Annotated in this window: 108 protein-coding genes, 2 tRNA genes, 2 pseudogenes and 1 riboswitch (1 of these 113 only partly in view); of the genes and pseudogenes, 42 read left to right on the forward strand and 70 right to left on the reverse strand. The window is 71.7% G+C overall.

What is annotated here, in order from left to right:
• Positions 1-176: 176 nt before the first annotated feature.
• From BT341_RS15675 to BT341_RS15695, 5 genes and pseudogenes are all read right to left on the reverse strand, one after another.
• A pseudogene (locus BT341_RS15675) lies at positions 177-989 on the reverse strand (IS481 family transposase); the annotation flags it as partial.
• Positions 990-1,036: 47 nt separating this feature from the next.
• Entirely contained in the window at positions 1,037-1,915 is an 879-nt protein-coding gene (locus BT341_RS15680; RefSeq protein WP_072477005.1) for an MBL fold metallo-hydrolase, read from the reverse strand.
• On the reverse strand, positions 1,912-2,811 hold the full coding sequence (locus BT341_RS15685) for an NmrA family NAD(P)-binding protein (protein WP_072477006.1): 900 nt from the start codon (positions 2,809-2,811) through the stop codon (positions 1,912-1,914). The genes BT341_RS15680 and BT341_RS15685 overlap by 4 nt, the downstream gene beginning before the upstream one ends.
• 38 nt (positions 2,812-2,849) lie before the next feature.
• A complete protein-coding gene (locus BT341_RS15690; protein WP_072477007.1) occupies positions 2,850-3,704 on the reverse strand; it encodes a helix-turn-helix domain-containing protein in 855 nt (284 codons plus the stop codon).
• A 59-nt stretch (positions 3,705-3,763) separates the two neighbouring features.
• Positions 3,764-4,384: a TetR/AcrR family transcriptional regulator gene (locus tag BT341_RS15695; protein ID WP_072477008.1), complete on the reverse strand. Its 621-nt coding sequence runs from the start codon at positions 4,382-4,384 to the stop codon at positions 3,764-3,766.
• Between the two features lie 70 nt (positions 4,385-4,454).
• Here BT341_RS15695 and BT341_RS15700 point away from each other — a divergent pair, with 70 nt between their 5' ends.
• Positions 4,455-5,330 (forward strand): NmrA family NAD(P)-binding protein, encoded by an 876-nt coding sequence (locus tag BT341_RS15700; protein ID WP_072477009.1) that lies wholly within the window; start codon positions 4,455-4,457, stop codon positions 5,328-5,330.
• A 36-nt stretch (positions 5,331-5,366) separates the two neighbouring features.
• Positions 5,367-6,401, forward strand: coding sequence for an amidohydrolase family protein (locus tag BT341_RS15705; RefSeq protein ID WP_072477010.1), 1,035 nt, complete (start codon positions 5,367-5,369; stop codon positions 6,399-6,401).
• Here BT341_RS15705 and BT341_RS15710 read toward each other — a convergent pair whose 3' ends face one another.
• Positions 6,402-7,289, reverse strand: coding sequence for a LysR family transcriptional regulator (locus tag BT341_RS15710; RefSeq protein WP_072477011.1), 888 nt, complete (start codon positions 7,287-7,289; stop codon positions 6,402-6,404).
• Positions 7,290-7,418: 129 nt separating this feature from the next.
• Here BT341_RS15710 and BT341_RS15715 point away from each other — a divergent pair, with 129 nt between their 5' ends.
• Positions 7,419-8,228 carry an EamA family transporter gene (locus BT341_RS15715; protein ID WP_084742870.1) on the forward strand — a complete coding sequence of 270 codons (810 nt, stop codon included), beginning with the start codon at positions 7,419-7,421 and terminating at the stop codon, positions 8,226-8,228.
• Between the two features lie 23 nt (positions 8,229-8,251).
• Here the strand turns inward: BT341_RS15715 and BT341_RS15720 are convergent, their stop codons facing one another.
• On the reverse strand, positions 8,252-9,106 hold the full coding sequence (locus tag BT341_RS15720; RefSeq protein ID WP_072477013.1) for a magnesium transporter CorA family protein: 855 nt from the start codon (positions 9,104-9,106) through the stop codon (positions 8,252-8,254).
• 42 nt (positions 9,107-9,148) lie between these two features.
• Complete coding sequence (locus BT341_RS15725; RefSeq protein WP_072477014.1) at positions 9,149-10,339, reverse strand: OmpA family protein; 1,191 nt, start codon at positions 10,337-10,339, stop codon at positions 9,149-9,151.
• 351 nt (positions 10,340-10,690) lie between these two features.
• On the opposite strand from BT341_RS15725, the gene BT341_RS15730 reads away from it, so the two are divergent.
• The 3 genes from BT341_RS15730 (at position 10,691) to BT341_RS15740 (ending at position 14,450) form a co-directional block, all read left to right on the forward strand.
• Entirely contained in the window at positions 10,691-12,166 is a 1,476-nt protein-coding gene (locus BT341_RS15730; RefSeq protein WP_072481979.1) for a PfkB family carbohydrate kinase, read from the forward strand.
• A complete protein-coding gene (gene ribA, locus BT341_RS15735; RefSeq protein WP_072477015.1) occupies positions 12,163-12,840 on the forward strand; it encodes a GTP cyclohydrolase II RibA in 678 nt (225 codons plus the stop codon). The genes BT341_RS15730 and ribA overlap by 4 nt, the downstream gene beginning before the upstream one ends.
• 440 nt (positions 12,841-13,280) lie before the next feature.
• The gene (locus BT341_RS15740; RefSeq protein WP_072477016.1) at positions 13,281-14,450 is read left to right on the forward strand and encodes a pentapeptide repeat-containing protein; all 1,170 of its coding nucleotides are present in this window, start codon (positions 13,281-13,283) and stop codon (positions 14,448-14,450) included.
• Positions 14,451-14,557: 107 nt separating this feature from the next.
• On the opposite strand, the gene BT341_RS15745 is transcribed toward BT341_RS15740, so the two are convergent.
• From BT341_RS15745 to BT341_RS15785, 10 genes are all read right to left on the reverse strand, one after another.
• Entirely contained in the window at positions 14,558-15,229 is a 672-nt protein-coding gene (locus tag BT341_RS15745; RefSeq protein WP_072477017.1) for a fasciclin domain-containing protein, read from the reverse strand.
• Positions 15,230-15,376: 147 nt separating this feature from the next.
• Positions 15,377-16,954, reverse strand: coding sequence for a molybdopterin-dependent oxidoreductase (locus tag BT341_RS15750; RefSeq protein ID WP_177328818.1), 1,578 nt, complete (start codon positions 16,952-16,954; stop codon positions 15,377-15,379).
• 114 nt (positions 16,955-17,068) lie between these two features.
• On the reverse strand, positions 17,069-17,281 hold the full coding sequence (locus tag BT341_RS47630; protein ID WP_342750217.1) for a hypothetical protein: 213 nt from the start codon (positions 17,279-17,281) through the stop codon (positions 17,069-17,071).
• A 119-nt stretch (positions 17,282-17,400) separates the two neighbouring features.
• Complete coding sequence (locus BT341_RS47635; RefSeq protein ID WP_342750218.1) at positions 17,401-17,640, reverse strand: hypothetical protein; 240 nt, start codon at positions 17,638-17,640, stop codon at positions 17,401-17,403.
• Entirely contained in the window at positions 17,637-18,044 is a 408-nt protein-coding gene (locus BT341_RS15760) for a DUF6286 domain-containing protein (protein ID WP_072477018.1), read from the reverse strand. Before BT341_RS15760 ends, BT341_RS47635 begins: the two co-directional genes overlap by 4 nt.
• Before the next feature lie 110 nt (positions 18,045-18,154).
• A complete protein-coding gene (locus BT341_RS15765; protein ID WP_072477019.1) occupies positions 18,155-18,337 on the reverse strand; it encodes a hypothetical protein in 183 nt (60 codons plus the stop codon).
• Complete coding sequence (locus BT341_RS15770; RefSeq protein ID WP_072477020.1) at positions 18,334-18,612, reverse strand: hypothetical protein; 279 nt, start codon at positions 18,610-18,612, stop codon at positions 18,334-18,336. Before BT341_RS15770 ends, BT341_RS15765 begins: the two co-directional genes overlap by 4 nt.
• Positions 18,609-19,058: an Asp23/Gls24 family envelope stress response protein gene (locus tag BT341_RS15775; RefSeq protein WP_072477021.1), complete on the reverse strand. Its 450-nt coding sequence runs from the start codon at positions 19,056-19,058 to the stop codon at positions 18,609-18,611. Before BT341_RS15775 ends, BT341_RS15770 begins: the two co-directional genes overlap by 4 nt.
• A 278-nt stretch (positions 19,059-19,336) precedes the next feature.
• Positions 19,337-20,206 carry an MBL fold metallo-hydrolase gene (locus BT341_RS15780; protein ID WP_084742871.1) on the reverse strand — a complete coding sequence of 290 codons (870 nt, stop codon included), beginning with the start codon at positions 20,204-20,206 and terminating at the stop codon, positions 19,337-19,339.
• Between the two features lie 28 nt (positions 20,207-20,234).
• Positions 20,235-21,032: an alpha/beta fold hydrolase gene (locus BT341_RS15785; RefSeq protein WP_072477022.1), complete on the reverse strand. Its 798-nt coding sequence runs from the start codon at positions 21,030-21,032 to the stop codon at positions 20,235-20,237.
• An 85-nt stretch (positions 21,033-21,117) separates the two neighbouring features.
• On the opposite strand from BT341_RS15785, the gene BT341_RS15790 reads away from it, so the two are divergent.
• The gene (locus tag BT341_RS15790; RefSeq protein WP_072477023.1) at positions 21,118-21,540 is read left to right on the forward strand and encodes a MarR family winged helix-turn-helix transcriptional regulator; all 423 of its coding nucleotides are present in this window, start codon (positions 21,118-21,120) and stop codon (positions 21,538-21,540) included.
• 171 nt (positions 21,541-21,711) lie between these two features.
• Here the strand turns inward: BT341_RS15790 and BT341_RS15795 are convergent, their stop codons facing one another.
• Positions 21,712-22,062: a hypothetical protein gene (locus BT341_RS15795; RefSeq protein WP_143168561.1), complete on the reverse strand. Its 351-nt coding sequence runs from the start codon at positions 22,060-22,062 to the stop codon at positions 21,712-21,714.
• A gap of 278 nt (positions 22,063-22,340) precedes the next feature.
• Between BT341_RS15795 and BT341_RS15800 the strand changes: the two genes are divergently transcribed.
• Both BT341_RS15800 and BT341_RS15805 read left to right on the forward strand, forming a co-directional pair.
• Positions 22,341-23,093, forward strand: a complete 753-nt coding sequence (locus BT341_RS15800; RefSeq protein WP_425426477.1) for a metalloregulator ArsR/SmtB family transcription factor — start codon at positions 22,341-22,343, stop codon at positions 23,091-23,093.
• The gene (locus tag BT341_RS15805) at positions 23,090-23,479 is read left to right on the forward strand and encodes a VOC family protein (RefSeq protein ID WP_072477026.1); all 390 of its coding nucleotides are present in this window, start codon (positions 23,090-23,092) and stop codon (positions 23,477-23,479) included. The genes BT341_RS15800 and BT341_RS15805 overlap by 4 nt, the downstream gene beginning before the upstream one ends.
• A gap of 366 nt (positions 23,480-23,845) precedes the next feature.
• On the opposite strand, the gene BT341_RS15810 is transcribed toward BT341_RS15805, so the two are convergent.
• Both BT341_RS15810 and wrbA read right to left on the reverse strand, forming a co-directional pair.
• Positions 23,846-25,318 (reverse strand): MFS transporter, encoded by a 1,473-nt coding sequence (locus BT341_RS15810; RefSeq protein ID WP_072477027.1) that lies wholly within the window; start codon positions 25,316-25,318, stop codon positions 23,846-23,848.
• A 44-nt stretch (positions 25,319-25,362) separates the two neighbouring features.
• Positions 25,363-26,037 carry an NAD(P)H:quinone oxidoreductase gene (gene wrbA, locus BT341_RS15815; protein ID WP_072477028.1) on the reverse strand — a complete coding sequence of 225 codons (675 nt, stop codon included), beginning with the start codon at positions 26,035-26,037 and terminating at the stop codon, positions 25,363-25,365.
• A 92-nt stretch (positions 26,038-26,129) separates the two neighbouring features.
• Between wrbA and BT341_RS15820 the strand changes: the two genes are divergently transcribed.
• Positions 26,130-26,588 (forward strand): MarR family winged helix-turn-helix transcriptional regulator, encoded by a 459-nt coding sequence (locus BT341_RS15820; protein WP_072477029.1) that lies wholly within the window; start codon positions 26,130-26,132, stop codon positions 26,586-26,588.
• Positions 26,589-26,764: 176 nt separating this feature from the next.
• Here BT341_RS15820 and BT341_RS44285 read toward each other — a convergent pair whose 3' ends face one another.
• Both BT341_RS44285 and BT341_RS15825 read right to left on the reverse strand, forming a co-directional pair.
• On the reverse strand, positions 26,765-27,085 hold the full coding sequence (locus BT341_RS44285) for a hypothetical protein (protein ID WP_143168562.1): 321 nt from the start codon (positions 27,083-27,085) through the stop codon (positions 26,765-26,767).
• Positions 27,082-27,381, reverse strand: a complete 300-nt coding sequence (locus BT341_RS15825) for a hypothetical protein (RefSeq protein ID WP_143168563.1) — start codon at positions 27,379-27,381, stop codon at positions 27,082-27,084. The genes BT341_RS44285 and BT341_RS15825 overlap by 4 nt, the downstream gene beginning before the upstream one ends.
• Before the next feature lie 766 nt (positions 27,382-28,147).
• On the opposite strand from BT341_RS15825, the gene BT341_RS15830 reads away from it, so the two are divergent.
• The 4 genes from BT341_RS15830 (at position 28,148) to BT341_RS15845 (ending at position 31,069) form a co-directional block, all read left to right on the forward strand.
• Positions 28,148-28,360, forward strand: a complete 213-nt coding sequence (locus BT341_RS15830) for a hypothetical protein (protein ID WP_245804992.1) — start codon at positions 28,148-28,150, stop codon at positions 28,358-28,360.
• 334 nt (positions 28,361-28,694) lie between these two features.
• A complete protein-coding gene (locus BT341_RS15835) occupies positions 28,695-29,948 on the forward strand; it encodes a M48 family metalloprotease (RefSeq protein ID WP_072477031.1) in 1,254 nt (417 codons plus the stop codon).
• Positions 29,949-29,973: 25 nt separating this feature from the next.
• Positions 29,974-30,369 (forward strand): hypothetical protein, encoded by a 396-nt coding sequence (locus tag BT341_RS15840; RefSeq protein WP_072477032.1) that lies wholly within the window; start codon positions 29,974-29,976, stop codon positions 30,367-30,369.
• Positions 30,362-31,069: a hypothetical protein gene (locus tag BT341_RS15845; protein ID WP_072477033.1), complete on the forward strand. Its 708-nt coding sequence runs from the start codon at positions 30,362-30,364 to the stop codon at positions 31,067-31,069. Before BT341_RS15840 ends, BT341_RS15845 begins: the two co-directional genes overlap by 8 nt.
• Before the next feature lie 309 nt (positions 31,070-31,378).
• On the opposite strand, the gene BT341_RS15850 is transcribed toward BT341_RS15845, so the two are convergent.
• Both BT341_RS15850 and BT341_RS15855 read right to left on the reverse strand, forming a co-directional pair.
• Entirely contained in the window at positions 31,379-32,101 is a 723-nt protein-coding gene (locus BT341_RS15850; protein ID WP_072477034.1) for a transposase, read from the reverse strand.
• Positions 32,102-32,432: 331 nt separating this feature from the next.
• A complete protein-coding gene (locus BT341_RS15855; RefSeq protein ID WP_072477035.1) occupies positions 32,433-32,930 on the reverse strand; it encodes a tautomerase family protein in 498 nt (165 codons plus the stop codon).
• Positions 32,931-33,023: 93 nt separating this feature from the next.
• Between BT341_RS15855 and BT341_RS15860 the strand changes: the two genes are divergently transcribed.
• On the forward strand, positions 33,024-33,515 hold the full coding sequence (locus tag BT341_RS15860; RefSeq protein WP_072477036.1) for a winged helix-turn-helix transcriptional regulator: 492 nt from the start codon (positions 33,024-33,026) through the stop codon (positions 33,513-33,515).
• Between the two features lie 416 nt (positions 33,516-33,931).
• On the opposite strand, the gene BT341_RS15870 is transcribed toward BT341_RS15860, so the two are convergent.
• A complete protein-coding gene (locus tag BT341_RS15870) occupies positions 33,932-34,540 on the reverse strand; it encodes a TetR/AcrR family transcriptional regulator (RefSeq protein ID WP_245804993.1) in 609 nt (202 codons plus the stop codon).
• Between the two features lie 155 nt (positions 34,541-34,695).
• Here BT341_RS15870 and BT341_RS15875 point away from each other — a divergent pair, with 155 nt between their 5' ends.
• On the forward strand, positions 34,696-36,240 hold the full coding sequence (locus BT341_RS15875; protein ID WP_072477039.1) for an FAD-dependent oxidoreductase: 1,545 nt from the start codon (positions 34,696-34,698) through the stop codon (positions 36,238-36,240).
• Positions 36,241-36,726: 486 nt separating this feature from the next.
• On the opposite strand, the gene BT341_RS15880 is transcribed toward BT341_RS15875, so the two are convergent.
• From BT341_RS15880 to BT341_RS15905, 6 genes are read right to left on the reverse strand one after another with little or no spacing between them, the layout of a single operon-like run.
• Positions 36,727-37,161 carry a hypothetical protein gene (locus tag BT341_RS15880; protein WP_072477040.1) on the reverse strand — a complete coding sequence of 145 codons (435 nt, stop codon included), beginning with the start codon at positions 37,159-37,161 and terminating at the stop codon, positions 36,727-36,729.
• A 29-nt stretch (positions 37,162-37,190) separates the two neighbouring features.
• On the reverse strand, positions 37,191-38,333 hold the full coding sequence (locus BT341_RS15885; RefSeq protein WP_072477041.1) for a glycoside hydrolase family 88 protein: 1,143 nt from the start codon (positions 38,331-38,333) through the stop codon (positions 37,191-37,193).
• On the reverse strand, positions 38,330-39,547 hold the full coding sequence (locus BT341_RS15890) for a CaiB/BaiF CoA transferase family protein (protein ID WP_072477042.1): 1,218 nt from the start codon (positions 39,545-39,547) through the stop codon (positions 38,330-38,332). Before BT341_RS15890 ends, BT341_RS15885 begins: the two co-directional genes overlap by 4 nt.
• Positions 39,544-40,686 carry an acyl-CoA dehydrogenase family protein gene (locus BT341_RS15895; protein WP_072477043.1) on the reverse strand — a complete coding sequence of 381 codons (1,143 nt, stop codon included), beginning with the start codon at positions 40,684-40,686 and terminating at the stop codon, positions 39,544-39,546. Before BT341_RS15895 ends, BT341_RS15890 begins: the two co-directional genes overlap by 4 nt.
• A 3-nt stretch (positions 40,687-40,689) precedes the next feature.
• Positions 40,690-41,874, reverse strand: a complete 1,185-nt coding sequence (locus tag BT341_RS15900) for a CaiB/BaiF CoA transferase family protein (RefSeq protein WP_072477044.1) — start codon at positions 41,872-41,874, stop codon at positions 40,690-40,692.
• Positions 41,871-42,806, reverse strand: a complete 936-nt coding sequence (locus BT341_RS15905) for an MFS transporter (RefSeq protein ID WP_072477045.1) — start codon at positions 42,804-42,806, stop codon at positions 41,871-41,873. Before BT341_RS15905 ends, BT341_RS15900 begins: the two co-directional genes overlap by 4 nt.
• 236 nt (positions 42,807-43,042) lie before the next feature.
• Here BT341_RS15905 and BT341_RS15910 point away from each other — a divergent pair, with 236 nt between their 5' ends.
• Both BT341_RS15910 and BT341_RS47285 read left to right on the forward strand, forming a co-directional pair.
• On the forward strand, positions 43,043-44,251 hold the full coding sequence (locus BT341_RS15910; protein ID WP_177328820.1) for a PucR family transcriptional regulator: 1,209 nt from the start codon (positions 43,043-43,045) through the stop codon (positions 44,249-44,251).
• Between the two features lie 272 nt (positions 44,252-44,523).
• Positions 44,524-44,646 carry a hypothetical protein gene (locus BT341_RS47285; RefSeq protein WP_281255983.1) on the forward strand — a complete coding sequence of 41 codons (123 nt, stop codon included), beginning with the start codon at positions 44,524-44,526 and terminating at the stop codon, positions 44,644-44,646.
• Positions 44,647-45,122: 476 nt separating this feature from the next.
• Here BT341_RS47285 and BT341_RS15915 read toward each other — a convergent pair.
• Positions 45,123-45,195: transfer RNA gene (locus BT341_RS15915), tRNA-Lys, on the reverse strand.
• A 166-nt stretch (positions 45,196-45,361) separates the two neighbouring features.
• On the opposite strand from BT341_RS15915, the gene BT341_RS15920 reads away from it, so the two are divergent.
• Positions 45,362-46,549 carry a L,D-transpeptidase gene (locus tag BT341_RS15920; protein WP_084742874.1) on the forward strand — a complete coding sequence of 396 codons (1,188 nt, stop codon included), beginning with the start codon at positions 45,362-45,364 and terminating at the stop codon, positions 46,547-46,549.
• On the opposite strand, the gene BT341_RS15925 is transcribed toward BT341_RS15920, so the two are convergent.
• On the reverse strand, positions 46,546-46,884 hold the full coding sequence (locus BT341_RS15925; RefSeq protein ID WP_072477047.1) for a winged helix-turn-helix transcriptional regulator: 339 nt from the start codon (positions 46,882-46,884) through the stop codon (positions 46,546-46,548). The genes BT341_RS15920 and BT341_RS15925 overlap by 4 nt on opposite strands.
• A gap of 119 nt (positions 46,885-47,003) precedes the next feature.
• Between BT341_RS15925 and BT341_RS15930 the strand changes: the two genes are divergently transcribed.
• Positions 47,004-47,702, forward strand: a complete 699-nt coding sequence (locus tag BT341_RS15930) for an alpha/beta fold hydrolase (RefSeq protein ID WP_072477048.1) — start codon at positions 47,004-47,006, stop codon at positions 47,700-47,702.
• Here BT341_RS15930 and proP read toward each other — a convergent pair.
• The 3 genes from proP to orn all read right to left on the reverse strand — a co-directional run bounded on the left by proP (position 47,699) and on the right by orn (position 50,015).
• Positions 47,699-49,114 carry a glycine betaine/L-proline transporter ProP gene (proP, locus tag BT341_RS15935; protein WP_072477049.1) on the reverse strand — a complete coding sequence of 472 codons (1,416 nt, stop codon included), beginning with the start codon at positions 49,112-49,114 and terminating at the stop codon, positions 47,699-47,701. The two genes, BT341_RS15930 and proP, sit on opposite strands and share 4 nt — an antisense overlap.
• Before the next feature lie 140 nt (positions 49,115-49,254).
• Positions 49,255-49,330: transfer RNA gene (locus BT341_RS15940), tRNA-His, on the reverse strand.
• A 76-nt stretch (positions 49,331-49,406) separates the two neighbouring features.
• The gene (gene orn, locus BT341_RS15945; RefSeq protein WP_072477050.1) at positions 49,407-50,015 is read right to left on the reverse strand and encodes an oligoribonuclease; all 609 of its coding nucleotides are present in this window, start codon (positions 50,013-50,015) and stop codon (positions 49,407-49,409) included.
• A gap of 115 nt (positions 50,016-50,130) precedes the next feature.
• Here orn and BT341_RS15950 point away from each other — a divergent pair, with 115 nt between their 5' ends.
• Positions 50,131-51,666, forward strand: coding sequence for a helicase HerA-like domain-containing protein (locus BT341_RS15950; RefSeq protein ID WP_072477051.1), 1,536 nt, complete (start codon positions 50,131-50,133; stop codon positions 51,664-51,666).
• 66 nt (positions 51,667-51,732) lie between these two features.
• Positions 51,733-52,110, forward strand: a complete 378-nt coding sequence (locus tag BT341_RS15955; RefSeq protein WP_072477052.1) for a DUF3224 domain-containing protein — start codon at positions 51,733-51,735, stop codon at positions 52,108-52,110.
• A 114-nt stretch (positions 52,111-52,224) separates the two neighbouring features.
• Here BT341_RS15955 and BT341_RS15960 read toward each other — a convergent pair whose 3' ends face one another.
• From BT341_RS15960 to BT341_RS15970, 3 genes are all read right to left on the reverse strand, one after another.
• Complete coding sequence (locus BT341_RS15960; RefSeq protein WP_072477053.1) at positions 52,225-53,244, reverse strand: S1C family serine protease; 1,020 nt, start codon at positions 53,242-53,244, stop codon at positions 52,225-52,227.
• Positions 53,245-53,342: 98 nt separating this feature from the next.
• On the reverse strand, positions 53,343-54,665 hold the full coding sequence (locus BT341_RS15965; protein WP_072477054.1) for a M20 family metallopeptidase: 1,323 nt from the start codon (positions 54,663-54,665) through the stop codon (positions 53,343-53,345).
• A gap of 40 nt (positions 54,666-54,705) precedes the next feature.
• Positions 54,706-55,458 (reverse strand): class I SAM-dependent methyltransferase, encoded by a 753-nt coding sequence (locus BT341_RS15970; protein ID WP_072477055.1) that lies wholly within the window; start codon positions 55,456-55,458, stop codon positions 54,706-54,708.
• A 147-nt stretch (positions 55,459-55,605) separates the two neighbouring features.
• Here BT341_RS15970 and BT341_RS15975 point away from each other — a divergent pair, with 147 nt between their 5' ends.
• The 3 genes from BT341_RS15975 (at position 55,606) to BT341_RS15985 (ending at position 59,360) form a co-directional block, all read left to right on the forward strand.
• Positions 55,606-56,508 (forward strand): DNA-3-methyladenine glycosylase family protein, encoded by a 903-nt coding sequence (locus BT341_RS15975; RefSeq protein ID WP_072477056.1) that lies wholly within the window; start codon positions 55,606-55,608, stop codon positions 56,506-56,508.
• 812 nt (positions 56,509-57,320) lie between these two features.
• Positions 57,321-58,073, forward strand: a complete 753-nt coding sequence (locus BT341_RS15980) for a M50 family metallopeptidase (protein ID WP_072477057.1) — start codon at positions 57,321-57,323, stop codon at positions 58,071-58,073.
• Positions 58,074-58,127: 54 nt separating this feature from the next.
• Positions 58,128-59,360: an aldehyde dehydrogenase family protein gene (locus tag BT341_RS15985; RefSeq protein WP_072477058.1), complete on the forward strand. Its 1,233-nt coding sequence runs from the start codon at positions 58,128-58,130 to the stop codon at positions 59,358-59,360.
• Between the two features lie 7 nt (positions 59,361-59,367).
• Here BT341_RS15985 and BT341_RS15990 read toward each other — a convergent pair whose 3' ends face one another.
• Positions 59,368-59,619: a hypothetical protein gene (locus BT341_RS15990; protein ID WP_072477059.1), complete on the reverse strand. Its 252-nt coding sequence runs from the start codon at positions 59,617-59,619 to the stop codon at positions 59,368-59,370.
• 54 nt (positions 59,620-59,673) lie between these two features.
• On the opposite strand from BT341_RS15990, the gene BT341_RS15995 reads away from it, so the two are divergent.
• Positions 59,674-60,768, forward strand: coding sequence for a dihydrofolate reductase family protein (locus tag BT341_RS15995; RefSeq protein WP_072477060.1), 1,095 nt, complete (start codon positions 59,674-59,676; stop codon positions 60,766-60,768).
• 37 nt (positions 60,769-60,805) lie between these two features.
• On the opposite strand, the gene BT341_RS16000 is transcribed toward BT341_RS15995, so the two are convergent.
• The 5 genes from BT341_RS16000 to cobN all read right to left on the reverse strand — a co-directional run bounded on the left by BT341_RS16000 (position 60,806) and on the right by cobN (position 69,406).
• Positions 60,806-62,011: a chitinase gene (locus BT341_RS16000; RefSeq protein ID WP_072477061.1), complete on the reverse strand. Its 1,206-nt coding sequence runs from the start codon at positions 62,009-62,011 to the stop codon at positions 60,806-60,808.
• Positions 62,012-62,185: 174 nt separating this feature from the next.
• Positions 62,186-63,268 carry a sensor histidine kinase gene (locus tag BT341_RS16005; RefSeq protein ID WP_072477062.1) on the reverse strand — a complete coding sequence of 361 codons (1,083 nt, stop codon included), beginning with the start codon at positions 63,266-63,268 and terminating at the stop codon, positions 62,186-62,188.
• The gene (locus tag BT341_RS16010) at positions 63,265-63,921 is read right to left on the reverse strand and encodes a response regulator transcription factor (protein ID WP_072477063.1); all 657 of its coding nucleotides are present in this window, start codon (positions 63,919-63,921) and stop codon (positions 63,265-63,267) included. The genes BT341_RS16005 and BT341_RS16010 overlap by 4 nt, the downstream gene beginning before the upstream one ends.
• A 35-nt stretch (positions 63,922-63,956) precedes the next feature.
• Positions 63,957-65,798, reverse strand: coding sequence for an ArnT family glycosyltransferase (locus tag BT341_RS16015; protein WP_072477064.1), 1,842 nt, complete (start codon positions 65,796-65,798; stop codon positions 63,957-63,959).
• Between the two features lie 44 nt (positions 65,799-65,842).
• A complete protein-coding gene (cobN, locus tag BT341_RS16020) occupies positions 65,843-69,406 on the reverse strand; it encodes a cobaltochelatase subunit CobN (protein WP_072477065.1) in 3,564 nt (1,187 codons plus the stop codon).
• 49 nt (positions 69,407-69,455) lie between these two features.
• Positions 69,456-69,529, reverse strand: a riboswitch (cobalamin riboswitch).
• Positions 69,530-69,621: 92 nt separating this feature from the next.
• Here cobN and BT341_RS16025 point away from each other — a divergent pair.
• Entirely contained in the window at positions 69,622-70,350 is a 729-nt protein-coding gene (locus BT341_RS16025) for a hypothetical protein (protein WP_072477066.1), read from the forward strand.
• Here the strand turns inward: BT341_RS16025 and BT341_RS16030 are convergent.
• The 4 genes and pseudogenes from BT341_RS16030 to BT341_RS16045 form a co-directional block, all read right to left on the reverse strand.
• A pseudogene (locus BT341_RS16030) lies at positions 70,347-71,239 on the reverse strand (IS481 family transposase). The gene BT341_RS16025 and the pseudogene BT341_RS16030 overlap by 4 nt on opposite strands.
• 118 nt (positions 71,240-71,357) lie before the next feature.
• A complete protein-coding gene (locus BT341_RS16035) occupies positions 71,358-71,591 on the reverse strand; it encodes a helix-turn-helix transcriptional regulator (protein ID WP_072477067.1) in 234 nt (77 codons plus the stop codon).
• A gap of 2 nt (positions 71,592-71,593) precedes the next feature.
• Positions 71,594-72,445, reverse strand: coding sequence for an ABC transporter permease (locus tag BT341_RS16040; RefSeq protein ID WP_072477068.1), 852 nt, complete (start codon positions 72,443-72,445; stop codon positions 71,594-71,596).
• Complete coding sequence (locus tag BT341_RS16045; protein ID WP_143168565.1) at positions 72,442-73,368, reverse strand: ABC transporter ATP-binding protein; 927 nt, start codon at positions 73,366-73,368, stop codon at positions 72,442-72,444. The genes BT341_RS16040 and BT341_RS16045 overlap by 4 nt, the downstream gene beginning before the upstream one ends.
• A 108-nt stretch (positions 73,369-73,476) precedes the next feature.
• On the opposite strand from BT341_RS16045, the gene BT341_RS16050 reads away from it, so the two are divergent.
• Genes BT341_RS16050 through BT341_RS16065 form a run of 4 tightly spaced genes read left to right on the forward strand, consistent with a single transcriptional unit; the run spans position 73,477 to position 76,979 of the window.
• A complete protein-coding gene (locus tag BT341_RS16050; protein WP_072477069.1) occupies positions 73,477-73,791 on the forward strand; it encodes a DUF6191 domain-containing protein in 315 nt (104 codons plus the stop codon).
• 4 nt (positions 73,792-73,795) lie between these two features.
• A complete protein-coding gene (locus BT341_RS16055) occupies positions 73,796-74,872 on the forward strand; it encodes a nitrite/sulfite reductase (protein WP_143168566.1) in 1,077 nt (358 codons plus the stop codon).
• Complete coding sequence (locus BT341_RS16060) at positions 74,869-75,492, forward strand: precorrin-8X methylmutase (protein WP_072477071.1); 624 nt, start codon at positions 74,869-74,871, stop codon at positions 75,490-75,492. The genes BT341_RS16055 and BT341_RS16060 overlap by 4 nt, the downstream gene beginning before the upstream one ends.
• Entirely contained in the window at positions 75,489-76,979 is a 1,491-nt protein-coding gene (locus tag BT341_RS16065; protein ID WP_072477072.1) for a precorrin-2 C(20)-methyltransferase, read from the forward strand. Before BT341_RS16060 ends, BT341_RS16065 begins: the two co-directional genes overlap by 4 nt.
• On the opposite strand, the gene BT341_RS16070 is transcribed toward BT341_RS16065, so the two are convergent.
• A complete protein-coding gene (locus tag BT341_RS16070) occupies positions 76,973-78,955 on the reverse strand; it encodes a S53 family peptidase (protein ID WP_072477073.1) in 1,983 nt (660 codons plus the stop codon). The genes BT341_RS16065 and BT341_RS16070 overlap by 7 nt on opposite strands.
• A gap of 599 nt (positions 78,956-79,554) precedes the next feature.
• Between BT341_RS16070 and BT341_RS16075 the strand changes: the two genes are divergently transcribed.
• Positions 79,555-79,908, forward strand: a complete 354-nt coding sequence (locus tag BT341_RS16075) for a GNAT family N-acetyltransferase (protein WP_072477074.1) — start codon at positions 79,555-79,557, stop codon at positions 79,906-79,908.
• Between the two features lie 6 nt (positions 79,909-79,914).
• Here BT341_RS16075 and BT341_RS16080 read toward each other — a convergent pair whose 3' ends face one another.
• From BT341_RS16080 to cbiE, 6 genes are read right to left on the reverse strand one after another with little or no spacing between them, the layout of a single operon-like run.
• A complete protein-coding gene (locus BT341_RS16080; RefSeq protein WP_072477075.1) occupies positions 79,915-83,004 on the reverse strand; it encodes an arabinosyltransferase domain-containing protein in 3,090 nt (1,029 codons plus the stop codon).
• Between the two features lie 18 nt (positions 83,005-83,022).
• Positions 83,023-83,682 carry a 5,6-dimethylbenzimidazole synthase gene (gene bluB / locus BT341_RS16085; RefSeq protein WP_072477076.1) on the reverse strand — a complete coding sequence of 220 codons (660 nt, stop codon included), beginning with the start codon at positions 83,680-83,682 and terminating at the stop codon, positions 83,023-83,025.
• Positions 83,679-84,398, reverse strand: coding sequence for a cobalt-precorrin-6A reductase (locus BT341_RS16090; RefSeq protein WP_072477077.1), 720 nt, complete (start codon positions 84,396-84,398; stop codon positions 83,679-83,681). The genes bluB and BT341_RS16090 overlap by 4 nt, the downstream gene beginning before the upstream one ends.
• Positions 84,395-85,411 (reverse strand): Gfo/Idh/MocA family protein, encoded by a 1,017-nt coding sequence (locus BT341_RS16095; RefSeq protein ID WP_072477078.1) that lies wholly within the window; start codon positions 85,409-85,411, stop codon positions 84,395-84,397. The genes BT341_RS16090 and BT341_RS16095 overlap by 4 nt, the downstream gene beginning before the upstream one ends.
• Positions 85,408-86,169, reverse strand: coding sequence for a precorrin-4 C(11)-methyltransferase (cobM, locus tag BT341_RS16100; protein ID WP_072477079.1), 762 nt, complete (start codon positions 86,167-86,169; stop codon positions 85,408-85,410). The genes BT341_RS16095 and cobM overlap by 4 nt, the downstream gene beginning before the upstream one ends.
• Positions 86,170-86,209: 40 nt before the next feature.
• Entirely contained in the window at positions 86,210-87,361 is a 1,152-nt protein-coding gene (gene cbiE, locus BT341_RS16105) for a precorrin-6y C5,15-methyltransferase (decarboxylating) subunit CbiE (protein WP_072477080.1), read from the reverse strand.
• Between the two features lie 68 nt (positions 87,362-87,429).
• Here cbiE and BT341_RS16110 point away from each other — a divergent pair, with 68 nt between their 5' ends.
• The 5 genes from BT341_RS16110 (at position 87,430) to BT341_RS16130 (ending at position 92,759) form a co-directional block, all read left to right on the forward strand.
• Entirely contained in the window at positions 87,430-89,373 is a 1,944-nt protein-coding gene (locus tag BT341_RS16110; protein ID WP_072477081.1) for a putative cobaltochelatase, read from the forward strand.
• The gene (gene cobO / locus BT341_RS16115; protein WP_072477082.1) at positions 89,373-89,987 is read left to right on the forward strand and encodes a cob(I)yrinic acid a,c-diamide adenosyltransferase; all 615 of its coding nucleotides are present in this window, start codon (positions 89,373-89,375) and stop codon (positions 89,985-89,987) included. Before BT341_RS16110 ends, cobO begins: the two co-directional genes overlap by 1 nt.
• A complete protein-coding gene (locus BT341_RS16120; RefSeq protein WP_072477083.1) occupies positions 89,981-91,312 on the forward strand; it encodes a cobyrinic acid a,c-diamide synthase CobB in 1,332 nt (443 codons plus the stop codon). Before cobO ends, BT341_RS16120 begins: the two co-directional genes overlap by 7 nt.
• The gene (gene cobC / locus BT341_RS16125; RefSeq protein WP_072477084.1) at positions 91,305-92,321 is read left to right on the forward strand and encodes an Rv2231c family histidinol phosphate aminotransferase CobC; all 1,017 of its coding nucleotides are present in this window, start codon (positions 91,305-91,307) and stop codon (positions 92,319-92,321) included. Before BT341_RS16120 ends, cobC begins: the two co-directional genes overlap by 8 nt.
• 81 nt (positions 92,322-92,402) lie before the next feature.
• Positions 92,403-92,759 carry a VOC family protein gene (locus tag BT341_RS16130; protein WP_072477085.1) on the forward strand — a complete coding sequence of 119 codons (357 nt, stop codon included), beginning with the start codon at positions 92,403-92,405 and terminating at the stop codon, positions 92,757-92,759.
• On the opposite strand, the gene BT341_RS16135 is transcribed toward BT341_RS16130, so the two are convergent.
• The 4 genes from BT341_RS16135 to BT341_RS16150 form a co-directional block, all read right to left on the reverse strand.
• Complete coding sequence (locus BT341_RS16135; RefSeq protein WP_072477086.1) at positions 92,743-93,429, reverse strand: helix-turn-helix transcriptional regulator; 687 nt, start codon at positions 93,427-93,429, stop codon at positions 92,743-92,745. The genes BT341_RS16130 and BT341_RS16135 overlap by 17 nt on opposite strands.
• A 32-nt stretch (positions 93,430-93,461) precedes the next feature.
• Positions 93,462-94,196 (reverse strand): adenosylcobinamide-GDP ribazoletransferase, encoded by a 735-nt coding sequence (locus BT341_RS16140; RefSeq protein WP_245804995.1) that lies wholly within the window; start codon positions 94,194-94,196, stop codon positions 93,462-93,464.
• Between the two features lie 226 nt (positions 94,197-94,422).
• Positions 94,423-95,436: a nicotinate-nucleotide--dimethylbenzimidazole phosphoribosyltransferase gene (gene cobT / locus BT341_RS16145; RefSeq protein ID WP_072477087.1), complete on the reverse strand. Its 1,014-nt coding sequence runs from the start codon at positions 95,434-95,436 to the stop codon at positions 94,423-94,425.
• A gap of 13 nt (positions 95,437-95,449) precedes the next feature.
• A complete protein-coding gene (locus BT341_RS16150; RefSeq protein ID WP_072477088.1) occupies positions 95,450-96,091 on the reverse strand; it encodes a bifunctional adenosylcobinamide kinase/adenosylcobinamide-phosphate guanylyltransferase in 642 nt (213 codons plus the stop codon).
• A 36-nt stretch (positions 96,092-96,127) separates the two neighbouring features.
• Here BT341_RS16150 and BT341_RS16155 point away from each other — a divergent pair, with 36 nt between their 5' ends.
• Entirely contained in the window at positions 96,128-97,072 is a 945-nt protein-coding gene (locus BT341_RS16155; protein ID WP_072477089.1) for a cobalamin biosynthesis protein, read from the forward strand.
• A complete protein-coding gene (locus BT341_RS16160; RefSeq protein ID WP_072477090.1) occupies positions 97,069-98,550 on the forward strand; it encodes a cobyric acid synthase in 1,482 nt (493 codons plus the stop codon). Before BT341_RS16155 ends, BT341_RS16160 begins: the two co-directional genes overlap by 4 nt.
• 3 nt (positions 98,551-98,553) lie before the next feature.
• Here the strand turns inward: BT341_RS16160 and BT341_RS16165 are convergent, their stop codons facing one another.
• Together BT341_RS16165 and BT341_RS16170 are read right to left on the reverse strand one after the other, a co-directional pair.
• A complete protein-coding gene (locus tag BT341_RS16165) occupies positions 98,554-99,306 on the reverse strand; it encodes a CbtA family protein (RefSeq protein ID WP_072477091.1) in 753 nt (250 codons plus the stop codon).
• 18 nt (positions 99,307-99,324) lie between these two features.
• Positions 99,325-99,534: a CbtB domain-containing protein gene (locus BT341_RS16170; protein ID WP_072477092.1), complete on the reverse strand. Its 210-nt coding sequence runs from the start codon at positions 99,532-99,534 to the stop codon at positions 99,325-99,327.
• A gap of 193 nt (positions 99,535-99,727) precedes the next feature.
• Here BT341_RS16170 and BT341_RS16175 point away from each other — a divergent pair, with 193 nt between their 5' ends.
• Complete coding sequence (locus BT341_RS16175) at positions 99,728-100,624, forward strand: ROK family protein (protein WP_072477093.1); 897 nt, start codon at positions 99,728-99,730, stop codon at positions 100,622-100,624.
• A 20-nt stretch (positions 100,625-100,644) separates the two neighbouring features.
• Here the strand turns inward: BT341_RS16175 and BT341_RS16180 are convergent, their stop codons facing one another.
• The 3 genes from BT341_RS16180 to gltB form a co-directional block, all read right to left on the reverse strand.
• Positions 100,645-102,042, reverse strand: a complete 1,398-nt coding sequence (locus BT341_RS16180) for a Dyp-type peroxidase (RefSeq protein ID WP_072477094.1) — start codon at positions 102,040-102,042, stop codon at positions 100,645-100,647.
• A 256-nt stretch (positions 102,043-102,298) separates the two neighbouring features.
• Positions 102,299-103,750 carry a glutamate synthase subunit beta gene (locus BT341_RS16185; RefSeq protein ID WP_072477095.1) on the reverse strand — a complete coding sequence of 484 codons (1,452 nt, stop codon included), beginning with the start codon at positions 103,748-103,750 and terminating at the stop codon, positions 102,299-102,301.
• On the reverse strand, positions 103,743-108,314 hold the full coding sequence (gltB, locus tag BT341_RS16190; protein WP_072477096.1) for a glutamate synthase large subunit: 4,572 nt from the start codon (positions 108,312-108,314) through the stop codon (positions 103,743-103,745). Before gltB ends, BT341_RS16185 begins: the two co-directional genes overlap by 8 nt.
• Before the next feature lie 545 nt (positions 108,315-108,859).
• Between gltB and BT341_RS16195 the strand changes: the two genes are divergently transcribed.
• On the forward strand, positions 108,860-109,489 hold the full coding sequence (locus tag BT341_RS16195) for a YigZ family protein (RefSeq protein ID WP_072477097.1): 630 nt from the start codon (positions 108,860-108,862) through the stop codon (positions 109,487-109,489).
• Between the two features lie 3 nt (positions 109,490-109,492).
• Here BT341_RS16195 and BT341_RS16200 read toward each other — a convergent pair whose 3' ends face one another.
• From BT341_RS16200 to BT341_RS16210, 3 genes are all read right to left on the reverse strand, one after another.
• Positions 109,493-110,065 carry a GNAT family N-acetyltransferase gene (locus tag BT341_RS16200; protein WP_072477098.1) on the reverse strand — a complete coding sequence of 191 codons (573 nt, stop codon included), beginning with the start codon at positions 110,063-110,065 and terminating at the stop codon, positions 109,493-109,495.
• Between the two features lie 40 nt (positions 110,066-110,105).
• On the reverse strand, positions 110,106-110,363 hold the full coding sequence (locus BT341_RS16205) for a hypothetical protein (RefSeq protein ID WP_072477099.1): 258 nt from the start codon (positions 110,361-110,363) through the stop codon (positions 110,106-110,108).
• Positions 110,364-110,456: 93 nt separating this feature from the next.
• Entirely contained in the window at positions 110,457-110,957 is a 501-nt protein-coding gene (locus tag BT341_RS16210) for an Lrp/AsnC family transcriptional regulator (protein ID WP_072481985.1), read from the reverse strand.
• 80 nt (positions 110,958-111,037) lie between these two features.
• Here BT341_RS16210 and BT341_RS16215 point away from each other — a divergent pair, with 80 nt between their 5' ends.
• The gene (locus BT341_RS16215) at positions 111,038-112,057 is read left to right on the forward strand and encodes a Glu/Leu/Phe/Val dehydrogenase dimerization domain-containing protein (protein WP_072477100.1); all 1,020 of its coding nucleotides are present in this window, start codon (positions 111,038-111,040) and stop codon (positions 112,055-112,057) included.
• Positions 112,058-112,096: 39 nt separating this feature from the next.
• Here the strand turns inward: BT341_RS16215 and BT341_RS16220 are convergent, their stop codons facing one another.
• On the reverse strand, positions 112,097-112,514 hold the 3' portion of the coding sequence (locus tag BT341_RS16220) for a PHP domain-containing protein (RefSeq protein ID WP_072477101.1). 401 nt of this gene lie beyond the right edge of the window; only the last 418 of its 819 coding nucleotides appear in the window; its start codon lies beyond the right edge, outside the window — the gene reads right to left on this strand; the stop codon is at positions 112,097-112,099.

A 112,514-nucleotide genomic window follows, 5' to 3' on the forward strand; every position in this document is an offset into this window, starting at 1 on the left:
ACGAAACCCCTCTCGCGAATGGCGACCCTCAGGTATATCCCCGGCCCGAAGCGGCCGTCGATCGGCCGAAAGCCGGACGATTTGTCACACGTCCGAGTGGCTCGACGGAAAGTGATGTGCGATTTCACCGGTTGGTGGACCGATCGGCCCTGAACGGCCCTAGCTGTATCTGGCTTTCAGGTTGGTTGCAGTCGGCTGGTGGGTGGGTGGCCTCTGAGTGCGCTGTGGCGGCGTTGAGTGTTGTAGTGCTCGAGCCAGGGTGCACGGGCTGCTGCGTGTTCGGTGTTGCTGGTGACGGCCTGGCGGTAGCCCGCTCGGTTTGCAGGGTGCGGTTGAGACGTTCGACTTTGCCGTTCTGCCAGGGGCAGTGGGGCTTTACGAACTTCTGCCGGATGCGGTGCTCGGCGCAGACCTCCCGTAACGACCAGCGGTAGGCCCGGGCGTTGTCGGTCATCAACCGTTCGATGCGGGTGATGCCGTGACCGGCGGAGTAGGCGATGGCCCGGGTGAGGAAGGCCGCGCAGGTTGGCCCGTTCTCGTCCGGGTGGATCTCGGAGCAGGCCAGGCGGGAGTGGTCGTCGACCGGGGAGCGGACGTAGTCGTAGCCGATCTTGGCGCTGCGCTCGCCGGCCTCCGCCGTCGGGGATGCGGCCGATCTTCTTGACGTCGATGTGGACCAGCTCACCCGGCTGCTCGCGCTCATAGCGGACAGCTGCGGTCTTGCTGGCCCGGACCACCTGTCCGGTGATCGGGCCAGCGCGGCCAGTCGCGGGATGTGGTGGCGGGCCAGTACCCGCGACACTGTCCGCGTCGGAACCCCCGGTTCACAGCCGAGCCAGGCCGGGCCGCGGCGTTCGCGCTGCCGCAATGTGATGATCCGCTGCTCAAGCTGCTCGTGGCGAGGTATGCGGCCGCGAGGATCGGTCACGAAGACCGGACTCGCCCTCGCTGGCGTAGCGGTCCAGCCAGGTCTTCACGCATTCGCGAGCCTCACGTCAACCCGAGCCTCCGCTACCGACGTCCTGGCCAGATACACCTAGCTCGGGACCGGTGCCGGCAGCGGACGGTACGGCGCGGGAACCCACTGCGCGTCGCCGTCACGGAAACGGATCCGGCCGACGCCGGGAAACGGCAGGTGCGCGGCGCCGACCGCCCAGCCCCGGGCCCGGATCTCGGCCAGGACGCGCTGCCGGGCCGCGCGGGCACCCGGCCGGTCGCTGTCGATGTCCATCGTGACGTGCGGGGCGGGCAGCTGGACGGCGTGGCTGTGCACGGTGTCGCCCCAGAACAGCAGCCGTTCCGCGGCGTCGCCGACGAGATAGCCGCTGTGGCCCGGCGTGTGCCCGTGGAGATCGACCGCGGTGACGCCCGGCACGGGCTGCTCACCGTAGGTGAAGGTCGCGAGCCGGCCATCGGCGCGATAGGGCGCCAGCGCCTGCGCGGCCCACTGGTGGATCTGCGCTTGCACGCCCTCGGCGCGCGCGGCGACCGCGTCGTTCAGCCAGTGCTCGACGTCGGGCGCCGACACGTGGACCGTCGCGGCCGGGAACGCCGCCTGCCCCGTGGCGGTCAGCAGCCCGGATGCGTGGTCCGGGTGCAGGTGCGTGATCAGCACGTCGTCGATCTGCTCCGGCGAGGTACCGGCGGCACGGAGGTTGCCGAGCAGGTGACCGGTGCCCGGCCCGAGCGAGGTGCCGGCCCCCGCGTCGACCAGGACCGTGCGGCCGGCGGACCGGAACAGGAAGGTGTTGACCGCGGTCTGCAGGTCGCCTTCCGGCGGCAGGAACCCGTCGGCCAGCAGTTCGGTGATCCGCTGCGGGGACTCGCCGTGCATGTCGGCGGCGAAGATGGGCAGCGCTCCGTCGTAGATCGTCGTCACGGTGACCGCGCCGATCGTGGTCTGGGCCGAACTCATGATTTCCCGTGTCCTCGGTGGATCGCGTTCGCGAGGAACTGCTCGAACGTCGTCGGTGTGGCGGTTTCGGCGGCACGCGGGCGCGTCATGGCGATCCGCCGTTCCGCGACGTCGCTCGTCATGGCGGTGACGCCGTCGGCCATGTGCGCCGAGAAGCCGGCTTCGAGGAGGCCGGCGCGCAGGGTGGCGGCGTCGATCTGCTCGTAGCGGGCGCCGGGGCGGCCGACGGCGTCGCCGATCGCGGCGGTGATCTCGGCGAGCGTGATGTCCCGCGGGCCGTGCAGTTCGAGCGTGCGGGTGGCGGCCGTGCGGCGTCCGGTGAGCAGGCACGCGGCGACCACGCCGATGTCGGCCGTGGCGATGGCCGGGAGCGGGAGGTCCGCGGGGATCAGCCCGTGCGCGACGCCGGTCGCGCGGACCTCGTCGATCATCGGGACGGCGTTCTCCATGAACCACCCGGGCCGCAGGTGGACCGACTTCACCCCGGTCAAAGTGTCGAGGGCTTCTTCGAGCGGGCGCAGCCCCCACACCGGGCCGCGGGCGCCGGCGTGGTTCGCGGCCCAGCCGCTGAGGCTGACGATCCGTTCGAGCCCGCCGAGCCCGGACAGCGCTTTCCGGTGCGTGTCGATCACGCGCCGCTGGTGCGCGGGGAAGTCGGTGCTGCCCGGGATGAGGCCGGGCGCGATCATGACGAAAGCGGCGTGGGCGCCGGCGAAGGCGGCACGGAGGCTGCCGGGGTCGTCGGTGCGGACTTCGACGGCTTCGGCGCCGCGGTCGGCGAACCGGTGCAGCCGGTCGCGGCTGCGGCCGAGCACCCGGATCTCCGCACCGGCGGCGAGCAGCGCTTCGGCGACGGCGGCACCGGTGTTGCTGGTGGCGGACGAGACGACGATCATGACCTTTCCTCGTGGTCGACGGTGATGTGCGGGACGCCTCAGCCGGCGGCGAGGGACCCGAGCAGCGCGAGCCGGTCGGCGGAGCGCGTGCCGGCCTCGGCGGCGCTGACGATCAGCCGCTGCCCCGGGTCGTCGGGCAGGCGGAGGATCTCTTCGTTCAGCTCGAGTTCGCCGACCAGCGGGTGCCGGTAGCGCCGCACCGAGTGCAGGCAGTCCCGCACCGGGTGCTCGCGCCACAGGCGGGCGAAGTCGTCGCTGCCGGCGGCCAGTTCCGAGACGAGCCGGTGCAGGGCGACGTCGTCGGGCCGCTCCGCCGCGGCGAGCCGCAGGTACGACGCGAGGTCTTCGGCCTGCCGCTCCCACTCGGCGAACAGCTCGCGGGCGGCCGGGTCCAGGAAGACCCGCCGGGCCTGGTTCGGCGCGTGCGCAGTGCCCACGGCCGCGATCTCCGCGGGCGTGAGGTTCCACAGCGCGTAGCCGAGCGCGTTCCCCGCGAGGATGTCGGCCCGCCGTCCGACGAGCACGGCGGCCCCCGGACTGCCGGTGACGAGGTCGCGCACCGGGCCGCGGACCTCGTCCTCGTGCCCGGTGCCCCGCACCGGCGGAAGGGCCCGCGCGAGCCGGTGGAGGTGGGCGCGCTCGTCGGGGGAAAGCCTCAGCACCCGCGCGATGGCGTCCAGCACGGCGTCGGAGACCTGATGGCTCTCGCCGCGCTCCAGCCGGGTGTAGTACGTCGCACTGAGCCCGGCCAGCTCGGCGAGCTCCTCCCGCCGGAGGCCCGGCACCCGGCGCCGGTCCCCGTACGAGGCGGCGATGCCGAGGTCCTGCGGACGCACCGCGGCACGACGCGAACGGAGGAAGGCACCCAGCTCCTGCGACGACGGTTTGGCCATGGCCCCAGTTTCGGTGTTGCCCGGACCGCGTGCCTGTCCACGCGGTGGACAGGCACGCGTCAGTCCGCGGCCGGTGGCAGCACCATCCGCACCAGGCGCCGGATCCGGGCGAGGTCGACGTCGGCCGCCAGGGTGGCCTCCTCCGGCAGTTCGTCGACGGGCGGTTCCACGCCGAACAGCAGGCGGGGGAGCGTCGGGTGGACGACCAGGCCGATCAGCTCGTTCGCCGCCGCCTCGGCCTCGGCGGGCGCCAGCCCCGCCGCCGTCGCCAGATGCGACGCCAGGTCGCCGGCCGTGACGCCGAAGACGACGTCGTACAGGCCCGCCGCCAGGTCGGGCAGCCGGTCCGTGTCCGCGATGCCGAGCCGCAGCATCCGCGCCACCGACGACCACCGCAGCAGCTGCACGAAGCGCCCGCAGTACCGCACGACCGCCTCCGACGGCTCCGCGGAGTACTCGGCGGGCGTGCGCATCCGCGACCCGAACAACGCGCGGATCCGGCCCACCACCGCGAGGAACAGCGCGTCCTTGGTCGGGAAGTGCGCGTACAGGGAACGCTTCGACGTTTCCGCGCGCGCCGCGATGGCGTCCATGGAAGTCCGCGCGAAGCCGTCCTCCAGGAACGCCTCCTTCGCCGTGTCGAGGATGTGCTCGCGCAGCGCTTCCCCGCGTCGGGCCATGGGCGTCCACCTCAAAGTATACGGTACAGTAGAGTCTACTTAGTTCTGGTGCCGAACGGAGTCATCATCCATGATCGTGCTCACCGCCCCGACCGGGCAGATCGGCAGCAAGCTCGCCGCCACGCTGCTGCGGCAGAGCGAGCCCGTCCGCCTCGTCGTCCGCGACCCCGGCAAGCTGCCCGCCGGCGTGCGCGAACGCGCCGAGGTCGTCGCCGGGTCGCACCGCGATCGCGACGTCCTCGACCGTGCCCTCGAGGGCGCGGACGCACTGTTCTGGCTCATGCCGGCCGCCCCGGCCGCGAGCAGCCCGTACGAGGCCTACGTGACCGCCTCCATCCCCGGTGCCGACGCCGTCGTCCGCCACGCCGTCCCGCGCGTGGTGGTCGTCTCCGCGCTCGGGCGCGGGTCGCAGATCTACGCGGGCCACATCTCCGCGTCGCACGCCATGGAAGACCTCTTCCGCAGCACCGGCGCGCACGTGCGGGCCCTGGCGCTGCCCACGTTCATGGACAACGTCCTCCGGCAGGTCGCCGCACTCAAGGACGGCGTCCTCCCGGGCACCCTCCCGGCCGGCTTCCGGATGCCGTGGATCGCGACGAAGGACATCGCCGCGCTCGCCGCCCGGTACCTTTCCGACCGCACGTGGGCCGGGCAGGGCACCGTCGAGACCCTCGGTGGCGAGGACCTTTCGCACGAGGACATCGCCGCCATCCTCACCGACGTCCTCGGCAGGCCTGTCCGGTATCAGCCGGGCGACCGCGCCGCCGCCAAGGAGTTCCTCGTCGGCCGTGGCCTTTCCGAGGCGATGGCGCAGTCCGTGATCGACATGGACGTCGCCGGCGAACGCGGCATCAACAGCGCGACGCCGCGCACCGCGGAGAACACGACACCCACCACGTTCCGCGAGTTCGCCGAAGAAGCCGTCAAGCCGCTGGTGACGGCGTAGCGAAAAGTATACAGTTGAGTTTACCTGGGGAGTGCCATGACCCTGATCTGTATCGAAGAGCACGCGGTCGACCGGTCGATCGCCGAAGCGGCCGCGCCGGTCCTCGACCGGGAAGCGCCGTACCTGCGCAGGCAGAGTTCCAGCGCGTCGCCCGTGCGGCCGGGGCCCGGCCGCCGGCCCGCCGTCGACATGGCCGAAGCCGTCCGCCTCGGGGCCGACCTCGGCCCGGACCGCGTCCGGCGGATGGACGAGCACGGCATCGACCTGCAGATCGTCTCGTGGACCAGCCCGATCCAGCTGGTCCCCGCCGACCGGGCGCTCCCGCTGTGCCGGTCGGTCAACGACCGGCTCGCGCGGGCGGTCGCCGCCCGTCCCGACCGGCTGCAGGGGATGGCGGCGCTGCCCTGGCAGGACCCGGCCGCCGCCGTCGACGAACTGGACCGCGCCGTGACCGAGCTCGGCCTGCGCGGCGTCCTGCTCCTCGGCCGTCCCGGCGCCGGGTTCCTCGACGATCCGCGGTACCTGCCCGTGCTGGAGCGGATCGCCGCGCTGGAGGTGCCGCTCTACGTGCACCCGTTCCATCCGCTTCCGCAGGTGCAGCAGGCCTACTACGCGGGGTTCGGCGAAAAGGTGACCGCCGAACTGTCGCTGGGCGCCTGGGGCTGGCACCACGAAGCCGGCGTCCACGTCCTGCGGCTCATCCTCGCCGGGGTCTTCGAACGGCTCCCGCAGCTGCAGGTGATCAGCGGCCACTGGGGCGAGCTGGTCCCGTTCCACCTCAGCCGCCTCGACGACGTCCTGTCCCCGGGCGACACCGGGCTGTCGCGGACCATCACCGAGGTCTACCGCTCGAACGTCTGGGTCACCCCGAGCGGCATGTTCCACCGGCCCCAATTCGACTTCGTCCGCGCCGTGGTCGGCCTGGACCGGGTGATCTGGTCGGCCGACTACCCGTTCCTGCGCCTCGACGGCACCCGCGAGTTCCTCGGCGAACTCGACGTCACGCCCGAAGAACGGGAGAAGATCACCCACGTCAACGCCGAGCGGCTCTTCCGGCTGACCGGCCGGTGATCACTTCGCCAGCAGCCGCAGCATCGACGCGAGCGGCGGCCAGGCGGCGCGGCCCCGGCGGGTGCACCCGAAAGCGCGTTGCCGGAGATCCGGATCGCTCAGCGGGAGCACGGTCACGCCGGGGCCGGTGCGGCGGCCCACGGGCAGCAGGCCGACGCCCCGGCCCGTCGCGGTGATCAGGTCTTCGACCAGGTCGAGGTTGTCCGCGCGGTGCGTGACCCGGGGCGTGAACCCGGCGATGGACGCCAGGGTCCGGACGACGTCCTCATCGGCGTCGTTGCGGGAGTTGCCGATCCAGTCGTGGTCGCGGAACGCGTCGAACACCGCCAGCGTGTGCTCGCCCCGCACCCGGCGCGCGTCGGCGGCGGGGACGCCGAGTCCCCACGCCGCTGTCCACAGTGGAGTGACGCCGATCTCCGGGTCCACTGTGGCCGGTGCCAGGTCGTAGTCGTAGACGAGGGCGAGGTCGACGTCGTCGGCCAGCAGCGCCGCCAGTGCTTCGGCGGGTTCGTACTCGCTCACGGCGACGCGCACGCGAGGGTGGTGTTCGGCGAGGGCGGCGACGGCGGGCAGCACGGACCGCCGGACCGCCGTGGCGAACCCGGCGACGCGGACCATGCCCGCCGGCTCGGCCTGCGGGTCGAGGTCGGCGCGGGCGGCTTCCACCGCGGCCAGGATCGTCACGGCGTGCTCGGCCAGCCGCCGCCCGGCCGGCGTCAGGCGCACCCGGCGCCCGTCGGGTTCCAGCAGCGGCGCGCCGGTTTCCCTGGCCAGCACGGCGATCTGCTGCGAGACGGTCGACGTGGTGGTGCCGAGCACGTCCGCCACCGCCCGCATCGACCCGTGGCGGGACAGCTCCAGCAGGAACTGCAGCCGGCGCGTCTCCATGCGCCGGATTGTCCAGGATTCCCGAACGATATGTCCAGCATCGGTAAGTGGACACGATCGGTCCCGGCGGTATTCCCTGGACGCGTGCCGTCCTCGACCCGATCCGGAGCGACCCTCGCGGTCGCTTCCATGCTGTGCGTCCAACTCGGTCTCGCCGTGTCCGTCGGCCTGTTCGACCGCGTCGGCCCCGAAGGAGCGGCGTGGCTGCGGCTGGCCTGGGCCGGCGTGCTGCTCGCCGTCGTCGTCCGGCCCCGGCCGTCCTCGTTCCGGCGGCGGACGCTCGCGGCGTGCGTGGCGCTGGGGGTGGTGACGGCCGGGATGACCATGTTGTTCATGGCGGCGGCGGCCCGGCTGCCGCTGGGCACGGCGAGCGCGCTGGAGTTCCTCGGGCCGCTGACCGTGGCGATCACCCGCGGCCGCGGCGGCCGGAAGCTGTGGCCGGTCGTCGCGGCGATCGGCGTGGTGCTGCTGACCCGGCCGTGGCAGGGCGGCGCCGACCTGGCCGGTGTGGGCTACGCGCTGGCGTCGGCGGTGTGCTGGGCCGGCTACATCCTGCTGACCCAGCGCGTCGGCGACGAGGTTTCGGGCGTGCGCGGGCTGGCCGTGTCGATGCCGGTGGCCGGGATCGCCGCGACACTGGTGTGCGGTCCCGGCGTGTTCGCACACCTGACGTGGCCGCTGCTGCTGACCGGGCTGGGCCTGGCGATCCTGCTGCCGGTGGTGCCGTTCAGCCTGGAAATGCTCGCCCTGCGGCGCCTGACTGCGTCCGCGTTCGGCACCCTGATGAGCCTCGAGCCGGCGATCGCGCTGATCATCGGAGCGGCGCTGCTGCGCCAGCAACCGGACGCGGCCGCGGTGGCGGGCGTGGCGTTCGTGGTGGCGGCGGGCGTCGGCGCCGAGCGGACCGGAGCGCGCCAACCGGTGGCCGAGCCGGCCTGACGGGTTGGCGCGCCCGGCGGGCGTCAGCCGGAGCCGCCGATCGCGTCCTCTCGGGCGGCCCGGCGGCGCAGCAGGTCGTGCCGGCAGCCGAGCTCGTGGATCTGGTCCTCGTACGCGCGCTTGGTGGCCAGGTGCGGGCGCACGCACTTGCTGTAGTGGCGCAGGTCGTCCTGTTCCAGGGAGCCGTCGCGGAAGGCGGTCCAGAACACCAGCGTCGCCGAAACGACCATCACCACCGCGACCAGCACGGCCATCAGCACCGCGAGATCCGTCGCGCCCGAAAGCAGGCCCTCGGTCGAGATCCGGACGAACATCAGCACGCCCATCAACCCGACCAGCAGCCCGACGGTGCCCAGGCTCAGCTTGGAACCCGCCGACAGGCTCGCCCAGCGGAGCTGGCGCTGGTCGTTCTTGTGCTGGCGCAGGTTGTGCCCGAGGTGGTGCAGCGCGGACGCCGCCCCGCCGGTCGCCAGCACCGAAATGACGACGCTGATGGCCAGCGGCAGCCCGAACGGGTCGGCCCAGTCGACGTTGAAGACCGAGGTGGCCAGCCACAGCATGATCGGCAGGTCGACCACGCTCACCGTGAGCAGGGTCAGCACCCGGGTCAGCCGGTTGACGCGCCGGTGCCGGAGGCTGCCGCGGACCTGTTCCATTTCGATGAGGTCGTCGAGGCGGGCGGCGCGGCCGCAGGCGTCGGCCACGGTCAGGTTCTGCCCGTGCGGGCCGACGACGTAGCCCTCCAGCACCCGCGCGGACAGATAGCGCAGTTCCTGGATCCGGGCGAGCAGCCGGTCCCCGGCGGCGGTGGTGCTGTCCCCGTCCTCTCGCGGCTGCCGCGGCTGCGGCAGGGGGTACGTCACATCGGTGTGGTCCATGGCGTTGCCTCCTGTCTACCCGGTTCTCTTCCCGGATCGGGATCAGTACGTGATCTCCACCCGCCTCATCGCGGCCGCGGCCGCCTCGTCGAACTTCCCGTCCTTCATCGCCGTCCGGCCGGGTTCGGTCCCGGTGCCGCCGACGTCCGGCCGCTGCCGCACCCCGGCCTGCCGCAGCGCGCCGGCCACGGCCTCGGCCCGCAGCTCGGCCAGCTCCTGCCGGCCCGCCGCGGTCGAGCCCGGCGGGTCGGCGGCGTAGCCGCGGATGGTGACCGGCGCGGCGGGGTTCCCGCCGAGCCGCGCGGTGATGCTCGCCGCGATGCCCCGCAGCAGGCTCTCGGCGCCGGGGGAGAGCGCGGCCGAGTCGCCCGCGAACCCGAGCGCGCTGTCGGAGACGACGGTGCTGACCTGCCCGCCCGGCCCGACCACCGACGTCACGCCCGGCACCGGCACGACCGGCGTGGCGGCGGAAGCCCGCGGCGCCTCGGCCGGGGTGCGTCGCTCGTCGAAATCGCAGCTCCCCGCCTGGGCCTTCGCGCAGATCGCGTGCCAGTACTGCGTCAGCTTGTCCCGGGACGCGCCGGGCAGCGGCGGCTGCGGCCCGGCGACGTCCCCGAGCCCGGTGAACAGGACCCGCCAGCCCGCCAGCCGCGGCAGCTCGTGCTTGGCCGCCAGCTGCTCGGCGACCGCCTGCGGATCCGCGTCCCAGCCGACCTGGCGCAGGTCGAAGGCGCCGGTCGTGCTCAGCCCGCTGCTGACCACGACGAGCGTGCCGGGCGTGACACCGCGCACGGCGGCGTCGACGCCGGCCAGCAGGTCCAGCCCGCTGTGGGTGGCCGCGGTGGCGGCGACGGCGTCCGCGGCGGCCCGGACGTTGCGCTCCACCAAGGACGGCCGCTGGAAGCCGTGTTCGAGCGAGCCGTCGGCGCGGCGCGGGGTCAGCACGATCGCGCGCGACTGGACGCCGTCGGCCGCCGAGATCAGCGCGACGCTGCTTTTGCCCGACCCCTGCGCGCTGACGTTGCCGCTGTTGGCCGCGTCGCGGAGCACGGCGAGCGCGGCTTCGGTGAGCGCGGGACGTGGTTCGTTCGCCGTCGCGCCCGCCACGATGACCACCCGGTCGCCGCCGCTCGCGGTGGCGGCCTCCCTGGCGTGGCCGGCGCACCCGGCGACGGCCGCCGCGACCAGGAATCCTCCGGCAATTGCCGTCCGCCGCGGCGATTGTCCGGCCATGGCCAGTGGCGATCGGCGGAACCGCAGGTGGATCGGGAAATTCGTCGATCGGCTGACTGATCTTCGTGACCTGTTCAGGGGCTTCATGGCGGCCTCCCCGGCTGCGATCGGCAAATCCAGGATGGCAGTTGCCGTGTAACGTCGTCAATTGTCAAAACGATGACGTTTGGTCGGACACCGCTCTGACCCGCGCTGATGGCTGCCGTCGAGGCGAGGCTGAACCGGGAACGAGCACCGACCGTGTGACCGGAACAGGCTGGTGACGGCCGTGTGGCCGGCAGGAACGCGACACGCCCGCACTTGACAACGGGCGAGAGGCAATTGCCGGAGCGGAGGGTCTACGCTGTGCCGGTGGTGAAGCGCGATCCCCGCGTGGAAGGGGTCCGGGCCGTCCTCCGCAGGTTGCGGACGCGCTCCGGGCTCACCGTCGAACGCCTCGGTACCACCGAGGTCGACCTCAGCGTGCTCGCCGACCTGCCCGCGGTACGCCGGGTCGTCGAGGACACCGGCGTGACGACCGCGGAAGCCATCGTCGCCGTCGTCTCCGAGGTCGTGGGCCGGCTCGAGCCGACCGACCAGCTCGTCGCGGACGCGACCCTGGCCCTCGGCGTCCTCCGGTCCCGGCTCGCCGCGCGGCCGGAGCTGACCGGCATCTACGCCGACGACCTCGGCGAGCGCCGGGCCGCCCTGTCCACGCGCTGGGAAGCACTGCACACCGCCCTCGGCATCGCCCGGGTCCCGGCTGCCGCGAGCGTCCGCAGCCTGCGGAGCACGATCGAGGGCGAGACCCTCGCCCGGCTGGCCGAGCTGTGCGTGCACGCCGCCGACGTGCCACTGCCCCGCCAGGAGCCCGCCGCCCCGCCCGCGCACACGATCGTCGTCGTCGGCGGCGCGGTCACCGACCACGTGATCGTGTCCGACGACTGGCCGGACGTCGGGGCCTCGGTGCAGGCGCGGACGTTCGACGACCACCCCGGCGGCAAAGGCCTCAACCTGGCCGTCGCGAGCAAGCGTCTCGGGCTCGAGGCGAAGCTCATCGCCGCGATCGGCGGCGACACCCAGGCGGCGGAGCTCGTGCAGTACATGCGCACCGAGGGCCTGAGCACCGAATGCATCCGGGAGAAGCCGGGGACGGTCAACCCGCGCGCGCTGATGCTCGTCGCCAACAACGGCGAAACCCGTTACCTGGGCTGGATGAACGAGACGGCGGTGGCACTGTCCGCACGCGACCGGTCGGAGCCGACGATGCGGCAGGCGTTCGCCGGGGCGGACGCGGTCCTGGTCACGCTCGAACCGCCGATGGACACCGTCCGCTGGGCGCTCGCGACCGCCGCGGCCCAGCCACGGAACCCGATCGTGCTGCTCCAGGCCTCCCCGCCGCGCGAGGCGCCGCAGCAGCTGTACCGGTTGCTGAGCGGGGTGGACTACCTCGTCGGCCGGGAAAACGAGCTGCGCGGGCTGCTGTACGACCCGGGCGAGCCGGAAGACGTGGACCAGCTGGCCCGTTCGCTGCTGGCCCTGGGCGTCGGCGCGGTCTGCGTGGTCGAGAGCTTCGGCTGCAAAGTCCGTTCCACCCTGCTGTCGCGGGACATCCCCGGCCCGCCGGTGCCGCTCAATGACGCGCCCGGCGCCCGGGAGGCTTTCTCGGCGGCCCTGGTCCATCACCTGATCCGGGAAGGTGACGGCCGGACGCGGGAGCAGGCGCTGGAATGGGCGGTCGCGGCGATGTCGACCAACCCGACCCTGGACGAGATCACGAACTCCATGCCGGCCACCGACGACGTCGAGCGGACCCTGGAGACGGAAAAAAGCCTGGAGCCCTCTTGACCGACACGGTGCAGCACGAGCTGGACGGCGCCAACGGCGCGTTCAAGGTGGTCGTCCTGGGCGACCGGAGCGACCAGCCGAACCCGGCGTGCGCGATGGTGTACGGCGACCCGGTGGACGGGTGCCCGGTGCGCGTGCATTCCCGCTGCCTCTACGGCGAGATCTTCGAAGCCACCACGTGCGACTGCCTGTTCCAGCTGAGGATGTCGCAGAAGGTCATCCGCGACCACGGTTCCGGAGTGCTGATCTACCTGGACCAGGAGGGCCGCGGCGAAGGGCTGCTGGCGAAGGCGGAGGGCTACCGGCTCTGCCAGAAGACGGGCATCGACACGTTCGACGCCTACGCGGAGCTGGGCTACAAGGCGGACAGCCGGTCCTATGCGGACGCTGTCGCGCTGTTGAAACACTTGGGGCTGAAGGAAATCAGCCTGCTGACGAACAACCCGGCCAAGTGGGAAGCGCTGGCCTTGGCGGGCATCAAGGTGCGCCAGCAGCCGTTGATCATGCCCGAGCCCGGTGACCTCGCCCGCGCGTATCTGGCGGCGAAGGAACTGCAGGGGCACATGTTTTCCCTGACGTCGCGGCGCAGGCGCCGGATGGACATCACGCGGAAGGTCGTGGTCTCGTCGCTCACGAGGTTCACCGGCCGGTCGAAGGCGCGCGCCGGTCAGTAGCCCGGAGCCGGCCAGGCCGGGTGAACCGGCGGTGGCGATGGTCGATCGGCGTCCCGGGCCGGAACCGGATCTCGTACTCGGCCACCGTCACCTCGCCCGGCGCCAGCGGACGCGTCAGCCGATCTTCCCGCCGGCATGCCGGTCTCCCGGTCCACGCAGTCCTGGCCGAGCCGGGCGTAGCGGTAGCGCGATCCGCTGACAGGGGGTCATCAGGCGGCGGCGTTCGATGCGGCAGGCGGCGTCGTCGACCCGGCGCCCGCGACGATGAACGTCTTGGTGCCGCTCATGGCCGGCGGCGAGCGAAGCCTCGTGGATCGCGCTGATCTGCGGGACGCCGAATCCCGCGGCCGCAAGAGTGGCCGAGTGTAGCTTCCAAGTACAAGCTTCAGCATGTTGTCCGGTCTTTCACAAGCGGCCCTCGATCCGGCATCATTTTCCGGATGATGCGACGACTATTCCGGTCCTGGAGGGTCACCGCCGCGACGCTCGGTGTTGTCGCGGTCCTCGCCGGCTTTGTCTTCACTGTCTGGCTCGGCCCGCGTTTGATCGCCCGGGAGGTCCTGGCGGACGCAAAGGCCACCGCGGCCGATCGCGAGAAGGCCGTCCACGATGCCCGAGTGATGATAATCTCGCTCGGTGGCGGAATAGTCGTCGTTACCGGCCTGCTGTACACCGCAAGAAACTACCGGCTGAACCATCGGGGGCAAATCACCGACAGGTTCGCCAACGCGCTCGAAAGACTAGGCTCCAACGAACTGTACATTCGTATCGGCGGCATCCATGCGCTCGAACACGTCATGCACGACTCGCCAGAGTTCGGCACGGACGTCGTTCAAGTTCTTGTCAATTTCATTCGTGCCCGTAGTCCGCGTCGCGCCGACAATGCTGACGAGAACGCCAACTGGATGCACCCACCAGGCTGGATCGAAGAACCAGATCGCCCAGACGAGCCGCTGCCAGATGTACAAGCAGCGCTCAGTGCGGTGGGTCGACGTCCGACGCAGAAATACTATGGCAACGCACCCGTCAACTTGCGCGGATTGCATTTGCGGGGTGCCGACCTGAGCGAAGCGAATCTGGCAAACGTCGACTTCGAAGATACTGACCTCGCCGAATGCCGGCTGAACTTTGCCGATCTCACTGACGCTTCGCTCAGTCAGGCTAACCTGGAGGGCGCCAGGCTCAACCGCGCCGATTTGACCAAAGTCACTCTTGAGGCTGCCCAGCTCGCTCGCGCCAGCCTCCGCGGCGCCAACCTCACCGAAGCACTGCTTGGTCAGGCCGACCTCACGGGAGCCAATCTCAGTCGCGCCGATCTTTCCAACGCGCACGTTAGTAATGCTCGCCTCGTCGACGTAAACTTCCAGAAGGCAAAATTGACCAGTACCTTCCTCTACCGGGCCGATCTGGTGGGGGCAAACCTTGCTTGCGCCGATCTCAGTAATGCCTATCTTGAAGGCGCTGACTTGACTGGTGCGAATCTTCACGATGCTACATTGACGGGGGCGGACTTCAGGTTTGCCGACCTGTCGCGCGCCACGATTGCAGGCTATATTCACGATACAAATATCACGATGAATCAGCTTTCGCAAGCTTTGTCCGGCGAATAGACTTCGGCCGGAGCGCGTAGAGCTCCAGCCGCCGGTCGCGTCCTCGGCCGCGACGTGCCCGGCGCTGCCGATGGAGCAGCGCCGGGCACGTGTCCGGGGGCGGGGATTTACTTGTTGGTCCCGGGGGTGAGCACCTTGTCGATGACGAAGACGGTGGCGTTCTTGGTGGGAATGTTGCCGCACAGGATCTTCGCGCCGTTGATGGTCATGTTCTCCCCGGAGCCTTCGACCTTGACGGGGCCGCCGGCGGTGTTGAGGGTGTCCACCGAGCCGGCGGCGGCGAGGCCCTTGGCGTCGTAGCGCTTGCCGACGACGTGGTACTGCAGGATCGGCGCCAGCTGGTCGGGCTTGCCGGCCAGCTCGTTGAACTTCGCGTCACCCAATGCGGCGAAGGCCGGGTCGGCCGGGGCGAACACGGTGATGGCGGACTGGCTGTTGAGCGTGTCGACGAGGTTGGTGGCCTTGACCGCGGCGACCAGCTTGGTCAGCAGCGGGTTGGTCGAGGCGGCCGACGCGACCGGCTGCGGGCCCATCGAGTCGAGCGAACCCGGGGCGCTGCCCTGCGGCAGCTGGGAACACGCGGGCCCGAACACGTCGGCGTTGGTCGTCACACCGTCGGTGGAGCCGGACGCGGCGCTCGGCATCGGGGCCGACATCGAGCTGGACGGCGCCGGCGCGGGGGCGCTGCCGGAGCTGCCCGAGGACGCGGTGTCGCTGCTGCTGCACGCGGTCAGGGCCAGGGCGGCGACCGCGGTGATGCCGGCACCGGCAATACGCATGGATTTCACGATGATGCTCCGATTCAACTGAGGAAAAAAAGGGAAGGCGGCGAAGCGGTCCGTACGCCGTCGTTGTTGCTCACTGGTGATTCGGTGCCCATCCGGACGTGGATTGGTTGATCGGGAGAGTTTTTCCGGGAATGTGATTCAGCTGACGGTGATGGTGGCGCTGTGCCGGCCGGTGGCGCCGTCGGGGACGGTGCCGGCGCGGTCGGCCGTCTGGGTGTAGCCGGACTTGTCGGTGGCGCGGCATTCGATCTGGTGCACGCCGGCGGCGAGCTTGAATTCGGTCCACCACATGCGCCAGGTGTCGAGGTTCACCTCATGGGAGAGGGTGGCTTCCTGCCACGCGCCCTGGTCGGCGCGGACTTCGACCTTGCTGATCCCGGTGTGCTGGGCCCAGGCCGTCCCGGCGACGCGCACCGTTCCGGCCGGCATGGTCGCGAATCCCTTGGGCGTATCGATCCGGGATTCGGTCTTGATCGGCGCCTCCCGGGCCCAGCCCCGCTTGAGCCAGTACGCCTGCTTGGCCGCCCACGTCGTGACCTCCAGGTCGACCACCCACTTCGTCGCCGAGACGTAGCCGAACAGGCCGGGCGTGACCAGCCGGGCGGGGAAGCCGTGTTCCAGCGGCAACGGCTCGCCGTTCATCCCGATGGCCAGCATGGCCCCACGACGCCGGTCCGTCGCCGCGGCCACCGGAGTGCCGGACGTCCAGCCGTCGACGCTGGTGGAGAACAGCTGTTCCGCGCCGGCTTGGACCCCGGCTTCGTCGAGCAGGTCGGCCAGGTCGATGCCGATGAAGTTCGACGTCGACACGTAGTCACCACCGACCTCGTTGGACACACATGTCATGGTGATCGTGCGCTCCACCAGCGGGCGGTCGTGGATGTCGCGGTAGCGGTACCGGCGTTCCCGGTCCACCATGCCGTGGATGCGCAGGCTCCAGTCCTCGGTACGCACCTGCGGCACCGACAACGCCGTATCGACCCGGTAGAACCGGGAATTCGAGGTGAGGAACGCCGGTGTGCCGAGCTTGGCGAAGTCGGCGTCGGCCGGGATCGCCGGGGCGGTCCGGGCCGGCACGAGCTTGCCGACCGCCTCCCGGGACGCGGTCGCGTCACGGGTGCCGCTGAGCAGCTGGCCACCGGCGCCGAGCACGCCCGCGCCCACCGCGACCCCGGCGCCGCCGAGCAGGAACGCCCGCCGCGGAGTGCCGGTCTTCACGCCGGTGCCGGTGTCGCCGCGCACGCGTGGCGCGAGACGGTGCAGCAGCACGAACACCGCGACGCCGACGACGAGACTGGCCAGCGGGGCCAGCAGCGCCACCGCGGCCAAATCGGGACGGGCGTAGACGGCGGCAAGGCCGACCACGCCGAACAGGGTGATGACGACGGCACCGGGCCATCGGGACCGCAGCGACAGCAGGCCCGCGAGCGCGGCGGCCAGCACCATCACCACGGCCATGCCGGAGAGCAGCACCAGCTTGTCGTAGGTGCCGAAGGTGCGGACGGCGAAGTCCTTCAACTCGACCGGGGTCAGGTCGATCGCACCGTTGCCCACCGCCAGGTACGGCGAAGCGTTGATGTTGACGAATCCGGCAACGAGATGTCCCGCGGCCAGCGCCGCGGCCAGTGCCAGCACCCCGGCAGCCGCCGCGGACAGCACACGCAACCGAGCCCGCGGCGGCGGGTGCTCGGCGGGGAAGACTTCGGAAGCGGCCATATCCGGTGTTCGGTCACCGCGCCGTCGCGGATTGGCTGCTTCACCCGAACGACCCGACTGGCGCAGTCGTCCAGGACCGGCCCGGGCAGGCGCTCGATCACTTCGGCGCGTTCGTCAGCGCACTCGGCGGTCGGTGGCGGTGGTGAACCGGAATCCGATGCCGACCGGGACCGTCTCCAGATCGAGAGCCTGCCGGAGCCGGGGAAGTCCTTCGGTGTTGATTCGCCCGCGGGTCGATGCCGGGTCGCCGTCCTGCTCGACGGTGACGGTCAGGGCCAGCGTCGGGTTCTCGCGCGGTCCGGCGAGCGTCGCGCGGGCGTGGTGCACGCCGGGGTAGCTGCGGAGTTCTTCGGTGAAGGGCGCGACTGCGGCGTCGGTGGCGAGTTCGGTCCGGCCGCGTGCGGGTTCGGTGCCGGATCGCCAGGTCTGGGTCCGTGGCCGGCGGGTCAGCTGGGCGAGGAGCGACCGCAGGCGAGCAGCCCGAGCACCACCGCGACCGCGGCCGTGACGTACCACACCCACGTCGGCGGTGCCGCCGTGCCGGGGACGAGCGGGGCCGCCGGGTCCGCGACGGCGAGGCGGCGGAAGTGGGTCGCGAGCGCGAATCCGCCCGCGGCGAGCAGGCTCACACCGAGCAGCCCGAGCAGCGTGCGGTTCAAGCGGGCCGGCCGGTTGAGGTTCGTCATTCAGCCCTCCTGGGGGCTCGGATCCGCACCGTGACCGCGGGGCGCGTGGCGGGTGCGATCCGGTCGAGGTGGTCGTCGACCGCGGCGCGGACGGCGTCGGCGAGGCCGTCGACGCGCGCCGCGGCGGCTCGCAGTGTGGAGCGGTAGCTGCCGCGGGCGGCACCGGCGTCGAAAGGGCCGTTCAGCGGCAGGACCGTGGGCGCGCCCGGCAGGATCGCCGCGAGCAGCAGGACGAGGCCCAACGCCGCGGTGACGCCGCCGGCGATCGCCGGAAGCAGGTCGGACCAGTGCTGACCGTGGAGGGTGGTCGCGACCGCGTCGTAGCTGATCCAGGGCCGTTCGCCGAGGATGAGCTGGATCGCGACCACGGCGGCGGGGGCGCTGCGGCGGGGACGGCGTTTCATGCGACCCTTTCGCCGCCGACGTCGTCGACCTCGGACACCGCGTGGACCGCGAGCCGTCGCACGGCGTGCTCGGCGATGGTCAGGGTGCCCCCGGTCGGGTGCGACGACGGTCATGGCCGGCTCCGGTCGCGGGTGCTGAGCCGGGACAGGTCGAGCTTGCCGTCGAGGCAGCGGCCGGCGAGGAAGCCGATCGCGCCGAGCAGGGCGACGGCGGCGAACGCGCCGAACCCGCCGAGGGCGATGGCCAGGCCGAGGGCGAGGCCGGTGAGCAGGCCGAGCCGAGTGGAACTCACGAGAGGTTCTCCTTCGCTGGAACGGCGAGATCGGCGATCACGACATGGACGGGTCGCCCTCCGGCACCTGCCGCTGCGCGCATGGCCGTGGCGAGGTCGGCGGCGACCATCGGGAACCGCGCGATGACCTCCTCGTCGCGCACGCGGACGCCGGTGATCCGCCGTGGCGGGACGAGCGTGGCGATTTCGCCGAAGCGCCCGCCGGGCAGGCCGGCCACCCCGGGCACGGCCTGCGCGGCGGCGGCGATCCGGGCGGCGTCCGGCTCGGTGGTCACTGCACCCGGCCGGTGTCGGCGGGTTCGCCGTCGTCGTCGGACGGGAGGTGCAGGTCGCCGACGTGGATGTTCACCTCGACGACCGCCAGCCCGGCCATCTGCTCCACGGCCGTGATCACGTTGCGGCGCACCGAACGCGCCAGATCGGCGATGGACACGCCGTATTCGACGACGATCTGCAGATCGACGGCGGCTTGCTTTTCCCCGACTTCGACCGACACGCCCTGGCCCGCCGAAGCGGTCGCGCCCGGGATCCGCTCACGGATCGCCGAGAACGCCCGCGCAGCCCCGCCGCCGAGGTCGTGCACGCCGGGGATTTCGCGGGTGGCCAGGCCGGCGATCTTCTGGACCACGACGTCGGCGATCGTCGTCGAGCCCTGCGTGGTCACCAGCACGCCCTCGCCGGCACTGGTCTTGGGCGTGTCCTGCTGGGCGGCGTTGGCCATGGCGTCTCCTTCGCGCGGACGGAATCCGTTGTGCCGTGGCGGAAACCCCTTCTATCGTTTCCTCCACACAGGACAGACACCGCGCCTGGAGGATCGTCACGCCCCGATCGTGTGAACCACACCACTGGCTCGACGACCCAACCGGCCTTCGCGCACGGTCCCGTGAGGGCAGAGCCCTTCGTGTGCGGCGGGAGAGATCGCCGAAGTCGATGCTGTCGCCCGCTTCGGCACCGACCCCGGAACTCCGGTCCGGCCCTGGCTGCACCGCCAGCTCCGGTTCAGCGCGCCGCCGTCTCCGCCGACCTCATCGACCGGCTCGTCGGCAGCACGGGAAGCCGGCGTACTTCACGGGCGGCGTCGAGGCAGCTGGACCCGCATGAATCCGCGGCGGCTCGTCCGACGGTCACCGGGGTTCCCGGCAGCACCATCCGGACTTCGACGTCCGGGGCGAGGCGCGCGACCGCGTCGGCGTAGTGGCGCGGGTCGCGGTCGGCCTTGGTGATCATCCGGTCGCCGAGCCGGCCGCTGTGGAAGGCGTAGTGGTGCGGCACGGCCAGGGTCGGCCGGAGTGCCGCGGTCAGCCCGGCCGCTTCCGCCGCGTTCATCACGACCTGCCGCAGGTTCATCGGCCGGACGCACAGGCCGTTGGTCGGCAGGATGGCGAGGTCGACGTGGCCGAACCGCTCCGGGATGGTGTCGAGTTCGGGGACGCGCAACGAGTCGCCGCCGAAGAAGACGGTGCGTCCGGCCGCCTGGATGACGAACGTGACTTCGTGCACGCCGTGTTGGCCGGGGGTCGCGGTCACCGTCAGGTCGCCGACGGTGGTGGCTTGCCAGGCTTCGACGGTGCGGACGTCGCGGAATCCCTTGTCCCGCGCGATGGCCGTGACGGTGCCGGGGCCGACCAGCGGGGTGTCGAGATCGAATCCGGCGGTGACGAGGGCGTCGAGGTCGCAGTGGTCGTAGTGCTCGTGGCTGACCACCAGGGCGTCGATGCGGCCGAGTTCGCCGGCGCGGGCGGCGACGGGCTCGCCGGGGTAGTACGTCGCGGTCTGGGTGAACCACGGGTCGGTGAGAACGCGGAGTTCGCCGAGCTCGATCAGCTGGCAGGCGTGACCGATCCGGGTCACGGTGAGCGGAGCGGTCATGGTGGGTTCTCCTTGCGTGGACGGAAAGTCAGCGGCCGAGGTCGAGCAGGGCACCGAGGAGTTCTTCGGGCGTTTCCAGTTGTGGCAGGTGGCCGGTGCGGGGCAGCAGCGTGAATTTCGAGCCCGGGATGGCGGCGGCGTAGGCCTTGCCGTACTCGGGGCCGGCGATCCGGTCGCTTTCGCCCCAGAGCACGTGCACCGGGATGTCGACGTCGGCGAGGCGTCCGGCCAGCGTCGCGTCGGCCATGGCCGGCCCGGTGTACCCGATCAGGGCCTGGACGTCCGGGCTCGGGCCCGTGCCGCCGGCGCCCGGCGGCGTGGGGGCCTTGCTGGGGTCGTGGTAGGAGTGCGCCAGCAGCTCGGTGCGGGCCAGAACGCTGACGTCGGTGAGCGGGTGGCCCGGCACGTCGATGCCGATCCCGTCGACGATCACCGCGCCGCTGACGCGGGGACTGTGCTGCAGGGCGATCTCCGCGGCCAGCCATCCCCCGAAAGAGTTGCCGAGCACGGTCACGTCCGTGAGGTCGAACCGGTCGAGCAGGCTGACGTAGGCCCGGGCCAGTTCGGTGACGCCGGTGAGTCCGGCGGCTTTCGGAGTGCCGCCGAAGCCGGGGTGGGTGGGCAGGAGGACCCGGGAGTGGGTGCGTTCGGCGAGCAGGTCGGCGAAGCCGGCCATCGTGGCAACGCCGCCTCCGCCGTGCAGGAGCAGGAACGGGCGGGTGCGGTCGCTGTCCCGGACGGTGATCTCGATCCGGTCGTCGGTGCCGACCCGGTGCGTGCAGGTGTTCGGCGGCCGGAGGGTGCCGGCCGTGCTCGGAGTGCTCATGGTCCTTCTCTCTGTATCGGCTGTCTAAGGAAGCTTATATAAGGTTGCTTATATACGCAACCTGGCCTCACGGTAGGCTCCCGGCATGAGCTACCGCCCCGCCGATGTCGCGCTCGCCGTGAAGCGCCTGCAGTACCGTCATCACCGGGCGCTGACCCGGGCGCTGGCGCCGCTGGGGATCTCCCTGGTGCAGTGGGACACCCTGCGTCACCTGCACCGGCGGCCGGACGCTTCGCTGCACGACCTGGCTGTGCTGACGTTCCAGACCGACCAGTCCTTCGGCTCGCTGGCCGCGCGGATGGTCGACCGCGGCCTGATCGAGCGGGTCCCCGGACCGGGACGGGCCGTGCGGCACCGGCTCACGGCGGAAGGCGAACGCCTGCGCGCTGCCGGTCAGGACGCCGTGGACGCCGTCGTCACCTCGTCGTTCGGCGCCCTGTCGGCGGCCCAGCTCGACCAGCTGGGTGCGTTGCTGGACGCGGCTCTGGGCCCGGACCCGACGGCCTAGCGCGCCGGCTCGGGCAGCGCCCGTGCGGGAGGACGACGGTGCGGGCCTCGAGGTGCGGGGGACCGGCGGCTCGAGCATGGTGCGTCGGCATGATCCGGTGTGGAGCAAGACTGCCGGGCGGGAGGTGGCGGGCATCGATGTGACTCGGCCGGCGGGGTGCCGGCGGTCAAGTCACATCGGCAGTTCGCCGAGGCGCGGAAACAGCCGGGTGCTGTTGTGGACGGTGAGTTCTCGCCAGCTGGTGTCCGGGTGCTGCGTCGATGGCGGCGAGTCGGGCGTCGACCGCCGCGGGCGGGGTCCAGCAGTAGTCGCTGCGGTGCAGAGCCGCTCGGTGCCGAAGGCGCGCTCGAACGCCGGGACCTGGTGGGGAAGCGGCGTTCCCGCGATGTCGAACCACAGGCCGCCGACGTTGGCTCCGATGGTGATCCCGTCGGCGCCGTCGGACAGCGACAGGGACGCGAAGTGGCCGAATCGGACCAAAGTGGACGGTGACTTGCGGGTGACCGGCCGCGGGTACTGCAACTCTGCGCCCGTCCGGCGCGCCGGTTCCAAAGGGGGAGGGATCCGGCGCGATCACTTGGGTACTTCTGGTAGCGCCCGAGGCTGTGACCCACACGATCCCCTGGCCGTAGGTGTGGACCTGAGGGTACTAAGTGGGATAGTGGCTTCCTGCTTCCGTCGCCAGGAACCAACGGCCGGTTACCTCACTCTGGCCCTGCCAGTGGTCCTGAGGCCAGGAGGTGCGTCCGCATCGGGACCATATACATCAACCGGGATTGATGTATATTCAGACGGTGGTCTTGCCCGAGGAACCGCCGGTGTTCGTGCGGCTGATGGCTGATCCGGTGCGTTGGCAGCTGGCACGTGCGCTGGCAGTCGGTGATCTGCGCGTCCGGGAGCTGGTAGCGGCGGTCGGGCACCCGCAGAACCTGGTGTCGTACCACCTGCGGCAGCTGCGGTCGGCCGGTTTGGTGACGGCTCGGCGCAGCAGCTTCGACGGCCGGGACAGCTACTACCACCTGGACCTCGCGCGATGCGCGGACGCATGGGCCGAAGCCGGAACCGCGCTGCACCCGGGGATCGGATCCCCGGCCGGGGCCGCCGAACCGCGCGCTGGCCGCGCGCGAGTACTGTTCCTCTGCACGGGCAACAGCGGCCGTTCCCCGCTGGCGGAGGCGTTGCTGCGGCACCGCACACGCGGTGCCGTCGAGGTGACCAGCGCCGGCAGCCACCCGAAACCCCTGCACCCCGACGCCGTGCGCGCGGCCGCCGAACGCGGGATCACCCTCGAGCACGAGCCGACGCACCTGGACACGCTGCGGCGACGGCGGTTCGACTGGGTGATCAGCCTGTGCGACAAGGTCCGCGAGGTCGTCCCCGCCTTTCCCGGGCGGCCGATGACGATCCACTGGAGCCTGCCCGACCCGGCACGGGAACCCGATCCCGGCGGCGACACCTTCGCCGCGTTCGCGCGCACCGCCGCCGAGCTGGACACCCGGATCCGGTTCCTTCCCTTCACCCTGACGACCGATGCGGAGGAGACCCGAACATGACTGCCGATCCGGACGCGCTGGTGAGCGTGCGGTACCTCGTCGACGACGTCGACGCCGCGCTCGCCTTCTACACCGGGCACCTCGGGTTCGAGGTGCGGACGCACTTCCCGCCGGCGTTCGCCGACGTCACCCGCGGCAACCTCCGGCTGTTGCTGAGCGGGCCCACCAGCTCGGCCGGGCGGGCGCTGCCGGGCGGGGCCCAGCCCGCGCCGGGTGGCTGGAACCGCATTCACCTGATCGTCGAGGACATCGACGCCGAGGTGGCACGGCTGCGCTCGGCCGGGGTCGCGTTCCGCAGCGAGGTCATCAGCGGCCCCGGCGGGCGCCAGATCGTGCTCGACGACCCGGCCGGCAACCCGGTCGAGCTGTTCCAGCCCCGAAGCTGACCCACCGGCCTCTCGAGGAAAGCCACCACCACGACCAGTGGCAGCACCCCGCGCTCGCCCGGCGGCCGGGCACCGGTGACGCCGTTGTCATCGGGCTCGGCCCGGAGGCGGTCAGCGGCTACGCCGCAGTGGCCGCCTCCGGGCGAGGGCTTGCGGTCCGCCCTTCGGACACCTGGCCGGCAGTCCCCGCCACGAGACAAGGCGGCTTGGGACCGATCGGCCGGATCCCGGAGGGGACGGTGCTTGCTCCGGTGGTGGTGAAGACACGCCAGTTCGCGGTGTACACAGTGGACATGGTGTTCCGCGACGCCACGGCGGGCAGCCGCGCGATCCGGTATGGCTGGTCGGCGGGGCGTGAGCGGATCTTCACCTCGGGAATGCACGAGGAGGCCGGCGCCGCCATCTCCTGGTCGCTGCGCGCCGGTGCCGTGGCAGCAGCAAGCCGGCCGCTGCGATGGCCACCGCGAATCCGGCCGCGATGAGGAAGACGCGGTCGTAGCCGGCGGCGAGGGCGGCCGGGGAACTCCCGCCGTCCGCCGTCCGCGTGGCGGCGGTGGCGAGCACCGCCAAGCCCAGCGATCCGCCTGCCTGGCCGGCGGTCTGGGCCAGGCCGCCGATGGTCCCCGCGTCGCCGCCGGGGACGTCGGCGGTGGTGGCGGCCATGAGGGTGGGGAAGGTCAGTCCGATGCCGGTGGCGATGAGCAGGGTGGGCCCGAGGATGCCGGTGAGGTAGCTGCTGTCGGCCTGGGCCAGGGCGAGCCAGCCGAACCCGGCCAGGAAGCACGCGCTGCCGGCGAGGATCAGGGGTCGTACGCCGGTGCGGGGCAGCAGCGCGGCGGCCGATCGCGCGATCACCATGAACGTCACTGCCGCGGGGGTTTGCCCGAGCCCGGCTTGGAACGCGCCGTATCCGAGGACGTTCTGCAGGAACAACGAGGTGAAGTACCACATCGCGATGGCGGTCCCGCCGAAGAGCAGCAGCATGCCGCTGCCGACGGCCACGCCGCGGATGCGCAGCAGTTGCAGGGGCAGCATCGGGTGGGTGGCGAACCGTGCTTCCACCACGGTGAAGGCGGCCAGCAGGAGCAGGCCCGCCACGGCGGGCCCGAGGACCGTCGGGGATGCCCAGCCGTGGTCGGTGCTGCGCATGATCCCGTAGATCAGCGCGGCCAGCCCGGCCGTGCCGGTGACCGCGCCGGCGATGTCGAGGGTTTCTTCCCGGGCGGCTCGGGTGCGGGGCAGCGCACTCATGGCCGCTGCGATCAGCATCGCGCCGATCGGCACGTTGATCAGGAAGACCCACCGCCAGGAGAGGCCGGCGGTGAGGGCGCCGCCGGCGACCGCGCCCGCCATGCCGCCGACACCGCCTGCGGCCGACCATGCGCCGAACGCGCGGGCGCGCGGGCGGCCCTCGGTGAAGCTGGTGTTGATCACGGCCAGTGTCGCCGGGGCCAGCAGCGCGGCTCCGACGCCTTGTGCGACGCGGGCCGCCACCAGGATCTGCGGAAGGGGCGCCAGGCCGGCGACCAGGCTCGCGGCACTGAACAGCACCAGCCCGGCGGTCAGGATCCGGCGCTGGCCGAACAGGTCGGCGGCGCGGCCACCCAGCAGCATGAAGCCGGCGAAGGTGAGCAGGTAGCCGTTCACCACCCAGGCCAGGCCGGCGGGAGTGAAGCCGAGGTCCCGGTCGACCGAGGGCAGGGCGACGTTCACGATGGAGGAGTCGAGGATCACCACGAACTGGCAGGCGCACACCAGCGCCAGGATCAGCCACGCGGATCCGGTTCGTGCTTCGACAGCGCCGCCGGGCAGGGGAGCCGCGGAGGGTGGGGTGGTCACAAGAGTCTCCTGAGGGAGGGAAGAGGCCGAGGTGATGGCGTCGGTCACGCGGTCTGGCGAGGCGTTCCGAGCGCGGCCGCGCGGGCGTTGCCGCCGGACTCGGTGTCGGCGACGCGGCTGCCGGTCAGCAGCCTGATCGTGATCTGGGCCAGCCGCTGGCCCTGGTAGCGGGCCGCGTCCAAGGCCGCGGTCTTGAGGTCGTCTCCGGTGGGGCCGGTCACGGCGGAGACGCCGTAGGGGTTGCCGCCCGCCGCGTACACGGCCGGGTCGGTGAACCCGGGCGGGACGATCAGCGCGCCCCAGTGATAGAACACGTTGCCCAGCGAGAGGATCGTGGCCTCGCTGCCGCCGTGCCGGTTGTGCGCCGCGGTGAAGGCCGTCACCGGCTTGCCGGCCAGGCCGCCTTCCTGCCACAGCCCGCCGGCCTGGTCGATGAACTGCTTGAGCTGCGCGGCCGGCGTGCCGAACCGGGTCGGCGTCCCGAACGCGAACGCGTCAGCCCACGCCAGGTCCTCCATCGTGGCCTCGGCGCTCGTGGTGGTGGCGGCGTGCTCCCGCCACTGCGGGTTCTGGTCGATCGCGGCCTGGGGCGCCAGTTCGGCGACTCGTCGCAGCCGCACCTGGGCCCCGGTCGAGGCGGCCCCCTCGGCGACGGCTTGGGCAAGGGCGTGCACGGTGCCCGTGGCGCTGTAGTAGATGACGGCGACCTTCGCGGTCATGTCGCTCCCTGATGGTTGCGTAGCGTTGGTTGTCCAGATAACGTTATGCGCATAATAGTTATGCGCATAACTAACTTGTCAAGGGAGCGCTCGTGGACTTCGACCAAGCCGACGCCATCAATCAGGCCGTCCGCATGCTGAGCCTGCGCCACCGGGCCAGGACCGCCGAACTGCTGGCCCCGCTCGGTCTGCACCCCGGCCAGGAGGCCCTCCTGCTCGAACTCGCCCGGTCCGGCCCCATGATCCAGGCCCAGCTCAGCGAGGCGCTCGGCGTCGAGCGGCCCAGCGTCACACTGATGGCCCGCAAGCTCGAAGCGGCCGGTCACATCCGCCGCAGCTGCGCCCCTGACGACCAGCGCGCCACCGTCGTCGAACTCACCGACCGCGGCCGAGCCCTGACCGACCAGGTCAAGCAGCTGTGGTGCGCCCTGGCGCAGCAGACCCTCGCCGGCCTGCCTGCTGAAACGGTGGCCGGGCTACCTGGCCTCCTCAAGACCCTGGCCGGCAACGTCGACACCCGGCGGCCCCACCATCGCCGCGACGCCGGATGAGCCGCGAGCCACCGAGTGCCCCTCGACACTGAGGCGCGATGGTGGGGCGTGGTGATCACTTCTGGGCCTTGCGCAGTGCGCAAGTACCGCGTGTTCGGCGGCGCGGAGCCAGTTGGGCGGGATTCGTTCTCGTTCAGGCGGTGACCGCTGTGACTGCCGGTTCTGAGTCGGTCCGGTCAGCTGCGGCTTTGCCTACACGACGGACTACCAGCGGAATCCCGACTGCGGGCGCCGCTGCTGCACGGCGCCGAGCGCTCGGGTGATGGGTCATGACCGGTCTGTATGGTGTCCGGCGTTATGGCCGGTGGGTCACCGTGCCTGGCTTGCTTCTCGGGTGTGCTGCTCTCCGTGTTCGGCTGCAGGGCGGCCAGGATGGCTTGCGGTGAGGTCAGCAGCTGCGGATGGTGGTCGAGCAGGAGTTGCTGTGCGGCGGTCAGCTGATGCACTGCAATGGTCCACTCGACCTTCACGATCAGGAGCGCGCCGACGCGGATCACCGCGTCTTTGGTCGTCTGCAGCGCTCCGAGGACCGGGCCAGATTCTGCATCATTGTCGCGGTGCCGGTGGCATCGCGGGCAAGAACGACGTGGGAGTCGATCGCGTGTGCGGCCGCAACCGCTGTCTCGCGAGCGAGATCGGACGCGGCGGCACGGACCATTGCACGCATGCGCCGGAACCACGAGCCGGTGATGGGATCGTCGCGGTCGATGATCTCTGCTCCGGCCGCGGTCACCAGGTCCTCCACCGCGGTTTGCACGTGGCGGTGGGCTGCCTGCGCGAGCAGCTCCGGCACAGCGGACTCCTGAGCCGACAACACCAGCGGTACGCCATTGTGGCGGACCTCGTGCGTTTCCCGGTAGATCTCGAGGTCCCCAACACGTAGTGGCGGCGACTCGGCGTTTCCGACCCGGCGTGAGAGGCTCGTCCTTGGTCGTCAGGAACAGTACGGGCGTCGACCAGCCGGATCCGCACGCAGTTCAGGGCGTCACTGGGCAGGAACCGGTTGAAACGACACAGTCATAGGAGGTAGTGGCGAGTAGGCTGTCGGCTTCTGGAAGGTCGTCTGCGAAGTCCACCGACATCCCGGCCTGACGCGGGGACGCGGTGATGGCCACGCGGAGATTGTCGTGGTCCTCGACGATCAGCACATGCACCGTCAAGCACCCCTCACCTCAAAACGGCCGGTCCTGGTCCGAGACCGCCACATCAAGCGTTCGATAGAACCCCTTGACCGGGCTGTGCGGTCCATGGGTGTGCCTGCTCCGCACGGCGGATGTCGTCGCTTTTCGATGTCGCCACCCCCACGGAAACGAGTCAGGCGAGCGCTGCGATAGAACGGCGTGCACGATGGCCAAGCACTCTCGTCCCGCGCACGCAACACGCTGTCACCTCGCACTTGCACGACCGCGTCCTCAGCCGTTGATTCGGGCGCCGCGGCGTTGCGTAGAGCGATTTCCATGGCTGCGGGCCCAGGCTTGTGCGGCGTTGGGTCGACACGCCTCGCTCGGATGAAGTTGTTCGAACGAATGTTCTAGAGAGCTGATAGGTTCGAGGGGTCGATGTCGGATCCGCTGAGCCAGGAGGTCGCGGTGGCGTGGTTGCTGAGGGAGCGGGCAACCGGACAGGAGTGGCGCATCGGCGACAGCGACCTCGCGTGGGAAGCCGGCGGTTACGACGCGGCGCGTTTCGAGCTGCACGTCCTGGACGAGGACGTCGACGGTGCGCCGGACGGCTTGCCGACCCCTCACCTGAAGGCGTCCTGCAAGGCTTGAGTGGCTCCATCCCTGCGATGATCATCACGGGTGGTCTCATCATGGGGTGGATACCGGATGGCGGGATCGGGCTGACTTCCTGTCTGGTGAGCGGTCAGCCAGGCCCAGGTGACGTCAAGCTCGCGCCGAGCGTCGGCGTCCTGCTTCGCAGGTGGTCGTTTCGCGAAGGTCAGGTACCCATGGGCCCGTCGACGCCGGCGTGGCACACCGATCGATGATCGTGATCCTGGGACGGCAGGCCGCGCCGTTCTGTGCGTCCGATCCCTGTGCAAGGCGGCGTTACGTTTTCGGCCCGAGTTGCGACGTACAGGCAGAAGCTCCAGGTGGGGGTGCTATGGCGACCGAGCGTGACGATCGGGAAGTCAACGAGTTCTACCTCCGCATGCTGGCGGCCGGCGACGGGAAGCCGGTTGCGATCGGGGCGCCTGCTGACGATCCCGTAGCGCGGGTCATCCAGCAGATCGTCGACGGAGTGCTGAGCTACGTCGACCTGGAGATGAGTGACCCTGCCGTCGCCGAGCTGATGCGTTCCGATCGGATAGCGGTCCGGACCATCCCGCCCGCGAGCATCCAGGCGTTGACGGTCTGGATCGAGCCCCGGCACGTCGTCGCGTTCAACCGTGGTCTTGGTTTGTTCTTGTACCGGCTTGCCCGCGCCTTCGCCGGAAACTACATAGTCCGTGGTCCCGGAGACCCGCCGGCGCCCCCGGAGAGCGATGCAATAAGCATTATCGCGACGCTGCTCGACTGGATGGCGTCGCCTGTGCGGGCGCCGCTTCTCCAGGATTGGGAAGTGGGGCCGCGAGAGATCAAAACGGCGGAAAACTTCACCACAGCGGCTGAGCGCTTTGTGATGTGCCACGAGTTGGCTCACATCATGTACGGGCACCTCATCGCTGACAGTTCGGCCTTCACCACGGACTCGGTTTCGCTCGCCGATCTGGACACCAGGCCGCTGAGGCAAGAGACCGAGGCGGACGTGGCGGGGGCCGTGCTCGCCATCGACTCCATGCCGCACATCGGTATAGATCCACGTGCCGCCGCTCATGGCATATATTTCTTCTTCTGGGCGTTGGATCTCGCCGAGCGAGTCGGGGCAGTGCTCACCGATGGTTCACATCTGGCGGCGGCGGAGCGTCTCGAAGTGTGCCGATTCGGGATTGGTCAGTGGTACGGTGAAGAATCTGCGACAACCTTGTTCAAACCGGTCGACGAGACAGGAGAGCTGCTGTCCCGTCTGGGAGAAGCGGCCTTCGAGCTCCAGCGCGGACGACGCTTCCTGGTCGCGTCGAGGATGGACGAGTTGTTCGCCAAGACCTCTTGGCCGGAGTGGCCGCAGCAAGAACAGATGTCCGAGTTGCGGCGCGAAGTGATGGACATGATGCTGGAAGCACCCAGCGCGGTCGTCGACGCGCTGGCCGCAAACCTGCTCAACCACGGCGACTATGCCGCATTGCTGAAATCCATGGCTTCGCCGGACGAACGCCAGTACAACGACCGGTGGCGGCGACACCAGATCGCCCACTTCCTCGCCCGGCACGCGCCGGAGCAGGTCCGAACGTGCTTGGGTGTGACGACATTCCCGTGACGATCGTTGACGGAGGCTCGCTGCTGTGGCAAAGCCGCTGAACTACACCGACGATGTGGATCCGTCGTGGGCGGGCCGGGCCATGGAGACGCTCGACGTGACGCCGGCGCCCAGCGCCGACGACCCCGTCGTACTCGAACTCAGCGGCCGATGCCCGCGATGCGACGAGAAGATGGAAGACTCGCTCTGGTTGATCACCATTCTGGGCGTCTCCGGGCTCAACCGGGAGGATGCCTTCAATGCAGCCGACGCGCTGCGGGAAGCCGGGATCCTGGCCCAGCCCTTGCTTCCTGCCGAGTTCACCGTCAGCTGCAAGTGCTCGACTCCGCACCCGGACCCGCTGGGACGCACGGACCTCAAGGGGTGCGGTGCGACTTGGAAGATGCGCTTCGAGGCTGTCGAGGACGATTCCGATGAGTGATCGCGGCGATGCGCGACCGGCCGCCGGCAAGGCCCGCCGCGGGTCGGTGATCAAGGCAGTGCCGCCGCACGACGTCGTGCCCAACACCCGGGAGCTGCAGGAGCGCGCCAAGCTTGCCGACGAGGTGGCCGCGGCGCTGGGCAGAGTGCGGTCCACGGCGCAGAACTGGCGCACCGGAATGGCCGGGCTGATCACCCTTGTGACGGCGACCTTGCTTTTCAAGGGACGAAACAGCATTTCCGACTACGTGAGCTGGGTGCGCTACTCGATCGGTGCTCTCACCGCACTGGCTCTCATCGCCGGAGTCGCCTCGCTGTGGTGGTTTCTCCTGGCTGCCTACGGCAGGCCGGAGGTGGTCAGTGCCCAGTCCGTGATCGATCAAGGCGGTGTGGCTGTCCGCGACGTCCTCCTCGCGCAGGCCGCCAGGAAGGACCTGAAGTTCGCTCAGCTTCTCGCCATTGTCAGCGCGGCGCTGCTCGCGGCGGCTCTGATCTTGTCCTGGTACGGGCCGGCCGAAACCAGCTCGCCCCCGGCGTTCGCGTCCGTGAAGGTTCGGCACCCGTCGGGCACGGAAGCGATCTGCGGCTCACTGGTCGCCCAGAACGGGACCACTACTGAACTGCGGGTGAAGGGTGAGCCGGACGCCCGTCGAATCCCGACCGCCGACCTGGTCTCGGTAGTGCTCGTATCCGCTTGCTGACCGTGACCTTCCGAGCAGACCCAGCGCAGCTGGTAGGCAAAGGTCGCCTAGAGGCCGATCCGGCCGCCTAGATCGACTCGAGCTGCAAGAAGTCGCTCGCAGGACGCGCGGGGCAACCGCCGGCCCCGGCGGCGCGGAGGTACGAGAGCGCGACGGAGGCCGAGAAGGGCGACGACGGGACACTGCGCAAAATCGGGGACTTCGGGCAGGTTCACTGATTGCGGCGTGAGCGGACGTTCTCGCGGGGGTGCGGTCCGGCGGCGGGTGTGCTCGCGAATCCTGGTGGGCGACCGTTCGGCCGGAATGTCCTCAAGGCCGGCCCGCTGCGGGGCGAAGCCGTGTTCGATGAGGTCGAAGGTTTCCTCCACGGCGGCCAGTGGCTGTGGGGTGTTGACCTGGAGGGGACATCGAGGCCGCGGCAGTGATGCCGGGGTTCCGGTTCGGTAGTCCCGGACCGCGGCCGCGCGCGGGCGGTGTCGATGGGATCGGCTGCGTCAGGTCGGCGTCGACGGTGAACATCCGGGCCTGGTCCGTGGTGAACCCGCAGACGGGTTCCCAGCCGATGCGGGAGACGCGCCGATGCGTGCGGCTCCACGGCGGAGCGTCGAACAGTTCGCCGTCGATGATCAGCGAGTACGGGGCGTCCGGGTGGGGCCCAGCAGGGTCGACACCGGCCATGACCGTGGTGAACTGGGTGCAGTCGTTGACGTTGCCGCCGGTCAGCGCGACTGACAGAGGCCGCCCGTGGCCGTCGCGGGCCAGGTGGATCTTGGTGGTGAGTCCGCCCCGGGACCGGCCGATGGCATGATCACCTGGCTCGCCAGCGGCGTGCTGATGCGCCCGCACGATGCTGGAATCGACCGACACTCCCCGGTCGAGTTCGCCGATCGCTTCGGCCGGCACCTGCGCCTGTGCCACCAGCGCGGACAGGATGCCGGTGCGCGACCAACGCCACCTCTTCGCACCAGGCACCGGAAGCAACGGCTGGATAACCCGCCACTGCTCGTCGGTCAGCTCATGCTCACGCACCACGACCGAAGATCAAAACCCGCAGCAGCTTTGAGGACAGGCCCTAGTGAGCAGCAGCGCGACGTCGCCTTCATCCGCGTCATCGGTTTCGAGGCCGAACTGGGTGCGGCTGTGCCGCCGCGGATCGGTGGCCGATGTGCGTAGTCCCAGGGCTGGCGCAGACGGTCACGCGGCCGGCGGTCCGGTCGCCGACGGCGACAACGTCCGACGGCGTCTGGCGGAGCCAGCATGCCGCCGACGAGGTCTCCGCGAGATTGTCGCCAAGGCCAACGTCGCCTGAATCGCGGCGACTGCGTTGCCGGCCGCATCGATCGTCACTTTCGTTCGCCGCTCATCAGGGCAGACGGGCGTGTTCGGCTCGGGTGGCAGCGATCCGCTCACGCGCGAGTGTGCGGGCCCGCTTGGTGTCGTCGCCGGTGAGTCGGGCGAGGATCGTTGCGAGCGGCCTGATCTGGCCCCAGCCGCCCCAGTGACCTTCGGGGATCTCGGTGGGGAATACCCAGATCCGGCCGGCGTCGCGCGGCCAGGCGCCGTTCTCCGCGTCGAGGATCGCCTCGGTGACCTCGGCGATGACTCTCGCACGCTTCTGCTCGTCGAGCTGGCCCTCGGGGACGGACGGGACGACCTTGTAACGAGGTGCGTCCGCGGGTTCTCCGCCGACGTAGATGCCGGCCGGTCGGTGCAGCCAGAGCCAGGAGACGGAACGGCTCACTGGGTCGGCGGGGTCGAATCCCTCGTTGCGGACGAGGATCTCGGTGATGCGGTTCACCAGCGCAGCCTCGGCGCCCGGCTGAAGCGCGCCGTCGGGAATGTACACGTCGAGCATAGGCATGATCGATCTCCTTGTTGAGTTTAATTCTTCAACTCAGAGGGAGGCTACAAGCGCTAAGTACAGCTTGTAAACCCAGGTGGGTACACTCGTCCCATGGAGATGCGGCGAATCGACCCAGCCAACTGCTCGGTGGCGCGCGCCCTCTCGGTGGTGGGGGAGCGCTGGTCGCTGCTGATCGTTCGTGAAGCGCTGGACGGCGCGCGCCGGTTCGGAGAGTTCCACTCCCGCCTCGGGATCGCCAGAAACCTCCTGGCGACTCGGCTCGAGACCTTGGTGGCCGCAGGAGTGATGCGCCGCGTGCCCTATCGGGAGCCCGGGGATCGGCAGCGCTTCGCCTACGAGCTCACCGAGCAAGGCCGGGCGTTGCGGCCCACGCTTGTGGCGCTCCTGGAATGGGGTGACACGTACCTCGCCGACCCGCAGGGCCCGTCGGTCATCGTCCGGCACCGGCCCGTCGACGATGCCGGCTTCTGCGACGAACCGGTCAAGGTCGTCCTCGAGTGCGCTGCGGGGCACAGCCACCTCGCCCCGGAAGACGTCTGCCGCACGCCCGGGCCGGGCGCGCGCTTCGTGGAGAGCTCCTGAGCCCCCCGGATCGTGCTCAGCAGCTCATATCGCCCGCGAGCTGATCACCGCCGCGGGTCCGCGCGGTGCTCAGCGGCACCGAGATCCCCACGTCGACCGGCGAGGTGGTCGACCTCGCGGCCGAGTAGCCGGTAGTGCCGTTCCACGCCGCGGTGGGCATCCGCTGAAACACCTGTGGCTCGGGCGGGTCAGCGGTGTCTGTAGCGCTCTCGCTGATTCGCCGGAGCGCCACCTGCTCATGGTCAACCTGGACAACCTGGACAACCTGGGACAGCGAAACATGGACTGGAAAGATTACTTCGGCGAGTCCGGCGCGGACGCCGAGGACGACGTCGTCGAGGCGTGGAGTGACTTGGCTCGGCGACAGGGTGCTCGAACGCCGCCGCACGGCCGCCGTACGCGATCACCCCGCACCGCTACTGCGGTTTCGCATAGGCTCGCATGAAGGTGCGCACACCTTCGGTCATGATGTGCCGTATCCGGCCGAGGTCGACGTTCGCGGCGTTGGGCTGGTCGTCGTAGGCCAGCAGAATGGTGAGCGCGGCCAGGTGGGCGGCCGCCATGGTGACGTCGGATGCCTCGAGTAGCCCCGCTTCGGCGAAGTGAGCGATGCGTTCGGCCAGTGCTGCTTGCGGCGCACGGGTGGAAACCTCGTCGGACGTTCCGGGGGAGTGCCACCGTTGCTGCGCGACGAGCGCGAACGCGGCGGCGTATTCGGCCGACGCGATCATCGTCGTGCCGAGTTCGACGGAGAACCCGATGAACGCTTCTTCCAGCCGGTCCCGCGTGGTGATCTCCGCGTCGTCGGCGAGGTGTGCTGCGATCGCTCGCTCCGTGAGGGCGTTCAGGGACTCCGTCGCGGCGGCCAAGATCGCGAGGAAGAGGCGGCGTTTGTCGCCGAAGTAGTCGTACACCGTGGCCTTCGAGACCTTGGCGTGCGCGGCCACGGCGTCCATGCTCACCCGGTCGACTCCCTGCCGGACGAACAATTCGCGTGCCGCGTCGAGGATCGCCCGCCGCTTCACGGCGGATCGCTCTCGCACCGGCTTGACCGGGCCGCTCTCCTGAGTCATCAGGCACACCGTACGGACACAAAACTGAACCGTCTAGTCTTGTACGACTGAACTAGACGGTTTAGTTTAGTTGGTGTCGGCCTCTCCGACCCATCCCTGGAGGAACCATGTCCCACTCCGCTTCCGCTGGCGCGTTCACCGACGTGCTCGTCATCGGCGCCGGCCCGACCGGCCTGACACTCGCGTGCGACCTCGCCCGCCGCGGCGTCGACGTCCGCGTGATCGAGCGCTTCGACCGGCCCAGCGTCGCCTCGCGCGGGAAGGGGCTGCAGCCGCGCAGTCTCGAAATCCTCGACGACCTCGGCGTGGCCGGCGAGATCCTGGCTCGCGGCGCCACGAAGCTGCCGGTCCGCATGATCGACGCCGACGGGTCTGTCGTCGATCGCGAGCCGATCGCCACACCAGTTCCCGATCCGAGCATGACCCCGTACCCGGAGCTGCTGTGGATCGCCGAGTTCGACGTCGAGGGGCCGCTGCGCGATCGCCTCGCGCTCGACGGTGTGCACGTCGAGTTCGCCACCACGGCCACCGCCCTCGAACAGCACGACGACCACGTTCTCGTCCACGTGAACAGCGCTCGGGGGCCGGCGAGCATCCGCGCCCGCTGGGTCGTCGGCGCGGACGGTGGCAAGAGCACCGTCCGGCACTGCCTGGGCCTGCCCTTCGAGGGGTTCACCATGGACGACTACTGGTACCTCGGAGATCTCCGGCTGGACGGGCTCGACCACAGCCTTCAGTACATCTTTCCCACGGCCGAGGGGATGATCGGCCTCACGCCACTGCCCACGACCGACCTCTGGCAGTGGCAGTCGACCATCAAGGCCGGCGCCGAACTCCGAGAACCCTCGCTGCCGCTGTACCAACGGCTGCTGGACGAACACCTCGGCGCCGGCCGTGTCACCCTCACCGACGCGACGTGGCTGTCCCTCTACCGCGCCAACGTCCGTCTCGTACCTCGTTACCGCGTCGGACGGGTGTTGCTGGCCGGAGATGCCGCGCACGCGCACTCACCCGCCGGCGCCCAGGGCATGAACACCGGGATCCAGGACAGCTGGAACCTCGCGTGGAAGCTCGGCGCGGTGCTCTCCGGCGCGGACGCGTCGCTGCTCGACACCTACGAGGAGGAACGCCGGCCTGTCGCTGCCGCCGTGCTGCGGCTGAGCACCACGAGGATGCGCAAGTTCGTGGCCACGGCCGCCGACGGAGCCGACGGCGTGAATAAAGGACTTGCGAGCATGGGCGGTGAGGTCACGACCGGCCTCGCCATCGGCTACCCGGCGAGTTCCCTGTCCCTCGACGGCAGGCGAGCCGAGCGCGCCCCGTATGCGGCGGGCCTTCGCGGCCCGGGATTCGCCGGCAGCACGTTCGACCTGTTCCGCGGGCCCCACTGGACGATCCTCGTGTTCAGCGATCGCGCGGACAGCACGAAGTCGTTTGCCGGCCTACCCGCCGACGTGCATGTCCATCGGATCGGCACCGGGGCGATCCACGACTCCCGGGGCGCGGCCGCGGCCCGGTTCGACACCGGGCCCGAGACGGTGGTTCTGGTGCGTCCCGACGGCTACATCGCGGCGCGAGCGCCACTCGGCGAAACTGCCCAGGTCCGTGCCCACGTCCAGCGGCTGACCGAACGCCAGTCCGTAGCCGCATAGAACAACGCGCCTGAGCCGTTGTGTTCGTATGCCGAAGCAGCCGGCCTGCGCCGACTACTTGCTGCGCCGTTTCACAGAAGCCACGCCGTCACGTCGATTGGTCATGGGCTGGGAACGGCGCGAGGCCCTGGCCGGACGCTGGCCATCCGAGCGAAGGGAGCCGGCGTTGTCGGCGATCGCTTGCCACCAGGGGCCGGCCGACGTCTTGGCGACCCGGGATTACGCCCGCCACGACGAGGTGCTGCACGGCCTGCTGGTGCGTGCGGCGGAGTCGAACAGCGCAGGCCGTCGGAGGACAGCCGCGATGTTCAGGTGGCCGTGCTCGGGCACCGCCGCCGGCTGCTGTTCCGGACGAGGTGGAGGCGATGGTGACGGCCAGACCGGGGTTGCGGATCCGGAAGAACCAGCGGTACAAGGCAGGGGAGCATCCCGAGCGCGAGCCCCCCGGGTGCCGGGACCCGGCGGTGCCGCCCCGCTCGTCCCCGTTCACTCGTCGAGTTCGCCGGGGAACGGATAGCCCGCGGCGCACGCGAGACCGCTGGTCCGCTCGCCGGCCGTTCCCACGAGCACCGTGACCGCTTCGCCCGCCAGGACCGAGCCGGCCCGGGTGGCGACCCTGGCGGCGATCGCCCTGGCGCGGGCGGTCGAGCCGACCAGCAGCGTCACCGGGTTCCCCGCGCCCAGCAACGCGCTGAGGAATTCCACCTGGCGGGTCTCGAGGTCTCCCGAATCCGTTTCGGCCAGGTAGATGCTGCTCGCGCCGTGCGCATGCAGTCCCCGCGACAGCTTCCCCACCGTGCCGGTGGGACCGACCGCCACCGCCGAGGGTTCCCCCAGCCCGCGGGCGACGGTCAGCAGCTCGAACGTGCTCGGCCGGATCTTCCCGTCGAGATGGTCGACGAGCACCAGAACCTCAGCCATGGCGTTGTCCTCCAGGGTTTTCACGCGGGTCAGACCGCCAGGGGGTCGAGGTCGCCGTCGAGCACGGCCAGCGCTTCGGCGAGGTAGTAGTCGCCCCAGACCAGCTCGTTCGCCGTGGCCAGGCCGAGCAGCTTGTCGTAGCAGCCGGTGGTGAGCACGGCGATGTCCCCGGGAAGGTCCGGTACGGGCCGGAGGTGACCGGTGACCAGCGCGTCGACGGTGCGCCGCGCCAGCTCGCGGTACTTCCCGCCGTCCGGCAGCAGGGCGGCGAGCTTGAGCAGCGCGGCCGCCGCGATGGCGGTCGCCGAGGTGTCCTTGAGCGTGCGCGGGACGGCGGGGTCGTCGAAGTCCCAGAAGGTGACAAGGTCCTCCGGCACGTGCGCCGCCCACCAGTCGGCGACGGTCACGGCGGTGTCGAGGAACTCGGGGTGTCCCGGCAACCAGTGTGCCGACATCGTGAAAGCGAGCATCGCCCACGCCTGGGCGCGCGCCCAGGTGCTCGACGGCGAGTGTCCCTTGTGGCTGTACCGCCGTACGAGCTCCCCGGTCACCGGGTCGACCGTGCCGGACTGGCACACCGAACCGTCCGCCCGCACGCAGATCTCGATGTGCCGCCGGGCGTGGGAGACGGCGGCCTCGCGCATCCGGTGGTCACCGGTGCGCTCCGCGACCGCGGCGAGCAGCGCCGACACGGCGCCCACCGCGTCGATGCTGGTCTCCGTGTCCCCGACGCTGTGCGCCTCCTCGGCCGCCGTCCCCAGGGGCATGATCCCGGCGACGGGGTCGAACGAACCGGCCAGCCCGCGCGCCCCGCGCTCGGCGCGTTCCCACGCGGCCGCGTCGCCGAGCAGGTGACCGCCGAGCGCGGCGCCGTAGTGGAAGAGGAACCCGCGGAAGATGGTCGGCGAGTTCTCGCGCCCGTCCAGGCGGGCCGAGTACTCGCGGGCGGCTTCCCGATGGCGGCCGCCGCGGCCGGCCGCCAGCCAGAGCTGTCCGACGAAGTGCCCGCCGGTCCAGTCCCCGTCGGGTGTGGTCGTCCACTCCCCGGTGTGCACGTCCGCGTAGTGCGGCAGCCCGGGCAGGTTCGCCGCCACCGTCTGGTCCACCCGGGCGAGCATGCATTTGCGGGCGGTCGCGATGGTCGCGGGGTCGGGGTGCGGTCCGGCGGTCATCGGTGGATCTCCTCCTGCACGACGTGGTCGGCGCGGACGGCGCCCTGCCTGGCGAACTCCGCGATCTGCTCCGGCGGGTAGCCGAGTTCGGCGAGGACTTCGGCGGTGTGCTCCCCCACCCGCGGGACCGCCCGGCGGACCTCCGCGGGGCTCCGGGACAGCCGCACGGGGTAGCCGACGACGCGTGCCGGGTCCTGGCCCGGGACGTCCACCTCGACGAGCAGTTCGTTGGCGGCGAGCTGCGGGTGCCGCAGCACCTCGGCGAGCGTGAGCTGCGGCGCGCAGAGCAGGTCGACCCGCTCGAAGCGGCGGAGTGCCTCCTCGGTGCTCAGCCGGGCGACGACCGGGGCGACGACCTCGTTGACGAGATCCCTGTTCCTCGCCTGCAGTTCGCTCGTCGCCAGTTCGGGGCGCAGGCTCAGGTCCGGTACCTCCAGGGCGTCGCAGATCAGCCGGACTGCGTTGTCCCGGAACAGTCCGAGGACGGTGACCACGCCGTCCGCCGTGGCGAAGGTGCCGCCGTACCACTGCGTGACCCAGTTCAGCGGGTGCGCGTACATGCTGTGCGCCGCCGCCTCCAGCATCTGCATGGCCACGGCCGTGTCGAGCAGGTTGACGCGCACCTCCTGCCCGCGCCCGGTGCGCTCCCGCTCGAGCAGGGCGGCGAGGACGCCCTGCACCAGTCCCATGCCCGAGGCGTAATCCACCTGGGCGGTGGGGTTCAGGTACGACGTCAGCCCCGGGTCGCCCACCGCCGTGGCGAGCCCGCTGACGGTCTGGGCGAGCATGTCCTGCCCGGGCTTGTGCGCCCAGGGCCCGGTGACGCCGAAGCCGGAGGCGCTGGCGTACACCAGCCGCGGGTACTGCGCCGAGATGTCCTCATAGGACAGTCCCAGCCTGCGGATGGCGTGCGGCCGGTAGTTGTGCACCAGCACGTCCGCCTCGGCGAGGAGCCGGTGCAGGATTTCCATCCCCCCGGCCGTTTTCAGGTCGAGGGCGACGCTGCGCTTGTTCCGGTTCAACGCCACGAAGTACGACGACATCCGGCCGGTTCCGACCGCTTCCCGGTCGAGGACGCGCATCGCGTCGCCCCGCTCGCCCCGTTCGACCTTCACCACGTCCGCGCCGAGATCACCCAGCGTCTGACCGGCGAGCGGTCCCTGCATGATCTCGCAGAGCTCCACCACCCGGACGCCGTCCAGCGCGCGGCTCATGCCGCACCTGCCGCGGCGTAGGCCGCCTTGGCGATGAGGGTCCGCTGGATCTGGTTGGTGCCCTCGTAGATCTGGGTGATCTTCGCGTCGCGCATCATGCGTTCGACCGGGTAGTCGCGGATGTAACCGTATCCGCCGAAGAGCTGCACGGCGTCGGTGGTGACGGACATGGCGTTGTCGCTGCACAGCAACTTCGCCATCGCGGCCCTGGCGCGGGCATCCGGGTGGCCGGCCTCGATCAGCGCGACGGCCTCGTACAGCAGGGCGCGGGCGGACGCGAGCCGCACGGCCATGTCGGCGACCATTCCGCGCACCATCTGGAAGCGCGCGACGGGCTGGCCGAACTGCGAGCGCTCGGAGGTGTAGGCGAGCGCCGCGTCGAACGCCCCTTGTGCGACGCCGAGCGCCTGCGCCGCGATCAGCGCCCGGCTGCCGTTCAGCTCGCCCATGATGTAGCGGTACCCCTGGGCGGGATCGCCCACGACCCGCACGTCCGGCACGAAGCAGTCGTCGAGCACGACGTCGGCGGTCGGGCTGCCGCGCAGGCCCATCTTGCGTTCGTGCGGTCCGAAGGACAGCCCCGGATCGTCGCGGTGCACGATGAACACGCCGTGGCTCGACTCGCCGGTACGAGCCAGGACCGCGAACCACGCGCCCCAGGGCGCGTTGCTGATGAAACGCTTGAGACCGTTGAGGCGCCAGCCTCCGTCGACCTTGGTGGCGGTGGTGGTCAAGCCCGCGACGTCGGAGCCCGCGGTCGGCTCGGTGAGGCACCAGCCCGCACCGGCCTGCCCGCTCGCCACCTGCGGGACGACGAGCTCCTGCAGCTCCTCCGAGCCGTGGGACAGGATCGTGGAGGTTCCCGCCCAGTTCACCAGCAGCACGTGCGAGGTGGTCATGCACGCCGCGGCGATCTCCTCGACGGCGATGACCTGCGACAGCAGGTCGGCGCCGGAACCGCCGAGGCGCTCGGGGTGGGCGAGCCCGGCCAGGTCGGCCTCGACGATCGCCTGCCACGCCTCCTCCGGGAAGCGTTCCTGCTCGTCCACGTCCGCGGCGTGCGGTGCGATCCGCTCGGTGGCGATCTTGCGCACGGTCGCCCGGAAGTCGGCGTGGACGTCGGTCTCGATGGTGCTCATGCCTCAGGAATTCCTTTCTGTGCGGGAGCCAGGGTGGGGCCGGGTGATCGGCGGCCAGCTCAGGTCGCCCGCGGCGGCGTCGTGCGGTGCCACGACGCGCGCGGCCTCGTCCGGGGTGAGCCCGAAGCGCCCGAGCACCGCGACGGTCTCTTCGGGATCCGGTGTGCCGCCGGGGGCGGCGGGGGTGCGGGAAAGCCTCGGCACGGCCGGAACCCGGTCCAGCGCGAAGTCCGGATGACGAGCGGTCACGTGGGGATGCGCCGCCAGCTCGTCGGGTTCGAGCACGGGCGTGACGCACGCGTCGCTTTCGGCGAAGTGTGCCGCCCAGCTGTCGCGGTCCTTGCCGCGGAAGACCTCCGCCAACGTGCGGGTGAGCTCGGGGAACGCGGCGGGATCGAGGTGGTCGGGCACGTCGGAACCGTTCCCGAGCCCGAGTTCGGTCCACAGCGCCGCGAAGAACCGCGGTTCCAGCGCCCCGACCGCGACGTACCGGCCGTCGGCGCATTCGTAGGTGCGGTAGGCGGGCATGGTGCCGGTGAGCGCGCCGGTTCCGCGCGCGGGCAGGGTCGGCGTACCCCAGTCCGCGAAGGGCATCGCCATCATGGACAGCACGCCGTCGACCATCGCGGCGTCGACGTGCTGACCGGCGCCCGAGCGTTCCCGCTCGTGCAGTGCGGCGAGGATGCCGAACGCGGCGAGGAGACCGCCTCCGCCGAAATCGGCCAGGAGGTTCAGCGGCGGGGTCGGCGGGGCGTCGGCGGCGCCGAACGTGCCCAGTGCCCCCGCGACGGCCAGGTAGTTGATGTCGTGCCCCGCGCGCTGCGCGAGCGGGCCGTCCTGCCCGTAACCGGTCAGGCTGCACGAGACGAGTCGCGGGTTGATCCGGCTCAGCCGGTCGTGATCGGCGCCGAGCCGGGCGGCGACGCCGGGCCGGAAACTCTCGATGAGGACGTCGGTGTGCTCGACCATGCGGTCCAGCACGGCGCGCCCTTCCGGGGTCTTCAGGTCGAGCTCGATGGCGTGCTTGCCGCGGCGCAGGACCGGGATGGGGGCGCCGGTCCGGCCGCCGCCGACCATCACCACCTCCGCGCCGAGGTCGGCGAGCAGCATGCTGCAGTAGGGCCCGGGGGCGAGCCGGCTCAGATCGAGGACCCGGATGCCCGTCAGGGCCCGTTGGTTCCGCGTCATGGCGTGTACTCCAGCTTCGGGTGGGTGGCGGGACTGCGGTCAGTGGTGGCGCCTGGCCGGAGCGCGACGGCGCTGAGCAGGCTCAGCACGCCCAGCACGCCCAGCAGGACACCGACGGCGAACACGCCGTGCGCGGCGGCCAGTGCGGCCGCGACCAGCGGTGCGATGGCGCCGCCGAGAATTCCCCCGAGGTTGTAGGCGATTCCCGCGCCGGTGTACCGGTACGCGGTCCGGAACAGCTCCGGCAGGTAGGCACCGACCGGGCCGTAGGCGATGCCGTAGGTCTCGGTGACGGACAGCCGCACATAGAGTCCGATGAGGACCAGGACGGCGCTCGCCAGGAAGGGAATCCGCCAGCCGTAGGAGAGGAAGGCGGGGCTGCCCTCGCCGACGGCCAGATCGACGACGAGGAACGTTCCGCTGGCGAGTGCGAAGCCCAGCGCCGGCCCGAGTTGTGGGAAGACGGCGTACAGCCCGCGCTTCCCGGGCGGGGCGTTCTCGGCGGCGAGCAAGGTGGCACCCGCCCACTCCCCGCCGACGGCGAAGCCCTGCAGGAAGCGCAGCACCGTCAGCAGGATCGGCCCGGCCGCGCCGGCGACGCTCGCCGGCGGCAGCAGCCCGATGACCACGGTCGCCACGCCCATCAGCACCAAGGTCGCGACCAGTGTGTTCTTGCGGCCGAGGCGATCCCCGAAGTGACCACACACCACGGCGCCGACCGGGCGCGCCACGAACGCGACGCCCAGCGTCGCCAGCGACGCGACCGATCCGGCCGCCGCGCCGAGCGCGGGGAAGAACACCTTCGGGAAGACCAGCGCCGCGGCGGTCCCGTAGAGGAAGAAGTCGTAGAACTCGATGGTCGTACCGGCACAGCTCGCCACGGCCACGCGGCCCAGCGCCGTCCCCGTTCGTTCGTCGGTCACTCGGCTCATCTCCTTTGATGAGGTGGGTGTCGCCGTTTCCCGGCCTGGTTGTGCGCGAGAACAAACCGCGCGTAGATGATCGCTCGAGCACTGGATCCCGTTCGAGGAGAACCTCGGCCTCCGGGCGTTGTAGCTGCTACTTTAGACAGAACCAACAGGTCAGATCCATGTTTCGCACGATGACGGTCGGGCGCGCTCGTTGTGCCGTGGCACAACGAGGGGCCTCCGGTCGGAAAGGAGGCCTGGTGAGCGAGTCCACTCGCGAAACCCGCGTGCGGGGTATGGCCGGCGCCTTCGGCGACCTCGCGCGGCTCCTCCGCGAGAACGCGGACAGGCTGGCGGACGAGATCGTCACCGAGATCGTGGCGAAGGTGCCGACCTACGCGGCCGTCACCCCGGCCTCACTGCGCAGGTCGCTGGGGCAGCACATCGAAACCGCGTCCCGTTCGCTGACCGTCGGGAAGGCTCCCGAGCGGGTGCCGGACGTGTCCGTGGCCGCCGAGCGGGCCCGGTCCGGCATTCCGATCGAACACGTCCTGCTCGCCATCCGGTTGTCTTTCCAGGCGCTGCGGGAATTCGTGATCGGCGCGGCGACTGAGCTGGGCATCGAACCCGGCGTCCAGCTCGAGGGCGTCCGCATCCTGTGGGAGGTCAACGACCTCATCAGCCGCGAGTACGCGGTGGCGCACCGCGACGAGGACCTCGACATGGCGCGCACCGCCGAGACGCGTCGTGTCGAGTTCGTGCGCCGCCTGCTCCGGGACGGCGTGAACACACCCGACATGGGACTGCACGCGGCTTCGTTCGGGCTGGCCGCCACGGCGCGCTACCGCGCCTTCCGGGCGCGGCCCGCGGTCGGGGAAACGGCGGGACAGCTGCTGCAACAACTCCTGAGCTGGGGGAACGCACACCGCCTCGCGCCGTTCGGCGCGGTCGTGGAAGGCGACGCGGTCGGCATCCTCACCGGCGAGGACCTGCCCGGTGCGGGACCGACGGCCGGAATCGGCCCGGCCGTCGAGCTGAGCCAGATCCACGAGTCCTACCGCGTAGCGGGACAGATGAACCAGGTCGGCCTCGAATTCGGCCGCACCGGACCGCAGACTCTGGAAAACCTCACGCTGCACGTCGCGGTGGCCTCCGAGCACAGCGTCGGCGACCACCTCGTCGAACGCATCCTCGCCCCCCTGCTCGCGCAGGGCGGGTTCGGGCGGGAGCTCCTTTCCTCCCTCGACGCCTTCCTCGCCACCGGCATGAACACCGCGGCGGCGGCCGAGGGGCTCGTCATACACCCCAACACCTTGCGGTACCGGATCAACCAGGTGAAGCAGCTTTCCGGGCTGAGCCTGGAATCCGCGCAGGAGATCAGCGAGGTGTGGTGGGCGCTGCGCCGTCACGAATGGAAGGCGCGCACCAAAGTGGACACCCCCACTGCCGGCGATTCCGGCAACCCCTGACCCGGGGTTCGGTCCGGGCTTGCGCTCCCGGCGCTGACCGGGACGAGATCCGGTACGGACAGTGTGATTCCACCCACGGCGACCTCCGGCTCTCCTCCGGCATGCCGCCGGTTCCGCAGGCGTCGACCGGCTTCAAGCTTTGAGCACGACGTGGGACAGCGCCGGAACTAGCTCTGTCCAAGCATCTCGACGAATCGAATGGAACGGCATGTTCGTGTTCTGGCACTGGAAACAGACGGTGCCGGTGCGCATCCGGCCGCCCACCCGCGGAGGTGCTGCACCCGGCGGCGATCCGAGACGTGGTGCTGACCGCGGAAGCCGCGGGATTCACCCTCGTCACCTTCGCCGGCTCGCCGCTGCGCCCGGGCCGCCCGGCGAGGTCGCCGGACGGCTGAAAGCCGGTGGCCGCGCCGCGGAACTCTCTGGGACGGAGCCCGGTGATGATGCCGACCCAAGCTCAGCGGTCTTGACGCTGGTATCCCCGGACCGCAACCTCATGCTGATCGACCTGCGGGAAGCCGAGTCGAGGCGTCGTCCTTGCGATGGCCCGGGATCTTGCGGCGGCACCGTGGCCGGCTCGCACGCAGATCACGCTCGTCGGCACCGCAGGATGTCGGCCGGACGCCACCCGGAGCGAGCCGCACCCGGACCGGCCGCAGCGCGGTCTCGCCGAGCGAGATTGCGTGGTTTCGGACCTAAAGCAAGCCATGGAGCCGATGCGGCGAGGAAGCTGGCCGGAGCCATCCCGCGCAAGCTCTGCACCCAACCTCGGGCTCGCAGGAGGCCACAAAGGACAGAGAGAAAGCGGACGACATGATTCCAGATACCACAAACCCCAGGTCGATGGAGATCGAACCTGGGGTGTGAGGGGTGCGCCATCAGGGACTCGAACCCCGAACCCGCTGGTTAAGAGCCAGCTGCTCTGCCAATTGAGCTAATGGCGCCGGTGTCTGCCGGAGGTTTCCCTCGGCGACGTGGAAAACATTAGCACCCCCTGTGGAGGCCCTTTCGCGGGGGGTCCCTTAACCGGGTTCCGGTGTTGCCGTCCCCCGGTCGGGGCTGGTCGGGCACACTGGAGCCGGACATCGACGGCGAAACAGGCAGGTGGGCATGAGGGGTTCGACCGGTGTGGGGGCGCGGCTGCTGGTGGCCGTCGGCGTGATCGGGCTCACTTTGGCCGGGTGCAGTAGCAGCCCATCGAGTGAACCGGTCGCGACGTCGTCGAGCGCGCCGCAGCCCGTCGCGAAGGCTGCCGTCCTCACGCTCACGCCCGGCAAGGACGCCAAGGACGTCGCGCCCGGGGAACCCGTGAGCGTCGGTGTTGCCGACGGGAAGGTCGGGGACGTCAAGCTGACCGGGGCCGATGGCAAGGTCGTCGCCGGGAAGGTGCGGGCCGGCGGCTCCGGGTGGGACTCCGCCGAGCCGCTCGGCTACGGCAAGACCTACACCCTCACGGCCACCGCGACCGGCTCCGACGGCAAGCCCGTGACGCAGACCTCGTCCTTCACGACCGTCAAGCCCGCCCGGCAGCTCAGCGTCTCGGTGAACCTCGACGAAGGTGAGACCGTCGGCGTCGGCATGCCGCTGATCTTCACCTTCAGCGGGAACGTCACCGACAAGGCCGCCGCCGAGAAGGCGCTCAAGGTCACCGCCGAGCCGGCCACCGAGGGCGCCTTCCGGTGGTTCGGCGACAAGCAGGTCGTCTGGCGGCCGAAGGACTACTGGAAGAGCGGCACCAAGCTGAAGGTCGACGCCGCCGTCTACGGCAAGCCGCTCGGCAAGGGCAGCTACGGCCGTGAGGACAAGACGATCACCGCCGCGGTCGGCGACAAGCTCGTCGCGGTCGCCGACGGCCAGACCCACCAGATGACCGTCTCGATCAACGACAAGGAAGTCAAGACCATGCCGACCTCCATGGGCAAGCCGGGGCACAACACGCCCGCCGGCACCTACACCGTGATGAGCGAGCACACCGGCTACACCATGGACTCCGGCACCTATGGCGTCCCCGAAGACGCTCCCGGCGGCTACCGCACCTTCGTCCAGTACGCCGTGCGCCTGTCCTACAGCGGCATCTTCTACCACTCCGCGCCGTGGTCGGTGCGGCAGCAGGGGCACAGCAACGTCAGCCACGGCTGCCTCAACCTGTCCACCGAAAACACGAAGTGGCTGATGGACACGTCCAAGAAGGGCGACGTCGTCACGGTCCGGAACAGCGGCGGCCCGAAGCTCGAACCCACCGACGGCTGGAGCTACTGGCAGCTGTCCTGGGACGACTGGCGCGCCGCCGGCAACTAGCGGTCGTCGTAGGCCGCGCGGGCGGCGTCGATCAGCGGCAGGTGCGCGATGCTCCACTCGAGCAGCGGCGCGGTCGCTTCCCGCAGCGTCCGGCCCATCGGCGTCAGTTCGTACTCGACGTGCGGTGGCATGACGTTGCGGACCCTCCGCGTCACGATCCCGTCCCGCTCCAGGTCGCGCAGGGTGACGGTGAGCATGCGCTGGCTGATGCCCTCGACGGACCGCTTGAGCTCGGTGAACCGCCGCGGCCCGTCCTTGAGCATGCGCACGACCAGCAGCGCCCACTTGTCCCCGACGATCGCGAGGACTTCGCGGGCCTTGCACGGGTCCGCCATGGTTACCTCCTGAGAACCGGGGCACGGAAAAGTGCCTTATTGCCCGGTCCGCGCCGAGTGGATCACGATGGTTCCGGTTACTGAATGGTACCGAGGCACTGACCGGAACTGAGGTGGGCATGGCGACTTTCTTGCTGGTACACGGCGCTTGGCACAGCGGACGGGCCTGGGATCGGGTGGTCCCGCTGCTGGAGTCGGCGGGACATCGGGTGCTCGCACCGTCGTTGACCGGCTACGGCGACAAGGCGCACCTGCTGAGCCCCGAGGTCGGGCTCGACACGCACGTCGACGACGTCGCCGGCCTGATCGAAGACGAGCGTCTCGACGACGTCGTGCTCGTCGGCCACAGCTACGCCGGGCTGGTCATCTCGTCGGTGGCGAACCAGGTGCCGGAGCGGATCGCGCACCTGGTCTACCTCGACGCGATGGTCCCCGAGGACGGCGAAACCGCCGTGGACGTCCTGCCCGTCACCAAGCAGCTGATCGACGCGGCCGTCGACGGCTGGCGGGTGCCGCCGCTGCCGGAGCAGCCGCCGCCGCTGGGCCTGTTCGGGGTCACCGATCCCGACGACGTCGCCTGGCTGCGCTCGATGCTGTCCGACCAGCCGGTGCGCTGCCTCCAGCAGCCCGTCCGGCTGGACAACCCGGCCGTGCACGCGATCCCGCGCACGCACATCCACTGCGTCGGCGGGCGGCCGGAGGGGATCACGCGACGTCCCGCGCCGCCGGGCGCGCGCGTGCAGGAGCTGCCGACCGGGCACGACTGCATGATCACCATGCCCGCCGAGCTGGCCGGCCTCCTGCTGGAGACGGCCTAGCCGTCCTGGGCCGAGGTGCGGACGAGTTCCCGCGCCTCGGCCTCGGTCGACACCGACGGGCCCGAGCCCCACAGCGGCTGGTTCGCCGTCTCGCGGCTGAAGAACACCGCGACCGCGCCGATCGCGCCGGCCGCCATCAGGTACCAGGCCGGCCAGAAGTCGTGGCCGGTGGCCGAGATCAGCGACTGCATCACCAGCGGTGTCGTGCCGCCGAAGAGCGACACGGAGATGTTGAACGCGATGGACAGCGCGCCGTAGCGGATGGCGGTCGGGAACAACGCCGGCAGCGCCGAGGGCATCGACACCTCGAAGCAGAGCAGCAGCAGGCCGAGCCCCATCAGGCCGAGGAACGTCACGACGAGGCCGCCGTCGTGCACGAGCAGCATGAGCGGCCAGGACAGCAGGACGTAGCCGAGGCAGCCCGCCATCATCACGGGCTTGCGGCCGACGTGGTCGGTGATCCGGCCGCCGACCATGATGAGCAACATCATCACGACCATGACGACGATGATCAGCAGCAGGCCGTGGGTGGCGTCGAGGTGCAGCTGCTCGGACAGGTACGTCGGCATGTACGACAGCAGCATGTAGTCGGTGACGTTGAACACGAGCACGAGACCGACGCAGATGAGCAGCGCGGGCCAGTACTCGGTGAACATCTTCCAGAACGGCTCGCCGGAGCGGCCGCGCTTCTCGGCTTCCTCCGCGTGCTTCTGGAACGCCGGGGTCTCCTCCAGCTTCAGCCGCAGGTAGAGGCCGATGACGCCGAGCGGGCCGGCGACGAGGAACGGGATCCGCCAGCCCCAGTCGAGCAGCGTCTCGTGCGGGACCCAGGCCTTCATCCCGGTCACGACGGACGCGCCGAGCACATACCCGGACAGCGTGCCGAATTCGAGCCAGGAGCCCATGAATCCGCGTCGCTTGTCGGGGGAGTACTCGGCGATGAAGGTGGTCGCGCCGCCGTACTCGCCGCCGGTGGAGAAGCCCTGCACCATCCGCGCGAGGACGAGCAGGACGGGCGACCAGACGCCGATCGTCGTGTAGGACGGGATCAGGCCGATGCAGAGCGTCCCGATGGCCATCATGATCATGGTGACGGCCAGCACCTTCTGCCGTCCGATGCGGTCGCCGAGCGGTCCGAAGACGAGCCCGCCGAGCGGCCGCATGAGGAAGGCGGCGGTGAAGGCGCCGAACGTCCCGATCAGCCGGATGCCGGGCGAGACGCTGGCGGGGAAGAAGACCTCGGAGATGGTGTCGGCGATGTAGGCGTAGACGCCGAAGTCGAACCACTCCATGGCGTTGCCGAGCGCGGCGGCCCCGACGGCCCGCTTGAGCAGCGACCGGTCGACGACGGTGATGTCCTCGAACCGCAGTTTCTTCTTCCGGCCCCTGACTTTCGGTGCTGAACGTTCCACGACAGACACGGTGCACCGCCGTTCGGCCGTTCGCACGCTGAGCCATCCGGCCGTGAGGGTTGCCACGAAGGCCGTAGTGCCGGGAACGCGAAAAACCCCAGCCTGGCTGCGGGCCGTGAGGCCCGACCAAACTGGGGTGATGGGGTGAGCGACGGGTTTCGAACCCGCGACCTCCTGGACCACAACCAGGTGCTCTACCAGCTGAGCTACGCCCACCATCGCCGAGGGAACCGCGTGCGATCACCTCGATGGCAGTAATCGTAGCGGGTGCCCTCGGGCAGGTTGCAGGGGGTTACCTCTGGTGCCGTTCCTGCACTTCAGCGGCCGCGGCCTTGGCTTCGTCGCTGGTCGGGCCGGGCTGCTGGACGAAGGCCGTGCGCCGGTAGTAGTCGAGTTCGCCGATCGACTCCCTGATGTCGGCGAGCGCGCGGTGCGCGAGGCCCTTCTCCGGCTTGGCGTAGTAGATCCGCGGGTACCAGCGGCGGACGAGTTCCTTGACGGAGGAGACGTCGACCATCCGGTAGTGCAGGTGGGCGTCGAGGGCCGGCATGTCACGGGCGATGAAGCCGCGGTCGGTGCCGATCGAGTTGCCGGCCAGCGGCGCGGTGCCCGGCTCGGGGACGTGCTCGCGGATGTACTCGAGGACGCGGCGTTCGGCTTCTTCGAGCGTGACGGTGGAGCGGCGGACCTCTTCGGTGAGGCCGGAGTGGGCGTGCATCTCGCGGACGACTTCGGGCATGCCGCCGAGCTTTTCCTCGTCGGCGTGGATGACGATGTCGACTCCTTCGCCGAGCACGGTGAGCTCCGCGTCGGTCACGAGGGCGGCGATTTCGATCAACGCGTCCTTGCCGAGGTCGAGCCCCGTCATCTCGCAGTCGATCCAGACTAGGCGGTCGGTCACCCGGTGACCCTAACCCGACACGGGGATACGAGTGGCGTTACCTGCGCGTACGGCGCGTTACGCTCGCCAGGCCGCAACCAGGTGTGGTGCAGGACACAGGATCGGGGAGCTGCGAGTGACCGAGCAGGGGTCGCCGGCGAGCGAGATCGCCGCCGGTTATGCGAGTGAGGGTGCCGCGCTGGAACTGGGCGCGGTGGTGATCGACGGGCAGGTGGACGCCGCCGCGGCGGTGCGCCTGCCGCTGGCGACGCTGAACCGGCACGGCTTGGTGGCGGGCGCGACCGGGACGGGCAAGACGAAGACGTTGCAGCTGGTCTCGGAGCAGCTGTCGGCCGCCGGCGTCCCGGTGGTGCTCGCGGACGTGAAGGGCGACCTGTCCGGGCTGGCGGCGGCGGGCGAGGCGAACGACAAGGTCGCGAAGCGGGCGCAGGAGCTGGGCGACGACTGGACGGGGACGGCGTTCCCGGTGCAGTTCCTGTCCCTGGGCACCGGCGGGAAGGGCTCGCCGATCCGCGCGACGATCACCAGCTTCGGGCCGGTGCTGCTGTCGAAGGTGCTGGGCCTGAACGAGACGCAGGAGTCGACGCTCGGCCTGATCTTCCACTGGGCCGACCAGCGCGGCCTGGCGCTGCTGGACACCAAGGACCTCCGGTCGGTCATCACGCACCTGACCAGCGACGAGGGCAAGCAGGACCTCAAGGGCATCGGCGGTGTCTCGGCCGCGACGGCCGGGGTGATCCTGCGTGCGCTGTCCAATCTGGAGGCTCAGGGCGGCGAGGACTTCTTCGGCGAACCCGAGCTGGACGTGCACGACCTCATGCGCCAGTCCGACGGCAAAGGTGTCGTGACGCTGCTGGAGCTGGACAACCTGCAGTCGAAGCCGGCGTTGTTCTCGACGTTCCTCATGTGGCTGCTGGCCGAACTGTTCGAGGAGCTGCCGGAGGAAGGCGATCTCGACAAGCCGAAGCTGGTGTTCTTCTTCGACGAGGCGCACCTGCTGTTCAACGACGCGTCGAAGGCGTTCCTCGAGCGCATCGAGCAGACCGTGAAGCTGATCCGGTCGAAGGGCGTCGGCGTGTTCTTCTGCACCCAGCTGCCCACGGACATCCCGAACAACGTGCTTTCCCAGCTCGGCGCCCGGATCCAGCACGCGTTGCGCGCGTTCACGCCCGACGACCAGGCGGCGCTCGCCAAGACGGTCAAGACCTACCCGAAGACGAAGTTCTACGAGCTCGACACGGCGTTGACGTCGCTGGGCATCGGCGAAGCGATCGTCACGGTGCTTTCCGAGCGGGGCGCGCCGACGCCGGTGGCGTGGACGAGGTTGCGTGCACCGCGCTCGAAGATGGGCTCGATCGGCGCGGAGGCCGTCGCGGCCGCGGTCGCTTCGTCGGACCTGCACGCGAAGTACTCCGAGACGATCGACCGCGAGTCGGCCTACGAGAAGCTGGCCGCGAAGGTGGCCCAGGCACCCGCCCCTGACGCTCCGGCGGCACCGGCTCCTTCTCCGGCCCCAGCGCCGGAGAAGGACGAGCCCGGGTTCATCGAGTCGGCGATGAAGAACCCGGCGGTCAAGTCGTTCATGCGGTCCGCCGCGAGCGCCCTGGGCCGCGAGATCACCCGCGGGCTGTTCGGCAACCGGAGGCGGTGAGAAAACCTGACGCAACCTGTCAGGTATGGCTGCGATGCTGGTGGCCACATCGAAGAAGGGAACACCATGACCAGCACCGCCACCGCGTCGTTCACCGTCGACCAGTGGGAGCCGCAGGCGACCGACGAGTTCGCCGGCAACGAGCTCGGCCGGGTGGCGATCGCCAAGACCTTCACCGGGGCGGTCGAGGGAACCAGCAAGGTCGAGCTCCTGACCGTGAACAACGCGACTTCGCGCGCGTACGTCGGTTTCGAGCGGCTCGAAGTCTCGGTCGACGGCCGCAAGGGCAGCTTCGTCCTGCACCACACGGCCGACGAGGAGTCCGGCATGACCGTGCAGATCCTCACCGGCTCCGGGGCGGGCGAGCTGGCCGGGATCGCCGGGACGGCGGAGATCGAGATCGACGGCGACGACCACCGCCTGACCCTCACCTACACGCTCTGACCAGCACGAAGGCCGTTTCGAGAGCCCCCGATCGACTCTCGAAACGGCCTTCGCCCATCCCCGCTCCCCGAAAGCGGGTGGACGGGCCGCCCCGACCACGGCCCGTCCGCGTCCTCAGTTGTTCACGATCTGGTCGACGATCTTCTTGGCGTCGTTGATCGGGATGGCGAAGCCGATGCCGACGCTGCCGGCCGAGCCGTTCGCCGACGCCGTCGGGCTGTAGAGCGCCGAGTTGATGCCGATCACGTTGCCCTGGCTGTCGACCAGCGCGCCGCCGGAGTTGCCCTGGTTGATCGCGGCGTCGGTCTGGATCGCGGTGTAGCTGGGCGAGTCCGCGGACCGGTTCGAGGTGCGGCTGAACGGCGACTGCTGCTGGCCCTCGCCGATGTCGGACAGGTTCCGGTTGAGCGCGCTGACGATGCCGGTGGTGACGGTGTTCTGCAGCCCGCCCGGCGAGCCGATCGCGATGACCTGCTGGCCGACGACCAGCTTGCTCGAATCGCCCAGCGTCGCCGCGCTGAGGCCGCCGGCGTTCTGGGCCTGCACGACCGCGATGTCCGCCTTGGTGTCGGCGCCGACCACGCTCGCCTGGTACTTCTTGCCATCCGACGTCGTGACGACGACGTTCCGGGCGCCGTCGACCACGTGGGCGTTGGTCAGGATCCGGCCGTCGGAGGTGAGGATGACGCCGGAGCCGATGGCCTCGCCCTGGGCGGTGGTGACGTTGATCTGGACGACGCTCGGCGTCACCTTCGCCGCGACGGCGCTCACGTCGTTGGCAGCGGTCGAGTCGGAGACCGGCTGCCCGCTCGCGGCCGGCGTGCTCACCGACGTCGTGGTGCCGTCGGCCGAGGTCGTGGTGAGCCCGACGACCGCGGCGCCGCCGGCGCCGCCGACCAGCGCGGCGCCGAGGGCGGTGGCGCTGACCATCATCGCGACGCGGCCGCCCTTGCGCGGCTTGGTCTTCAGGGCCGTGGGTGCCTGCTGCTGCGGCGGCTGCGGGGTGAAGAGAGGGTTCGGCGCCGCCTGCTGCTGGTAGGCGTATTGCGCGTACGGCCCGTACTGCTGGGTGCTCTGGTGCGGCTGGTGCCCACCGGGTGAGGCGGGGCCGGGCCGGCTCTCGTTCTCGGTCATGGACCCAGGTTCGCGCCCGTGCTTGTGAGCAGCCTGTGGAAACACCTCAGCCTTTGCTGAGAAGAATCAGCTGAGAAAACTCAGCTGACACTCAGGCTTCAGGCGAAGAACGACGGGACGTCCAAGGCTCCTCCCGCCGCTTCGAACTCGTCGTGCACCGCCTTCCGCAGCTCGGCGTCCGCGAGGTAGTCGGCGGCGGTGAGGGCCAGGCCCAGCGCGCCGTCACGGACCGCGGTGTCCCCGGTGGACGATCCGGCCGCGGCCGCGAACTCCTTGGTGTGCAACGCGACCGTGGGACCGGAGACGGCGAGCATCGGGTGCAGCGCCGGCATCCGGTAGGAGAGGTTGCCGAGGTCGGTGGAGCCGGTGAGCGATTCGGGGACGATGCCCGGCGGCAGCGGCTTGCGGCCGGTGAGCGCCTGGTTGACCGACCACCGCCCGGCGAGCGCGGTGTTGAACCGGATCGGCAGGTAGGCGGGCTGGGCATCCCAGACCAGCTCGACCCCGCAGCCGGTCATCGCCGCCGCGCCCTCCGCGATGGCCGTCATGCGGGCGGCGAGGTCGCGCAGGGTTTCCGGGTTCTGGGACCGGAGGTAGAACAGCAGCGCGGCGCGGGCCGGGATGACGTTCGGCCGGGCACCGCCGTCGGTGAACACGCCGTGGACGCGGTCGCTTTGCGGAAGTTGCTGGCGCAGCGCGGAAACGCCCTGGTATGCGGCGACGGCGGCGTCGAGCGCGTTGCGGCCCATGAACGGCTGGGCGGACGCGTGCGCCCCGACGCCGTGGAAGATCATCTCCAGCTGACGCCGGCCGAGGAACGGGTGCAGCGCGATGTCGTGGCTGAACGGGTGCAGCATGATCACCGCGTCGACGTCGTCGAACACGCCGGCGCGGGCCAGGATCTCCTTGCCGCCACCGCCTTCTTCGGCCGGCGTCCCGATGAGGCTGACGCGGCCACCGAGCCGCTCGGCGACCGTCGCGGCGCCGAGGAAGCCGCCGGCCGCGGTGGTGCAGATGATGTTGTGGCCGCACGCGTGGCCGAGGCCGGGCAGCGCGTCGTACTCGGCCAGGACGGCGATGTGCGGGCCGTCCTGCTCCTTCGTGCTGACGCGCAGTGCGGTGTCGAGCCCGCCGACGCCGACGGTGGCTTCGTGGCCGTGGCGGTTCAGGAGGTCGGCCAGTGCGCGGACCGACCGGTGCTCGGCGAAGCCCTCTTCGGGATGGGCGTGCAGATCTTGGCTCAATGCCACCAGATCGGGGGAGCTGCGCTCGACCGCGGCGGTCACTTCGGCCCGCGTCGCCGCGTCCGCGCCGGTGTGCGGCGAGGACAGCGGTTCGGCGGCCGCGACGGCGTCGGCGGTGGCCGCCACCAGGGAACGCAGGTAGCTGTCGTCGGGCGGGACGGGATCGGCGTGGGTCATGGCGCCGATGCTAGCCCGGGGGTCCGACAGTTCGCGGTGATCAGCTCCGGCGGCCCGCCACGATCTGCGTGACACCCGCGTACCGCTCGCTGATTCCGGTGAAGCCGCGGGCGCGCAGGCCTGCCGCGATTTCGCCGCGGTCGAACATCCGCTGGCCGCTCAGCGCCCCGCCGATCGACTCGGCCAGCCGCACGGGCTGCCGGCCGCGGCGGGCGCTGGTGAGCAGGACGATCCGGCCGCCGGGTTTCAGCACGCGTGCGAAGGAGTCCAGCGCGGTTTCCGGCTCGGCGAACATGTGCAGGGCGGCAAAGCAGCAGATTCCGTCCACAGTGGATTCTTTCAGCGGCAGATGGACGGCGTCGGCGCGCAGGTAGGCGACGGTGTCCGGAGCGCCCTCGGCGACGGCCTTGGCGAGCATCGTGCGCGCGCCGTCGAGGCCGATCGCCAGGCCGTCCGGAGCGACGGCCGCGCCGAACGCCCGGGTGAAGCGGCCGGTGCCGCAGGCGACGTCGAGGACGACGTCGCCCGGGGTGAGGGCGAGGAGCTTCGCCGCGAGCCGGACCTCGCCGGCCATGCTCGGCCCGAACGGGCCTTTGAGCGCGCGGCCGAGGGCGGGGCGCCAGTACCGCTCGTTGACCTGCGGGAGCAGCGTGGTGCGCATCAGGCGCTGGGTGAGGCCGGTCGGCGGGCCTGCCTGGTCTGCCTCGCCCAGCAGGTCGAGAAAGCCCTGCGCGGGCTGGGCCGGGGTGTCGAGCAGGCGTTGGAGCCGCTCGGTGGCTGTCTGTGCCGGCATGGCCCTCCTCTCGTCCGGATACCGGCAGTATGTCAAATCGCGGCCACTCGAAAGAGTGAACAATCTCGGGGACCAGGCGTTCGAGCCCGGAAATTGTCGGTGCCGGTGCCTAACGTCGCAGGCGAGGTCCCGATCCGAGGAGGAGACATGACGATTCCCATGCTGGGCGGCGAAATCACGGTCCGTGGCGACTTCGACCTGGCGGCGGCGGCCCGGTTCCTGGCCGGCTTCGCCCCGGCCGGGCAGCCGGAAGCGGAACCCGGCGCGCTGCGGCTGGCGTTCCCGCTGGAGGGCGAGTGGACACCGGTGGGCGCGGTGCTGCGGCAGAGATCGCCGGGCGAGGTGGCGGTGGAGGTCCACGGCCCGCCCGAGCACGCCGGCGCGGTGGTGGAGCAGGTGCGGCGGATGTGCGCACTGGACGTGGACGGCACGGAGTTCGGCGGCGTCGGCCGCCGCGACCCGGTCATCGGGTTGGCGCAGGAAGCGCATCCGGGCCTGCGGCCGGTGCTGTTCGCATCCCCGTACGAGGCGGCGTGCTGGGCGGTGCTGAGCCACCGGGTCCGGATGGCACAGGCGGTCCGGCTGCGCCGCGACCTGACGGAACGCCACGGCACAGAGCTCGACGTGGGCGGAAGGGTGTTGACAGCGTTCCCGGAGCCGGCGGCGCTGGCGAAGCTGGAGCACCTGCCGGGAGCACCGGAGGTGAAGCTGCAACGCCTGCGAGCAATGGGGGAGGCGGCGGCCGCGGGAATGCTGGACGCGGCGGCACTGCGGGCAATGCCGGCGGAGGACGCGCTGAAGGAGCTGCAGAGGCTGCCGGGGATAGGCCGGTTCAGCGCGGAGCTGATCCTGATCCGCGGCGCGGGCCACCCGGACGTGTACCCGCGAGGAGAACAGCGCCTGCACGAGATCATGCGCGCGGCGTACCACCTCCCGGACGCGGGGGCGGAGGAGCTGGCGGAGATCGCGGAGGCCTGGGCACCGTATCGGAGCTGGGCGGCGTTTTTGCTCCGGGTGGAAGGGGAGGCCCGGCTGCGGGAGTCCCGATGAGACGGTCCACGCGCTGTGTGGACGGCAGGAGGCGGAGCCGGGTCGGCGTTTCCGGGCGGGGGGTGGTGGCCGGGGCCGCGGGGGGTGGAGCAGGTCCGGCGCGGATGGCTGGGTGGCACAGCCGGGTGGGCGTTTCCGGGCGGGGTGGTGGCCGGGGCCGCGGGGGGTGGAGCAGGTCCGGCGCGGATGGCTGGGTGGCACAGCCGGGTGGGCGTTTCCGGGCGGGGTGGTGGCCGGGGCGGCGAGGGGCGAGCAGGTCCGGCGCGGATGGCTGGGTGGTGGAGCCGGGTGGGCGTTTCCGGGCGGGGTGGTGGCCGGGGCGGCGAGGGGCGAGCAGGTCCGGCGCGGATGGCTGGGTGGTGGAGCCGGGTGGGCGTTTCCGGGCGGGGTGTGGGCCGTTCGTGCCCGACCCGGCATCCCGGGCGGCGCGTGGCTGGCCGAGAGGGGCTGTGACCCCATCCGGGCGGCTACTCCGCGCGCTGCCTGCCGATCGGCCGAGCCCCAGCTCGGCGGCGGGTTGCCGATCGGTCGCGAGCCGCCCAGCTCCGCTGCTGTCCGCTGGCTGCCGACCAGTCGCGCCCTCGGCGCCCGCCATGCCCGGGTCCCGCCGATCGGTCGCGAGCCGGGTCTAGCCCGCTGCCGCTGACCAGCAGCGAGGCCCAGTGCCCGCGCTCCCTCGAAACCGCAGGCCGATCACCCGACCCCCGTCACCCACAGAAAGGAGAACCGCATCGAGCCTTACCCCGACCCAGCGAGCCACCGCACGGCAGGGACTCACAGTAGCCAGATATCGCCTGTGGTGAGGTGTCCGGGTGAGCTCGCCCGTTCAACTCGCATCCGCCGGCCCGGCCGCTGACGCCCTCTCCGCCACCTCCACCCTGGTCGAGCAGGCCCAAACGCCCGCCGTGATCACCCTGGTCGCCGGTGGCGTCGCGTTGCTGGTCGTGCTCGTCGGCGGCCGGCCGTGGCGGTTGGCGCGCAACGTCGTCACCATCGTGCACGAGGCCGGGCACGCCTTCGCCGCCGTGCTTGTCGGGCGGCGGTTGCAGGGCATCAAGCTGCACTCCGACACCTCCGGTGTCACCGTCTCGCGCGGGAAGCCCGAGGGACCCGGCATGGCCTTCACCGCCATGTCCGGCTACCTCGCCCCTTCCGTGCTCGGGCTGCTGCTCGCCAGCCTGCTCGGCGCCGACCTCGTCGGCACCGTGCTCGGCCTGATCGCGCTGCTGCTGCTCGGCGTGCTGGTGATGGTGCGCAACGCCTACGGGGTGTTCACCGTCGTCGTCAGCGCCGTCGTGCTCGCGCTCGTCGCCTTCGTGGCGCCGGTCGAGGTGCAGGCGCCGTTCAGCTACCTCGTGACGTGGTTCCTGCTCTTCGGCGGCGTGCGGCCCGTGATCGAGCTGCAGGTCAAACGGCGGCAGGGCCGGGCCCGCGACTCCGACGCCGACCAGCTCGGCCGGCTCACCGCGGTGCCGCCGGTGCTGTGGGTGCTGGTCTTCACCGTCGCGACCGTCAGCTGCCTGATCGCCGGCGGGCTGTGGCTGCTGGAGCCCGTCGCCGCCTAGTCACGCCCATGCGGCAAACTGGTCTCCGCTGGTCCGCGCGGAGGGAGACGAACGATGGACGAGGTCGCCAAGGCCGTGGAGGAGTGCGCACGGGCGGCGAAGCTGGCCGCGCCGTCGCTCGCCGCCGCCTCCGCCGAGGCCGTCGATGCCTCCCTCACCGGGATGGCCGAACGGCTGCTCGCGCACCGTGACGAGATCCTCGAGGCCAACCAGGCCGACGTCGAGCGCGCGAAGGCCGACGGGATGAGCGCCGGCCTGCTCGACCGGCTCACCATCACCCCGGAGCGGCTGACGGGCATGGCCGAGCAGCTGCGGCTGCTCGCCGGCGCCCCGCACCAGGAGCGCTCGGTCGACGTGTCCACCCTGGACGGCGGCCTCAAGCTCGTCGAACGGCGCCGCCCGGTCGGCGTCATCGGCGCGAACTACGAGGCGCGGCCGAACGTGACCGTCGACGTCGCGTCGCAGCTGGTCAAGTCGCGCAACGCCGGCGTGCTCCGCACGGGCTCGGCCGCGCTCGGCTCGGCGCAGCGGCTGCGCGAGGTCGTCATCGCGCCGGCGCTGACCGAGGCCGGCATCGACGCCGACTGCGTCCAGCTCGTGCCGCGGGTGGAGCGCGAGGCGGCGTCCGCGCTGGTGCGGCTGCCGAACCTGGTCCCGCTCGTGATCCTGCGCGGCAGCGGCGACAGCACGCGGGCCCTGGCCACCGAAGCGGCGGTCCACGGCGTCCGCACGCTCGCCCACGCCGACGGCGGCGGCGTCCTGTACGTCGACCGCGGCGCGGACGTCACCAAGGTGCGTGACCTCGTGTACGCCAGCCTCGACCGCCTCGGCGTCTGCAACCGGCTGAACCTGCTGCTCATCCACGAGGGCATCCACGACGACGTCTGGCCCGCCATCTCCGAGGCGCTCGCCGAGCGCGGTGTCACGCCTTCGCTGGCCCCGCACGAGCACGCGATCGGCTACGAGTGGGCGCTCGACTCCGAGCGTGAAGCGACCGTCACGGTCGCGAAGGTCGGCGCGCTCGCGGACGCCGTCGAGATCGCCAACGAGCAGACGTCCGGCCTCGCGGCGGGCATCGCCACCGAGGACGAGTCGGCCGCCGACGCCTTCTTCGACGGCTACACCGGCACCGGCGTCTTCTGGAACGCCCCGACCCGCCTCCTCGACGGCTTCAAGCTGCTCGCCGTCCCGGAGACCGGCATCAACCTGGACAAGGTCCCCGGCCCCCGCGGCCCGGTGACGTACACGGACCTCTACGTCCGCCAGTACGCCGTCCTGCCCGCCTGAGCCACGGCTAGATCGTCGGGCCGATGCTCGCGATCCGGCGGAGCTCACGGACCGTGTCGGCGGCGTTGGCCACCAGCTCGGTCCGGTCTCCGGCGTCGCCCGAGTAGCGGTAGATCGCCGTCGGGCCGTCGCCGATCGCGATCGCCGCGACCAGGCGGCCTTCCGGGTCGCGGGTGAGCCCGGTCGTCACCGACACCTCCCGGCCGACCGTGTCGACCGTGGTCAGGGTCCGTTCGTGGTACCAGCCGCGCGTGCCCATGCCGGGTAGACGCCGCGATCGCCGGGCGCGTTACGGCCCGGCATACTGGGCCGGGTGATCACCCGGCCGCACGTCCTGCTGTCCGCCGCGCAATCGCTCGACGGCTTCCTCGACGACACCTCGCCCCGGCGGCTCGTTCTGTCCACTGAGGACGATTTCGCCGTCGTGGACCGGCTGCGGGCCGAGGCCGACGCCATCTTCGTCGGCGCCGGGACCGTGCGCGCGGACAACCCGCGGCTGCTCGTGCGCTCGCCGCGGCTGCGGCAACAACGGCTGGAACAGGGTAAACCCGAACAACCGGTCAAGGTCACCGTGACCACCCGCGGCCTCGACCCGGACGCGCAGTTCTTCACCACGGGCGACACCGAAAAGATCGTCTACGCCCCACCGGGAGCGGCGGACGCGCTGAAGCACGTCGCCACCGTCGTCGACGCCGGGAACCCGCCGGACTTCGGGCACGTCCTCGACGACCTCGGGGCGCGCGGCATCCGGAAGCTGCTGGTCGAGGGCGGCGGCGGGATCCACACCCGGTTCCTCACCGAAGGGCTCGCCGACGAGCTGCGGCTGGCGATCGCGCCGTTCTTCGTCGGGCAGCCGGACGCGCCGCGGTTCGTCGGGCCCGGCCTCTACCCGCGGCCACTGGTCCTCACCGCCGCGAAGGAACTGCAGGGCATGGCGATCCTCGAGTACCGCGCCGCGGACGAGCCGACCGGCCGGGACGTCCGGCGGCTCCGGGAAGCCATCGCGCTCGCCGCCCAGTGCCCGCCGAGCCACACCTTCCGGGTCGGGGCCGTCGTCACCGACGCCGACGGCGACGTCATCGCCACCGGGCATTCCGGCGAAGGCGACCCGTTGAACCACGCCGAAGAAGCGGCGCTCGCGAAGTGCGCCGGTGACCCGCGCCTGGCCGCGGCGACGATGTACAGCTCCCTGGAACCGTGCAGCCACCGCAGTTCCCACCCGCGCAGCTGCACGCAGCTCATCCTCGACGCCGGCATCCCGCGCGTGGTGTTCGCGTGGCGCGAGCCGCCGGTCTTCGTCGACGCGCAGGGCACCGAGCTGCTGCGCGCGGCCGGGCGGCACGTCGTCGAGGTGCCCGCGCTGACCCCGGAGGTCCAGCGCGAGAACACCCACCTCGACTGGAGCTAACCCCGTGCCGGCCGGGAGCCGGCACGGGGCTGGCTCGTCAGCAGGCGCCGTTGTCCTGCCACACGCCCCATTCGCCGGTGGTGCCGGGCTCTTCGCCCTGCGTCCACCACTTGGCCGTCCACTTGTGGCCGTTGTGCGACACGACGTTGTCCTTGACGTAGACCTTCGTCCGGTCCCACTCCGGCGCGGTGCAGGTGCCGCCGCCCGGGGTGGTCGGGGTCGTCGTCGCGGTCGGGGTCGTCTGCGGCGGCGTCGCGCCGGCGAACCGGACGCTGAACTTCGTGAAGTCCCAGTCGTTCTGCGGGACGTTGCTGCAGACGCCGTTGTCGGTCGTCCCGACGCAGGCGCGGTCGCGGTTGACCGACCAGAACGTGAAGCGGCCGAGGCCGTGGCTGGTCGCGTAGTCGTACACCGTCTGGAAGTCGGAGGTGTAGAACATCTCCGCGGCGTCCGACTTGCCGTTCATGCCCGAGAAGCCCTCGTGCGAGTACGCGGTCGCGCTGTCCCAGCCCAGGTGCGACATCAGCAGGCCGTGGAACGCCTCCAGCGCCGACACCTGCGACGAGCCGCCGTTGAAGCCGCCGTCGAACGGCATGATCGAGAAGTTGTTGGGCGAGAAGCCGATCGACTTGGCCTGGTCGAGCAGCTGCGTGCCGAACCAGCCGGTGCCGGCCGAGGTGCCCGGCATGGTCACCGACACGAACAGGCCGGGGTTGTCGGCCTGCAACGTCTTGGCCGCGCCGAGCTCGTTCGCGATGGCGGCGGTGTTCTCGTACTCGGGCTCTTCGAGGTCGAAGTCGATGGCCTTGAGCGAGTACTTGGTGACGACCTGCTGGTACGCGGCGGCCGTCGCGGCGACGGTCCCGCAGGTCTGGCCGAGCTTGGTGCCGCCGTAGCCGCCGACGGACACCGAGACGTCACCGCCGGCGCCGCGGATCTTCGCGATCGCGTTGGCGACGGTGGTGTCGGTGGTGATCGGGTCGGTGCCGTCCCAGGTGGGACTGCAGCCGCCGCCGTTCGGCGCCAGGATGAAGGCCAGCTGGAACGCCTTGAGCCCGGTCGCGTTCATCACGGTCACCGGATCGGGTGGGTTGTTGCTCTGGGGCATGAGGTAGGGAGCCGCGGCGTACCAGTTGTTGCTCAACGCCGCGGTCGCCGAGGGCGCGCCGAGCACGAGGCTGACGGCGGTGGCGGCGAAAGTGGCGGCGGCGAGCCCGATGGCGGCCAGTCTGCTTCTGCGCACGATCTGTCCTCCCGGTGGGGATCGAGGGTGGACAGATCATTGGACTAGACCATTGATGAAGTCAACACACGATGGGCGCAGTGGGTGAATCACGGGGAAATGTCCGGTTGGGATCGGTACTTTCGTCGGCCGGCAGGCCACGCGCCGGGCGGGTGGGCCGCTGCGCGCCGACCGTCAAGCCGCCGGCAGGGTCACCGTCACCACCAGGCCACCCTCCGGCCGGGCCGTTGCCGTCACCTCGCCACCATGCGCGTGGGCCACCGAGCGCACGATCGACAGCCCCAGGCCCGCGCCCTCCGCGGCCACCCGCGCGCGGCGGTGGAACGGGTCGAACAGCGCCGGGACCTCCTCCGCCGGAATGACCGGGCCGCTGTTCGACACCTCCAGCCGGACCCTTCCGCACTCCGGCCTGGTCGTCACCCGCGCCCAGCCGCCGGGCACGTTGTGCCGCAGCGCGTTCTCCAGCAGGTTGTGCGCCAGCCTCTCCAGCAGCAACGCGTCGCCCACCGTCAGGGCCTCCGTCAGGTCCTCCGACACTCCCGGGGGCACCACGTGCGCCACGATCGCCGCCAGGTCCACCGGGTGGCGTTCGGTCAGTGCGCTCTCCGAACGCGCCAGCAGCAGCAACCCGCTGATCAGCTTCTCGTGCCGCGCGTTGATCCGCAGCAGCTTGCTTCCCAGCTCGCGGACGTCTTCCGACGCCGTCCGGCGGTGCATGGCCACCTCGACCAGGGAACGGTTCAACGTCAGCGGGGTGCGCAGTTCGTGCGACGCGTTCGCGACGAACCGGCGCTGCGCGTCGAACGACCGGTCGAGCCGCTCCACCATCACGTCGAACGCGTCGGCGAGGGTCTTCACCTCGTCGTCCGGGCCGCGCAGCGCGATGCGCCCGTGCCCGCCCGGGTCGGCCGTTGCCGCGATGCGGCGGGCCGTGTCCGTCACCTGGCGCAACGGAGCCAGCGCGCGGCCCGCCACCAGCCAGCCCATGCCGGCCGCCAGCACCGCCACCACCGCCAGCGCGATGCCGCCCTGCGTCAGCAGCGACGTCACCGCCGCCGCCCGCACCTGACGGGCCTGCTCGTCGAACGCCGCCAGGGGCGGCAACGGCGGTGCGCCCGGCGGCGGGCTGCCCGAGAGCACCGTGACGCGCCGCCCGACCTGCCGCGCGAACAGCACGTACGTGACACCCAGCAGCACCACGCCCGCCAGCAGGAACAGGCCGCCGTACAGGACGGTCAGCCGCAGCCGGAGGCTCACCGGAGCCGGTAGCCGACGCCGGTGACCGTCTCCACCAGCGGCGGGTCGCCGAGCTTGCGGCGCAGCTTGAGGATGGTGAGCCGGACCGCGCCGGTGAACGGGTCCGCGTGCTCGTCCCACGCCTTCTCCAGCAGGTGCTCGGCGGACACCGTGGCGCCGTCCGCGCGCAGCAGCTCGGCGAGCACGGCGAACTCCTTTTTGGACAGTGGCAGGTACCGCCCGTCGCGGAACACCTCGTGCCGCGCCGGATCGAGCGTGACGCCGGAGCGGCGCAGCACCGGCGGCGCCGCCGGGCGGCAGCGCCGGCCCAGCGACTGAATGCGCGCCGCCAGCTCGGGGAAAGCGAACGGCTTCGTCAGGTAGTCGTCGGCGCCCAGCGACAGCCCGTCGACGCGGTCGGTGACCTCGACGGCCGCGGTGAGCATCAGCACCCGCGTCGCCGCCTCGGACGCGACCACCCGGCGGCAGACGTCGTCGCCGTGCACGACCGGCAGGTCCCGGTCGAGCACGACGACGTCGTAGTCGTGCACGGCGATCCGGTCGAGCGCCGCCCCGCCGTCGTGGGCGACGTCGACGGCGTGGGACTCGTCGCGCAGCCACTCCGCGATCGCGTCCGCGAGCATCGGCTCGTCCTCCACCACCAGGACCCGCATGCCGCCATGATCGCCGCGGCGGTGTTTCCTCGCCGTTAGCGGCACCGGTAGAGCGTGTCCGCGCCGCCGGCCACCCGGACCGGCCCACCGGACCGGCCGCCGTACTCGCCCGGGTCGACGACCGCGCAGTGCCGCTCGATCCAGCGCTGCCGTTCGCCCTGCACCGGGCTCCGCGGCGGCCCGCCGGGAACGGTGCCCGCGCTGCTCAGCACGAACCGCAGCTTGCCTTCGGCGAGCCAGCGGTCCAGCTGCGCGACCGGCGGCGCGTCGTCGCGGCCGCCGAAGCCGCCCATGCCGATCACCGTCGCGTCGGAGTCGATGACGAACGGCGCGACCGCGTTCGCTTCGGCGTTCACGGCGAGGGTGATCTCGGTGCCGTGCGCGCGGGCGTAGTCGAGGATGCGGCGTTGTTCACCGGACAGCGTGGCGGTGCCGTCGCCGCCCGCGAGCATCAGGCGGGGTCGCGGCCCGCCCGGTGACGGCGGCGGCATCGGTCCCGGCCCGGTGGCGGGTCCGGCGGCGGGCTGGGTGCCCGCGGACGTGCTCTGCGCGGCGGCGAACGACCACACGGCGGGCGTGAGCAGCAGCGGCACCAGCGCGGCGACGAGCGTCGCCCGGCTCCGGGCCACCACCAGGCCCGCGATCGCGGCCACGCCGGTCCCGAGCACCGCCCAGCGGGTCCAGCCGTGGAACGACGGGTCGCGGGAGGTCAGGACGAACGCCCACGCCGCGCTCAGCGCGATCGCCGGCGGGAGCAGCGTCCGCCGGTGGTGCCGCCACAGCAGCGCGAGCCCGGCGGCGGAGATCGCGGCGACGGCAGGTGCCATCGCCGTCGTGTAGTACGGGTGCCAGATGCCGCCGGCGAAGCTGAACACCGCGGTGGTCACCAGCAGCCAGCCACCCCACAGCAGCCAGCCGGCGTCACGCCACCGCCGCCCGATGACGAGCAGCACGAGCAGCGCGAGCGGCAGCAGCCACGAGATCTGCCCGCCGACGAGGTCGTTGAACATCCGGCCCGGCCCCGGGTCGCCGCCGAACGACGTCATGGTCGACTCGCCGTTGCGCATGATCAGCATGCCGCCGCCCTCGCCCTGACCGGAGATGCGGCCGAACCCGTTGTAGCCGAAGACGAGGTCCCACGCGGAACCGTCCCTGCTGCCGCCCATGTAGGGCTTGGCGCCGGGCCACCAGTCGTACAGCGCGATCCACCAGAACGACGAGACGGCCAGCACGGCCCCGGCGCCGAGCAGGTCGAGGAGACGTCGCCGGACCGGCGCGGCCGTCCCGGCGAAGTAAGCGAGCGCCAGCGGCGGGACGATGATCCACGCCTGCAGCATCTTGGTCAGGAACCCGCAGCCGACGAAGAAGGCGCACCACCACAGCCATTTCCGGCCGTCGTCGAGCGCGCGGGTCAACGCGTACGCCGCGGCGACGAGGAACAGCACCAGCAGCGTGTCCGGGTTGTTGTCGCGGTTGATGACCACGGTCACCGGCGTGAGCGCCAGGATCACCGCGGCGAGCAGCGCGACGTTCTCCCCGGCCCAGCGCCGGACCGTGCGGTGGAGCAGGAAGACGGCGGCGACGCCTTCGAGGACCTGGGGCAGCAGCAGCGCCCAGCCGTGATACCCGAAGACCAGCACGGAGATCGCCTGCGGCCACAACGCCAACGGCGGTTTGTCGACCGTGACGACGCCGTACGGGTCGAAGGAGCCGAAGAGGAAGTTGGTGAAGCCGGCGGTCATGGACTTGACGGCGGCCGAGTAGTACGTGTTGCCGAACTGGCCGTCGCCGATCTTCCAGGCGTAGAGCACGGCGGCGCCGAGGCAGACGAGCGGAAGCGCCCAGGCGCGGGTCTTCGGAGGAGCGGCGGTGAGCATGGCCGCCAGCCAACCGGGACCCGCGTTTCCCGGGCGTTTCCGCGTTACTCCGCTTCGAGGTCACCCTCCAGCGACAGGTACACCTCGCGCATCTTGGCCAGCAGCTCGGGGTCCGGCTCCGCCCACAGGCCGCGGTCGGCCGCCTCGGACAGCCGTTCCACGATCCCGCGCAACGCCCACGGGTTCGCCTGCCGCAGGAACTCCTGGTTCACCTCGTCCAGCACGTAGGACTCGGTCAGCTTCTCGTACATCCAGTCGCCGACGACCCCGGCTGTCGCGTCGAAGCCGAACAGGTAGTCCACTGTGGCCGCCAGCTCGAACGCGCCCTTGTAGCCGTGGCGGCGCATCGCCGCCAGCCAGCGCGGGTTCACCACGCGCGCCCGGAACACCCGCGCGGTCTCCTCGCCCAGCGTCCGCGTGCGGACCGCGTCCGGTGACGTGCTGTCGCCCACGTAGGACGCCGGCGCCGAGCCGGTCAGCGCGCGGACCGTCGCGATCATCCCGCCGTGGTACTGGAAGTAGTCGTCCGAGTCGGCGATGTCGTGCTCGCGCGTGTCCGTGTTCTTCGCCGCCACCACGATGCGCTTGTAGGAGTTCTCCATGTCCTCGCGCGCCGGGCGCCCGTCCAGGTCACGGCCGTAGGCGAAGCCGCCCCAGACCGCGTACACCTCCGCGAGGTCCTTGTCGTCGCGCCAGTTCCCGCTGTCCATCAGCGGCAGCAGCCCCGCGCCGTACGCGCCCGGCTTCGAGCCGAAGATCCGCGTCGTCGCCCGGCGGGCGTCGCCGTGCTCGGCCAGGTCCGCGGCAACGTGCGCGCGGACGAAGTTCCGGTCGTGCGGTTCGTCCAACCCGGACACGAGCCGCACGGCGTCGTCCAGCAACGTGATCACGTGCGGGAACGCGTCACGGAAGAAGCCGCTGATCCGCACCGTGACGTCGATCCGCGGCCGGCCCAGCTCGGAAAGCGGGATGGCTTCGATGCCCGTCACGCGCCGCGACGCCTCGTCCCACACCGGCTGGACACCCAGCAGTGCCAGCACTTCCGCGGCGTCGTCACCGGAGGTCCGCATCGCCGACGTCCCCCACACCGACAGCCCGACCGACTTCGGCCAGTCGCCGGTGTCCTCGCGGTAGCGGCGCAGCAGCGACTCCGCCAGGGCCTGCCCGGTTTCCCAGGCGAGCCGGCTCGGGATCGCCTTCGGGTCGACCGTGTAGAAGTTCCGCCCGGTCGGCAGCACGTTGACCAGCCCGCGCAGCGGCGACCCGCTCGGCCCGGCCGGGATGTACCCGCCGTCCAGCGCGTGCAGCACGGAGTCCAGTTCCGCGGACGTGCCGGCCAGCCGCGGGACGATCTCCGTCGCCGCGAACTCCAGCACCCGCGCGACCTGCGGGTCCGGGGCCACCGAGGCGACGGCGGTGGCGTCCCACGAACGCAGTTCCATCGCCTGGACCAGCTCGCGCGCCGTCCGCTCGACGGCGTCCACTTCGGACAGTGGCGCGTTCTCCTTGAGCCCCAGCGCCGACCGCAGCCCGGGCACCGCGCCCTGCTTGCCGCCCCACATCTGCTGGGCCCGCAGCATCGCCAGCACCAGGTTGACGCGGGCCTCGCCGGCCGGCGCCGCGCCCAGGACGTGCAGCCCGTCGCGGATCTGGGCGTCTTTGACCTCGCACAGCCAGCCGTCGATGTGCAGCAGGAAGTCGTCGAACTCGGCGTCGTGCGGGCGTTCCGCCACGCCGAGGTCGTGGTCGAGCTTCGCCGCCTGGATCAGCGTCCAGATCTGCTGGCGGATGGCCGGCAGCTTCGCCGGGTCCATCGCCGCGATGTTCGCGTGCTCGTCGAGCAGCTGCTCGAGCCGCGCGAGGTCGCCGTAGGACTCCGCGCGCGCCATCGGCGGGATCAGGTGGTCGACGATCGTCGCGTGCGCCCGCCGCTTGGCCTGCGCGCCCTCGCCCGGGTCGTTGATCAGGAACGGGTAGACCAGCGGCAGGTTCCCGAGCACGGCGTCCGGGGCGCACGACGCCGACAGCCCGGCCGTCTTGCCCGGCAGCCATTCGAGGGACCCGTGCTTGCCCAGGTGGACGACCGCGTGCGCGCCGAACTCCTCCTCCAGCCACCGGTACGCGGCCAGGTAGTGGTGGCTCGGCGGCAGGTCGGGGTTGTGGTAGATCGCGACGGGGTTCTCGCCGAACCCGCGCGGCGGCTGGATCATCAGGATGACGTTGCCGCTCCGCAGGGACGCCAGCACGATGTCGCCGTTGTCGACGTACAGCTCGCCGGGCGCCGGGCCCCAGTGCTCTTCCATCGCTTCGCGCAGCTCGGCGGGCAGCTCGGCGAACCATTCGCGGTAGCGGGCGGCGGGGACGCGGATCGGGTTCCCGGCCAGCTGCTCCTCGGTCAGCCACTCCGGATCCTGGCCGCCCGCGGCGATCAGGGCGTGGATCAGCGCGTCGCCGTCGGGCTGGCCGGTGCCGGCCGGCTCGACGCCGGGGAACGCGTCCGGCCCCAGGTCGTAGCCCTGCTCACGCATCCGGCGCAGCAGTTCGATCGCCGACGCGGGGGTGTCCAGCCCGACGGCGTTGCCCACGCGAGAGTGCTTCGTCGGGTACGCGGACAGCATCAGCGCGATCCGGCGTTCCGGCGGCGGCGTGTGCCGCAACCGGGCGTGCGCGAGCGCGATCTTCGCGACGCGCGCCGCCCGTTCTTCGTCGGGCACGTACCGGGGGAGACCGTCGGCGTCCAGCTCCTTGAACGAGAACGGCACGGTGATCAGCCGCCCGTCGAACTCCGGGACGGCCATCTGGTTGCCCGCGTCGAGCGGCGAGAGGCCGTCGTCGTTCGCCGCCCACGTCTCGCGGTCGCTGGTCAGGCACAGCGCCTGCAGGATCGGGACGTCGAGCGCGGCCAGCTCGGCGACGTCCCACGCCTCGTCGTCACCGCCGGCGCCCACCTCGGACGGCCGCGTGCCGCCCGCGGCGAGCACCGTGACCAGCAGCGCGTCGGCCTTGCCGAGTTCGGCCATCATGTCCGGCTCGCGCGTCCGCAGCGAAGCGCAGTAGATCGGCAACGCGCGCCCGCCCGCGGCTTCGATCCGGTCGGCGAGGGCGTGGACGAAGTTCGTGTTCCCGGACAGGTGGTGCGCGCGGTAGTAGAGGATCCCGATCACCGGGCCGTCGCCGGTCGCGGGACGGTCGAGGATGCCCCACGCGGGCTGCTCGGCGGGTGGCTCGAAGCCGTCTCCGGTGAGCAGGAGCGTGTCGGAGAGGAACCGGTGCAGCTGGGTGAGGTTCGCCGGGCCGCCCTGCGCGAGGTAGGCGTGGGCCTCGGCGGCGATCCCGGCCGGGACGGTCGAGAGCTTCATCAGCTCGGCGTCCGGCGTCTGCTCCCCGCCCAGGACGACGACGTGCGCGCCCGACGCCCGCAGCGCGTCCAGGCCGTCGGCCCAGGTCCGCGGGGTGCCGAGGATCCGCGCGACGACGATCTTGACGCCGTCGAGCAGCCCGGGCAGCTCGGCGACGTCGAGCCGGGCGGGGTTGCCGAGCCGGTAATCGCCGTCGCTGGAGCGGGCACTGAGCAGATCGGTGTCCGAAGTGGACAGAAGCAGGATCACGAGGTTCCTCCTCGGGGTCCGCGCCCCGGGTAGACGGGCGCGCCGGCCGGAGTTCCTGGCTCCCGGAGACGGCCGTCTCCGGTCACAGTGGCGGGACCGCCCCGGGCTTCCACCGGGTTCCTCCACCTGCCGGCGCGTGGGTATCGGCTCCACTCTCCGGTGCCGGTCGAGGTGCGTCAAGGTGACGTCGGCCCGGCGCTCGGTAACCTGGCGGCTTGGAAGCCTTCCTCCGTGACTTCACCGCGGCCCAGTCGAGCCGCGGGCCCTACCGCCGGGCGACGGCGGCCGAGCTGGCGGCCGCCGAAGCGGGGTTCGCCGCGTTCTTCGACCGGGCCCCGCACGACCTCGGCGAGCTGGGCTTTTCCGTCGACGGGGACCGCCTGGTGCACCAGGAACCCGGCTCCGAGCGCGCCTGGGGGCTCTACGCCATCGACCGGTCCGCGCCGCCCGCGCTGGTCGTCGAGGTGCCGCACGCCTCCTCCGACCTGCGGACCGAGCTGCTCGGTCTCGCCCTCCACCGGGAGGTGCCCGGGGCCGTCCTCGCCGTCGGCGGGGCCCACCGCCGCCGGGAGGATCCCGCGCACGACACCGGGACCGTCTTCCACGTCGTCACCACGCTGCTGGCCCGGCGCGGCCTGCCGCAGGTGCAGCTGCACGGGTTCAACGACACCACCCTCGCCACAGCGGACGTCGTGCTCTCGGCCGGGGCCGCGGAGGCCGGCGACGCCGCACGCCGGGCGGCGGACCGCTTCGAGGCGGCCGGTTTCCGCGTCTGCCGCGCCTGGGCCGAGCCCTGCCGGGGCCTGGCCGGGACGACGAACGTCCAGAGCCGGGCCGCCGGGGACACACCGTTCCTGCACGTCGAGCTGAACCGGACCGCCCGCGAGACCCGCCGCGACGACGTCGTGCGCGCCCTCGTCGAGGCCGACCTCCGGAAGCCCTAGGCGGACTGACCTGTGAGGTTGGGGGCGCGGCTGACTGGTGGTTGGCCTGCGTGTGTGGTGTGTCGGCGGTGGTGGTGGTAGGTGTGCAGCCAGCCGGGTAGTGCTTGTCGGTGTCGGTGTCGGTGTCGGTGTCGGTGCGGTAGGGCTGGGTCCGTTTGTGGGTGATCTGCTCGTCGTGCAACGTGTCGTGCCAGAGGCGTGAGCGGTAGCAGGAGCCGTTGTCGGCAGCACCCGGCGGATGGCGATGCCGTAGCTGGCGAGGAAGACTTGCGCCCGGCTCCAGAACGCAACCGCGGTTTCCCTGGTCTCGTCGGCATGGATTTCGGTGTAGGCCAGCCTGCTGTGGTCGTCGACGGCGTTGTGCAGGTAGGCGTAGCCATGCCCGCGGTTGCCGCAGTTGCGGCGGCCGGCGGCGCGGCCGAGGGCTTTGGCCCGCCGCTGTCGGGGATGTTGCCCAGCTTCTTGATGTCGACGTGGACCAGGTCGCCGGGTGCGGGATGTTCGTAGCGGCGGACCGGCCGGCCAGTGGCGCGGTCGAGGTGGGCTAGCCGAACACAGCGGTAACGGACCAGGACGCGATGCACGGTCGAGGGGTTGAGCCCGAGCAGTAGGCGATCCGCGCCGGTCCCCACCGACGGATAGCCCGGGCCTTGACGATCCGCCGCTCGACTCGGACAGGGAGTCGGGCCGGGCTGGTGTGCGGACGACTGGAACGGTCGACCAGACCGGCTTCGCCGTGTTCAGGGTAGCGGCCGGCCCACCGGACGGCGGTGGAGACCGACACCTGGAACCGTTCCGCAGCCCGCCTCAGCGGCCAGCAGTCCTCGACGACACACCGGGCAAGCCGGGCCCGTCCAGCAGAGGTCGAGGGTGCGTTAGCGTGGGTCACGAGGGCCTCCGTTGCTCGGCGTAGACGTCGCAATCCACACCAAACCCGGAGGCCCTCCCTCACACCGAAATCATCCGATCACTTGTCGCCACCATCGCAACCTCCCCGGGCAGTACACCTAGGCGGACTGCTCGCCCAGCCGGGGGAACGGCTTCGTCGAGAACAGCACCTCGACCGGGACCTCGAAGAACTCCGCGATGCGCAGCGCCAGGTACAGGCTCGGGCTGTACTCGCCGCGCTCCAGGTAGCCGATCGTCTGGTAGTGCACGCCGAGTGCCTCCGCGAGCTGGCGCCGCGAGATGGACCGCTCCGCGCGCAGCATCGCGATCCGGTTGTAGACGGCCTCACTCATCACTACCCCACACGCTGCATGGCCTTCTCCCGCCGCTCGGCCACCGACGAACCCGCCTCCCGCCGCGCCATGCGGCGCAGCAGCACCGGCGCCAGCGTCAATCCGATCACGGACCACGCGACGAGCACGCCGAGGGTCGCCCAGGGCCGCCACGACTGGCCGATTTCCACCACGACCGCGCTGTCCGGCAGCAGCGCCGAGCGCATGCCGAGGCCCAGCCAGTACATCGGGAACACCTGCGCGATGTCCTGGACCCACCCCGGCAGCGCCGTGACCGGGTAGAAGATCCCGGAGATCGCGCCCAGTCCCAGCACCGGCAGGGTGATCAGCCCGATGGAGCGCGCGCTGCTGGTGAGCGAGCCGAGCGCGGCCCCGAGCGGCAGGGTCGCGGTCAGCCCGATGGCCAGCACCCACAGCAGGTGCAGGTACGACCAGACGCCGCCGGGCGCGAGCGCCGGGTACACGAACAGGCACGGGACGAGCACGATCAGCAGCCCGGTGACCTGCGCCATCGACAGCGACGCCGTCTTCCCGACGAGGTAGCCGAGCATGCCGTTCGGGGTCGCCTTCGCGCGCAGGAGCGTGCCGTCCTCGCGGTCGACGGCCAGGTAGCCCGCCGCCGTGTTCAGCCCGTTGAACACGATTCCGGCGCCCAGCACGCCCGGCACGGTGGCCGCCCCGAGCGAGAACGCGGTGCCGGGCAAGGTCGCGTCGCGCATGAAGAACAGCGCGCCCAGGAAGAGCGCGGCGAAGACGAACTGGCCGACCACGTCGTCGCGGTTGGTCCACGTCTGCTTGAACTCGATGAGCCCGCGGGCCAGCCCGGAACGGACCGCGGCGGTCCTGGCGTTCATCGCACACCCGCTTCCTGCAGCCCGAGCTGCGTCTCGCCGCCCGTCTCGGCGCGGTGGACCAGCGTCATGTAGGTGTCTTCGAGCGACGCGCGCCGGACCTCGAGGTCCGACACGGCGTCGCCGTGCTGCTTGAACAGGTCGTAGACGAACTTCGTCGCTTCGGTCGTCAAGTGCACGAATCGCCGGCCGCCGACCGACCAGCGGACCTCGGCCTCGCCGGAGACCTGCCGGCTCAGCGCGTCGGCCGAGCCGTCGGCGACGATCCGGCCGCCGTTGAGGATGAGGATCCGGTCGGCCAGCTTCTCGGCCTCGTCGAGGTCGTGCGTGGTGAGCAGGATCGTCGTGTCCAGCTCGTCGGACAGCCGGTGCACGAGGTCGTGGAACTCGCGCCGGGCCTCCGGGTCGAACCCCGCGGTCGGCTCGTCGAGGAAGAGCAGCTCGGGGCGCCCGACGATGCCGATCGCGACGTCGAGCCGCCGCCGTTGCCCGCCGGAGAGGTTCTTGAGCTTCTTGTGCGCGTGCTCGGTGAGCCCGACGGCCGCGATGAGCTCGTCGGCGTCCCACGGCCGCGGGATTTCCGGAGTCGAGTACGGCGCGTAGTACCGCCCCAGGTGGGCGAGCAGCTCGCGGACGCGCCACTTGCCGTGGTCGCGCCAGGACTGCAGTACGACCCCCAGCCGCGCGCGCCAGTCCTCGCCGCCGTGTGCCGGGTCGGCGCCCAGCACGCTCACCTCGCCCGCCGACCGCATCCGGAAGCCTTCGAGGATCTCGATCGTCGTCGTCTTGCCCGCGCCGTTCGGCCCGAGCAGGCACACGACCTCGCCCCGGTGGGCCTCGAACCCGACGCCGTGGAGCACGTCGTTCGCGCCGTAGCGCATCCGCAGCCCGCGCACGCGGACCACGGGCACAGCCGGATCTCTCATTTTGCCCACCCCCATCGAACTGGTGCGATCGAATGTAGCACATCTACTACACCTTGTGTGAGTTGTACTGCCACCGGAACCTGACCGGCGGTCCTCCCGTTCGCGGGCATGGCGATCTGGCTGGGCCTGGCGATCCCGGGCGGCGTGGTGATCCTGCTGGTCATGGCCGCGATCGAGCTGCGCCCGCGCAAGGACGGCTCGCGGCTCAAGGCCCGGCTGTCCGCGACCTACCTCGAAGAGACCACCGCGTTCCTCTACGGCACCAAGCGGCGTGAGCTGGAACACCGGGAAACGATGTCGATGCTCGTCGAGCGGGACGCCGAGGGCGCACCACCGCTGCGTGACGTGGACCTGGACCGTGGAGTGGCCCGGATCCGGCCGCGTCCGGACCCGCCGGAGCCGGAAACCGGCCAGCTACAGTGACCTCATGCCGACCCCAGCACGCGTGCGAGCCGACGCGTGCCCTGGTGTTTTCGCACCCCACGACGCCGCCGACGGGCCGTTGGCGCGGGTGCGGCTGCCCGGCGGCACGGTTTCCGCGGCGCAGCTGCGCGCGCTCGCCGGCTGCGCGGAAGCGTGCGGCGACGGCGACCTCCACCTCACCTCGCGCGGCAACGTCCAGCTGCGCGGCGTCACCCGGCCCGGCCTCGCCGCCCGGCTGACCGACGCCGGCCTGCTGCCTTCGCCGTCGCACGAGCGGGTCCGCAACATCCTCGCGTCGCCGTTGAGCGGGCTGAGCGGCGGTCTCGCCGACGTCCGGGGCCTCGCTCGCGACCTCGACGCCGTCCTGTGCGCGACTCCCGACCTGGCGTCGCTGCCCGGGCGCTTCCTCTTCGCCTTCGACGACGGACGCGGCGACGTCGCAAGCGAAGGCGCCGACGTCTGCTGGCGCGCGGTGAGCCCCGGCGAAGGCGTGCTGCTGCTCGCGGGCGGCGACACCGGACGGCGCGTGTCCCTGGGCGGCGCCGTCTCGGCGCTGGCCGAGGTCGCACTGGAGTTCACCCGCGTGCGCGGGTCCGCCTGGCGCGTCGCCGAGCTGGACGACCCCGCCTGGCGCGGGACGCCGGTGCCGCGCGTCGACGCGGAAGTCCCGGCCGGGCTGATCCGGCGGGACGACGGTGGCCTGGCGGCGGGCGTGGTCCCGCGCTTCGGCCAGCTGAGCGCCGGGCAGGCCCGCGCGCTGGCGGAGTTCGGGACGGTGCTGGTCACGCCGTGGAAGTCCGTCGTCCTGCCCGACGTGCCCGCCGACGTCTTCGACCGGCTGGGCTTCGGCGGCGCCGCGTTGGGGACCACCGCCTGCATCGGCCGTCCGGGCTGCGCGAAGTCGCGGGCCGACGTGCGGGCCGACGCGGTGTTCCGGCCCGGCCTGCGCGCGCACTTCTCGGGCTGCGAACGGCGGTGCGGGAAGCCGTCGCAGTCCCATGTGGACGTCGTCGCCGAAGCGGGGGGCTACCGCATCGACGGCCGGTGGGTGCCGCTCGACGAGATGGAAGGAAACCTGTGATCGACTACCTGCGGGACGGTGCCGAGATCTACCGGCATTCGTTCGCCACGATCCGCGAGGAGGCGGACCTGGCGATCCTGCCCGACGACGTGGCGGGGTGCGCGGTCCGGATGATCCACGCCTGCGGCATGGTCGATCTCGTCGACGACCTGCGGTACACGCTCGACGTCGTCGAGTCCGGCCGCGCCGCCCTCGAAGTCGGCGCGCCGATCCTCTGCGACGCGCAGATGATCGCCAGCGGCATCACAAGGCGGCGCCTGCCCGCGGGCAACGAGGTGCTCTGCACGCTGTCGGACCCGTCCGTGCCCGGCCTCGCCGAGCGGATGGGCACCACCCGCTCGGCCGCCGCGCTGGAACTGTGGCGCGACAAGCTGCCGGGGTCGGTCGTGGCGATCGGCAACGCGCCGACCGCGTTGTTCCGCCTGCTGGAGATCCTGGAGGAGGGCGTCGGCGCGCCCGCGGCGATCATCGGCGTCCCGGTCGGGTTCGTCGGCGCCGCGGAGTCCAAAGCGGAGCTGGCCGAGCGGGCCCCGGCGCCCTACCTGGTGGTGCACGGGCGCCGTGGCGGCAGCGCGATGGCCGTGGCGGCCGTCAACGCACTGGCGAGCGCGGAAGAATGACCGGCACGCTCTACGGCGTCGGGCTCGGCCCCGGCGACCCGGAACTGATGACGGTCAAGGCGGCCCGGCTGATCTCCGAGGCGCAGGTGATCGCCTACCACTGCGCGCCGCACGGGCGCAGCATCGCGCGGTCGGTGGCCGAGCCGTACCTGCGCGAGGGGCAGCTCGAGGAGAAGCTCGTCTACCCGGTCACGACGGAGACGACCGACCACCCCGGTGGCTACGAGGGCGCGATCGCCGACTTCTACGAGCTGAGCGCGAAGCGGCTCGCCGAGCACCTCGACGCGGGCCGCGACGTCGTCCTGCTCTGCGAAGGAGATCCGTTCTTCTACGGCTCGTACATGTACATGCACGAACGGCTTTCCGGCCGCTTCGAGGCGGTCGTCGTGCCCGGCGTGACGTCGGTGAGCGCGGCGTCTTCGGTCCTCGGCCGTCCGCTGGTGCAGCGCGACGAAGTGCTGACCGTGCTTCCGGGCACGTTGCCGGCGCCGGAACTGGCGCGGCGGCTCGCGGACACCGACGCGGCGGCGGTGCTGAAGCTGGGCCGGACCTTCGGGTCGGTCCGGGAGGCGTTCGCGGAGGCCGGGAAGCTCGACGACGCCGTCTACGTCGAGCGCGCGACCTGGGGCCGGCAGCGGATCGAGCCCCTGGCTTCGGTGGACCCGTCGACCGTGCCGTATTTCTCGCTGGCGTTGCTGCCTTCGCCGGCGTACGCGTCGCGGGTTTCTCCCGCTCCCGCTTCGAATCCCGTCCCTGCGTCCGGCGGCGAGGTCGTGGTCGTCGGCCTGGGTCCGGCCGGTCCGGAGTGGCTGACTCCGGAAGCCGCGGCGGAGCTGGACGCGGCCGAGCACATCGTCGGCTACGGGCCGTACGTCGCGCGGGTGCCGCAGAAAGCCGGCCAGCGGCGGCACGCCTCGGGCAACCGCGTCGAAGCCGACCGCGCCCGCGAGGCGTTGTCCCTGGCGGCGGACGGCGCTCGCGTGGCCGTCGTCTCCTCGGGCGATCCCGGCGTCTTCGCGATGGCCTCGGCGGTGCTGGAGCAGGTGTCCGCGGGGCACGGTGCCGGCGTGCGGGTCCGGATCGTCCCGGGCGTGACGGCCGCCCAGGCGGCGGCTTCGCGCGTGGGCGCGCCGCTGGGACACGACTACTGCGTGCTGTCGCTGTCGGATCGGTTGAAGCCGTGGGAGATCATCGCCAAGCGCCTGGACGCCGCGGGCGCGGCCGACCTGGTGCTGGCGCTGTACAACCCGGCATCACGGTCCCGGACGACGCAGCTCGCCGACGCCCGGGACATCCTCCTCCGCCACCGCGCGCCGGCCACCCCGGTCGTGGTGGCCCGCGACGTCGGCGGCCCGGAGGAGGACGTCCGGACCACCACGCTCGGCGACCTCGATCCGTCCACTGTGGACATGCGCTGCCTGCTGATCGTGGGCTCGTCACGCACCCGCGCGGAGAACGGCGTCGTCTGGACTCCGCGCGGCTACTGACCGAGCGCCGTCAGGAACGCCGTGCCGTTCGGCGAGCCGATGCCCGTGACGTCGTCGTAGCCGTCGCGGACGTGGATCGTCAGTACGGCGTCGGCGTCCAGCGACCGCAGGCTCGCCGGGGAGTACCCGGCCGACGCGTCCACCGAGTTGGCGTAGTTGACGCGGGCGACGGCCATCGGCGCGGGCGGCTGCCTGACGTCGTGGAACGCCGGGCTGCCCGCCTTCGCGTACAGCAGCGGGTTCGCGAAGCCGAAGGTGCGGCCCGCCCGCTGCTGCGCCAGCGCGACGAACGCGGCGAACAGCGGCGAGGCCAGGCTCGTGCCGCCGATGCGGTACTCGCTGTACTTCGCCGTCCCGTCCGGGAACGCCTGCGTCTGCCCGACCAGGAAACCGGTGTTCGGGTCGGCCAGCGCGGCGACGTCCGGCACGGCGCGCATCCGCTGCGGGCGGGCGCCGTTCGCCGTCGCGATCGTGTCCGGGACGACGCCGGCCTGGTAGGCGGGCTGGGTGAACAGCCGGCTCGTGCCGCCGCCGGCGCCGCCGAAGAACTCACCGGGCGGCGTCGGCACCCAGGTGCCGTTCGTCAGCGTCGACCGCCCGGTCTCCCAGCCGGTCTCGAAGAGGTACTCGCCGTTCTCGCCGACGCCGAGGGACGTACCGCCGACCGCGGTCACCCACGGGCTCACGGCCGGCCAGTCGGGCGTCGCGCCGGGGAAGTTCGCCGCGATGCCGCCGGTCTCGTCGGCGTTGTCGCCGCTGGAGAAGTAGACGCCGATGCCGGTCGCGGCCGCCTCGACGAGCGTGTCGTTGAACGGCTTGACGTAGCCGGGCGGCAGCAGCTCGGTCGAGAACCCGTAGGAGTTCGTCACGATCGAGGCGAGGTGCTGGTCGACGACGTGGTTCATCGCCGCGTCGAGGTCCTGGTAGTTGTTCGGCGAACCGACGTAGACGATGTTCGCGCCCGGCGCGATGCTGTGCACCGCCTCGACGTCGAGGGTCTCCTCGCCGTACCAGCCCTGCGGATCCTGCTTCGGGTTCTGCGGCCGGTTGGCCACGCCCGGCGGGGTCACCTGGGTGAACTGGTTGCCGGACAGCTGGGGCAGCCCGTGCAGGCGCGAATAGGTGTTGACGTCGGAGAGGATGGTCGGGGACGCGTACGCGTCGATGATCGCCACCGTCTGGCCGCTGCCGTCGTTGCCGCCGGCGATGGCCTGCTGGACGCCGTAGGCGCTGCGCAGCTGCGCGGGCGTGTAGCCACAGGGCACCCAGGGGTTCGGGTGGCCGTAGGCGTCCGGCACCCGCACGCCGTCGGGCGTCGTCGTGGTCGCGGTCGTCTTCTCGCCGTAGTAGGCCGAGCACGGCGGGGCGTTGACGAACGCGGGCGACGGCGACGCGGCGGGCCCGGCCGAGGGCTGGAGCAACGCGAACGACTCGTCGAGCCCGACCACCGCGCTGATGCCCGCTGGCAGCCCGGCGGGCAGCGACAGCTCCTTCTCGGGCGCGCGCAGCGTCTTGCCGCCGACGGTGAACTCGCCGAAGCTCGTCCCGAACGCGGCCGCGGCCTGCGCGACGGTGCCTTCGGCCTGCACGTACCGGTGGTTGCCGGGCGTGTAGCCGACGTCGAAGCCGGACTTGCGCAGCCATTGCTGCACCGCGCTCACGTCGTTCTGCGACGGCGCGAACCGCTGCCGGAACTGCGCGGCGGTCAGGAACCGGCCGTATCCGGCCGAGCCCGGTGTCGAGACCTGGTTCGCGACCGCGGCGGCGTCCCCGGTCCAGCCGAGGTAAACGCGGAACGCGACGTTCTCCGCCGCATCCGCCGTCCCGGTCCGCGCCGACGAGGTCGCCCAGGCCGGGACGCTGCCCGGCAACGCGGTCCGGTCGTTCGCCGAGGCAGCCGGGGTCCCGATCAGGAGACCGGCGCCCGTCACGGCGGTGACGGCCAGTGTGATCAGCCGGAACGCGGATGTGCGCATCGCTGGTCCTCCTCGCGAAAGGGCCCCTGCGACGGTGAAGGGGCGAGGAGAAAGCTAGTTCCGGAACCGGGAACCGGCCAGTGCCGTAATCGATCCGATGCGGACTCCACTCAGCGTAGGCCGGCCGCTGGCATCCGGGTGCCGGCGACCGCCCGATCGGCGGTACCGGGCGAACCGATACCGAGACTCGAACGGGGCGACGAAGTGCGGCGACCTGACCGGGCGCCGGCGGCGGAGGTGAGCCGGGCGGAACAGGCGCTGTACCCGCCGGATGGAACTCGCCTGCGAAGCGGCATCGGACGCGGGGGTGCCGGGCCGCTTCCGGACGTGGGCCCACGGGGGACTGCAGGCCGTGCCGGCCACCGATCCCGCGCTGGGTTTCCTGTCGACGGTGTCCGGCGTGACGCGGGAGATGGTTCCCGCCGCGCTCGGCTTCGCGACCGGACCCGGCTGGCACGGCGTCAAGCCGACCGTGGTGTCGGCCGGGCTCGGCGAGGTGCCGGCGGCCGGGTTCGTGCGGGCCGGGGACCGCCTCTTGGCCGTCCGGCCGCCGAGGCCCGCGTCGGCGCCGGGCGCGTCCGGTCGACGGCGGCACTTTCGTGCGGACCCTGCTCGCGGGCTTCGAGGTCGACGGCGTCGTCGCCGCGTTCATGGCCGCGGAGCACCGGCATCCGGCGATGCGGCGGTTCCTCGTGGCGGAGCGGGGGACGCCGATCGCGGCCGCGGGCATGACGATCCACGGTGACGTCGCCGTGCTCGGCGGCGCCGCGACCCTGCGCGCCCACCGGGGCCGGGGCGCGCAGCGGACCTTGCTGCGGCGCCGGCTCGAGGTGGCCGGCGCCGCGGGCTGCGTCCTGGCCGTCGCGACGGCCCGCCCGGCTCGGCCAGCGCGGCCAACCTCGGCCGGGCCGGGTTCCGCCTGCACCGGCGCCGGGCCGTGGACGAAGACCTGACGGCCGTTACCGCGTCGGGTCCTTGCCGTTGGGCTGGCTCGGGCCCGGGCCGGGGGACCACCAGCCCGGCACGGTCTTCTCCCCGTGGATCACCGTCGGGGCGATGCCTTCGGTGAACGGCTCGATCTGCAGCAGCTGGCCCCACGACTGGCTCGGCTGCCCGATCAGGTAGCTCGGCACCTCGGGCTCCTCGGCCAGCTCCTCGAGCCACCCGATCGGGCCGCCGTTCGTGGACGACGCCCAGTTCGCCTCGTCCGCGAGGCCGCCCGCCGTGATCCGGTAGTCCGGGACCTGCGAGATCCCGTCGTGGGACGTCACCGGCTGGACGCACGGGTACACGAACGACGCCGGCCAGTCGACGTACACCGGCTTCGAGCCGATCCGGTCCGTCAGCGTCGTGAACGTCGGCACGCGCGGGGCCGACGCCGCGATCCAGCCGTCCTCCGTCAGGTCGTTGTCGACGATGTTGACGCGGACCGCGTTCGTCTCCGGCGGGAGGTCCCGCAGGTTGATGCGCGTGTCGTTCCAGCCGCCGGTGCCCGCGCCGGGCGGGAGCATGAACTGGCTGCGCAGGATCTTCACGCCCTCGGGGGTGTCGACGCCGTAGTCGAGGCTCACCGACGTCGGCCGGCGGGGCGCGCCCGCGGTCGCGACGACGATCTGGCCGTCCGCCGGCTTCTCCGTCAGCGCGTACCAGTCGCTGCGCAGGCGGCCCGCGCGCGTCTCCGGGTCGAGGTAGCTCGACCACATCGGCACGGTCTCCGGGGTGAACCCGTGCGGCGGCTCGGCCAGCGGGTCCTTGTCGTCGACCGGGCGGGTGTGGAAGCCGGTCTGGACGCGGCCGTTGTCCTGGTCCGGGTTCGGCAGCGGCGAGTTCTCCGGCGGCTTCTCCGCGACGGTCCGCTGCTCGGCCTGCGGGTGCAGGATGCTCGTGGCCGCGTCGCGCTCGACCATCACGTGGTCGGAGAGGTTGCAGCTCTTGCCGAACAGGTGCCCGATGTTCGCCGCGCCCAGGCTGTAGCTGCCGGACTGGTTGTGGATCGCCCAGGCCATCGTGACGAACTCGCCCGCCGCCACCAGGCCGCAGACCACCACCAGCGACAGCGACCCGAGCCGCAGCGCGCGCAGCCGGCCCTCCTGCACCTGCGCCGGCAGCCCCGGCCGGTGCGCGCGGACGTTCTCCACGAACGCGTACACCCCCGCGATCCCGGCCGCGACCAGCAGGATCGTCGACAGGGGGATGCCGCCGACCGACGGCGCCACGTTCGTCCACTGGACCCCGAGCCGCGAGACGAACCAGTAGGTGTTCGGCCCGGTCGCGGCCAGTGCGGCGACGACCAGCAGCCCGGCGAGGAAGGCCGCGCGGTTGCGTTTGGACCGCAGCACGGTCGAGCTGGTCGCGAGCGCGGTCAGCGCCGCCATCGACGCGCCGACCGCGGCGAACGCGCCGAAGTGGTGCGTCCACTTCGTCGGCGTCAGGGCCAGCAGCAGGAAGAACAGCGCCGTCGTGCCGATCAGGCGCCGGGCCGGGCCGAGCGACGCGCCGGGTATGCGGCTGCGGCGCAGCAGCACGACCAGGCAGGTCGCGGTGCACAACACGACCAGCAGCACCGGGAACCGGCGCGGCGCGGAGCCGTCCGGCAGGTCGGCGAACAGCAGCTGGTAGCGCGCGAGCTCCTGGAACCACGACAGGTTCGGGCCGACCTGGGTGCGGATGCGGGTCGCTTCCTGGACCGTCGCGAACGTCTGGTCGGCGAACACGACGACCAGCACCAGCAGTCCCGCGGCGGCGACCGGCGCGAGTACCGGCAGCCAGCCGCTCTCGTTCGCGCGCTGGCGCACCAGCTTGAACAGCGGGCGCGCGGCGACCAGGAAGGGGGCCACCGCGATCAGGCCGGTCGGCGTCGCGGCCAGGGTGAACCCGGCCGCGGTCAGGCCGAGGCACAGCGGGAGCAGCCGCCGCGTCACCAGGGCGCGTTCCACCGCGCAGATCGCCAGCAGCGAGCCGAGCGCGGCCACCGGTTCCGGGCGGACGCCGTTGTTGTAGGGCATCCACCAGATCAGGAACACCGTCGCGGCGGCCCAGCTGGCCGGGCGGCTGGTGCGGATCTGGGTGCCCAGCCGCGGCATCACCTCGCGGCTGATCAGCAGCCAGCTGAGCACGCCGAGCAGGAACGACGGCAGCCGGATCCACGGCGGCACCGTGCTGACGTGCGTCATCAGCTCGAAGACGTGGTAGAACCAGCCGAACGGCGCCTCGGCGACACCGAACCAGCGGTGGTAGTTCGTCAGGTAACCGGTCGCCTCGGTGACCCGTGCCATCGTGAGGATGTAGCCGTCGTCCGAGGTCACCGGCCCGATGAAGACCCACGCGCCGAGCGCGGCGATCACCGTGGCGTCCCGCAGTGTCAGCCGCCACCAGCCGACCGGCGCCCAGCGCGGCGCGCGGCGCGCGAAGCCGGAGTCGCGGCGCCAGGTGGCGATCAGGCAGCCGATCAGCGACAGCACGGCGAGGACGCCGACGACGATCTTCAGCGCGGTCGGCGACGTCTGGTAGCGCGTGTCCGGCACGACCGAGACGTGCAGGCCGGCGATCGGGTCCTTGCTCGAATTGATCGAGGAGTAGATGCCGACCACGCGCGGCCGCACGTCACCGTTGGCGTGGAAGACCGGCGTGCCGGCCACGGCGAGGGTCATCTGCGTCGCGTCGACGTCCAGCTCGACGTCGCACTTCTCGGCGGGCAGCGGCTGCTGCGCGATCTGCTGGCCCTGGCTGGAGGCGAGCAGCACGCCGTTGTCGACGCGCAGCTGCAGGCCCACGCCGTTGCCGGCCTTGGGGTCGGTGCGCCCGTCGGGCACGGTGGCGAAGAGCAGGGCCGGCCCGCCGGTGCGGGCGTCGACCGAGCGGATGGCCGCGCAGGGCACTTCGGCGCGCAGGTCCTGCGCCCAGTACCCGGTCAAGGGCGCGTTGACGGAGCGGGTGTCGCTGCCGGTCGGCCAGACGACCTCCGCCGTGTCCTGCACCACCGGCAGGAAGGGGAAAGCCAGCGCGCACAAGGCCGAGAGCAACCCCAGCGCTACGGCAATCAGACGCATCGGCGCAACGCTAACGGGTCAGAGGCCGGCGGCTGACGCAGCCCCCGGGTCACGCGGGGTGAACCGGCCGTGGTGTAAAGCCGCCGTCAGGGGACGGCGGTGGCGCCAGCCGTGGCGTTCCAGGTCGGGCACGGCTTCGAGCCTGCTGACCGGGCCGACGCACAGCCAGGCGACCGGCCGGACGCCGCCGGGGATGCCGAGCAGCTCGCGCAGGAACGGCTCGCGGTAGAAGCTGACCCAGCCGACGCCAAGGCCCTCGGCGGTCGCGGCGAGCCACAGGTTCTGGATCGCCAGGCAGACCGAGTACAGCCCGGCGTCCGCGATGGCGTGCCTGCCGAGCACGTCCGGCGCGCCGCGTGCCGGGTCGTAGGTGACGACGATGCCCAGGGTGGCGTCGAGGATGCCTTCGATCTTGATGTTCGCGAAGGCGCTCGCACGGTCTTCGCTGAGCTGTGCCGCGAAGACCTCTCGCTCCTCGTGGACGTGCTTCGCGAACTTCTCGCGCGTCGCGTGGTCGTCGACCAGGATGAAGTCCCACGGCTGGGTGAGCCCGACGCTCGGCGCGGCGTGCGCGGCCTCGAGGATCCTGAGCAGCGTCGCTTCGGGGACCGGCTCGCCGGTGAACTCGCCGCGGACGTCCCGGCGCCGGCGCAGGACTTCGTAGAACTCTTCGCTCATCGGTTCAGGACCCATTCGACGGCTTCGGCCACGGTTCCGGCGGTCTCCGCCGCCGGTCTCGGCGGACGGCGGACCACCAGGACCGGCTTGCCCAGCTCCCGCGCCGCCGTCAGCTTCGCGCTGGTCAGTGTGCCGCCGGAGTCCTTGGTGACGAGGACGTCGACGCGGCTGAGCAGCGCGCGCTCGGCGTCGGTCTCGTACGGGCCGCGGGCGAGGATCAGCTCGTGGTGGCGGGGCAGCGGCGGTCCTGGCGGGTCGACGCAGCGGATCAGGAACCACAGGTCGTGCAGGTGCGCGAAGGCGGGCAAGCCCTGGCGGCCGGTGGTGAGGAAGACGCGCTCGCCGAGGCCGGGCAGCTGCCGGGCGGCGTCGGCGAGGTCGTCGGCCCAGTGCCAGACGTCGCCGGGCCCCGGCTGCCAGCCCGGCCGGGCGAGCCGCAGCAGGGGAGTGCCCGTGCGTCCGGCCGCCTCGGCCGCGTTCGCGCCGATGCGCTCGGCGAAGGGGTGCGTCGCGTCGACAACGGCCTTCACGTCGTTCTCGCGCAGCCAGGCGGCGAGGCCGTCAACGCCGCCGAAGCCACCTAGGCGCACTTCGCCGATCGGAAGTCTGGGCCGCGCGACGCGTCCCGCGAGCGAAGACACAACGCGCACTTCGCGCGTGACGAGTTCTTCGGCGAGCTTCCGCGCTTCGCCTGTGCCGCCGAGGATGAGGATCACGAAGGGCGTCCATAGCCGACGGCCTCGCGCCACCGGTCGAGCGTGCGCATGTTGGCCAGCGTCTCGGCCCACGACAGCTCGGGTGCCTGGCGCGCTTCGACGTGCGCGGCGACGTAGTCCGCTTCGCGAGCGAAGACGCCTTGCGTCGCTTCGACCTCGATGACCTCCGGCTCGCCGTCGGCCGGCGTCAGGATGATCTGCGAGACGCCGGGCTTGCGCAGCGCGTGGATCCACGCCGGCTGCGGGACGAAGAGCTGACCGCGCGTGCCGAACACGCGGATGCCGTCTTCCCTGGCCAGCCGGATGCCACAGGAGATCGTCGCCAGGATGTCGCCGGGCAGGCGCAGGAGGCCGGTCGCGTACTCGTCGACGCCGGTCGCCGAGAGGCGCGCCATCCCGCTGACCTCGCTCGGCTCGACGACGTCCTGCCCGGTCGCGGCCTGCGCGACCAGCCGGGCCAGCGACGTGCAGTAGCAGCCGACGTCGAGGATCCCGCCGCCGCCGAGGGCGGGATCGCTCAGCCGGGCGGTCTCCTCCGGGTTGCTGTCGAAGGAGAACGTCGTGTCCACGGCGCGGACGTCGCCGATCGCGCCGCTCGCGACCAGCTCCACCAGCCGCCGCGTCTGCGGGTGGAGGCGGTACATGAACGCCTCCATGAGGAACACGTCGTGCTTGCGGGCGGCGGCGATCACGTCCTCGGCGTCGGCGGCGGTGAGGGTCAGCGGCTTCTCGCACAGGACGTGCTTGCCCGCCTCGGCCGCGGCGATGGCCCACTGCTTGTGCAGGGCGTGCGGTGTGGAGACGTACACGGCGTCGACGTCCGGGTCGGCGAGGAGGTCTTCGTAGCTGCCGTAGGCGGCGGGGATCTCGAAGCGGGCGGCGAACTCCCCGGCCCGCCCGGCGTCCCGGGCGGCGACGGCGGCGAGCGTGCCGTGCTCGCTTTCCTCGACGCCCGCGGCGAAGTGGCCGGCGATGGTCCCGGCGGCCAGCAGGCCCCAGCGCAGTTCCGTCACAACGACTCCGGTTGGTCCGCCCGGTCACGGGCACTGGAATAGAGGAAGCTGTCGGGAAAGTCCGTGGCGGCGAGCACCCGCCCGACGAAGATGGTGGCGGCCCGCGTCATCCCGGCGTCCCGGACGAGTTCCGGCAGCTCGCCGAGCACGCCACGCACGACGGTCTCCCCGGGCTGGCTGGCGAGCGCGACCACGGCGACGGGACAGTCGGCACCGTAGTGCGGGGTCAGCTCGCCGGTGACCCGCTCGACGTGGTTGATCGCGAGGTGCAGCGCGAGGGTGGCCCGCGTGGCGGCGAAGGCTCGGAGTGTCTCGGCCGGCGGCATCCTGGTGGAGCGCGCCTGCACGCGGGTGATCACGAGACTCTGCCCGACTTCGGGCACGGTGAGCTCCCGGCGCAGCACGGCGGCCGACGCGGCGAAGGCGGGCACGCCGGGAACGACGTCGTAGGGAACGCCGGCGGCATCGAGCCGCCGCATCTGCTCGGCGACGGCGCTGTAGAGCGAAGGATCCCCGGAGGTGAGCCGCGCGACGTCCCGCCCGGCTCGGTGCGCCTCGACGAGCTTGGCGACGATCTGCTCGAGGCTGAGCCCGGCGGTGTCGACGAGTTCGGCATCGGCGGGGCAGTGGGCGAGCAGGTCCGTGGGAGTCATGCTGCCGGGGTAGAGACAAGTCGGGCAGCGGGCGAGCAGATCCCGCCCCCGCACGGTGATGAGATCGGCGGCCCCGGGCCCGGCCCCGATGAAGTGGACGGTCATCGACGGCTCCAGGAGGTGGGGGTCGGATTCGAGGCGGTCGTCACCGGCTGCTCCACTGCGTCACGACCCGAGCCGGGGTCCAGCCGGTGAACCCGCCCAGCGGGCCCGCGCGCTCGACCCCGATCCGCACCAGCTCGCCCCCGTGCTGCGCGTACGCCCGCGTCAGCACCTGCTCGGCCTCCACGGTGACCGCGTGCGCCACCACGCGCGCGCCCGTCGCCAGGCAGGTGTCCAGGACCTCCGGCACCGTCACCCCGCCGCCGATGAACACCGCGTCCGGGGCCGGCAGCGCGCTCAGCGCCTCCGGTGCCGCTCCCGTCACCACCTCCAGCTCCGGGACGCCGAGGTCCAGGGCGTTGCGGCCGATCCGCTCCGCGCGCCCGGGGTCGCGCTCGATCGCGATCGCGCGGTTCAGCCCGTGCAGCCGCGACCACTCGATGCCGACGCTGCCGGCGCCCGCGCCGACGTCCCACAGCAGCTCGCCGGGGCTCGGCGCGAGCCGGGCCAGTGCCGACACCCGCAGGTCGCGCTTGGTCAGCTGGCCGTCGTGGGCGTACACGTCGTCCGGGATGCCGATCAGCGGCAGCGCCGGACCCACGCAGTCCAGCGCGAACACCGTCAGCGGGCCGGGTTCGCCGGTCCAGCCGTCGGAGATGCGCTCGTCGGGCCCGCCCAGGTTCTCCAGCGCGAACAGCTCGCTCTCGGCGTACCCGCGCACGGTCAGCAGGGAGCGCAACGCCGCCGCGTCGGCACCCAGGACGAGCACCCGCCGCCCCGGCGCCAGCACCCGGGCCACGCGCGCCGACGACCGGCCGACGACGGTCACCACCTCCGTCTCCTCGGCCGACCAGCCCAGCCGGGCCCTGGCCAGCGTCACCGACGACACCGCGGGCAGCGCCTCGACCTCGTAGCCATGGGTGACGAGCGTGGTGCCGACCCCCGACAGGAACGGATCTCCGCTGGCCAGGACGCAGACGCGCTGCCCTTCGTACTCCGCCAGCAGTGCGTCCAGACCCGGCAGCAACGGCGACGGCCACGGCACGCCCGGAACGTCCGGAGGCAGGTACGCCAGCTGCCGCGGCGCCCCGATCACGACGTCGGCGCCGAGCACCACGGCACGGGCGGTCTCGGCCAGCCCCGGCCACCCGTCGGCCCCGATCCCGACGACCGTGAGACGTGATTTTTCGCGCACGATTTCCCACCCTAAGCGAGGCGGCCGCTGTGCGATGATCGGCCGGTCGCCGAGCTTCAGGAGCGCTGTTGAAGCCCTACCCGTTCACCGCCGTCGTCGGGCTGCCGGACCTGCGCCTGGCGCTCGTCCTGTCCTCGATCTCGCCCGCGGTCGGCGGGGTGCTGGTGCGCGGCGAGAAGGGCACCGCGAAGTCGACCATGGTCCGCGCGCTGGCGGGCCTGCTGCCGGGGGTCGAGGTCGTGGACGGCTGCCGGTTTTCCTGCGATCCCGCGGCGCCGGACCCGCTCTGCCCCGACGGCCCGCACGACGGCGCGAGCAGCCACCGCCGCCCCGCGAAGCTGGTCGAACTGCCCGTCGGCGCGGCCGAGGACCGCGTCATCGGCTCGCTGCACCTCGAACGCGCGCTCGCCGAGGGCGTCACGGACTTCCAGCCGGGCCTGCTGGCCGCCGCGCACCGCGGGCTGCTCTACGTCGACGAGGTCAACCTGCTCCACGACCACCTCGTCGACACGCTGCTCGACGCCGCCGCGATGGGCCGTGCGACCGTGGAACGCGAAGGCGTTTCGGTTTCACACGCCGCGCGGTTCGTGCTGATCGGCACCATGAACCCGGAAGAGGGCGAGCTGCGGCCGCAGCTGCTGGACCGGTTCGGCTTGACCGTCGAGGTCGCCTCCAGCCGCGACCCGGAGCAGCGCGTCGAAGTCGTCCGGCGCCGCCTGGCCTACGAAGCCGACCCGGACGGCTTCGCCACGCAGTACGCCGAAGAAGACGCCAAGCTCGCGGCGGACATCGAAGCGGCGCAACGGCTTCTGCCCGCCGTCAAGCTCCCCGACGCGGCGCTGCGCCGGATCGCCGAGGTCTGCGCGTCGTTCGAGGTCGACGGCATGCGCGCGGACATCGTCACCGCGCGCACCGCGGTCGCGCACGCGGCCTGGTCCGGCCGCGACGAGGTGACCACCGACGACGTCCGCGTCGCCGCGCGGCTCGCGCTGCCGCACCGGCGCCGCCGCAACCCGTTCGACGCCCCCGGCATCTCCGAGGAGCAGCTGGAACAGGCCCTGCAGGATGCCCAGCCACCGGAGCCGGGCCCCGAGGACGACGGCCCCGGGTCCGGCTCGGCGCCGTCCGAAGCGCCCGAGCCGCCGCAGGGGAACGCGCCGCAGGGCGAACCGCAGTCCGGTGGCGGGCAGCAGAAGACCGTCGGCGCCGGCGAGACGTTCAAGGCGCGCGTGTTCCGCGTCAAAGGCACGGGCGAAGGCGAGCGAGGACGCCGTTCCCGCGCGATCACCGACAGCGGGCGGACCGTCGGCGTGCAGCCCGCGAGCGTGCGGGAAGGACGTCCGCACCTGGTCGCGACCGTGAAAGCCGCGGCACCGCACCAGAAAGCCCGCGGCCGCCACGGCGCCGCGCTGAAGCTGCGCCCGCAGGACCTGCGGTACGCGCGGCGCGAAGGCCGTGAGGGCAACCTCGTGCTGTTCTGCGTCGACGCGTCCGGCTCGATGGGCGCGAAGGCCCGCATGCGCGAGGTCAAGACCGCGGTGCTGTCGCTGTTGCTCGACGCCTACCAGCGCCGCGACAAGGTCGGCCTGGTCACCTTCCGCGGCGACGCCGCCGAGCTCGCGCTGCCGCCGACGATCAGCGTCGACGCGGCCGCGTCCCGGCTCGAAGGCCTGCCGACCGGCGGCCGGACCCCGCTCGCCGAGGGACTGCTGGAGGCCGCGCGGGTGCTGCGCGTCGAGGAGATCCGGGACCCGCGGCGGCGTCCGCTGCTGGTCGTCGTCACCGACGGGCGCGCCACCAGCGGCCCCGACGCCGTCGCGCGCGCCAAGGCCGCGGCGGGGCTGCTCAGTGGGGTGACTTCCATCGTGATGGACTGCGAGAGCGGCAAGATGCGCCTCGGCCTGGCCGCCGACCTGGCCGCCCACCTCGGCGCGGAGCACGTGCCGCTGGCCGACGTCGCCGCCGAATCGCTGGCGAGCGCCGTCCGCGCCCGGACCGGAAAGGCCGCCTGATGCCGCAGGGAAAACCGTCGGTGGTGCCGCAGGACGGCCTGACCACGCGCCAGCGCCGCAACCGGCCGCTGCTCGCCGTGCACACCGGCGAGATGAAGGGCAAGTCGACCGCCGCGTTCGGGATGGCGTTGCGGGCGTGGAACCAGGGCTGGTCGATCGGCGTGTTCCAGTTCGTCAAGTCGGCGAAGTGGCGCGTCGGCGAGGAAGCCGCGTTCAAGGCGCTGGGGAAGCTGCACGAGGAGACCGGCCAGGGCGGGCCCGTCGAGTGGCACAAGATGGGCGAAGGCTGGAGCTGGGCCCGCAAGTCCGGCACCGAAGACGACCACGCCGCGAACGCGCGCGAGGGCTGGGCGGAGATCAAGCGCCGGCTCGCCGCCGAGACGCACGACTTCTACGTCCTCGACGAGTTCTCCTACCTGCTCAAGTGGGGCTGGCTCGACGTCGGCGACGTCGTGTCCGCGTTGGTCTCGCGGCCCGGGCACCAGCACGTCGTCATCACCGGCCGGTACGCGCCGCCGGAGCTGGTCGAGGCCGCCGACCTGGTCGCGGAAATGACCAAGGTCAAGCACCCGATGGACGCCGGCCAGAAGGGCCAGCGGGGGATCGAGTGGTAGCGCGCGTGGTCGTCGCCGCGCCCGGCTCCGGGCACGGCAAGACCACCGTCGCCGCCGGGCTGATGGCGGCGCTGCGCGCGGCCGGGCACCGCGTGTCCGGGCACAAGGTCGGGCCGGACTTCATCGACCCGGGCTACCACGCGCTGGCCACCGGACGTCCCGCGCGCAACCTCGACCCGTTCCTGCAGGGCGAGGACCTGCTGATCCCCCTGCTGCGCCACGGTGCCCGCGGCGCCGACATCGCCGTCATCGAAGGCGTGATGGGGCTGTTCGACGGCGCGCTGGGCACCGGAGGCTACGCCTCGACCGCGCACGTGGCGCGGCTGCTGGACGCGCCGGTGGTGCTGGTCGTGGACGCTTCGGCAGCGTCGCGCAGCGTCGCGGCGACCGTGCTGGGCTTCGCCCACTACGACAACCGCGTGCGGCTCGCCGGGGTCGTGCTCAACAAGCTGGGCTCGCAACGGCACCTCGACGAGATCGCGTCCGCGCTGGAGGCGACCGGCGTCCCGCTGCTGGGCGCGTTGTACCGTAACGAAGAGATCCACGCGCCGAGCCGCCACCTCGGGCTCGTCCCGGCGGCGGAACGGGCCGCCGAGGCCGAACGCGTCCTGCCGTCGCTGGCCGCGTGGGTGCGCGACGGTGTCGACCTGGCGGAGATCGTCCGGATCGCTTCCGCGGCACCGGCGCTGTCCGCGCCGCCGTGGGAGCCGTCCGGTGTGGACGGTCCACGGCGGACGGTCGCGGCCGCGGGCGGACCCGCCTTCACCTTCCGCTACACCGAGAACATCGAACTCCTCGCGGCTTGCGGCATCGACGTGGTCGACGTCGATCCGTTGCGCGACGAGGCGTTGCCCGACGGCTGTGCCGGGCTGTACTTCGGCGGCGGGTTCCCGGAGGTGCACGCGGCGGAGCTGTCGGCGAACACGTCGTTGCGTACCGAAGTGGCCGCGGCGATCGGCCGCGGGATGCCGGTGAGCGCCGAATGCGCGGGCCTGCTGTACCTGTGCCAGTCGCTGGACGGCGTGCCGATGGCCGGCGCGGTGCCCGCGGACGCCAAGATGACCGCCCGCGGCAAGCTCGGCTACCGGCGCGCGGTCGCCGTCGAGGACAACCTGCTGGCCACGGCCGGGCAGCGGGTCACCGGGCACGAGTTCCACCGCACCGAGGTCACGCCGTCGCACGGCGCGCCGGCCGCCTGGGGCTGGGACCGGCAGCTGGACGGGTTCGCGTCGCCGACGCTGCACGCGTCCTACCTGCACGTCCACTGGGCCGGGTACCCCGAGCTGGCCCGGCGGTTCGCGGCGCGGGTCCGGGCCCGTGCCTGACTACGACCTGCACCACCACGGCGACCGCGAAGTCGGGCCGGGGCTGGTGGACCTGGCCGTGAACGTCCGGCTGCCGCGGCCGCCCGCGTGGCTGCGCGCCGAGCTGGCGTCCGCGTTGGACTCCCTGGCCGCCTATCCGTCCCCGGTGGACGCGGAACGCGCGGTGGCCGCCCGGCACGGCCGCGCTCCCGGCGAAGTCCTGGTCACGGCGGGCGCGGCCGAGGCGTTCACGCTGCTGGCCTCGGCGTTGCGGCCGCGGCGGGCGGTGGTCGTGCACCCGCAGTTCACCGAGCCGGAGGCCGCGCTGCGGGCGGCCGGGCACGCCGTTTCGCGGGTTGTCCTGTCCGAAAAGGACGGTTTCGTGCTCGATCCGGCGCTGGTGCCGGACGACGCCGACCTGGTGTTCGTCGGCAACCCGACGAACCCGACGTCGGTGCTGCACCCGGCGGAATCGTTGCTTTCCCTGGCGCGGCCCGGGCGGCTGCTCGTGGTCGACGAGGCGTTCCTGGACGCGGTGCCGGGCGAGGCCGAGAGCCTGGCTTCCGGGCACGCCGGCGTCGTCGTGCTGCGCAGCCTGACGAAGACGTGGGGGCTGGCCGGGCTGCGGGCGGGGTACGTGCTCGCCGAGGCCGGGGTCGTCGCGCGGCTGCGCGCGGTCCAGGTGCCGTGGTCGGTGTCCACTTTGGCCGGAGTGGCGACGGTGGCGTGCTGCCGTCCGGCCGCTTTGGAGGAAGCGGAAAAGCTCGCGGCCGCGGCGGAAGCGGACCGGGAGTACCTGGTGTCGCGGCTGGGCGAGGCGGGGGTCGAAGTCCTGGGTGACCCGCGGGGCCCCTTCGTGCTGGTCCGGGTTCCGGACGGCGGCCGGGTGCGGGCGCGGCTGCGGGACGCGGGCTACGCGGTCCGGCGCGGCGACACCTTCCCCGGGCTCGGCCCGGACCACCTGCGGCTGGCCGTGCGGGACCGGGCCGTGACCGACGGCTTCCTGACCGCGTTGCGGGAAATCCGGTAAACACCGACAGGGGGTTGTCGCTGCCGCCGCCGAGACTGGGCGGAGCCGGGAAGCGCCCGGTGTGGCAGCGAAAGGAACGACATGCCCCGATTCAACGAGGTCGCCTGGTTCGAGATCGGCGCCGAGGACCCGGCGGCCGCCGAACGGTTCTACGGCGAGGTGTTCGGCTGGACGGTCGCGCAGGACGACACGGCGAGCACGGATCCGGCCTACCGCGTCATCGACACCGGCGGTGCCCGTGGCGGGCTGTTCCGGGGACCGGAGAACTACGCGATCTTCAGCGTGCTGGTGGCGGACGTCGACGACGCGTGCCGCCGGGTGGCGGCCGCCGGCGGCCGGGTCCGGCGGCCACCGCAGGTCAATCCCGTCGGCGTGACGTTCGCGCACGTGCTCGACCCGGCGGGCAACCACTTCTCGGTGTTCAGCTCGCCAAGCTGAGCTGCTCGACGTCGCCGTACGGGATGTCGAGGTCCTCGGGCCGCAGCCGGCGGGGCGGGGGCACTTCGGCGGTCACGGAGTACGAGACGATCCGGTCGGTGCGGAACGCCCGGATCTCCCGGCGCAGCCGGCACCACGCGATCAGGTACCAGTGCGCGGGCTTGCCGACGTAGCCGAGCGGCTCGATCTCCCGGCGCGTGACGGTGCCCGCGCGGTCGGTGTACCGGATGCGCATGACCCGCCGGATGCCGAGCACGTGCGGCATCGGTGCGGCGGTGTCGTCGCCGAGCACGTGGACGCGGAGGGCGAGGTCCCGCGCCGCGGCGACGTCCTCCTGCCGCATCGCGGCGACGAGCTTGCGCAGCGCCGAGCGGCCTTCGGCGCGGAACGGAGTGCCGTCGAGGTGTTTCAGGGCGAGCGCCATCGCGACGGCTTCCTCCGGCGTCAGGTTGACCGGCGGGAGCGTGTGCGCCTTGTCGAGGCAGTACCCGCCGGTGCGGCCGGCCTCGGCGTAGATCGGCACCCCGGACTGCTGGAGCGCACCGATGTCCCGCTCGATGGTGCGCGTGTTGACCTCGAAGCGGCTCGCGAGCCAGCGCGCACTCCGCGGCCGGGGCGCGATGGCACGGAGTTCCTCGACGAGGGCGTACAGACGATCGGTCCGGTTCACAGGCGTCACTGTAGGAAGGGGGTACGACAGTTTCAGGCGAACGCGAGCAGCGCCGCCGCGACGGCGACTTCGACGCCGGCGCCGAGGACGTCACCGGTGACGCCGCCGAGCCGTCTGGTGCACCGCCAGAGGAGCACCCCGGCGGCGGCATAGCCGAGGCCGACGGCGAGCGGTCCCCGCCACCACGGAAGCCCGGGCAGCAGCACGGCAAGCCCGGCGGCGGCAATCCCGACGGCGACGGCGGCGGTCCGCGGAACCGAGCCGGCAACGGTGGCGCCGAGCCCATCCGGCCGAGCGGAGGGCACACCACGCGCACAGGCCATCGAGAGCGTGCACCGCCCGGCGAGCACCCCGGCGGCGGCGGTGACCGGAGTGGCGGCGGCCAGCGCACCGGCCTGCACGAGCAGGACGAAGACGAGCGTGGCAACCCCGGTGGGCCCGGAGTCACCGCGACGCATGATCGCGAGGGCTTTGGCGCGGTCGTAGGAGGCGCCGAGGCCATCGGCGGTGTCGGCGAGCCCGTCGAGGTGCAGGCCCCGGCTCCCGAGGGCGACGACGCCGAGAGCGAGAGCGGAGGTGGCGAGGGCGGGAAGGTCCCGCCCGGCCCAGAGGACAAGCCCGGCAGCGAGAGCCAGCGGGACGGCGGCGAGCGGAGCGAGCAGCATGGCGCGCCCGGCGACCCGGCGATCGATGACGCGCGGAGCGGGGACGGGAACGGTGGTCAGCGTCCCGACGGCCATCCGCGCGGCATCACCCCAGCGGCTCATGGCCGCCACCGGTCCGCCGGGCCCGGGTGGCCCGGCTCCCGCGGCAGCTCCCGGCTGGCCGCCGAGGGCACCCGCCGACGCGCGGACGGCGACGGCATGGGCCCCCGGCGGCTCCTGCGCAGCCCCGAGCCCGCGTGCCTGCTCGCACCGAGCGCCAGCGGCACCCACCGGCCCACCCCCAGCCCCGAACGTGCCGGGCAACTCACCACCACCGGCTCGCGGCAGCTCATGCCAAGTCGGCCAGCAGGCCCATGTCCGCCAGGATCGCGCGCGCCGCTCGCAGGGTCGGGACCGCCTGCACCGCTCCGCTTCCCTCCCCGAGCCGCAAGCCGAGGTCCAAGATCGGCTCCAGCCCCAGCGCCTTCAACGCGAACGCCTGGGACGGTTCCGTCGACCGGTGCCCCGCCAGCCACCACTGCTCCGCCCCCGGCGCGATGTCCCGCGCCACCAGGGCCGCCGCGCCCGAGAACACTCCGTCCAGCAGTACCGGGATCCCCTGCACCGCCGCCTGGACCAGGAATCCCGCCGTTGCCGCCATGCACGCGCTGCCCAGGGTCGTCAGGCGCTCGAACGGGTCCTCCGTCCGGCCCGCCGTCCGCGCCAGGGCCGCCGTGACCGCCGCCGTCTTGCGCTCGAGACCCGCCGCGTCGACGCCCGTTCCGGTGCCGACCACCTCCGCCGCCGGCAACCCCAGGGAGGCCGCCACCAGCGCCGCGCACATCGCCGTGTTGCCGATCCCCATGTCGCCCGGGATCAGCACGTCCGCGTCGCCCTCCTCGCGCGCGATCGCCCGGCCCGCGTCGAACGCCGCGCGTGCTTCGCCCGGCGAAAGCGCGTCCTCCACGTCGATCGAGCCCGATCCGCGGCGGATCTTGTGGGCCGTCACCGAAGCCGGCACGTCCGCGCCGTCCCAGTCCACGCCGATGTCGGCCACCCGCACCTTCGCACCCACCTGGGCGGCGAGGACGTTCACGCCGCTCTTGCCCGCCAGGAACACCCGCACCATCGCCGCGGTCACCTCGCGCGGGTACGCCGAAAGCGCCGACACGCCGTGGTCGCCCGCGAAGACGACCACGCGCACGTCCTCCAGCGGGCGCGGCGGCACGCTCCCGTGCGCCGCCGCCAGCCACGCGGCGATCTCCTCCAGCCTGCCGAGCGCGCCGAGCGGCTTGACGAGGCCGTCGAGCCGCTCCAGCGCGGCGGCGCGGGCGGCGGGGTCGGGCACGGGTACGTCGAACACGGGCGCCTCCTGGCTACAGGTCGAGCGCCCGGCCCGCGACGACCAGCACGACCCGGTCGGCGTCGGCGGACACCCGGTTGTTGAGTGCGCCCAGCACATCACGGAACAGCCGTCCGGACGACGTTGCGGGCACCACACCGCTGCCGACCTCGTTGCTGACCGCGACCACCGGCACCCGCGCGGCGGCCCACGCCGCGAGGAAGTCCTCGAGGCGGTCGTCGAGCCGGTGCTCCCAGCCCGGCTTCTGCCGCCACGCGCCGACGTCGTCGAGCACGCGCGAGAGCCACGTGCCGAGGCAGTCGATCAGCAACGGCTCGGTGGCGCTCCGGAGGATGCCCGGCAGGTCCGTGGTCTCGACGGTCTTCCAGTGCGCCGGCCGCCGCGCCTGGTGCGCGGCCACTCGCGCGGCCCACTCGGGGTCGTCGTCGCTCGCGGGGAGGCCGGGCGCGACGTAGACGAGGTGCGGGTGGTGGGCGACGAGCCGTTCGGCGTGCCGCGACTTCCCCGAGCGGACGCCGCCGAGGACCAGGACCTTGCCTTCGTCGCGTCCGTACCGGCGAAGGGCGCGCGCCAGGGCCTCGAGACACCCGGCGAGCCGGTGGCTCAGCCCCGCCGACTTACGTTTTCCCGCGGAGGCGGCATCCGACACAGTCATACCCGGCATTCTGGTGTACGCGCTACCGTGCGCCACGTGCCACTCCGTCTAGGGACAACCGCTGCCGGACTCGTTACCGGATACGTCGCCGACACCCTGTTCGGCGACCCCCGTCGGGGGCACCCGGTCGCCCTGTTCGGCACGGCGGCGGCGCGCCTCGAACGTCGTCTTTGGGCGGATTCGAAAGCACGCGGAGCCGCGTACGCGGGGTTGTGCACCTCCGTGCCCGTCGGCTTGGGCGTCGCCCTCCAGGCCGTGACGCGCCGACGCCCCTTCGCACGCTTCGCGTTGACGGCCGCATGTACGTGGGTCGTGCTGGGCGGACGCGGCCTCGCCGTCGAAGGAGCCAAGATGGCCAGATTGCTCGAAGCGGGCGAAGTGCCCGAAGCGCGTCAGCGGCTTTCACACCTCTGCGCGCGCGACGCGACAACGCTCGACTCGGCGGAGCTGACGCGCGCGGCGACCGAGTCGATCGCCGAGAACACGTCGGACGCGGTGGTGGCGCCGCTGTTCTGGGGCGCGGTCGCCGGTATCCCCGGCCTGCTCGGCTACCGGGCGTTGAACACCCTGGACGCGATGGTCGGCTACCGGTCGCCGCGCCACCGCGACTTCGGCTGGGCGGCGGCGCGCGCCGACGACGTGGCCAACCTGGTGCCTTCACGCGTCGGAGCGGCGCTGACTGCGGCATGCGCGCCGCTGGCCGGCGGACGCGCACGGCAGGCGTGGCGGATCTGGCGCCGAGACGGCGAGCGGCATCCGAGCCCGAACGCGGGCCAGGTGGAAGCGGCCTTCGCGGGAGCGCTGGACATCCGGCTGGGCGGGACGAACAGCTACGGCGGCGAGGTGGAGGACCGGGCCCGTCTGGGCGAGGGCCGTGCCCCGCGGCCGGCGGACCTGCGCCGGGCGGTGCGCCTGTCCCGTGTGGTGGGGACGGCCGCGGCACTGGTCGCCGCCACGGCAGCCGCGAGGTGGGGCCGATGAGCGGCCTTCTCGTCGCCGGGACCACGTCCGATGCCGGGAAGAGCCTCGTCACCGCCGGTGTCTGCCGGTGGCTGGCCCGGCGCGGGGTGCGCGTCGCGCCGTTCAAGGCGCAGAACATGTCCAACAACTCCATGGTCTGCGCCGACGGTGCCGAGATCGGCCGCGCCCAGTGGGTGCAGGCGCGCGCGGCCCGGGTCGAGCCCGAGGCCGCCATGAATCCCGTGCTCCTCAAGCCCGGCAGTGATCGGCGCAGCCATGTCGTCGCGCTCGGGAAGCCGTTCGGGACCCTCGAAGCCGGCGAGTACGCCACCGGGCGCGCCGGGCTCGCCGAGATCGCCTTCGGTGCCTTCCAAGACCTCAGCCGCCGCTACGACGTCGTCGTCTGCGAAGGCGCCGGCAGTCCCGCCGAGATCAACCTGCGCGGCGGGGACTACGTCAACATGGGGCTCGCGCGGCGGTTCGGGCTGCCCGTGCTCGTCGTCGGCGACATCGACCGCGGCGGCGTGCTCGCCGCCATGTTCGGCACCCTCGCCCTGCTCTCCGCCGACGACCAGGCGCTCGTCGCCGGCTGGGTGGTCAACAAGTTCCGCGGCGACGTCGGCCTCCTGCGCCCCGGCCTCGACAGCCTCGAGAAGGTGACCGGCCGGCCCGTGCTCGGCGTGCTGCCCTGGCTCGACCGCGTCTGGATCGACTCCGAAGACGCCCTCGCCGCGGCGGGCTGGCGCCGGGAAGCCCAGGGGCGCGGCCTGCACGTCGCGGTCGTCCGGTTCCCGCGCGCCTCCAACGCCACCGACGTCGACGCCCTCGCCGCCGAGCCCGGCGTCACCGTGAGCTTGACCGCAGACCCCGACACCGTCGCCGCCGCGGACGTCGTCGTGCTGCCCGGGTCGCGTGCCACCGTGGGCGACCTCGCCTGGCTGCGGGAACGCGGGCTCGGCGAAGCCGTCAAGACCCGCGTCGCGGCCGGACGGCCGGTGCTCGGCATCTGCGGCGGCTACCAGATGCTCGCCGAGTCCATTGTGGACGACATCGAGTCCGGGGCCGGCGAGGTGGCCGGCCTCGGCCTGCTCCCGGCGCGCGTCAGCTTCGCCGCCGAAAAGGTGCTGAGCCGTCCGTCGGGGACGTGGCGCGGCACCCGCGTCGACGCCTACGAGATCCACCACGGCTCGGTCGCCGTGACAGCGCCGCTGGAGTCCTTTTTGGACGGCGTCCGCGACGGCGCCGTCTGGGGCACGATGTGGCACGGCGCCTTCGAGAACGACGCCTTCCGCCGCGCATGGCTCACCGAAGCCGCGGCGCAGGCCGGGGTCGAGTGGGCGCCGGCGTCGGACGCCCCCGGCTTCGCGGACCTGCGTGAGCAGATGCTGGACAAGCTCGCCGATGCCATCGACGAGCACCTCGACACGGCGATGCTGCGCACGCTGCTGGAGCGGGGCGCGCCGGCGGGACTTCCGTTCGTCCCGCCGGGCGCACCCTGAACCTCAGGCGGCGACAGCCGTCTTCCTGGTCAGCGCCTTCTCCGCGAAGACGCCGAACGTCAGGCCCAGCGCGAGCCACAGCGTCACCTGCGTGCCGACCGAGGCCGTGCGGAAGCTCCACAGCGTCGAAGCCGGGAATCCCGCCGGGACCTCGTCCACCGCCGGCAGCAGCCAGGCGACGACGCCGATCACGGCCAGGTAGCCCGCCGCGGCCAGCAGGAAGCCGTTCCACGCGCCGAAGCGGCCGGCCAGCTTGCGGCCGGACACCGTGGCGAAGATGCCCACGAGCAGCGACACGGCGACGAACCCGAAGTACAGCTCCGTCCGTGCGCCGATGGTGCCCGCCTGACCCACCGCCGGCGGGTTGGCCGGATACTTCAGGAACGGCACCAGGAACACGACGGCGAACGCACCGCTGGTCAGCAGCAGCGCAGTCACCCTGGGGCGCAGCGAACCGAGCCTTCCCTGGGCGAACGCGAAGGCGAGCGAGAGCAGCCCGCCGATCGCGACGCCGTACACGAGCACGCCGGTCAGCAGGCCGGCGGTGCTCTGGACGTCGCGAGGAACCAGCTCCTCTTCATGTGCGTCAGCCGACGGCGCGGTCCCGGTGTCGTGCGAATGCGCGTGGCCCCCGGGCTCTTCGAGCCCGATGGCGGCGTTCACCGACGGCTCGCCGAAGGCGTAGGCGAACCCGAACGCGAGCACACCGGCGATCAGGCCCGCGAGCATGCCGCGGACCAGCAAGGTCTTCATCATCGGAGCGCGTGCCGCCGATCAGTGGCAGGGGAAGGCCAGCAGGTGCCGGCCGTCGTGCACGAACTCGTGGACGTACGTGTTCGCGAACACCGCCGTCGCGCCCTGTTCGGCGCTCACGAAGTACAGCGCGATCAGGGCGAGGAGCACCACGAACACCGCCCACGGCACGATCTCGCGGATCGGGATGCGGACGGGGAGCGGAACGGCGGGAACTGCCGTCTGGGTCATGGCGTGGCCTCCTCGGGCTTTCGCGGCCTCATCGGGGTCGGGCACGACGGTCCGGGTCTGGCTTCCCCCTGGCGGGGGTCACAGTGGCGCGACCGCGCGGACTTGCACCGCGTTCCGGAATCCGTCGCCTGGCCGGTTGAGCGTAGGTCCGCCGTTCGGGCCGCGTCAATGTGACAATGCCGCGGTGACTCGAATGGTGGCCGCCCTCGATGTGGGCGGGACGACGATCAAGGCGGCGTTGCTCGACGAGCGGCTGCGGCCCCGGGCGACGCTGCGCGCGGAGACGGCGCGCAGCGCGGACGGCACGGCGCTGGCCGGCCAGGTCGCGGACATCGTGGCCGCGCTGGCGGAGCAGGCGGGGACGGGACTGCCGTCGGCGGTCGGGGTGGTCGTGCCCGGGATCGTGGACGAGCAGACCCGCGTCTGCCACTTCTCGGCCAACCTCGACTGGCGCGAGGTGCCCTTCGGCGAGCTGCTGGAGGGACGGCTCGGGCTGCCGGTGGCGTTCGGGCACGACGTCACCGCGGGCGGCATCGCGGAGTTCCGCGTGGGCGCCGGGCGGGGCGCGACGAACGCGGCGTTCATCCCGGTGGGCACCGGGATCGCCGCGGCACTGCTGCTCGACGGCCGGATCCACCGGGCGCACGGGCAGGCGGGCGAGGTCGGGCACATCGACGTCGGCCACTCGGGCAAGTGCGGCTGCGGCGCGATCGGCTGCCTGGAGGCGATCTCCTCGGCCTCGGCCATCGCCCGCCGCTACACCGAGCGCACCGGCCGGCCGGCCGACGGCGCGCGCGAGGTCGTCGACCTGGCCCGGCACGGCGACGAGGTGGCGATCGCGGTGGTCCAGGACGCCCTCGACGGCCTCGGCCACGGCATCAAGACGCTGCTGACGCTGCTGGGCCCGGAGGTGATCGTCCTGGGCGGCGGGCTGTTCACCGCGGCGGACTACGTGCTGGAGCCGGTGCGCGAGTGGCTGGCGGCGCACCTGACGTTCCAGCGGATGCCGGAGCTGCGGATCGCGAAGCTGGGCGACGAGGCCGGACGCCTCGGTGCGGGACTGCTGGCCCTGGACCGCCTCGACGCCTGAGCCGGACCGCGGCAGCCGGGTCAGAGGGAGCGGAGGAAGGCCAGCGACGGCATGAAGAAGTATTCCCCGCCCCGCAGCGTCACCGCCTGCGGCACCGGATCGGCCGTGCGCTGACTCGGGCCGCCCCACTCGATCGTGTAGTCCGATGGCTCGCGCGGGCCCTGGCCGATCACCGGGTCCAGGCCCGGGGTGACGCCGTCGACGATCGGGAAGCCCGGGTTGTCCGCCCACAGCGCCTGGGTGAACTCGAACTGGTTGCCCAGCACCGCGTTGAACGCCATGAACAACAGCCCCACCCCGCCGCTCGGGCGGGCCGCCGGTGGCACGTCCGCGTTCGGGTCGTCCGGGCGCTCGCCGTACGTGACGCCCCGGCGTGCCATGAGATGCAGCCGCTCCGCCGCCGGCTCCTCCGCGCCGCCCGAGCCGCGCGGGTTCGTCTTGCGGATGTGCGCCTGGAACGGGCACTTCAGCGCGGCGCGGTCGCTGTCGTAGGTGAAGTTGTTCGACACCGGGCTTTCCGCGCCGTCTTCGCGCTGGGTGGTCAGCGGCGTGCCGTCCTCGAAGCGGCCGATGAGCATCGCGCCGGCGCGCTCGCGGTCCTCGCCGGTCAGGCCGAGCGTGTCGGCCAGATCTGCCTCGGCCTGCTTGAACCGCCGCACGTTCTGTTCCAGCTTGCGGAAAACGAAATAACTGCCGAAATGCACGGACGGATCCGGCGCCGCGGTGTCCGGAACCAGTACCTGGGAAAGCGGCGCCGCCGGGTTCCACACGTTGATCCCGTCGGTGTTGTTCTTTTCCGCGTCGACGTCCTCGCTGAGGAACAACGGCTGGCTCCGGCCGTCGACGTACCCGAAGTGCTCGATGCCCTCGCCGCGCGCGTTCACCCGGCCGAGGCCGGTTTCCTCGGCCAATACCGTGACGGAGTCGGGCAGCGACCCGAGGATTTCGCTGCGCCGCGCGGCCATCGCCTTGTCCGTGGCGGCACCGACCAGCACGACGGCGTGGATTTCGGCGTGGTAACCCGCATCGAACGTCGACCGCGGCGGGTCGTTCAGCTTCCGCCGCGTCTCCGCCGCCGCCATCCCGCGCAGGAACGCCTCGTCCTGCGGGAAGTTCCCGACGCCCAGCACGCGGTAGCCGGCCGCGGTGAGCCCCACGCCGACGTACGGCGTCCCCGCCGCGCCGCCTGCCTTGAACGCGGCGGCCTCGTCGAGGTGGTCCTTCGCGGACTTCATCGTCCCGGCGACCGAAACCAGGAACGCCCGCGCTTCGGCCGCGTCGCCGAAGGCGAGCAGCAGCGCGGACAGATGGTCGCGGACGTGGGCCTTGAGGATGTTCGGCTGCAGTTCGCCGAGCATCGTCGCGGCGTCCCCGGTCGCCGTGGTCCAGGACAGCGTGGTGGACAGATCGACACTCATCTCGGGTCCCCTCCCGTGTGAAAAACCGCCTCGAAGGCGGTGCACGGCCGGCCGAAGCCCCCTTCGCCGGCCGTGCCCCCACGACCCAGATTGCCGTGCCCGCGCACCCGCGTGCCACCGGATCCGGGTATTCACACGAAAGATTAAGTTGAACGCCGAATCGTCCGCGGCCGCGCCGTTTCCCCGCGGACCGGGATCGGGATGGGACAGCGCCGGCGGAGGTGGCGACGGTGACACCCCCGCCGGCGCTGTGGTCTCACGCGATCGGCCGGTCCGTCGGCGCGATCGGCCGGGGCAGGATGTCGCGCCCGGTGAGGTAGGCGTCGACGCCGGCCGCCGCCGAGCGGCCCTCCGCGATCGCCCACACGATCAGGGACTGGCCGCGGCCCATGTCGCCGGCCACGAACACGTTGTCCAGGCTCGTCTTGAACGCCCGGTCGCGTGCCACGTTGCCGCGCGCGTCCAGCTCGACGCCGAGATCTTCGAGCAGGCCCTTCTTCTGCGGCCCGAGGAAGCCCATGGCCAGCAGGACCAGCTGCGCGGGCAGCTCGCGTTCGGTGCCCGGCACCGGGACGAACTTGCCGCCCTCGTTGCGGACCTCGACGAGCTTCAGCGCCCGCACGCGACCCGAAGAATCACCCAGGAACTCCTGCGTGTTCACCGAGTACAGCCGCTCGCCGCCTTCCTCGTGCGCCGAGGAAACCCGGTAGATCATCGGGTACGTCGGCCACGGGTGCGCGTCCGACCGCGCCTGGGGCGGCCGCGGCATGATCTCCAGCTGCGTCACCGAACGCGCGCCCTGGCGGTGCGACGTGCCGACGCAGTCCGCGCCGGTGTCGCCGCCGCCGATCACCACGACGTCCAGGCCCTTCGCGTCGAACGGGGAGACGTCCAGCTCGCCCGCGGCGACCCGGTTGGCCGGCGGGAGGAACTCCATCGCCTGGTGGATGCCGTCCAGCTCGCGGCCGGGGATCGGCAGGTCGCGCCAGTCGGTGGCGCCGCCGGCGAGCACGACCGCGTCGTGGGACGAAGTCAGCTCCTCGGCCGGAATGTCCACGCCGACGTGCACCGACGTCCGGAACTCCGTGCCCTCCGCGCGCATCTGGTCGAGCCGCCGGTCCAGCCGGCGCTTCTCCATCTTGAACTCGGGGATGCCGTAGCGCAGCAGCCCGCCGATCTTGTCGGCCCGCTCGAAGACCACGACGCTGTGGCCCGCGCGCGTGAGCTGCTGCGCCGCGGCGAGTCCCGACGGGCCGGACCCGACGACGGCCACCTTCTTGCCGGTCTTCGCCGTGGGCACCTGGGGTGTCACCCAGCCCTCGTCGAAGGCGCGGTCGATGATCGAGATCTCGACGCGCTTGATCGTCACCGGGTCGTCGTTGATGCCGAGCACGCACGCGGTTTCGCACGGTGCCGGGCACAGCGTGCCGGTGAACTCCGGGAAGTTGTTGGTCGCGTGCAGCCGTTCGATGGCCTGCTGCCAGTCCTCCCGCCAGGTCAGCGTGTTCCACTCCGGGATGAGGTTCCCGAGCGGGCAGCCCTGGTGGCAGAACGGGATGCCGCAGTCCATGCACCGGCCGGCCTGCTTCTGCAGCTTCGTCGTGGCGAAGTCTTCGTAGACCTCGCGCCAGTCCATCAGCCGCAGGTCGACCGGGCGGCGCTTCGGCTCTTCGCGGGTGGTGGTCAGAAAGCCCTTGGGGTCAGCCATGTGCGGCCTCCATGATCGCCTCGTTCACGTCGCGCCCGTCCCGTTCCGCCTGGACCTGGGCGGCGAGCACGCGCTTGTAGTCCTTCGGCATGACCTTCCCGAAGCGGTCGACGCCCGCGTCCCAGTCGGCCAGCAGTTCCCGCGCGACCGCGGATTCCGTTTCGTTGTAGTGCTTTTCCAGCGTCTCGCGCAGGAAGTCCGCGTCCTCGGAGTCGAGCGGGTCGAGGTCGACCATCTCCGGGTTGACGCGGTGCGCGGGCAGGTCCAGCACGTACGCGATGCCGCCGGACATGCCGGCCGCGAAGTTCCGCCCGATCGGGCCGAGCACGACCATCCGGCCACCGGTCATGTACTCGCCGCCGTGGTCGCCGACGCCTTCGACGACGGCCAGCGCGCCCGAGTTGCGCACGCAGAACCGCTCGCCGACCTTGCCGCGGATGAAGATCTCGCCGCTGGTGGCGCCGTAGGCGATCACGTTGCCCGCGATGATCTGCTCCTCGGCCACGTACCGCGCCTCCTTCGGGGGACGCACGATGATCCGCCCGCCGGAGAGGCCCTTGCCGACGTAGTCGTTGCCGTCGCCGAACAGCCGCAGCGTGATGCCCTTCGGCACGAACGCGCCGAACGACTGGCCCGCGGTCCCGGTGAACGTGACGTCGATGGTGTCGTCCGGCAGGCCTTCACCGCCCCACCGCTTCGTCAGCTCCGAGCCGAGCATCGTGCCGACGGTCCGGTTCACGTTGCGGACGGGGAGTTCGAGCCGCACCTTGTCGCCGGAGTTCAACGCGCCTTCGGCCAGCTGGATCAGCGTGTTGTCGAGCGCCTTCTCCAGCCCGTGGTCCTGCTGCCGCTGCTGCAGCCGCAGCCCGGCCGGGGCCATGTCGGGCACGTGGAAGATCGGCGAGAGGTCCAGCCCGGACGCCTTCCAGTGCTCGATCGCCTTGCGCTTGTCGAGGAACTCGGCGTGCCCGACCGCCTCGGCGATCGACCGGAAACCCAGCTCCGCCAGGTACTCGCGCACTTCCTGGGCAATGAACTCGAAGAAGTTGACGACGTATTCGGCCTTGCCGCTGAACTTCTCGCGCAGCTTCGGGTTCTGCGTCGCGACACCCACCGGGCAGGTGTCGAGGTGGCAGACGCGCATCATGATGCAACCCGAGACCACCAGCGGCGCGGTCGCGAAGCCGAACTCCTCGGCGCCGAGCAGCGCCGCGATGACGACGTCGCGGCCGGTCTTGAGCTGGCCGTCGGTCTGCACGACGATCCGGTCGCGCAGCCGGTTGGCCAGCAGCGTCTGCTGCGTCTCGGCCAGGCCCAGCTCCCACGGGCCACCCGCGTGCTTGATCGACGACAGCGGCGACGCGCCCGTCCCGCCGTCGTGGCCCGAGATGAGCACGACGTCGGCGTGCGCCTTCGACACGCCGGCCGCGACCGTCCCGACGCCGACCTCGGACACCAGCTTCACGTGGATGCGGGCCTTCGGGTTGGCGTTCTTGAGGTCGTGGATCAGCTGCGCCAGGTCCTCGATCGAGTAGATGTCGTGGTGCGGCGGCGGCGAGATGAGGCCGACGCCCGGCGTCGAGAACCGCGTCTTCGCGATCCACGGGTACACCTTCGCGCCGGGCAGCTGCCCGCCCTCGCCGGGCTTCGCGCCCTGCGCCATCTTGATCTGGATGTCGTCGGCGTTGACCAGGTATTCGCTCGTGACGCCGAACCGGCCGGACGCCACCTGCTTCACGGCACTGCGCCGCTCCGGGTCGTACAGCCGCTCCGCGTCTTCGCCGCCTTCGCCGGTGTTCGACTTGCCGCCGAGGCGGTTCATCGCGATGGCGAGGGTCTGGTGCATCTCCATCGAGATCGAGCCGTAGGAGATGGCGCCGGTGGCGAACCGCTTGACGATCTCCGAGACCGGTTCGACCTCCTCGATCGGCACCGGCGGGCGCTTGCCGTACTTGAAGTCGAACAGCCCGCGCAGCGTCAGCAGCTTCTCGGCCTGGTCGTCGACGGCCTTCGTGTACTCCTTGAAGATCTCGTACTTGCCGGACCGCGTGGAGTGCTGGAGCTTGAACACCGTCTGCGGGTTGAACAGGTGCGGCTCACCCTCGCGGCGCCACTGGTAGTCCGCGCCCGTCTCCAGCTCCCGGTGGGCGGCGCGGACGCCGTCGGCCGGGAAGGCGTACTTGTGCCGCTTCGCGACTTCGTCGGCGATCGTGTCGAAGCCGACGCCACCGAGCCGCGACGTCGTGCCGGCGAAACAGGTTTCGATGACCTCTTCGCCGAGGCCGATCGCCTCGAAGATCTGCGCACCGGTGTAGGACGCGACGGTCGAGACACCCATCTTGGACATCGTCTTGCGGACGCCCTTGCCGAGCGCCTTGATCAGGTTCTGCGTCGCCTGCTTCGGCGTCACGCCCGGGATCAGGCCCTGGTGGGCCATCTCCTCGACGGTCGCCATCGCCAGGTACGGGTTCACCGCGGCGACGCCGTAGCCGATGAGCAGCGCGATGTGGTGCACCTCGCGCGCGTCGCCCGCCTCGACGATGAGGCCGACCTGCGTGCGCGTCTTCTCGCGGACGAGGTGGTGGTGCACCGCGCCGGTCAGCAGCAGCGAGGGGATCGGCGCGTGGTTCTCGTCGACCCCGCGGTCGGACAGCACGATCAGCCGCGCGCCGTCCTCGATCGCCTCGGAGACTTCGGCGCGGATCTCGTCGAGCCGCTGGACGAGCGCCTCGCCGCCGCCGTGGACGTTGTAGCGGCCCAGCACGGTGACGGCCTGGAACTCCGGCAGGTCGCCGTCGTCGTTGACGTGCACGAGCTTGGCGAGCTGGTCGTTGTCGAGCACCGGGAACGGCAGCACGATCCGGCGGCAGCTGGCCGCGTTGCCCTCGAGGAGGTTCGGCTCCGCGCCGATCTGCGTGCCGAGCGCGGTCACCAGCTCCTCGCGGATGGCGTCCAGCGGCGGGTTCGTGACCTGGGCGAACAGCTGGATGAAGTAGTCGAACAGCAGCCGCGGCCTGCTCGACAGCGGCGCCAGCGGGGAGTCGTTGCCCATCGAGCCGATCGGCTCCGCGCCGGTGCGGGCCATCGGCTCGAGGACGGCTTCGAGCTCCTCCTCGGTGTAGCCGAACGCCTGCTGACGCCGCACGAGCGCGGCGTGCAGCGGGACCTCGCGGTCGCGCTCGGGCAGCTGTTCCAGGTGCAGGAGACCGGCCTCGACCCACTCGTCGTACGGGTGCGCGGTGGCCAGCTCGGTCTTGATCTCCTCGTCCTCGACGATCCGGCCCTCGGCGGTGTCCACGAGGAACATCCGGCCGGGCTCGAGCCGTCCCTTGCGGACGATCGTCGCCGGGTCGATGTCGAGCACGCCCACCTCGGAGGCGAGCACGACGAGGCCGTCATCGGTCACCCAGTACCGGCCGGGGCGCAGGCCGTTGCGGTCCAGCACCGCGCCGATCTGGCTGCCGTCGGTGAAGGCGACCAGCGCCGGGCCGTCCCACGGTTCCATCAGCGTCGAGTGGAACTCGTAGAACGCGCGCCGCGCCGGGTCCATTTCCTGGTGGTTCTCCCAGGCTTCCGGGATCATCATGAGAACCGCGTGCGGCAGCGACCGGCCGCCGAGGTGCAGCAGCTCCAGCACTTCGTCGAAGCTCGCCGAGTCGCTGGCCCCGCGCGTGATCACCGGGTAGATCCGCTTGAGGTCGCCCGGGATGAGGTCGGTTTCGAGGAGGGCTTCGCGGGCGTCCATCCAGTTGCGGTTGCCGCGCAGCGTGTTGATCTCGCCGTTGTGCGCCACGTAACGGTACGGGTGCGCCAGCGGCCACGACGGGAAGGTGTTGGTGGAGAAGCGGGAGTGCACCAGGCCGATGGCGCTGGTGACGCGCTCATCGGTCAGGTCGGCGAAGAACCGCTCGACCTGCGGCTCGGTGAGCATTCCCTTGTAGACGATCGTCCGCGAGGACAGGCTGGGGAAGTAGACGTCGTCCTCGGCCAGCTCGTGCTCCGCGCGCTTGCGGACGCAGAACGCGCTGCGCTCGATGTGCAGCGGGTCCGAGTGCTCGGGCTTCGGGCGGCGCGCGGCGAGGAACAGCTGCGTGAAGTGCGGCATGGTCTCGGCCGCGGTGGGCCCGCAGTGCTCGGTGTGCACCGGCAGCTCGCGCCAGCCGAGCACGCGCATGTCCTCTTCGGCGGCGATGCGCTCGATGGTCGTCATCGCCCGGCCGCGGCGCTTTTCGTCCGGCGGCAGGAAAGCGGTGCCGACGGCGTAGCTGCCCGGCTCGGGGAGCGCGAAGTCCACCACCTCGCGGTAGAACTCGTCCGGGATCTGGATCAGCAGGCCGGCGCCGTCGCCGGTGTCCGGTTCGGCGCCCCGCGCCCCGCGATGTTCCAGGTTGCGCAACGCGACCAGGGCCTTCGCGACGATCGCATGATCACGTCGTCCGGTCAGATCGGCGACGAAGGCGACACCGCAGGCGTCGTGTTCGTAGTCGCTCCGGTAGAGGCCGTCGGCCTCGGCGTTGCTGAGCTGCTGCCCGGCGGTGGGCAAGGAACGGGCACGGTGGGTCACGGCTGGCCGCCTCCCAAGGCGTCGGCGCGACCGGTACTCACTCCATCGGGTGGTTCGCACTGAACCGGTTAACGAAGTGGTCCGGGACCGCGATGGTCAGTCGAGAACAGTTGCTGTTGTCAGCGCTGTTGGTGGCGCAGTGCAAGATGCCGCGAAGGACCGGCCGGGCGGGAGGCCCGGATACGGACGCGGTCATCTGGGAGGCCGCACGACACTGGGCAGCCGAACATGTCGGGTCCTGCGTGCGCGCACAGAGCGGCCACTGTGGTGGGGGCCGGCCGGAGCGCGCGGTGTTACTCCCGGGTTCGCCGGGTCTTATGACGATAGTGTGAATTCGCTGTTATCGACATACGTCGTTGCGCCCGGGTGGGAAATGCCACGCTTGCGTTGACGTGTCCGGGGGTAGTCCCATATGCCGGGCTGGGACTCCCGCCTACCGGGCGCTGATCGCCGTGACCTGCGGAAATGTCTGTCCGAAGTGGGCTGGGGCGCCTGTCGCGAGGCCGCCGCGAGGTGGCAAGCTGGACGCATGGCGGACTCGTCCGATGACTGATCGTTATCTCTCCGTGGCTCGGGAAGGCAGCCACGAAGTCGAGATCAAGCGCTCGCGGTTCCTCTGCGCGCTGGCTCCGGTGACCTCGGAGGAGGCCGCGCGCGCGTTCATCGCGGCCCGGCGGCGGGCCGAACCGGGTGCGCGCCACCACTGTCACGCGTTCGTCCTGGGCCCGGACGGGCGCACCCGGCGGTCCAGTGACGACGGTGAACCGGCGGGCACCGCGGGCACGCCGATGCTGGAGGTGCTCCGGCGCCGCGAACTGACCGACACGGTGGCGGTCGTGACGCGCTACTTCGGCGGAGTCCTGCTGGGCGCGGGCGGGCTGATCCGCGCGTACGGTCAGTCCGTTTCGGACGCCGTGGAAGTTGTTGGTGTACTAGAACACCGGCGTCTCAACCTGGTCGAAGTCGCGGTGAGCTACGACCGCGCGGGCCGGCTGGAGAACGACCTTCGCGCGTCGCCGTACCTGGTGCACGCGACCCGCTTCGACGAACGAGCCCGCTTCGAGGTCGGCCTGGCCCCGGGCGAGCGTCCGGCTTTCGCCGGCTGGCTGGCGGATCTGACGAACGGCGAAGCCACGACGTCCGAACTCGGCGACCACTGGATCACCGTGCGCTGACGCTCAGTCCGGTCGGCGCGCCAGCCATTCCTCGCGGGTGATGGCGTACTCGACCTCGCCGTGCTCGCTGCCCGGCGCGCGTTCGTGCTCCGGGAACTCTTCGAAGTACGTGCGGACGAACCTCATCCCCAGCTTCTCCATCACGCGGCGCGAGCGCTTGTTCACCGTCATGGTGAACGCCGTCACGCGCCGGACCCCCAGTTCGGTGAAACCCTTCGCGAGAAGTGCCGCCGATCCTTCGGTCCCGTAGCCCTTGCCCCAGGCCTCGCGGTGCAGCCGGTACCCCAGCTCCGGCTCGTCCGGCGGGTCCTGCGGGCGCGGGCGGAAATGGAACCACCCCAGGAAATCTCCGGTGCTCTTCTCGACCGCCGCCCAGAACCCGTAACCGGGGAAACGCTCGTAGTAGCCGAGGAACGCGGGAAGATCCGAAGTGACGATCTCGGTGCGGTCCGCCGGCCTGCCCCCATTGAGGTACTTCATCACGGCCGGGTCGTCGTAGAGCTCGAACAGCGCGTCGGCGTCGTTCTCGGTGAACCGGCGGAGGATCAGCCGCTCGGTTTCGAGGAATACGTGCATCGGGTGATGCTGTCAGCGACCCCAGTGTGTGGCAACGCAATTACGCGGCGAGGGCGAACTCCGGGTCCAGCGCGCGGACGCCGGCCTCGGTCAGCAGGGCGGGCACGCGCTCGCCGCACTTGCCGGGGCGGGCCGGTGCGATCAGGCCCAGCCGCGCGAGCCGGTGCACGGTGGACTGGTCGCAGCAGCTCAGGCCGTCGATGAACAGGTCGGGCTCGCAGCTGCAGCTGATCTCGGCGTGGCCGCCGGCCACGGCTCTCAACGTGGCCCGCTCACGGTGGTTCAGTTCCGTTGTCATGGCGGCGCCTCCTTCCCGTCGTGCTCATTAGACCGCCCGCCACCGACATTTTCCGCCTTTGAGCGTGCGAACCCGGGTATTTCAGGGGAACACTTAGGGGTGGCGTGTCGTCCCCGCCCGGGTGACCTCCGGATACCCCTGGACCAGCGGTTCAAGCGTCGTCTTGCGCAGGTGCCGGAAAACGATCGACGTCCGGAAGCCGACGATCTCCCGGCGCAACGCCAGCCGGTCGGTGAGGAAAGCGTGCAACGCGTCGATGTCCGGCGTGGTCACTTCGATCAGGAAATCGTCACTCCCCGCGGTCACGTACACCGAAAGCACTTCCGGCAGCTCGGCGATCGAACGCTGGAAGGAGTCGATGACCGCCCGGCTCAACGGCCGCACCTGCGCCGTGACGAGCGCGCGGACGCCGCGGTTGAGGCTCGCCAGGTCGATGTCCGCGTGGTAGCCGCGGATCACGCCGCGTTCGCGCAGCAGCCGGATGCGCTCGAGGCACGTCGAGGGCGCGATGCCGACCTTCCGGGCGATCTCGCGGTTGGTCTGCCGCGCGTCTTCCTGCAGGTGCCGCACGATCGCCGAATCAAGTTCGTCCAGCCCGGCCATGGTTCCTCCGCTCCCGAATTTCGTTCGCCGGATTGCCGCAGCGTCCGTCGATCACTCTAACTTCGGCGTCCATGACCGCACATGAGAAGCTCGTTGCCCGCCGCGGCCGCCGATCCGGGATCACGACGATGATCGCGATCCACTCCACCGTGCTCGGCCCGGCCGTCGGCGGCTGCCGCTTCAAGCCCTATCCCACGCTCACCCAGGCCGTCGACGACGTCCTGCGGCTCTCGGCGGCCATGACGGCGAAGTGCGCCGTCGCCGGGCTGGCCTTCGGCGGTGGCAAGAGCGTCATCGCGCCGGAGCCGGGCCGCGTGCTCTCGCCCGACGAGCGGCACGCGGTCCTGCTCGACCACGCCGACCTGATCGCCGAGTTCGGCGGCAGCTACCGCGCGGGCCCGGACGTCGGCACCGGCCCGGCCGACATGCTGGTGCTCCGCGAAGCCTCGCCGTACGCCTTCTGCACGCCGGAGTCGGCCGGCGGAACCGGTTCCTCCAGCGGCCCGACCGCGGTCGGCGTGCTCGCGGCCCTCCGCGCGGCGGCCGGCTCGGCGGACATGACGGGCCGCCGGGTGGTGATCAGCGGGTACGGCTCGGTGGGCGCGCACCTCGCGGCGAGCCTGCGCGCGGCCGGCGCCGACGTCGTCGTCTCCGACATCGACCCGGCCAAGCGGGCCGAGGCCGAGGAAGGCGGCCTGACCTGGACAGAGCCGGAGAAAGCGCTCACCCTGACCGCGGACGTGGTGATCCCGGCGGCGGTCGGCGGGGTGCTCAGCCCCGAGACGGTGGCCCGGCTCGACACCCCGCTGGTGGTCGGGCCGGCCAACAACCAGCTGACCGACGACAGCGTCGCCGACGACCTGGCCGCCCGGGGCATCCTGTGGATCCCGGACTACGTGGCGAGCGCGGGCGGCATTCTGTACACCCTTTCGCGTGAAGCCGAAGGTCTTGGCCACGAAGCCGCGCTGGCCCGCGTCGAGACGATCGAGGACACCGTCCGGACGGTCCTGGCTGCCGCGAAGGCCCACGCCACCACGCCACTGGCGGAGGCGGCCGCACTGGCCGAGCGCCGGCTTCGCGAAGGGCGGTGATCGCCCCATGCACGGACGCTTGGTCCGTGCATGGGGCAATCACGCCTTCCCGGCAGCTTCGCGCAGCGCCGCCAGCACCTCGGGGGCCGTCGTGCAGTCGCCGAGGCGGACCGGCTTCCGGGCGCCGTGGAAGTCGCTCGACCCCGTCGTGAGCAATCCCAGCTCCGCGGCCACCCCGCGCAGCCGTTCCCGGACCTCCGGCGGCTGCTCGGGGTGGCCGGCCTCGACACCCGCCAGCCCGGCCGCCGCCAGCCGGGCCAGCTGCGTGTCGGTGACCGAGGCCCGGCGCTTCACCGACCGCGGGTGGGCCAGCACCGCCACGCCTCCCGCCGCGCGGACCAGCGCGATCGCGTCGACCGTGGCCAGCACGTGCTTCGGCACGTCGGCGCGGCCGCCGTCGGCCAGCCAGTCCGCCGTGAACGCGTCGGTGACCACTCCCGCGGCCACCAGCGCCGCC

The organism is Amycolatopsis australiensis, assembly GCF_900119165.1.
GTDB classification, from domain to species: Bacteria; Actinomycetota; Actinomycetes; order Mycobacteriales; family Pseudonocardiaceae; genus Amycolatopsis; species Amycolatopsis australiensis.

Bases quoted from the DNA above. Each gene is read 5' to 3' on its own strand.
- bluB (WP_072477076.1), bottom strand. From the start codon at position 83,682: ATGAGCGAAGAGTTCTACGAAGTCCTGCGCCGGCGCCGGGACGTCCGC.
- BT341_RS15985 (WP_072477058.1), top strand. From the start codon at position 58,128: ATGGACGAGGTCGCCAAGGCCGTGGAGGAGTGCGCACGGGCGGCGAAG.
- BT341_RS15805 (WP_072477026.1), top strand. From the start codon at position 23,090: ATGACTGCCGATCCGGACGCGCTGGTGAGCGTGCGGTACCTCGTCGAC.
- BT341_RS15790 (WP_072477023.1), top strand. From the start codon at position 21,118: ATGAGCTACCGCCCCGCCGATGTCGCGCTCGCCGTGAAGCGCCTGCAG.
- BT341_RS15855 (WP_072477035.1), bottom strand. From the start codon at position 32,930: ATGCCTATGCTCGACGTGTACATTCCCGACGGCGCGCTTCAGCCGGGC.
- BT341_RS47635 (WP_342750218.1), bottom strand. From the start codon at position 17,640: ATGACGAACCTCAACCGGCCGGCCCGCTTGAACCGCACGCTGCTCGGG.
- BT341_RS15905 (WP_072477045.1), bottom strand. From the start codon at position 42,806: ATGAGCCGAGTGACCGACGAACGAACGGGGACGGCGCTGGGCCGCGTG.
- BT341_RS15890 (WP_072477042.1), bottom strand. From the start codon at position 39,547: ATGAGCCGCGCGCTGGACGGCGTCCGGGTGGTGGAGCTCTGCGAGATC.
- BT341_RS15965 (WP_072477054.1), bottom strand. From the start codon at position 54,665: ATGACCCACGCCGATCCCGTCCCGCCCGACGACAGCTACCTGCGTTCC.
- BT341_RS15780 (WP_084742871.1), bottom strand. From the start codon at position 20,206: ATGACCGCTCCGCTCACCGTGACCCGGATCGGTCACGCCTGCCAGCTG.
- BT341_RS16035 (WP_072477067.1), bottom strand. From the start codon at position 71,591: ATGAGTGAGGCCGTCTACAACCGGATCGCGATGCTGCGCGCGGAGCGG.
- BT341_RS15920 (WP_084742874.1), top strand. From the start codon at position 45,362: ATGAGGGGTTCGACCGGTGTGGGGGCGCGGCTGCTGGTGGCCGTCGGC.
- BT341_RS16175 (WP_072477093.1), top strand. From the start codon at position 99,728: ATGGTGGCCGCCCTCGATGTGGGCGGGACGACGATCAAGGCGGCGTTG.
- BT341_RS15900 (WP_072477044.1), bottom strand. From the start codon at position 41,874: ATGACGCGGAACCAACGGGCCCTGACGGGCATCCGGGTCCTCGATCTG.
- BT341_RS15685 (WP_072477006.1), bottom strand. From the start codon at position 2,811: ATGATCGTCGTCTCGTCCGCCACCAGCAACACCGGTGCCGCCGTCGCC.
- BT341_RS15740 (WP_072477016.1), top strand. From the start codon at position 13,281: ATGATGCGACGACTATTCCGGTCCTGGAGGGTCACCGCCGCGACGCTC.
- BT341_RS15680 (WP_072477005.1), bottom strand. From the start codon at position 1,915: ATGAGTTCGGCCCAGACCACGATCGGCGCGGTCACCGTGACGACGATC.
- BT341_RS15775 (WP_072477021.1), bottom strand. From the start codon at position 19,058: ATGGCCAACGCCGCCCAGCAGGACACGCCCAAGACCAGTGCCGGCGAG.
- BT341_RS16180 (WP_072477094.1), bottom strand. From the start codon at position 102,042: ATGAGTGTCGATCTGTCCACCACGCTGTCCTGGACCACGGCGACCGGG.
- cobM (WP_072477079.1), bottom strand. From the start codon at position 86,169: ATGACCGTCCACTTCATCGGGGCCGGGCCCGGGGCCGCCGATCTCATC.
- BT341_RS15990 (WP_072477059.1), bottom strand. From the start codon at position 59,619: ATGGGCACGCGCGGCTGGTACCACGAACGGACCCTGACCACGGTCGAC.
- BT341_RS16015 (WP_072477064.1), bottom strand. From the start codon at position 65,798: ATGCTCACCGCCGCTCCTCCGAAGACCCGCGCCTGGGCGCTTCCGCTC.
- BT341_RS15975 (WP_072477056.1), top strand. From the start codon at position 55,606: ATGACGATTCCCATGCTGGGCGGCGAAATCACGGTCCGTGGCGACTTC.
- BT341_RS16165 (WP_072477091.1), bottom strand. From the start codon at position 99,306: ATGATGAAGACCTTGCTGGTCCGCGGCATGCTCGCGGGCCTGATCGCC.
- wrbA (WP_072477028.1), bottom strand. From the start codon at position 26,037: ATGACCGCGAAGGTCGCCGTCATCTACTACAGCGCCACGGGCACCGTG.
- BT341_RS15830 (WP_245804992.1), top strand. From the start codon at position 28,148: ATGTCGGATCCGCTGAGCCAGGAGGTCGCGGTGGCGTGGTTGCTGAGG.
- BT341_RS15720 (WP_072477013.1), bottom strand. From the start codon at position 9,106: ATGGACCACACCGATGTGACGTACCCCCTGCCGCAGCCGCGGCAGCCG.
- BT341_RS15970 (WP_072477055.1), bottom strand. From the start codon at position 55,458: ATGCCGGCACAGACAGCCACCGAGCGGCTCCAACGCCTGCTCGACACC.
- BT341_RS15885 (WP_072477041.1), bottom strand. From the start codon at position 38,333: ATGACCGCCGGACCGCACCCCGACCCCGCGACCATCGCGACCGCCCGC.
- BT341_RS16050 (WP_072477069.1), top strand. From the start codon at position 73,477: ATGGCGATCTGGCTGGGCCTGGCGATCCCGGGCGGCGTGGTGATCCTG.
- BT341_RS15710 (WP_072477011.1), bottom strand. From the start codon at position 7,289: ATGGAGACGCGCCGGCTGCAGTTCCTGCTGGAGCTGTCCCGCCACGGG.
- BT341_RS16070 (WP_072477073.1), bottom strand. From the start codon at position 78,955: ATGCGCACATCCGCGTTCCGGCTGATCACACTGGCCGTCACCGCCGTG.
- BT341_RS15750 (WP_177328818.1), bottom strand. From the start codon at position 16,954: ATGGCCGCTTCCGAAGTCTTCCCCGCCGAGCACCCGCCGCCGCGGGCT.
- BT341_RS16170 (WP_072477092.1), bottom strand. From the start codon at position 99,534: ATGACCCAGACGGCAGTTCCCGCCGTTCCGCTCCCCGTCCGCATCCCG.
- BT341_RS15955 (WP_072477052.1), top strand. From the start codon at position 51,733: ATGACCAGCACCGCCACCGCGTCGTTCACCGTCGACCAGTGGGAGCCG.
- BT341_RS15960 (WP_072477053.1), bottom strand. From the start codon at position 53,244: ATGACCGAGAACGAGAGCCGGCCCGGCCCCGCCTCACCCGGTGGGCAC.
- BT341_RS15875 (WP_072477039.1), top strand. From the start codon at position 34,696: ATGTCCCACTCCGCTTCCGCTGGCGCGTTCACCGACGTGCTCGTCATC.
- BT341_RS16195 (WP_072477097.1), top strand. From the start codon at position 108,860: ATGACTGATCGTTATCTCTCCGTGGCTCGGGAAGGCAGCCACGAAGTC.
- BT341_RS16010 (WP_072477063.1), bottom strand. From the start codon at position 63,921: ATGCGGGTCCTGGTGGTGGAGGACGAGCCGATGCTCGCGGACGCGATC.
- BT341_RS16040 (WP_072477068.1), bottom strand. From the start codon at position 72,445: ATGAACGCCAGGACCGCCGCGGTCCGTTCCGGGCTGGCCCGCGGGCTC.
- BT341_RS15895 (WP_072477043.1), bottom strand. From the start codon at position 40,686: ATGAGCACCATCGAGACCGACGTCCACGCCGACTTCCGGGCGACCGTG.
- cobO (WP_072477082.1), top strand. From the start codon at position 89,373: ATGCCGCAGGGAAAACCGTCGGTGGTGCCGCAGGACGGCCTGACCACG.
- BT341_RS15860 (WP_072477036.1), top strand. From the start codon at position 33,024: ATGGAGATGCGGCGAATCGACCCAGCCAACTGCTCGGTGGCGCGCGCC.
- BT341_RS15880 (WP_072477040.1), bottom strand. From the start codon at position 37,161: ATGGCTGAGGTTCTGGTGCTCGTCGACCATCTCGACGGGAAGATCCGG.
- BT341_RS16130 (WP_072477085.1), top strand. From the start codon at position 92,403: ATGCCCCGATTCAACGAGGTCGCCTGGTTCGAGATCGGCGCCGAGGAC.
- BT341_RS15705 (WP_072477010.1), top strand. From the start codon at position 5,367: ATGACCCTGATCTGTATCGAAGAGCACGCGGTCGACCGGTCGATCGCC.
- BT341_RS16080 (WP_072477075.1), bottom strand. From the start codon at position 83,004: ATGCGTCTGATTGCCGTAGCGCTGGGGTTGCTCTCGGCCTTGTGCGCG.
- BT341_RS16160 (WP_072477090.1), top strand. From the start codon at position 97,069: ATGAGCGGCCTTCTCGTCGCCGGGACCACGTCCGATGCCGGGAAGAGC.
- BT341_RS16200 (WP_072477098.1), bottom strand. From the start codon at position 110,065: ATGCACGTATTCCTCGAAACCGAGCGGCTGATCCTCCGCCGGTTCACC.
- BT341_RS15690 (WP_072477007.1), bottom strand. From the start codon at position 3,704: ATGGCCAAACCGTCGTCGCAGGAGCTGGGTGCCTTCCTCCGTTCGCGT.
- BT341_RS15835 (WP_072477031.1), top strand. From the start codon at position 28,695: ATGGCGACCGAGCGTGACGATCGGGAAGTCAACGAGTTCTACCTCCGC.
- BT341_RS16150 (WP_072477088.1), bottom strand. From the start codon at position 96,091: ATGACTGTGTCGGATGCCGCCTCCGCGGGAAAACGTAAGTCGGCGGGG.
- BT341_RS15700 (WP_072477009.1), top strand. From the start codon at position 4,455: ATGATCGTGCTCACCGCCCCGACCGGGCAGATCGGCAGCAAGCTCGCC.
- BT341_RS16055 (WP_143168566.1), top strand. From the start codon at position 73,796: ATGCCGACCCCAGCACGCGTGCGAGCCGACGCGTGCCCTGGTGTTTTC.
- BT341_RS15725 (WP_072477014.1), bottom strand. From the start codon at position 10,339: ATGGCCGGACAATCGCCGCGGCGGACGGCAATTGCCGGAGGATTCCTG.
- BT341_RS16185 (WP_072477095.1), bottom strand. From the start codon at position 103,750: ATGGCTGACCCCAAGGGCTTTCTGACCACCACCCGCGAAGAGCCGAAG.
- BT341_RS16065 (WP_072477072.1), top strand. From the start codon at position 75,489: ATGACCGGCACGCTCTACGGCGTCGGGCTCGGCCCCGGCGACCCGGAA.
- BT341_RS15760 (WP_072477018.1), bottom strand. From the start codon at position 18,044: ATGAAACGCCGTCCCCGCCGCAGCGCCCCCGCCGCCGTGGTCGCGATC.
- BT341_RS16215 (WP_072477100.1), top strand. From the start codon at position 111,038: ATGACCGCACATGAGAAGCTCGTTGCCCGCCGCGGCCGCCGATCCGGG.
- BT341_RS15930 (WP_072477048.1), top strand. From the start codon at position 47,004: ATGGCGACTTTCTTGCTGGTACACGGCGCTTGGCACAGCGGACGGGCC.
- BT341_RS16045 (WP_143168565.1), bottom strand. From the start codon at position 73,368: ATGAGAGATCCGGCTGTGCCCGTGGTCCGCGTGCGCGGGCTGCGGATG.
- BT341_RS16140 (WP_245804995.1), bottom strand. From the start codon at position 94,196: ATGAGCCGCTGGGGTGATGCCGCGCGGATGGCCGTCGGGACGCTGACC.
- BT341_RS15695 (WP_072477008.1), bottom strand. From the start codon at position 4,384: ATGGCCCGACGCGGGGAAGCGCTGCGCGAGCACATCCTCGACACGGCG.
- BT341_RS15785 (WP_072477022.1), bottom strand. From the start codon at position 21,032: ATGAGCACTCCGAGCACGGCCGGCACCCTCCGGCCGCCGAACACCTGC.
- BT341_RS15925 (WP_072477047.1), bottom strand. From the start codon at position 46,884: ATGGCGGACCCGTGCAAGGCCCGCGAAGTCCTCGCGATCGTCGGGGAC.
- BT341_RS15745 (WP_072477017.1), bottom strand. From the start codon at position 15,229: ATGCGTATTGCCGGTGCCGGCATCACCGCGGTCGCCGCCCTGGCCCTG.
- BT341_RS15845 (WP_072477033.1), top strand. From the start codon at position 30,362: ATGAGTGATCGCGGCGATGCGCGACCGGCCGCCGGCAAGGCCCGCCGC.
- BT341_RS16205 (WP_072477099.1), bottom strand. From the start codon at position 110,363: ATGACAACGGAACTGAACCACCGTGAGCGGGCCACGTTGAGAGCCGTG.
- BT341_RS15715 (WP_084742870.1), top strand. From the start codon at position 7,419: ATGCTGTGCGTCCAACTCGGTCTCGCCGTGTCCGTCGGCCTGTTCGAC.